The organism is Anaerolinea thermophila, assembly GCF_020723905.1.
GTDB lineage: Bacteria > Chloroflexota > Anaerolineae > Anaerolineales > Anaerolineaceae > Anaerolinea > Anaerolinea thermophila_A.
In genome coordinates this window covers 345,057-460,399 of record NZ_DYHZ01000002.1, presented here as the reverse complement: position 1 = coordinate 460,399, position 115,343 = coordinate 345,057, and the positions used below count along the sequence as shown (strand labels likewise).

The 115,343-nt window shown below is 56.5% G+C and carries 103 protein-coding genes and 1 tRNA gene (2 of these 104 cut by a window edge); 34 read left to right on the top strand and 70 right to left on the bottom strand.

Annotated features, from left to right (window positions below; all coding sequences use genetic code 11):
* The 18 genes from LHF31_RS04705 to LHF31_RS04620 all read right to left on the bottom strand — a co-directional run.
* On the bottom strand, window positions 1-144 hold the 5' portion of the coding sequence (locus tag LHF31_RS04705; RefSeq protein ID WP_298002930.1) for a biotin/lipoyl-containing protein. The gene continues 303 nt to the left of window position 1, outside the view; the window shows 144 of its 447 coding nt (coding positions 1-144); its start codon is at window positions 142-144; the stop codon falls past the left edge of the window.
* 9 nt (window positions 145-153) lie between these two features.
* Window positions 154-501 carry an OadG family transporter subunit gene (locus LHF31_RS04700; protein ID WP_298002931.1) on the bottom strand — a complete coding sequence of 116 codons (348 nt, stop codon included), beginning with the start codon at window positions 499-501 and terminating at the stop codon, window positions 154-156.
* A gap of 21 nt (window positions 502-522) precedes the next feature.
* Window positions 523-2,076, bottom strand: coding sequence for an acyl-CoA carboxylase subunit beta (locus LHF31_RS04695; protein WP_363324745.1), 1,554 nt, complete (start codon window positions 2,074-2,076; stop codon window positions 523-525).
* A 216-nt stretch (window positions 2,077-2,292) separates the two neighbouring features.
* Window positions 2,293-4,641: a xanthine dehydrogenase family protein molybdopterin-binding subunit gene (locus LHF31_RS04690; RefSeq protein WP_303773696.1), complete on the bottom strand. Its 2,349-nt coding sequence runs from the start codon at window positions 4,639-4,641 to the stop codon at window positions 2,293-2,295.
* A gap of 18 nt (window positions 4,642-4,659) precedes the next feature.
* Window positions 4,660-5,088 (bottom strand): (2Fe-2S)-binding protein, encoded by a 429-nt coding sequence (locus LHF31_RS04685; protein WP_363324778.1) that lies wholly within the window; start codon window positions 5,086-5,088, stop codon window positions 4,660-4,662.
* A gap of 73 nt (window positions 5,089-5,161) precedes the next feature.
* Window positions 5,162-6,061 (bottom strand): xanthine dehydrogenase family protein subunit M, encoded by a 900-nt coding sequence (locus LHF31_RS04680; protein ID WP_298007664.1) that lies wholly within the window; start codon window positions 6,059-6,061, stop codon window positions 5,162-5,164.
* A gap of 316 nt (window positions 6,062-6,377) precedes the next feature.
* Window positions 6,378-6,728 (bottom strand): hypothetical protein, encoded by a 351-nt coding sequence (locus LHF31_RS04675; protein ID WP_298007662.1) that lies wholly within the window; start codon window positions 6,726-6,728, stop codon window positions 6,378-6,380.
* A gap of 13 nt (window positions 6,729-6,741) precedes the next feature.
* Window positions 6,742-7,230 (bottom strand): hypothetical protein, encoded by a 489-nt coding sequence (locus LHF31_RS04670; protein WP_298007660.1) that lies wholly within the window; start codon window positions 7,228-7,230, stop codon window positions 6,742-6,744.
* Window positions 7,231-8,094 (bottom strand): NmrA family NAD(P)-binding protein, encoded by an 864-nt coding sequence (locus tag LHF31_RS04665; protein WP_298007670.1) that lies wholly within the window; start codon window positions 8,092-8,094, stop codon window positions 7,231-7,233.
* 114 nt (window positions 8,095-8,208) lie between these two features.
* Window positions 8,209-9,624, bottom strand: a complete 1,416-nt coding sequence (locus LHF31_RS04660) for a uracil-xanthine permease family protein (RefSeq protein ID WP_298007658.1) — start codon at window positions 9,622-9,624, stop codon at window positions 8,209-8,211.
* Between the two features lie 231 nt (window positions 9,625-9,855).
* Window positions 9,856-10,479, bottom strand: a complete 624-nt coding sequence (locus LHF31_RS04655) for a carbon monoxide dehydrogenase subunit G (RefSeq protein WP_298007656.1) — start codon at window positions 10,477-10,479, stop codon at window positions 9,856-9,858.
* A 66-nt stretch (window positions 10,480-10,545) separates the two neighbouring features.
* Window positions 10,546-12,894 (bottom strand): xanthine dehydrogenase family protein molybdopterin-binding subunit, encoded by a 2,349-nt coding sequence (locus LHF31_RS04650; protein ID WP_303773691.1) that lies wholly within the window; start codon window positions 12,892-12,894, stop codon window positions 10,546-10,548.
* Between the two features lie 17 nt (window positions 12,895-12,911).
* Complete coding sequence (locus LHF31_RS04645; RefSeq protein ID WP_298007430.1) at window positions 12,912-13,391, bottom strand: (2Fe-2S)-binding protein; 480 nt, start codon at window positions 13,389-13,391, stop codon at window positions 12,912-12,914.
* A gap of 10 nt (window positions 13,392-13,401) precedes the next feature.
* Window positions 13,402-14,277, bottom strand: a complete 876-nt coding sequence (locus LHF31_RS04640) for a xanthine dehydrogenase family protein subunit M (RefSeq protein ID WP_298007427.1) — start codon at window positions 14,275-14,277, stop codon at window positions 13,402-13,404.
* An 85-nt stretch (window positions 14,278-14,362) separates the two neighbouring features.
* Window positions 14,363-16,036 (bottom strand): cyclase family protein, encoded by a 1,674-nt coding sequence (locus LHF31_RS04635; protein WP_303773688.1) that lies wholly within the window; start codon window positions 16,034-16,036, stop codon window positions 14,363-14,365.
* 78 nt (window positions 16,037-16,114) lie between these two features.
* Window positions 16,115-17,359 (bottom strand): DUF1116 domain-containing protein, encoded by a 1,245-nt coding sequence (locus tag LHF31_RS04630; protein WP_303773686.1) that lies wholly within the window; start codon window positions 17,357-17,359, stop codon window positions 16,115-16,117.
* Window positions 17,360-17,395: 36 nt separating this feature from the next.
* A complete protein-coding gene (fdrA, locus tag LHF31_RS04625) occupies window positions 17,396-19,123 on the bottom strand; it encodes an acyl-CoA synthetase FdrA (RefSeq protein WP_303773684.1) in 1,728 nt (575 codons plus the stop codon).
* Between the two features lie 387 nt (window positions 19,124-19,510).
* The gene (locus tag LHF31_RS04620; protein ID WP_303773682.1) at window positions 19,511-20,236 is read right to left on the bottom strand and encodes a hypothetical protein; all 726 of its coding nucleotides are present in this window, start codon (window positions 20,234-20,236) and stop codon (window positions 19,511-19,513) included.
* Between the two features lie 189 nt (window positions 20,237-20,425).
* Between LHF31_RS04620 and LHF31_RS04615 the strand changes: the two genes are divergently transcribed.
* The 3 genes from LHF31_RS04615 to LHF31_RS04605 all read left to right on the top strand — a co-directional run bounded on the left by LHF31_RS04615 (window position 20,426) and on the right by LHF31_RS04605 (window position 25,274).
* On the top strand, window positions 20,426-20,710 hold the full coding sequence (locus LHF31_RS04615; RefSeq protein ID WP_303773679.1) for a MoaD/ThiS family protein: 285 nt from the start codon (window positions 20,426-20,428) through the stop codon (window positions 20,708-20,710).
* Window positions 20,711-20,720: 10 nt separating this feature from the next.
* The gene (locus tag LHF31_RS04610; protein ID WP_298007415.1) at window positions 20,721-22,661 is read left to right on the top strand and encodes a glycosyltransferase family 39 protein; all 1,941 of its coding nucleotides are present in this window, start codon (window positions 20,721-20,723) and stop codon (window positions 22,659-22,661) included.
* A gap of 120 nt (window positions 22,662-22,781) precedes the next feature.
* Complete coding sequence (locus LHF31_RS04605; RefSeq protein ID WP_298007413.1) at window positions 22,782-25,274, top strand: glycoside hydrolase family 2 protein; 2,493 nt, start codon at window positions 22,782-22,784, stop codon at window positions 25,272-25,274.
* Between the two features lie 56 nt (window positions 25,275-25,330).
* Here the strand turns inward: LHF31_RS04605 and LHF31_RS04600 are convergent, their stop codons facing one another.
* The 20 genes from LHF31_RS04600 to LHF31_RS04505 all read right to left on the bottom strand — a co-directional run bounded on the left by LHF31_RS04600 (window position 25,331) and on the right by LHF31_RS04505 (window position 45,318).
* A complete protein-coding gene (locus LHF31_RS04600; protein ID WP_303773676.1) occupies window positions 25,331-26,020 on the bottom strand; it encodes a hypothetical protein in 690 nt (229 codons plus the stop codon).
* Complete coding sequence (locus LHF31_RS04595; RefSeq protein WP_303773675.1) at window positions 25,954-26,838, bottom strand: hypothetical protein; 885 nt, start codon at window positions 26,836-26,838, stop codon at window positions 25,954-25,956. Before LHF31_RS04595 ends, LHF31_RS04600 begins: the two co-directional genes overlap by 67 nt.
* Window positions 26,835-28,907 carry a WD40 repeat domain-containing protein gene (locus LHF31_RS04590; RefSeq protein ID WP_303773674.1) on the bottom strand — a complete coding sequence of 691 codons (2,073 nt, stop codon included), beginning with the start codon at window positions 28,905-28,907 and terminating at the stop codon, window positions 26,835-26,837. The genes LHF31_RS04595 and LHF31_RS04590 overlap by 4 nt, the downstream gene beginning before the upstream one ends.
* Window positions 28,886-29,659: a 5'/3'-nucleotidase SurE gene (gene surE, locus LHF31_RS04585; protein ID WP_298005082.1), complete on the bottom strand. Its 774-nt coding sequence runs from the start codon at window positions 29,657-29,659 to the stop codon at window positions 28,886-28,888. The genes LHF31_RS04590 and surE overlap by 22 nt, the downstream gene beginning before the upstream one ends.
* Before the next feature lie 13 nt (window positions 29,660-29,672).
* On the bottom strand, window positions 29,673-30,731 hold the full coding sequence (gene add / locus LHF31_RS04580) for an adenosine deaminase (RefSeq protein WP_298005079.1): 1,059 nt from the start codon (window positions 30,729-30,731) through the stop codon (window positions 29,673-29,675).
* A 61-nt stretch (window positions 30,732-30,792) separates the two neighbouring features.
* Complete coding sequence (locus tag LHF31_RS04575) at window positions 30,793-31,089, bottom strand: hypothetical protein (protein WP_298005076.1); 297 nt, start codon at window positions 31,087-31,089, stop codon at window positions 30,793-30,795.
* Window positions 31,086-32,351, bottom strand: coding sequence for an extracellular solute-binding protein (locus tag LHF31_RS04570; protein WP_298005073.1), 1,266 nt, complete (start codon window positions 32,349-32,351; stop codon window positions 31,086-31,088). Before LHF31_RS04570 ends, LHF31_RS04575 begins: the two co-directional genes overlap by 4 nt.
* 77 nt (window positions 32,352-32,428) lie before the next feature.
* The gene (locus LHF31_RS04565; protein ID WP_298005070.1) at window positions 32,429-33,427 is read right to left on the bottom strand and encodes a M42 family metallopeptidase; all 999 of its coding nucleotides are present in this window, start codon (window positions 33,425-33,427) and stop codon (window positions 32,429-32,431) included.
* Window positions 33,428-33,477: 50 nt separating this feature from the next.
* Window positions 33,478-34,548 (bottom strand): M42 family metallopeptidase, encoded by a 1,071-nt coding sequence (locus LHF31_RS04560; protein WP_298005068.1) that lies wholly within the window; start codon window positions 34,546-34,548, stop codon window positions 33,478-33,480.
* Between the two features lie 2 nt (window positions 34,549-34,550).
* Window positions 34,551-35,615 (bottom strand): M42 family metallopeptidase, encoded by a 1,065-nt coding sequence (locus tag LHF31_RS04555; RefSeq protein ID WP_298005066.1) that lies wholly within the window; start codon window positions 35,613-35,615, stop codon window positions 34,551-34,553.
* Between the two features lie 12 nt (window positions 35,616-35,627).
* A complete protein-coding gene (locus LHF31_RS04550; RefSeq protein WP_298005063.1) occupies window positions 35,628-36,038 on the bottom strand; it encodes a hypothetical protein in 411 nt (136 codons plus the stop codon).
* Between the two features lie 111 nt (window positions 36,039-36,149).
* Entirely contained in the window at window positions 36,150-37,133 is a 984-nt protein-coding gene (locus LHF31_RS04545; protein ID WP_298005060.1) for an ABC transporter permease, read from the bottom strand.
* A gap of 13 nt (window positions 37,134-37,146) precedes the next feature.
* Entirely contained in the window at window positions 37,147-38,646 is a 1,500-nt protein-coding gene (locus LHF31_RS04540) for a sugar ABC transporter ATP-binding protein (protein ID WP_298005056.1), read from the bottom strand.
* A gap of 65 nt (window positions 38,647-38,711) precedes the next feature.
* The gene (rbsB, locus tag LHF31_RS04535; protein WP_303773671.1) at window positions 38,712-39,644 is read right to left on the bottom strand and encodes a ribose ABC transporter substrate-binding protein RbsB; all 933 of its coding nucleotides are present in this window, start codon (window positions 39,642-39,644) and stop codon (window positions 38,712-38,714) included.
* A 114-nt stretch (window positions 39,645-39,758) separates the two neighbouring features.
* A complete protein-coding gene (locus tag LHF31_RS04530) occupies window positions 39,759-40,727 on the bottom strand; it encodes an ABC transporter permease (protein WP_298005050.1) in 969 nt (322 codons plus the stop codon).
* Window positions 40,728-40,745: 18 nt separating this feature from the next.
* Window positions 40,746-41,141, bottom strand: a complete 396-nt coding sequence (rbsD, locus tag LHF31_RS04525; RefSeq protein ID WP_303773668.1) for a D-ribose pyranase — start codon at window positions 41,139-41,141, stop codon at window positions 40,746-40,748.
* A complete protein-coding gene (rbsK, locus tag LHF31_RS04520) occupies window positions 41,138-42,055 on the bottom strand; it encodes a ribokinase (RefSeq protein ID WP_298005044.1) in 918 nt (305 codons plus the stop codon). Before rbsK ends, rbsD begins: the two co-directional genes overlap by 4 nt.
* The gene (locus tag LHF31_RS04515) at window positions 42,052-43,053 is read right to left on the bottom strand and encodes a LacI family DNA-binding transcriptional regulator (protein WP_298005041.1); all 1,002 of its coding nucleotides are present in this window, start codon (window positions 43,051-43,053) and stop codon (window positions 42,052-42,054) included. Before LHF31_RS04515 ends, rbsK begins: the two co-directional genes overlap by 4 nt.
* Before the next feature lie 181 nt (window positions 43,054-43,234).
* The gene (locus LHF31_RS04510) at window positions 43,235-44,056 is read right to left on the bottom strand and encodes a VWA domain-containing protein (protein WP_298005039.1); all 822 of its coding nucleotides are present in this window, start codon (window positions 44,054-44,056) and stop codon (window positions 43,235-43,237) included.
* Window positions 44,057-44,220: 164 nt separating this feature from the next.
* Window positions 44,221-45,318, bottom strand: coding sequence for an ATP-binding protein (locus LHF31_RS04505; RefSeq protein ID WP_298005038.1), 1,098 nt, complete (start codon window positions 45,316-45,318; stop codon window positions 44,221-44,223).
* 157 nt (window positions 45,319-45,475) lie between these two features.
* Here LHF31_RS04505 and LHF31_RS04500 point away from each other — a divergent pair, with 157 nt between their 5' ends.
* Window positions 45,476-46,804 carry a glycoside hydrolase family 1 protein gene (locus tag LHF31_RS04500; protein WP_298005036.1) on the top strand — a complete coding sequence of 443 codons (1,329 nt, stop codon included), beginning with the start codon at window positions 45,476-45,478 and terminating at the stop codon, window positions 46,802-46,804.
* Between the two features lie 67 nt (window positions 46,805-46,871).
* Here LHF31_RS04500 and LHF31_RS04495 read toward each other — a convergent pair whose 3' ends face one another.
* Complete coding sequence (locus tag LHF31_RS04495; protein WP_298005033.1) at window positions 46,872-48,470, bottom strand: elongator complex protein 3; 1,599 nt, start codon at window positions 48,468-48,470, stop codon at window positions 46,872-46,874.
* A 76-nt stretch (window positions 48,471-48,546) separates the two neighbouring features.
* On the opposite strand from LHF31_RS04495, the gene LHF31_RS04490 reads away from it, so the two are divergent.
* The gene (locus LHF31_RS04490) at window positions 48,547-49,284 is read left to right on the top strand and encodes a trans-aconitate 2-methyltransferase (protein WP_298005031.1); all 738 of its coding nucleotides are present in this window, start codon (window positions 48,547-48,549) and stop codon (window positions 49,282-49,284) included.
* 3 nt (window positions 49,285-49,287) lie between these two features.
* Here the strand turns inward: LHF31_RS04490 and LHF31_RS04485 are convergent, their stop codons facing one another.
* Window positions 49,288-51,825 (bottom strand): choice-of-anchor Q domain-containing protein, encoded by a 2,538-nt coding sequence (locus LHF31_RS04485; protein ID WP_298005029.1) that lies wholly within the window; start codon window positions 51,823-51,825, stop codon window positions 49,288-49,290.
* Window positions 51,826-51,901: 76 nt separating this feature from the next.
* A complete protein-coding gene (locus LHF31_RS04480) occupies window positions 51,902-52,318 on the bottom strand; it encodes a LuxR C-terminal-related transcriptional regulator (RefSeq protein ID WP_298005027.1) in 417 nt (138 codons plus the stop codon).
* A gap of 121 nt (window positions 52,319-52,439) precedes the next feature.
* On the opposite strand from LHF31_RS04480, the gene LHF31_RS04475 reads away from it, so the two are divergent.
* The 9 genes from LHF31_RS04475 to LHF31_RS04435 all read left to right on the top strand — a co-directional run bounded on the left by LHF31_RS04475 (window position 52,440) and on the right by LHF31_RS04435 (window position 61,149).
* Window positions 52,440-53,261, top strand: a complete 822-nt coding sequence (locus LHF31_RS04475; protein WP_298005025.1) for a hypothetical protein — start codon at window positions 52,440-52,442, stop codon at window positions 53,259-53,261.
* 168 nt (window positions 53,262-53,429) lie between these two features.
* The gene (gene coxB, locus LHF31_RS04470) at window positions 53,430-54,830 is read left to right on the top strand and encodes a cytochrome c oxidase subunit II (RefSeq protein WP_298005024.1); all 1,401 of its coding nucleotides are present in this window, start codon (window positions 53,430-53,432) and stop codon (window positions 54,828-54,830) included.
* An 18-nt stretch (window positions 54,831-54,848) separates the two neighbouring features.
* On the top strand, window positions 54,849-56,705 hold the full coding sequence (locus LHF31_RS04465; protein WP_298005022.1) for a cbb3-type cytochrome c oxidase subunit I: 1,857 nt from the start codon (window positions 54,849-54,851) through the stop codon (window positions 56,703-56,705).
* Window positions 56,706-56,723: 18 nt separating this feature from the next.
* Window positions 56,724-56,939, top strand: a complete 216-nt coding sequence (locus LHF31_RS04460) for a cytochrome C oxidase subunit IV family protein (RefSeq protein WP_298005020.1) — start codon at window positions 56,724-56,726, stop codon at window positions 56,937-56,939.
* Window positions 56,940-57,518, top strand: a complete 579-nt coding sequence (locus LHF31_RS04455; protein ID WP_298005018.1) for a cytochrome c oxidase subunit 3 — start codon at window positions 56,940-56,942, stop codon at window positions 57,516-57,518.
* Window positions 57,515-58,096, top strand: a complete 582-nt coding sequence (locus LHF31_RS04450; protein ID WP_303773658.1) for an SCO family protein — start codon at window positions 57,515-57,517, stop codon at window positions 58,094-58,096. Before LHF31_RS04455 ends, LHF31_RS04450 begins: the two co-directional genes overlap by 4 nt.
* Window positions 58,093-58,602: a hypothetical protein gene (locus LHF31_RS04445; protein ID WP_303773716.1), complete on the top strand. Its 510-nt coding sequence runs from the start codon at window positions 58,093-58,095 to the stop codon at window positions 58,600-58,602. The genes LHF31_RS04450 and LHF31_RS04445 overlap by 4 nt, the downstream gene beginning before the upstream one ends.
* Window positions 58,599-59,384, top strand: coding sequence for an SURF1 family protein (locus tag LHF31_RS04440; RefSeq protein ID WP_298005010.1), 786 nt, complete (start codon window positions 58,599-58,601; stop codon window positions 59,382-59,384). Before LHF31_RS04445 ends, LHF31_RS04440 begins: the two co-directional genes overlap by 4 nt.
* The gene (locus tag LHF31_RS04435; protein WP_298005007.1) at window positions 59,353-61,149 is read left to right on the top strand and encodes a heme o synthase; all 1,797 of its coding nucleotides are present in this window, start codon (window positions 59,353-59,355) and stop codon (window positions 61,147-61,149) included. Before LHF31_RS04440 ends, LHF31_RS04435 begins: the two co-directional genes overlap by 32 nt.
* A gap of 51 nt (window positions 61,150-61,200) precedes the next feature.
* Here the strand turns inward: LHF31_RS04435 and uvrC are convergent, their stop codons facing one another.
* Window positions 61,201-63,063 (bottom strand): excinuclease ABC subunit UvrC, encoded by a 1,863-nt coding sequence (gene uvrC / locus LHF31_RS04430; RefSeq protein WP_298005004.1) that lies wholly within the window; start codon window positions 63,061-63,063, stop codon window positions 61,201-61,203.
* 12 nt (window positions 63,064-63,075) lie between these two features.
* A complete protein-coding gene (locus tag LHF31_RS04425) occupies window positions 63,076-64,710 on the bottom strand; it encodes a gamma-glutamyltransferase family protein (RefSeq protein WP_298005000.1) in 1,635 nt (544 codons plus the stop codon).
* Window positions 64,711-64,857: 147 nt separating this feature from the next.
* Between LHF31_RS04425 and glgX the strand changes: the two genes are divergently transcribed.
* Entirely contained in the window at window positions 64,858-66,924 is a 2,067-nt protein-coding gene (gene glgX / locus LHF31_RS04420; protein WP_298004998.1) for a glycogen debranching protein GlgX, read from the top strand.
* Window position 66,925: 1 nt separating this feature from the next.
* Here glgX and LHF31_RS04415 read toward each other — a convergent pair whose 3' ends face one another.
* Window positions 66,926-68,629, bottom strand: coding sequence for a hypothetical protein (locus LHF31_RS04415; protein WP_298004994.1), 1,704 nt, complete (start codon window positions 68,627-68,629; stop codon window positions 66,926-66,928).
* A gap of 125 nt (window positions 68,630-68,754) precedes the next feature.
* Between LHF31_RS04415 and LHF31_RS04410 the strand changes: the two genes are divergently transcribed.
* A complete protein-coding gene (locus LHF31_RS04410) occupies window positions 68,755-68,928 on the top strand; it encodes a hypothetical protein (RefSeq protein ID WP_298004992.1) in 174 nt (57 codons plus the stop codon).
* 71 nt (window positions 68,929-68,999) lie between these two features.
* On the opposite strand, the gene LHF31_RS04405 is transcribed toward LHF31_RS04410, so the two are convergent.
* Window positions 69,000-69,356, bottom strand: a complete 357-nt coding sequence (locus LHF31_RS04405) for a hypothetical protein (RefSeq protein ID WP_298004988.1) — start codon at window positions 69,354-69,356, stop codon at window positions 69,000-69,002.
* A gap of 15 nt (window positions 69,357-69,371) precedes the next feature.
* Window positions 69,372-70,844: a M20 family peptidase gene (locus LHF31_RS04400; protein WP_298004986.1), complete on the bottom strand. Its 1,473-nt coding sequence runs from the start codon at window positions 70,842-70,844 to the stop codon at window positions 69,372-69,374.
* 124 nt (window positions 70,845-70,968) lie between these two features.
* Here LHF31_RS04400 and LHF31_RS04395 point away from each other — a divergent pair, with 124 nt between their 5' ends.
* The 3 genes from LHF31_RS04395 to LHF31_RS04385 all read left to right on the top strand — a co-directional run bounded on the left by LHF31_RS04395 (window position 70,969) and on the right by LHF31_RS04385 (window position 73,670).
* The gene (locus LHF31_RS04395) at window positions 70,969-71,631 is read left to right on the top strand and encodes an alpha/beta hydrolase (RefSeq protein WP_298004982.1); all 663 of its coding nucleotides are present in this window, start codon (window positions 70,969-70,971) and stop codon (window positions 71,629-71,631) included.
* Window positions 71,631-72,800, top strand: coding sequence for a hypothetical protein (locus LHF31_RS04390; protein ID WP_298004980.1), 1,170 nt, complete (start codon window positions 71,631-71,633; stop codon window positions 72,798-72,800). The genes LHF31_RS04395 and LHF31_RS04390 overlap by 1 nt, the downstream gene beginning before the upstream one ends.
* A 63-nt stretch (window positions 72,801-72,863) precedes the next feature.
* Complete coding sequence (locus tag LHF31_RS04385; RefSeq protein ID WP_298004977.1) at window positions 72,864-73,670, top strand: TIGR00266 family protein; 807 nt, start codon at window positions 72,864-72,866, stop codon at window positions 73,668-73,670.
* A 58-nt stretch (window positions 73,671-73,728) separates the two neighbouring features.
* Here the strand turns inward: LHF31_RS04385 and LHF31_RS04380 are convergent, their stop codons facing one another.
* From LHF31_RS04380 to xylA, 8 genes are all read right to left on the bottom strand, one after another.
* Window positions 73,729-75,462 (bottom strand): hypothetical protein, encoded by a 1,734-nt coding sequence (locus LHF31_RS04380; protein ID WP_298004974.1) that lies wholly within the window; start codon window positions 75,460-75,462, stop codon window positions 73,729-73,731.
* Between the two features lie 41 nt (window positions 75,463-75,503).
* On the bottom strand, window positions 75,504-78,488 hold the full coding sequence (locus tag LHF31_RS04375; protein WP_298004971.1) for a hypothetical protein: 2,985 nt from the start codon (window positions 78,486-78,488) through the stop codon (window positions 75,504-75,506).
* Window positions 78,485-79,246 carry a ribonuclease Z gene (locus tag LHF31_RS04370; protein WP_298004968.1) on the bottom strand — a complete coding sequence of 254 codons (762 nt, stop codon included), beginning with the start codon at window positions 79,244-79,246 and terminating at the stop codon, window positions 78,485-78,487. The genes LHF31_RS04375 and LHF31_RS04370 overlap by 4 nt, the downstream gene beginning before the upstream one ends.
* A 25-nt stretch (window positions 79,247-79,271) precedes the next feature.
* Window positions 79,272-80,105, bottom strand: a complete 834-nt coding sequence (locus tag LHF31_RS04365; RefSeq protein ID WP_298004965.1) for a polyphosphate kinase 2 family protein — start codon at window positions 80,103-80,105, stop codon at window positions 79,272-79,274.
* Between the two features lie 15 nt (window positions 80,106-80,120).
* Window positions 80,121-83,033 carry an insulinase family protein gene (locus LHF31_RS04360; RefSeq protein WP_298004962.1) on the bottom strand — a complete coding sequence of 971 codons (2,913 nt, stop codon included), beginning with the start codon at window positions 83,031-83,033 and terminating at the stop codon, window positions 80,121-80,123.
* Between the two features lie 141 nt (window positions 83,034-83,174).
* Window positions 83,175-83,714, bottom strand: a complete 540-nt coding sequence (locus tag LHF31_RS04355) for a YceI family protein (RefSeq protein ID WP_298004960.1) — start codon at window positions 83,712-83,714, stop codon at window positions 83,175-83,177.
* 13 nt (window positions 83,715-83,727) lie between these two features.
* The gene (locus LHF31_RS04350) at window positions 83,728-84,219 is read right to left on the bottom strand and encodes a MarR family winged helix-turn-helix transcriptional regulator (protein ID WP_298004957.1); all 492 of its coding nucleotides are present in this window, start codon (window positions 84,217-84,219) and stop codon (window positions 83,728-83,730) included.
* 148 nt (window positions 84,220-84,367) lie between these two features.
* On the bottom strand, window positions 84,368-85,534 hold the full coding sequence (gene xylA / locus LHF31_RS04345; RefSeq protein WP_298004954.1) for a xylose isomerase: 1,167 nt from the start codon (window positions 85,532-85,534) through the stop codon (window positions 84,368-84,370).
* Window positions 85,535-86,160: 626 nt separating this feature from the next.
* Between xylA and LHF31_RS04340 the strand changes: the two genes are divergently transcribed.
* From LHF31_RS04340 to LHF31_RS04325, 4 genes are all read left to right on the top strand, one after another.
* Window positions 86,161-86,748 carry a hypothetical protein gene (locus tag LHF31_RS04340; RefSeq protein WP_298007197.1) on the top strand — a complete coding sequence of 196 codons (588 nt, stop codon included), beginning with the start codon at window positions 86,161-86,163 and terminating at the stop codon, window positions 86,746-86,748.
* 159 nt (window positions 86,749-86,907) lie between these two features.
* Entirely contained in the window at window positions 86,908-89,094 is a 2,187-nt protein-coding gene (gene glgP, locus LHF31_RS04335; protein WP_298007200.1) for an alpha-glucan family phosphorylase, read from the top strand.
* A gap of 18 nt (window positions 89,095-89,112) precedes the next feature.
* Window positions 89,113-89,640: a DUF2179 domain-containing protein gene (locus LHF31_RS04330; protein ID WP_298007203.1), complete on the top strand. Its 528-nt coding sequence runs from the start codon at window positions 89,113-89,115 to the stop codon at window positions 89,638-89,640.
* Between the two features lies 1 nt (window position 89,641).
* Window positions 89,642-90,562 (top strand): ribonuclease Z, encoded by a 921-nt coding sequence (locus LHF31_RS04325; RefSeq protein ID WP_298007207.1) that lies wholly within the window; start codon window positions 89,642-89,644, stop codon window positions 90,560-90,562.
* 1 nt (window position 90,563) lies between these two features.
* Here LHF31_RS04325 and LHF31_RS04320 read toward each other — a convergent pair whose 3' ends face one another.
* From LHF31_RS04320 to LHF31_RS04275, 10 genes are all read right to left on the bottom strand, one after another.
* Window positions 90,564-90,974, bottom strand: coding sequence for a helix-turn-helix transcriptional regulator (locus tag LHF31_RS04320; protein WP_298007210.1), 411 nt, complete (start codon window positions 90,972-90,974; stop codon window positions 90,564-90,566).
* Between the two features lie 160 nt (window positions 90,975-91,134).
* Window positions 91,135-91,206: transfer RNA gene (locus tag LHF31_RS04315), tRNA-Gly, on the bottom strand.
* Between the two features lie 192 nt (window positions 91,207-91,398).
* Window positions 91,399-92,196: a CPBP family intramembrane glutamic endopeptidase gene (locus tag LHF31_RS04310; protein WP_298007213.1), complete on the bottom strand. Its 798-nt coding sequence runs from the start codon at window positions 92,194-92,196 to the stop codon at window positions 91,399-91,401.
* A gap of 20 nt (window positions 92,197-92,216) precedes the next feature.
* A complete protein-coding gene (locus LHF31_RS04305) occupies window positions 92,217-93,188 on the bottom strand; it encodes an NAD-dependent epimerase/dehydratase family protein (protein WP_298007216.1) in 972 nt (323 codons plus the stop codon).
* On the bottom strand, window positions 93,185-94,420 hold the full coding sequence (locus LHF31_RS04300) for an acetyl-CoA C-acetyltransferase (protein WP_303773643.1): 1,236 nt from the start codon (window positions 94,418-94,420) through the stop codon (window positions 93,185-93,187). Before LHF31_RS04300 ends, LHF31_RS04305 begins: the two co-directional genes overlap by 4 nt.
* A gap of 38 nt (window positions 94,421-94,458) precedes the next feature.
* Window positions 94,459-95,358 carry a homoserine kinase gene (gene thrB, locus LHF31_RS04295; protein ID WP_298007223.1) on the bottom strand — a complete coding sequence of 300 codons (900 nt, stop codon included), beginning with the start codon at window positions 95,356-95,358 and terminating at the stop codon, window positions 94,459-94,461.
* Complete coding sequence (gene thrC / locus LHF31_RS04290) at window positions 95,355-96,386, bottom strand: threonine synthase (RefSeq protein ID WP_363324771.1); 1,032 nt, start codon at window positions 96,384-96,386, stop codon at window positions 95,355-95,357. The genes thrB and thrC (LHF31_RS04290) overlap by 4 nt, the downstream gene beginning before the upstream one ends.
* Before the next feature lie 197 nt (window positions 96,387-96,583).
* Entirely contained in the window at window positions 96,584-96,994 is a 411-nt protein-coding gene (locus LHF31_RS04285) for an OsmC family protein (RefSeq protein ID WP_298007229.1), read from the bottom strand.
* A gap of 13 nt (window positions 96,995-97,007) precedes the next feature.
* The gene (locus LHF31_RS04280; RefSeq protein WP_298007232.1) at window positions 97,008-97,289 is read right to left on the bottom strand and encodes a metal-sensitive transcriptional regulator; all 282 of its coding nucleotides are present in this window, start codon (window positions 97,287-97,289) and stop codon (window positions 97,008-97,010) included.
* A gap of 59 nt (window positions 97,290-97,348) precedes the next feature.
* Window positions 97,349-97,567, bottom strand: coding sequence for a zinc ribbon domain-containing protein (locus LHF31_RS04275; RefSeq protein WP_298007235.1), 219 nt, complete (start codon window positions 97,565-97,567; stop codon window positions 97,349-97,351).
* Between the two features lie 165 nt (window positions 97,568-97,732).
* On the opposite strand from LHF31_RS04275, the gene LHF31_RS04270 reads away from it, so the two are divergent.
* Complete coding sequence (locus tag LHF31_RS04270; RefSeq protein WP_298007239.1) at window positions 97,733-98,188, top strand: methylglyoxal synthase; 456 nt, start codon at window positions 97,733-97,735, stop codon at window positions 98,186-98,188.
* Window positions 98,189-98,200: 12 nt separating this feature from the next.
* Window positions 98,201-98,452, top strand: coding sequence for a hypothetical protein (locus tag LHF31_RS04265; RefSeq protein ID WP_298007242.1), 252 nt, complete (start codon window positions 98,201-98,203; stop codon window positions 98,450-98,452).
* 5 nt (window positions 98,453-98,457) lie between these two features.
* Here the strand turns inward: LHF31_RS04265 and LHF31_RS04260 are convergent, their stop codons facing one another.
* Genes LHF31_RS04260 through prpB form a run of 3 tightly spaced genes read right to left on the bottom strand, consistent with a single transcriptional unit; the run spans window position 98,458 to window position 101,956 of the window.
* Complete coding sequence (locus LHF31_RS04260) at window positions 98,458-99,900, bottom strand: bifunctional 2-methylcitrate dehydratase/aconitate hydratase (RefSeq protein ID WP_298007245.1); 1,443 nt, start codon at window positions 99,898-99,900, stop codon at window positions 98,458-98,460.
* Window positions 99,901-99,912: 12 nt separating this feature from the next.
* On the bottom strand, window positions 99,913-101,070 hold the full coding sequence (gene prpC / locus LHF31_RS04255; RefSeq protein ID WP_298007248.1) for a 2-methylcitrate synthase: 1,158 nt from the start codon (window positions 101,068-101,070) through the stop codon (window positions 99,913-99,915).
* Window positions 101,063-101,956, bottom strand: a complete 894-nt coding sequence (gene prpB / locus LHF31_RS04250; RefSeq protein ID WP_298007250.1) for a methylisocitrate lyase — start codon at window positions 101,954-101,956, stop codon at window positions 101,063-101,065. Before prpB ends, prpC begins: the two co-directional genes overlap by 8 nt.
* A gap of 369 nt (window positions 101,957-102,325) precedes the next feature.
* Between prpB and LHF31_RS04245 the strand changes: the two genes are divergently transcribed.
* Both LHF31_RS04245 and LHF31_RS04240 read left to right on the top strand, forming a co-directional pair.
* The gene (locus LHF31_RS04245) at window positions 102,326-102,961 is read left to right on the top strand and encodes a LysM peptidoglycan-binding domain-containing protein (RefSeq protein ID WP_298007253.1); all 636 of its coding nucleotides are present in this window, start codon (window positions 102,326-102,328) and stop codon (window positions 102,959-102,961) included.
* Between the two features lie 82 nt (window positions 102,962-103,043).
* The gene (locus LHF31_RS04240; protein WP_298007256.1) at window positions 103,044-103,586 is read left to right on the top strand and encodes an NUDIX hydrolase; all 543 of its coding nucleotides are present in this window, start codon (window positions 103,044-103,046) and stop codon (window positions 103,584-103,586) included.
* Here the strand turns inward: LHF31_RS04240 and LHF31_RS04235 are convergent.
* From LHF31_RS04235 to LHF31_RS04225, 3 genes are all read right to left on the bottom strand, one after another.
* Entirely contained in the window at window positions 103,563-106,790 is a 3,228-nt protein-coding gene (locus tag LHF31_RS04235; RefSeq protein WP_303773638.1) for a tetratricopeptide repeat protein, read from the bottom strand. The two genes, LHF31_RS04240 and LHF31_RS04235, sit on opposite strands and share 24 nt — an antisense overlap.
* Window positions 106,791-106,938: 148 nt before the next feature.
* Window positions 106,939-107,406, bottom strand: a complete 468-nt coding sequence (locus LHF31_RS04230) for a hypothetical protein (protein WP_303773636.1) — start codon at window positions 107,404-107,406, stop codon at window positions 106,939-106,941.
* 14 nt (window positions 107,407-107,420) lie between these two features.
* Window positions 107,421-107,954 (bottom strand): hypothetical protein, encoded by a 534-nt coding sequence (locus tag LHF31_RS04225; protein ID WP_303773635.1) that lies wholly within the window; start codon window positions 107,952-107,954, stop codon window positions 107,421-107,423.
* Between the two features lie 467 nt (window positions 107,955-108,421).
* Between LHF31_RS04225 and LHF31_RS04220 the strand changes: the two genes are divergently transcribed.
* The 7 genes from LHF31_RS04220 to LHF31_RS04190 form a co-directional block, all read left to right on the top strand.
* Window positions 108,422-109,633 (top strand): BMP family ABC transporter substrate-binding protein, encoded by a 1,212-nt coding sequence (locus LHF31_RS04220; protein WP_298007038.1) that lies wholly within the window; start codon window positions 108,422-108,424, stop codon window positions 109,631-109,633.
* 108 nt (window positions 109,634-109,741) lie between these two features.
* Complete coding sequence (locus tag LHF31_RS04215; RefSeq protein WP_298007040.1) at window positions 109,742-111,307, top strand: ABC transporter ATP-binding protein; 1,566 nt, start codon at window positions 109,742-109,744, stop codon at window positions 111,305-111,307.
* Window positions 111,300-112,430, top strand: coding sequence for an ABC transporter permease (locus tag LHF31_RS04210; protein WP_298007044.1), 1,131 nt, complete (start codon window positions 111,300-111,302; stop codon window positions 112,428-112,430). The genes LHF31_RS04215 and LHF31_RS04210 overlap by 8 nt, the downstream gene beginning before the upstream one ends.
* A gap of 1 nt (window position 112,431) precedes the next feature.
* Window positions 112,432-113,400, top strand: coding sequence for an ABC transporter permease (locus tag LHF31_RS04205; RefSeq protein WP_298007047.1), 969 nt, complete (start codon window positions 112,432-112,434; stop codon window positions 113,398-113,400).
* 26 nt (window positions 113,401-113,426) lie between these two features.
* Window positions 113,427-113,828, top strand: coding sequence for a PPOX class F420-dependent oxidoreductase (locus tag LHF31_RS04200; RefSeq protein WP_298007050.1), 402 nt, complete (start codon window positions 113,427-113,429; stop codon window positions 113,826-113,828).
* Window positions 113,829-113,849: 21 nt separating this feature from the next.
* Window positions 113,850-115,109 (top strand): threonine synthase, encoded by a 1,260-nt coding sequence (gene thrC, locus LHF31_RS04195; RefSeq protein ID WP_303773633.1) that lies wholly within the window; start codon window positions 113,850-113,852, stop codon window positions 115,107-115,109.
* 114 nt (window positions 115,110-115,223) lie between these two features.
* Window positions 115,224-115,343, top strand: the start of a protein-coding gene (locus LHF31_RS04190) for a glycosyltransferase family 2 protein (RefSeq protein ID WP_303773632.1). It continues 831 nt past the right edge of the window; 120 of the gene's 951 nt are visible here — the first part of the coding sequence; its start codon is at window positions 115,224-115,226; its stop codon lies off the right edge, out of view.

The following is a 115,343-nucleotide window of genomic DNA, read 5'->3' as shown; positions in this document are numbered from 1 at the left end:
GGGGCGAACTTCCTGCACCTGTTCACCTTCCAACGTGACCTGATAGGACTGTCCATTCACCACCACGGTGAAGGGGGAAATGCTCATATCACCCACTTCGACTTCATAAGGTTTTTCGTTGACGATGACCTTGATTTTCTTCATGCCTTTCTCCTAGCGTTTTCGCGTTTTTCCTTCAATGGCTTCCAGACGGCGGGAGAACCACCAGCGACTGCGTCCTTCCTGGAAGGAATTTCCCAGTTGCGGGTTGGCGCGCAGGCGGAAATAAGCCACTGCCGCAGCAATTGCCGCAATGATTTCTCCCTCTTGTGAAACGCCCGTTTCTTCAGCGGGCTGGCTGGTTTCAATCTGCGCTACCTCGGCCTGCTCCTCCTCTTCCTCACGGTAAGGGAAAAGCCGCTGAAGCACAATCATAATGAGAATGAATACCCCCAGCGCGGTAAAGGTGATCAGAATTCCCAGCACGCTGACGGTCAGACCTTGCATAAAATCACCGTTCAAAGAACACCTCCGTCAAACGGTTTACAGCGGGATGGAACCATGTTTCTTGCTGGGCTGGCTCACCTGTTTATCGCGCAGGAGTTCCAGAGCGGCGATGAGACGCGGACGGGTTTCCGAAGGCATGATGACATCATCCACGTAACCCGAGGCGGCGGCGCGGTACGGGTTGGCAAATTTCTCGCGGAATTCCGCCACCAGACGGGCACGCTCTGCCGCCGGATCGGGGTGATTGCTGATTTCCTTGCGGTAGAGGATGTTCACTGCACCTTCCGCACCCATCACTGCAATTTCAGCCATGGGCCAGGCAAACACCAGATCCGCATGGATGTGCTTACTACCCATCACGATATAGGCGCCGCCATAGCCCTTGCGGGTCACCACGGTCAGTTTCGGAACAGTAGCCTCAGAGTAGGCATAGACGATCTTGGCACCGTGACGGATAATGCCGCCATGTTCCTGCGCCACACCGGGCATGAAGCCGGGCGAGTCGGAGAAGGTAATCAATGGAATGTTGAAGGCATCGCAGAAACGCACAAAGCGGGCAATTTTATCGGCGGCGTTGATGTCAATCGCCCCAGCCATCATGGCGGGCTGTTGCGCCACCACACCCACCGATTGCCCATGCAGACGGGCAAAGCCGACAATGGCATTGGGGGCAAAGTTGGCGTGCACCTCGAAGAACGAACCCAGGTCGAAGACCTTCTCGATAATTTGCTTCATATCGTAAGGCTCATTGGGGTTCGCCGGAACGATGGCGTTCAAGCCCTCATCCATACGATTGGGATCATCATACGGCTCGATTGCCGGAGCCGGTTCGGCGTTATTCAGCGGCAGGTACGAGAGCAGGCGCCGCACCGTGGCAAAGGATTCTTCCTCGTTCTCAGTGGCAAAGTGCGCCACACCACTGATCGTTGAATGCGCCATGGCACCGCCCAGCGTCTCGGCATCCACCACTTCTGCCGTGACCGTCTTGATAACTTCCGGACCGGTGATGAACATGTTGCTGATGCCTTTGGTCATGATAATGAAGTCCATCAGCGCTGGCGAGTACACCGCACCACCCGCGCAGGGTCCCAGCATTACGCTGATTTGCGGGATAACGCCGCTGGCGAGGGTGTTGCGGTAAAAGACCTCACCGTAAGCCGAAAGGCTGTGAACGCCTTCCTGAATACGCGCACCGCCGCTGTCGTTCAAACCGATCACCGGAACGCCGGCCTCCATTGCCATGTCCAGAATCTTGCAGACTTTCTGACCGGCGACCTCGCCAAAGGACCCGCCCAGTACGGTGAAATCCTGCGAGAAAACGCACACCCGTCTGCCGTCAATCTTGCCAAAGCCGGCAATCACGCCATCGCCTAAAAAGCGTGATTTGTCCATACCAAAGTCGCTGTGACGGTGCACCATGAAAGCGTCAATTTCCTGGAATGTGCCCTCATCCAGCAATTTTTCGATGCGCTCGCGCGCCGTCAATTTGCCCTTGGCATGCTGGGCTTCAATGCGGTCTTTTCCACCTGCTTCAAGAAGTTTTTCGCGGTATTCCTGCAGTTTTTTGTACAGGTGCTGGCGTTCATCCATCTGTTCCGCTTCCCCACTCGTCGGTTGAGCATTCACGTTGGAATCTGTCATTGCTCCTCTCCATCGTTTATAAAATTGAAAGAATGACCGTACTCAGTGTAAGCAAGAATGTCAGACAATTCAAGGGACTTTCATGCTAAAAAGCCTGTCAATTGTCACATCCTCAAAGGCAGGCTGGGGCTGAAAACAGTCCCCAACCTGCCTGATCGCCAATGATTACTTCGCCAGTCCGGCTTCCACTAGTGCCAGATAGACCTTCTCGGCGCTGAAGGGCGGGTTGGTGATGCGGATACCGAGCGCGTCATGCAACGCCGAAGCCACCGCGGCAATGGACGGCACCAGCGGATGCTCGCCGATCCCGCGCGCGCCAAAGGGACCATCGTCCTGGGCGTGTTCAATGATGAAGGTATCCATGATGGGGGGCACATCAATGGCGGTGGCAATGCGGTAATCCACAAAGGAGGGATTGCGCATCACACCCTTTTCCAGTTTGCACTCCTCAAAGAGTGCCGAACTGAGCCCCTGCACCATGCCGCCTTCCATCTGCTGTTTGACCAGTTCGGGGTTGATGGCTTTCCCCACGTCGAACGCCGAAACGGCTTTGAGGATGGTGATTTGCCCGGTCTCAAGGTCCACTTCCAGATCAACCCCTTGCGCACCGGTGGTGTAATGCACCACTGCACGGTCACCCTGACCGGTTTCGGGGTCAAGCCCGGTGACGTAGGTGGGCATGAACGAGCCGGTGCCGACGATGGGACCGCCAATCCAGCCCTGATCGTTGGGTTTGGGAATGCCGTACACCACCACGTCCTTCAGAGGCATGGTGTCTTCGGTGCGATAGGAAATGACATACCCGTTCTTGATATCCAGTTCTTTGGGATCCTGCTGCCAGGCTTCCGCCACCACGTTGAGCACCTTCTGGCGGGCATCCAGCGCCGCATTGCGCACCGCATTGCCCATTGACCAGGTCAGGCGGCTGGCAACCGTCTGCCACTCGTAGGGGCTGTAGCGGGTATCAATGGGACCGGTAACACGCACATTCTCATAGGGCACACCGAGGGTCTCAGCGGCAATCTGCGCCATGACGGTAAAGGTGCCCTGCCCGATCTCCTGACCACCCACGCTGACGTCCACCGTGCCATCGGCGTTCAGTTTGACAATGGCAGAAGAACCTGCGTTCGGCGGCATTGCCGGGGCTTTCCAGGCGAGGGCAATGCCCTTGCCGCGCACTTTATTGGGACCGGAGGGCTTCTCTTTCACACCCCAGTTGAGGTCTCTGGCGACAGCATCAATACAATCTTCGATGCCCACATCATGAATCACCATACCGGTGGCAAGCACATCGCCGCCGCGGATGCAGTTCTTCTTGAAGAACTCCACGCGGTCCATGCCGATCTTCTCAGCGAGCATATCCATTGCCTGATCAATGCCGGTATGCAGTTCCGCCATGCCAAAGCCGCGATATGCGCCACCGACTGGATGGTTGGTGTACACACACATGCTGTCGGTCTTGACATTGGGGATATCATACGGACCGGTGCTGGAGTAACCGCCTGCGCGGGTGACGTTAACGCCATATTCGGTGTACGCGCCGCCGTCCCAGTACATGGTGTTTTCCAGCGCCAGCAGGTTGCCATCCTTATCGCACCCGACCTTGATCTTGATAACCAGACCCTGGCGGACAAAGTTGGTGTAGAACTCTTCCTCGCGGGTCAGGCGCAGTTTGATGGGATAACCGGGCAGTTTGAGCGCTACGGCGACGGGAATGGCTTCCATGGTCACACCCGCCTTACATCCAAAGCCACCGCCCACGAACGGGGCAATCACCCGCAATTTGCTTTCGGGGATATGGAGGGCTTTGGCAATCAACGCACGCTGAGCAAACGGCGATTGCGTGCTTGCCCACAGAGTCACCTGCCCGTTTTCTTCGGCTTTTGCCACCGCCACATGCGGTTCAATGGGGACATGTTGAACATGCGGGATGCGGAAGGTATGTTCCACAATTGCGGCGCACTGGGGCCAGGCGGCTTCGGTATCGCCCTTGCGGATCTTGAAATGGTTGGCAATGTTTGTGCCGGGTTTGGGGAAGATGAAGTTGGGATACTCGTAAGTGCCCAGTTCGGGGTGCAGAAGGGGGGCTTCCGGCGAAGCGCCGTAAACCGGATCAAACACACCGGGCAGTTCTTCGTATTCCACCTCAATCAGTTCGAGCGCCTTCTCGGCAATTTCTTCGGTCACAGCGGCAACGGCGGCAACCGGCTCACCGATAAAGCGCACGCGGTCCCGGGCGAAGATGTGGCGGTCTTTCAGGTACAGACCGATTCGATCGGGGAAATCAGCACCGGTAACGACCACCTTGACGCCGGGCAATTTTTCTGCCTTGCTGGTATCAATGCGCTTGATGATGCCGTGCGGAATGGGTGAGCGCTTCACCCGGCAGTGCAGCAATCCGGGACCAAATTGAATGTCATCGGCATACACCGCGGCGCCGGTAACTTTTTCGCGCACATCCAGGCGCGGCACACTGGCGCCAATGACGGTTTGTTGTTTTTCAGCGACTGCCATGGTTGTTTCTCCTTTCCGCTATTCCGTTCCAGCGACTTTTTTCACCGCTTCGACGATGCGGTTGTAGCCTGTGCATCGGCACAGGTTGCCCGAGATGGCTTCCCGGATTTCAAATTCAGTGGGCTTGGGTTTGCGGTTTAATAACGCCCGGGACGAAATAAGAATACCGGGGGTGCAGAAACCGCACTGGACTCCGCCCGTCTCGATAATGGCTTCCTGCAAGGGGTCCAGTTGTCCGTTCTTGGCGAGCCCTTCCACCGTGACCACATCGGCGCCATCGCACTCCACAGCCAGCACCATGCAGGAATTGACCGGTTCACCGTTCAACATCACGGTACAGGCACCACACTCACCCGAAGCGCAACCATTCTTCGTGCCGGTCAAGCCCAGTTTTTCACGCAACATTTGTAACAGGGTCATGTTGGACGGCACATCCACCAGTTCCATGACTCCGTTGACGGTTAAGGTAATACGGTGATAACCCATAGGAAATCCTCCTGTTGTGAATGGCTGCCCGGGATCAGGCTGCCTGAGTGAGTTTTTGCCAGACTTCGGTGAGCGCGCGGCGCGTCATATTGCGCACCATCAGTTTGCGATACTGAGCGCTACCGCGCACATCATCAATCGGTGAGCAGGAATCCATGGCAATCTGCGCCGCTTCGGCGATGGTGGCTTCGTCAATGGTTTTCTCCGCCAGCACTTTCTCTGCTGCCGGAACACGCAGAGGTACCGGGGCAACCGAAGCCAGCGCAATCAGGAAACGATATCCCGATGCAAGAGTGGCATCGGGATAGGCAAGCACAGAAACACCTACAATCGCCAGATCACCCAGTTTGTTGCGGGCTACCTTGATGTAGCGTCCCACATGACCTCTGGGGGGTAAAGGCAGGGTGAGCGAAAGGGCAATGTCACCGGGTTTCAGGTTGGTCTTGCCAGGACCTTTAAAGAAGGTGTCCAGCGGTTCCTCGCGTACGCCATCCGCGCCAAACACCTTGAGCACGCCGCCGTACAGCATGCACGCACCGATGGTATCGCCCGCCGGTGAAGCATTGCAGATATTGCCCACAATGGTGGCACGATTGCGCAACTGGTAACTGGCAACAGTTCGGATAGCTTCCGCCAGCAGAGGATAATGCTCGCGAACTTCCGGCATGGCTTCCACCCGGTTCATCGCAACGCCAGCGCCAATGGTCAATCCTTTTTCCGGGTCAAAGGAAACCTGCGCCGTGCCGTCCAGCCCCTTGACATCAACCAGATACTTATCCTTCCAGGCGCCATCGCGCAGGCGCACGAAGGTATCCGTTCCGCCCAGGAAGGGGCGGGCTTCGCCGGCATGAGCCGCTAAAAATTTGCTGGCTTCTTCCAGCGATGCCGGTTTGATATATTCAATTTCAGGAAGTCCAGGATGAGGATTTTGCATACGATTTTCCTTCTCTATAAAACGGATCGTGTCTTTCTCAAGACTCCTGCCAGCGCAGGGAAAAAACATCTTTCCACATCACCTGATCTTGCACTCCTCCCACGGTTTCTCCCGTTTCCGCTGCTTCACCTCCTCAAAAAAACAAATACTCCTCGTGCGGGCGGTTTTCCCGCACCGATGAGGTTAACTCTGTGGTTCCCATTGAGTGCTGTTTTCGCGATTTTTTGCAATTGGACACCATCATGGTAGCACAATCCAAATTGTTTGACAAGTTTGACCTTTATCACATTTACTTGTCTTACAAATGTAATATTCATCACTTGAAACTGAAGGCAAACAACAGAATCCCCGCTGCCGTCACCGCCCACCAGTAGGGCTGAAGCGTTACCGGGAACAGCGTGGAATAGCGCATGGCAATCCCGACCAGCGTGATGAGCAAGCCGCCGCCAACCAGCCACCAGGAAATGACCTGATAGGTGATTTTGACTCCCGGCTCGGGTTGTGCTACCGGCGTATGGGGACGATTCTTCTGCTTTTTGGCTTCGCGTTTCTGTTCCAGCAGTGCCTGACGCTCCAGACGACGCTTGCGCCCGCGGATCAATGCCATGCGCCCATACACAACCAGAATTGCCAGACCCACTACCACAGTACCCCAGTCAATCTTCATGGTGCTTCCCTCCTCACCCCTTCTTGACCATTTTGAGCAAAACCTGTTTGAACGCCTCCCAATCAGGGGCAGGTCCCGCCCCCATCGGCACCACCCGCGCCGATGGGGTCAGTTCAATCAATTCTGTGCCGTTGGGAAATGCCTCGCCCTCCCGCCGAATCAGGCATACCACCGAGGTATTGGGCAGACGCACCCAGGCAAAACGCCGCTCCGGGCGGCTGATCAATCCAATGTAAAAGGCTTCCTTTTCTGCCGCTGGCACCGGCAGGCGGATGATGGCCATTTTGGTTTGCTTGTCCACGGGAGTGATTTCACACGCCACATCTTTGAAATCGCTCAGGCGCTCTTCGGGCAGGCGTTCCCCCACATGATCCCACCAGAACTCCAGGAACTTTACGCCATCCTTCTCCAGGTACTTCATAAATTGATTGGTCTGGCTGTGAAACATCACCGGGATGGCTTCATAGGTGAAGTTATAGTGTTGACTGCGGTTTGAATCCATTTACTCTCCTGAGGGTAAAAATTCACGAGATAAAAAGGTTTCCAGCGAAACCGGCGCACGACCCAGCAGGCATTCCAGCACACGGGCATTGCCAATCAGACCATGCGCGTCATAATAGGCAAACATCTTTGCAAGCGTCTCCACAGCATAGGCAGACATTCCGGAACGTTCCGCCTGATGAATCCAGTCTTCCAACGGAATCGATTGCGCCTGAATGAGGCGGTTCAACAGGCGCGAAAGAACTGCGGCAACCTGCTCATGTGAAACCGGTTGAGGACCCGCCAGTTCATAGATGGCACCCTCATGTCCTGTTTCGCTCAGCACCTTTGCCGCAACCCCGGCAACGTCCAGCAAATCTACCATGCTCAGGCGCGCCTGAATGGAATAGGGGATGCTCAAAACGCCCTGCTCCAGCACACTTTGACGAAATGCCAGCAGATTCTGGAAATAGGCACAGGGTTGGAGAATGGTAAACGGAACCCCGCTGGCAAAAATGCGCTCTTCCACCCGCATCTTTGCCCAGTGATGGGGCATGGCTTCGACCTGAGGATGCAGTACCGAGTGATACACCAGACGCACGCCATTCAGACGGCAAAGTACCTTCAGTAGAATGTCCGCTATGGCTCCCTCATCGGGGCTCATGTTGGGACAGATGTGGTAGACCGCCTCCGTTCCCTGCAGAGCCTCCCGCCACACCCGCTCCTCAAGCATATCCCCTGTGATAACCTCTGCGGCGCCCTGCGTCAGCACCCGCTGACGTTGTTCCTCACGATACACCCATGCCCGTACAGATTTCCCCCGTCTGGACAACGCCTGGATGATCGCCAGACCCGTTTTTCCTGCCGCACCGCTGACCAGAATCATGCTCACTCCCTGAATCCTGCTCTGGAAGGTTCAGGGCTCCCGATGAAGAATCCATTCCGCACCGGGAGCCCCGAGAGGTGCAGGCTCCGCCTGCACAGGTGTCAGATTACAAGACTAATGCTCGACAGAGGCGCGCTCCATGGGCGGTTTCCACGCCATGGTGATGAGGTTGAGGATGATACCCACCACAGCACCCGTCGCAATGGCGGGCCAGCCATAGGGGAACACGCTCTGAAGCAAGGGGATCGGCAGGAAGCCACCGGAGAAACCGATGTTGCCGCCGATACCGATGATCAGGATGGCTGCGCCGATTGCCAGCGATTTGGGATCGTACAGGTTAACTTTCTCCGCCATCATCAGCGCAATACCTTGCATGCCGATGACGCCGAACAGGTAGATCGCCAGACCACCGCTCACTGCAGTGGGGATCGAAGCCACGGCTTCTGCCAGCGGTCCGATGAAGCCCAGCAGGATGGCAATCACACCCGCCGCCAGCAGGGACGGGCCGGAGTAGTTGCGGCTGATCACCATCAGCGAGTTGTTCTCGCCGTAGTTCGTTCCCGCGGTGGAGCCGAACAGACCGTTGACCAGATCGTTCAAACCGTCCAGCATCAGGTTCAAACCGATGTAGCGAGCCAGCCCGTATTTCTCGCGTCCCTGTTCCTCAGCCAGATGATCCACATACAGGCTGATCTGATACAGGTGAGCGGTGGATTCCGGGATGGTCGCAATCGCCATGATACCAACACCGATGATGACCGTGGCAGTCAGAGGGTCATTGAAGACCGGGAAGGTGATCGTTGGGGCGCGGATGAGGGCTTCCTTGCCAAAGTTGGAGAAGTCCACCAGTCCCAGTGGGATGGCCACAATGTAGCCGAAGATCGCCGCCAGAAGGATGGGGAGCATGCCAATGAAGCCTTTGCCCTGCAGATACACGGAGAAGATAAACGCCGCCAGCAGGGTAACGGTCGCCGCCGCCCACCACTTCAGTTGCATGACCGGATCGGTAACGCCACAGCAAGCACCGCTTGACATGTTCAACGCTGCCGCGCCCAACCCGATACCGATAGTGCATGCCACCGGACCCGTGACGATGGGGGGCAAAACTTTATCAATGGCTTCCTTCCCACCGGAGAGGCGGATGATCAAGCCAACGATGATGTTGATCGTTCCTGTGGCGATGAAGCCCGCCGTCACCACCGAAATCACTTCGGGCGGAGCAACGGGTCCTTCCACACCCTTTGCCTGCATAATGGCGGTTACCGCCGCAATGTAAGAGAAGGACGAACCGTAGTACAGGGGGATGTATTTCCCCATGGCAAACTTGGAACCGAGCAACGCCACGACCGTGCCCAGACCGGTGATGGTCAACACAGTGCTGACGGGGAACTTCATCAGGATGGCGCACAACACCGTCGCGGGGAACATGGTGAGCACGTGCTGGAAGCCCAGCAGAACCATCTGCCCGAACGGCGGAACGTCATTGGGAAGGTACCCCATCACTGCAGGTTTTTTAGCAGTTGTAGCCATGTGACTTCCTTCCTCCGAAGAAAAAATATGGAACAGGTGATTTTGGATGAAAAAACGGTTGAAAACTTTGTGGGTTTGCCAGCCCACAGGGATGAGAAAAACGCTTCACGTACCCTCGATAACCACCTCCTTTTCTCCTCTTCTCCGGGCGCTGTCTCCTCCATGCCCGTTTTTCGTTGAGGAATTTCGATAAAGGTGATTCGCCCCCTTCGAATCACCCTATCCACAACTTTAGTGCGAAAGCAGGTATGCCACAATGACAAGCACCACAATCAGCGGGATGACATAAAAGAGCATACGCACTTCCGCTACCTTTGATAACCCTGATGCCATGTCTTTGGTTACGGCGGCGGCAAATTCTGCCTCCGTGGGGGCTTTGAATTCTACCGGGGCGCTTCCCGCTTTTGCCGCCAGGCGGGCTTCCAGGGCTTTGTCCAACGTCTCGAAGGCAGTCTTGATGATGCTTTTCGCTACGCTGTCAATCATGCGCTGTCCCACACTCGCCAGGGTTCCGCCGATCTGAACGTCTCCGGAGTACTTCAACAGGGTTGTGCCATCTCCCTGATCGATGAGTTCCACATCTCCCATGCCCTTGGCAAATCCAGGTGCGCCGCGACCTTCCACGATGAGGGTAAATTTTTCGGGGTAAACCTCATTGGCAACTTCCACCTTCCCGGAGAAAGATCCGGAGACCGGACCAATGCGGATGTTCATGGCACCTTCGAAATGCTGGTCGTCAATCTTGGTTAACGATTGCGCACCGGGCACGGCGGTTGCCAGCACTTCAGGATCGCGAAACATGGCATACACTTCTTCGCGCGGTCCCTTGAAAACGTGTTCACCTTCGAGTTGCATGGATAAATATCCTCCTCAATATTGTATATGAGATTTTTAAAATCACGGGGCTTCACTCCCGATCATTTACTTTTTGGGCGCTTGCTGCACCAGTTCCCACAGCCGGCTGGGATTCAGCGGCGTCTCGTCAATTTGCAGGCGGTACTCGTAGAGCGCATCTTCCAGGGCTTGCATGAAGCATGCCGGAGTGGGAATTGCGCCTGCTTCGCCCACCCCTTTCATCCCCAGAGGATTGAGCGGCGAAGGCGTCTCCAGATGCTCCACAATCATCTCTTTGGGCATGTCGGTGGCTTGCGGAATGAGGTAGTCCATCAGCGAAGCGGTCAGCAACTGCCCGTTTTCGTCGTATTTAATCTTCTCATAGAAGGCGTTGCCAATGCCCATGTGCACGCCGCCCATCACCTGCCCTTCGAGCAGTAAGGGGTTGACCACCGTACCGCAGTCATGCACAATGGCAAACTTCTCGATGTTGACCGCCATCGTTTCGGGATCCACATCCACAATCATTGCCACCGCACCTGCACCGGTTGCGCCGTAAGGAGGTCCAAAGTATGCTGTGGCTTCCAGACCGGGTTCCACCCCGGGCTCAATTGTGCCGCGGGTAGGGTTGGCTTTGAGAGCAATTTCGCCCAGCGGCATACTGCGGGACGGATCACCTTTGACACATACCTTGCCGTCGCACAGTTCTACTTCGTCTTCAGAAACGCCCAGGAACCTGGCGCCAAATTGCAGGGCTTTCTGGCGCACCTTGACGGCAGCATTGTATACCGCCGTCCCGGCAACGCCCATACCCCGGCTGGCAAATGTGCCCGCACCCCAGTGGAAGTGTCCGGTATCGCCGGTAATCACATTGACATCTTTGACGTCCACACCCAACTGCTCGGCGGCAATTTGCGCAAAGACGGTGAAGTGTCCCTGACCCTGGGTGCTGATGCCGGTAGCCACGGTCACCTTGCCATTCGCGCCAACCGTGACGCGCGCACCTTCATACGGTCCGACTGCTGTCCCTTCTGTGAAGCAGACAATGCCGATGCCCTTATGCTTGCCCTGAGCACGCAGTTGCGGCTGGATTTCCTTGCGGAACTTTTCGTACTCAATCACTTCCATCACCCGGCGCAGGGTTTCGGGGTAATCGCCGCTATCCAGCACACCTTCCACAAAGTCCTGCCCAATGATGCCCGTGGGATACGGGAAGCGTTCCTTGCGCAAAAGGTTGCGGCGGCGAATTTCTGCCGGATCCATGCCCAGTTCCTGGGCGGCGTAGTCCAGCAACCGTTCCATCACAAACACGCCTTCGGGGCGTCCCGCACCGCGGACTGGCGTCACCACATACTCGTTGGTAAAGACCATGCGGATTTCGGTGTAGAAATTGGGCACTTCATAGCAGGACACGGTGTGAGTCTGTGTGTTCAATGGCACCGTCATGCCGTAGGGGTCATAAGCGCCAGTGTTGTGATAGAACACATCCTTCACGCCCAGAATGATGCCGTCTCTGGTAAGGGCAATTTCGGCGTAGTGGATCTGATCGCGCTCCGAAGTGGTGGCGAGGAAGTTCTCACGGCGGTCTTCAATCCATTTGATGGGGCGCTTCAACCACATGGCAATGATGGGCAGCAACACATCATCCGGCTGTGAGGTCATAATCTTGGGACCAAATCCGCCACCAATGAAGGGGGTGATCACCCGCACCTGTTCCTCGAACAACCCCAGGCGTGTGGCAATGCTGTTGCGCAAAGGAATGGGCGCCTGTGTGGTTGCCCAGATGGTCATTTCGCGGGCGCGGTCGTCCCAGTTGACCACAAGACCGCGGTTTTCCATTGCCGCACCGGCGCCGCGATCCACATAAATCTTTTTCTTAATGACCACATCGGCTTTGGCAGCGGCTTCTTCATAATTCCCGCGCTCCTGCTTGACCAGCGCCGCCAGATTGCTTTCAAGGTCTTCATGCACCAGCGGTGCGCCGGGTTCAAGGGCTTTCTCCAGATCCGTTACCGCCGGTAATGGTTCCAGTTCCGCCACAATGTAATCCATGGCGTCTTCGGCGATATAGCGGTTTTCCGCAATGATCACTGCCAGCGGCTCGCCAGAGTAACGCACTTTATCCTTGGCAATGGGCATCAAGGGGCGGGCGTGGAAAATGGAGCCTTTAATGGCGGTTGGCGGTGGAACCTGCAGGGGACCCGGTCGCACAAACTCGCCAAAATCTTCTGCCGTGTACACGGCAATCACACCGGGCAGTTTGCGCGCCTCTGACACGTCAATTTTCTTGATCCGCGCATGAGCGTAATCACTGCGGTAGAAAGCGGCATGGAGCATGCCCGGCAGTTCAATATCATCAATGAACTTTGCCTGACCCGTCAACAGGTAGGGGTCCTCGTTGCGGGGAATGCTTTGACCAAAAACTCGTCCAGCCACGGTAACCTCTCCTTTCCCTACGAACGGGTAGCCATCTTCTCAGCCGCCAGTTTGACGGCTTCGATGATGTGTTCATAACCGGTGCAACGGCACAGGTTTCCATCAATCGCCTCGCGGATTTCCTCATCGGTGGGGTTGGGATGCGTTTCGAGGAAGGGTTTGAGGGTCATCAGGAAACCCGGCGTGCAGTATCCACACTGCAGGGCGTGCTTCTCATGGAAGGCTTCCTGCAGGGGGTGCATCTTTTCGGGAGTGCCCAGCGCTTCCACTGTAGTCACCTCATGTCCATTTGCCTGAACGGCAAACATGAGGCAGGAACGCACCGGCTCGCCATCAAACAGGATGGTACAGGCGCCGCAAAGACCATGCTCGCAACCCACATGCGTGCCGGTCAAACCCAGATCATGCCGGAGGAAATCACTGAGCAGACGGCGGGGCTCCACTTCCCGAACGTACTCAACGCCATTTACTTTGACTTTAATCGTATGCGTGGTCACGTTTCCCTCCTTATTTTGCGGCTCGTTCAAACGCAGTAGAGAGCGACCGCCTCACCAGCACACGAACCAGGTGGCGACGGTACTCGGCTGTAGCGTGAATGTCGGTGCCGGGATCAATTTCCTTGCTGGCGGCAATCTCTGCCACTTCGGCAATGGCTTCGGGGGTAGGCTTTTGCCCAACCAGGATGCGTGTGGCGGCTTCAGAAAGGATGGGCACATCCCCTACACTGATCATCACCATACGGGCGCTGGTGCATTTTCCCGCTGTATCCAGCGTAACCACCGAGGCAACTGCTGCAAGAGAGTAACCACCTTTCTGGCGGGAAACCTGCTGGTAACTGCTGCCAGTGTGCGGGGGTAAACCGGGCAACACCACTTCCGCCAGCATCTCTTCCGGCTCGAGGACGGTCATGAACGGACCGAGGAAGAACTCTTCGGCTTTGACCCAGCGCTCCCCACCCTTTTTAAGCACCTTGAGATTGGCGTTCAAAACGATGGAAATCGCGGGCAACTGTCCTGCCGGGTCGGCATGGGCAATTGAGCCGCCAAAGGTCCCGCGGTTGCGAATTTGCGGGTGGGCGATATTGGGCATCACCTCCAGCAACAAAGGAAAGCGCTGAGCCACTTCGGGGCTGTGCTCCACCTTGCTGTCGCGGGTCATGGTGCCAATCGCCAGCCCGCCATCGGCAGTGGGTTTAATGTACGCCAGTTCGGGGATGCCATTCAAATCCACCAGTGCCCCGGGGCGCGCCATGCGAAAGTTCATCGCAGGGATGAGGCTTTGCCCTCCTGCCAGTACTTTTCCGTTATAGCCGAGATTCGCCAGATGTTCCAGCGCTTCTTCGGTACTGGTTGGAGCAAAATACTCAAAGGGTATCGGTTTCATAAATTAAGAACCTCCATTCCCATTGCGGTTAACTGCAAGTCTCCAGAGAGATGAAACCACCCTGGAGACTTGCATTCAAAAAACGTTATTCGCCTTCCTTGAAGGCAACGAAGCGACCCCACATGGACTCGGCTTCCATTGCCTTTTGCAGGTAGCAGCCGATGTAATAACGTCCGCTGGAGGCGCGGGCAATATCGCCGCCGAGATTCTCGGCGTGGACGATGCGCTTGGGGAACAGGTTGAGATGCATATCCTGATAGTATTTATCCAGCGGGTACATCTCATCCCAGGTCTTGCCGAAGTCGCGCTTGAGTTTCTCATTGGCTTCCTGGAAGGTCTTGGGATGCCAGATGCGCATGATGGTGTTCATCGGGTGATCCGCCGAAACCGCATCCACACCAATCCACTTCAGTTCCAGTTTTGCCGCCCATTCGGAGAAATCGGGCGAAGGACCCGGATGCTTGACCATGTAGCGGAATTCATCCGACTCGGGGCTGATCCAGCCATAGCGGTGCCAGCCGGTCTTGATGACCAGAATATCGCCCTTGCGGATGTCCACCACCGATTCAATCATCTGCGGGGTGTACACGCTGGCATCGCTCACCAGATGGGAAATATCGGCAATCACGCCGGGACCCACCCATTCAGACAGCGGCACCTGCCCAATGGTGCGACCAGAGGGGTAGAAGTGTTTCTCGCCGTCCATGTGGGTTGCCAGATGGATGGAAGCATTGCAGATGGAACTGTTGCGTCCCATGCCGAAATACTGCCCACCCACGCGGCGGTGATAGGTAACGCTCAACGGCACGTAGTTGAGCCACTGCGGGGTCTGCACGCTGAAGGGCACAGTCATGTCGAGCATTTCGGCTTTGCTCATCGCCTCGTAGAACTCGGCTTCGCTCATCCACTCCGGCGCCTGATAGGCGGCAACCCGTGCCCATGCCGATTCCACTTCCATGAAGGGGATGGGCATGATGGTAATCCACGCGCGCTGGTTCTTGAGTTTATCGATTTCGCCCACCACCGCCTCCAGGAACACCAGATGGTTCTTCGGCATGGTGATGTGGGTTAACTGATAGTACTCATCCGGCGGGAACATCTCTTCCCACTTCTTGCCGTGCTCGCGCATCAGTTTTTCTTCGGCGCGGCGGAAGTGATTCTCGTGCATGTAGCGGATGGTGGTGTTCATGGGGTGCTCGGCAGAACCGCAGTCCACACCGATGACCTTCAGTTTCATGTCCAGCGCCCATTTGTAGAAGTCCATCGAGGGACCGGGATGACGCACGTAGAACCCGAATTCTTTGGACTCCACACCGCCCTGCGCCTCAGGGTTGACCACATCCGGCTGATCCCATGAATAGCGGTGATAGCCCGTATTGATGATCAGAATATCGCCGGGGCGAACATCGGCTTTCTTCATGATCATCTCGGGGGTGTAGATGCTGTAATCGGATACCATGTCCGAGATGTCCACAATCACGCCGGGACCGCACAAATCGCTCAACGGGATATCGGAAATGCGCCGCCCGCCGGAATGGAAGGCAGTTTCACCCACCAGATGGGTGCCCACACTGTTGCTCCAGTTGAGAATCTGACCATTGGCGCCCTGACCGCCGCCGTAGGCACCGGTGACGCGCTTGAAGAAGTGCACTTCCAGCGCTTTGTCGCCCGGGAAAGGCGGAGTGAAGATGCTGCAGTCCTGCGTCAGGTCGTACATTTTGGCTTCCGCCATCATTTTGATAAATCGCTCACGGTCCATACGATCCTCCTCTTGATCCGAAAAAAAACCTTGTATCCTCTGTCACGCTCGCTCTCGTGTCACAAGGGCGCATTCGTGCTAGAAACCGTATTGCTCCGCAAATGCCACCAGGGCATCTTCGAAGATGTTCTGGGGCGGAGTCACCACGCCTGCACCCACCTGTCCAACGCCGGGGTCTTTGTGGGCAACGCCGGTGTTGACTCGCGGCAGGATGTTCTTCTCAATGACCTTGCGGATATCAATACCGGTGGGCGTACCACGGAAGTTCAGGTAAGGAATGGTGAAGTATTTGTGCTCGGCGTAGGTAATTTCGTACATATCCAGGGTGGTGTTGACGGCATCCTGGGGAGTACCGCTGATGAAGGTGACGATTGCCGGAGCCGCCGCCATTGCAAAGCCGCCAATGCCCGCCGTTTCGGTGATGGTGCTGTCGCCAATATCGGGGTTGGCGTCCTTCTCGGTAAAGCCGGGGAAGTACAGTGCCTTCACCTTGCCCGCCGGTCCGGTGAACCAGCGATCACCCAGACCACTGACGCGGATACCGAAATCGGTGCCGTTGCGTGCCATCACGGTGACGATGGTAGACCCTTCAATGCCATGTGCGGCATCGGTCATGGTCTTACAACCCGCCATAACCTGATTGAGAATGCTCAAGGCGTTTTCGCCAAGGAAGCGGATAACTTCCGAAGCAGTATTGCTGTCTTTGGCAACCTTGACAATCCACGGCGCCAGTTGAGTAGTGTAAAGAATGGAAGCCGCATCCAAGCGATTGTGTCCATCATCACCCATGTGCAGGGCTTTACCCAGCAGGGTGCGCAGATCCAGCCCACCCATGGCTTCCAGGGCAGCATTGGAGACCGGACCAAGCACTTCGTTCATCCAGGTCAGGCGTGCCAGCACATCTTCGCTGTAGGCGCCCATGCGCAGAACCTTGCCGCGTCCTTCGTTCAAACCGGAGTAGGCTTTGTTACCATGGGTCTTGTTCTCCACGATGTACACCATCATCGAGGGGGAAATCACGCCCGCCATGGGACCAACCGCAGAATGCTCATGGCAGGGTTCAAATTTAATCTTGCCACTGCTCAGCAGGGCTTCAGCTTCGTCCCAGTTTTTGGCACGCCCCTCCCAGATCAAAGCGCCGACCATGGCACCTTTCATCGGGCCAGCCATGCGATCCCAGGTCACCGGAGGACCGGCGTGAAGCAGTAAATCCCTGTGCATGCCGGGGATGACATCAATTGCCGGAGCGACGCCCACCACTACCGGTCGGGCTTCCATCATTTGTTCTACAGCCTGTTGATTGGCTTTTTCAATATCGACCATGAGAGCCTCCCAAAACCTCGTGTATTTCGGATGAACCTACTGGCGCTGTTTCATGCGCTCCAGGATGGACATTAAACGCTCATTCCCACCGGCGGGTGGACGCCAGTCCACATGGATGACCGGGGCACCCTGCGCCGCCAGGTTCTCGGCAAAGGACTCCAGACCCACATTGATTGCCGCCAGCGGGCGCTGAAGAGTCGTCAGGTCAACCGGCTTCATGGTGAATTCGCCGCCGGCTTCCTGGCTGAGAGCGCGCACCAGACGGCCCGCATAGCGCATGGCTTCTTCATTGCTGGTGGAAACCCATGCACCACCCTCTTTCATCTGCTGGACCTGGGCTTCAAGTTTCTGCGGGTCTTCGTCAGTACCGCACACCACCGCAATCACTTCCAGGTAGCGCCCGGCTTCCTTTGCCAGGGCTTTGGCTTTTGCCACAGCCGGACCGAGTTCGCTGGCAGGATCGGGGTGCGAGCCATATCCAATCACCACATCCAGCAGGATAACCGCCACCGAAGGATCGGCGGCTTCCTCCATCAACCGGCGAATGCGCAGTTCGTTGTCCATCATCGGATGCAGGCGTCCCTGGGTGAACTCATCTTCACCAAGATCCACAATGCAGTGTTCCTGGCTGACATAACTGTTGGGCAGTTTGAGTTCTTTGTTAATGGGGGCATTGGCATAGACCTTGGGCAGGTAACTGGCAAGGATGTGCTGGGCTTCGTATGCCAGTGTGCCGCCGGAGAACAGCCCGCGCAGGTATTTTTGTCCCGCGGCAAAGCGCTCCAGGCCTAAATCTGCATCGGTTTCAAGGGCGGGCAGGTTGCGGGAGAGTTCTACCGCCAGTTCTGCGGCATGATCCAGTCCGCGGGCGAAGTAGAGATTGTCCATCTGCGGCAGGCTCAACGGGCGAGCAATAAAGTTGACCACCACCGGTTTACCGGCTCTGCGCGCCAGTTTAAGCACTTCTTCTGCCACTTTTGGTGAAGGGGGTTTCGATACCAGCACGATGACTTTCGTCTCAGGATCACGGCTGAGCAGTTCAATGCCCTGCCGGAAGGTTACCGCACCCACCTTTTCGGAGAGATCGCGCCCTCCGGTGCCAATACCGTGGGTAATGCCGCCACCCAACTGATGAATGCGACTGGTGACATGCTGTAAGCCAGTGCCTGCCGCTGCCACCACGCCGATATTGCCGCGGCGCACTTTATTGGCAAAGCCCAGACCGAACCCGCCAATCAGGGCAGTTCCGCAGTCGGGTCCCATCACCAGCAAACCTTTCTCGGCGGCTTCTTGCTTGAGGGCAATCTCTTCTTCCACCGAGACGTTATCGCTGAAGAGGAAAACATGCTTGCCCAGGCGCATGGCTTCACGCGCCACACCCGCGGCATAACGTCCCGCCACCGAAACCAGCACCCACGAGGCTTCGGGAAGCATATCGTTGGCGCCCTCGATACTGCGCGGGCGATAGGCTTGCTCGGCGCCGCCTTTCTTGCGCGTGAGCAGTTCATCCACTTTTCCCAGCGCTTCAGTGGCGGCTTTCTCATCCACACCGCGAACAACGATCACCAGATCGTTGGGCTGGGCTTTTTCCACTTCGGGAGTGGTCAGATCAATATGTGCCAGCAGTTCCTTGTTGGACTCCGTCCCCATCACCACACCGGCATCCTCAATGCCAGGCAGGGATGCAAGAGAACGCTGAAGTTGCATCAGAACAGCGGAATCATAATAGACGCCGCTTCGAATTTCGACTTTTATTGCCGCCATCACTCCTCCTCAAAAATATTTTTTTATTTGCAACCGACAGGTTGCAGAAAAGCAAAATGTCCCTTTCGATACTCGATCGAAAGACGACATTCAAAGAAGGTTCACCATGAGACCAGTAATGTCAACATGGATAAGCACAATGCTTGAAACAATACCATCACAGAAAAATGTCAAAAAAGCAAACAAAAGAGATGCCCTGTCAGATTCAGTATAGCAAGTTCAAAATGTCTCGTCAACTTGCGTTTTGCGTAAATTTGTATGACATTTGACTATTGACGAGGGAGATGTGAATGATCTGCCAGGAGGAAACGTTGAGCGGATGCCCCCACAGCCAGCCTGCGAAAACATCCGCTCAACATGGCTTCACATCCTCCCGAACCCTGAGATTTACAGGTTCACTTCAGCGGGTGCGTGGAAGTGCTCGTTCGCCTTGCGCACCTCGTCGGTTACCTCAAAGGACAGGTCGGAGCCGATTGTTTGAACAGCGTAGTCCTTTACACCGGCGTTCCACATGTCCTGGGTCAGGTAGTACACACGCGCGCCGCCCAGTTCGTGCTGGTACTCAGGCCAGGGTTTGGTCGGTTGCGCCATTTCAACGCCCGCCATGCGCCAGCCGTTGTAGGACTCAAAGGTGGACCACCACTCTTTGCACTTGAGGATTTCCAGCGCATAGTAGGTTTTGGCGTAATACATTGCCCAACCCACACGCCCGCGGCGGGTGAAGGTCATAGTGTGCAGGCTGATGGCAATGTCCGGGTTCATTACGCGGCCATTGGCAAAGCCAACCCACTCGCCATCAATCAAGCCCACCAGGGTGAAGGGATCCTTAATGCGTTTGCGTACCCAGCCCAAAATTTCGCCGTAGACGCGCACGCCCACAATGTCATAAAAGTCTTTGTTGACTTTCATGACCTTCTCCATGTAAGCCAGCATCTCGGGCACTTCTTCTTCCTTCGCATGGCGGATATAGAGAATCCGTCCATCGCGCAGGGTGATCTGCGCCTCGGGCCAGGGGGGCAGTTTCATCGGGGGAGCCTGCAGCAAAGGCTCAATTTCACTGACGTCAAACGAAACAGTGTTGGTAGAAACTTCTACCGGCGGTTGGAGTCTCATATCTTCCTCTCTGATAAGATTAGGGGATGGAACAAATTCAGTATAGCAAAGCAAGGGTGCAGAGTCAATAAGTTATCAGACAATTTGATTTTTATCGCCAAAAAATCTGACATATGACAGAAATTGGACAGGCTTCCTCTTCTCAACTGCCATAAAATTCTCTTATACTTACAGATGGGAGATACAGCCATGACAATCACCGTGGAGTTGACGGGCGCCGCCCGCGCCCATGCCGGGGTGAAAACCCTCACCCTGCACCTGCCCGAAGGCGCTACCTACCGCGATATTGTGCGGGAACTGGCAAAACGCTTTCCCCAGCTGGTGGGCTGGCTGATCGCTCCTGATGGCGAGTCCTTCCTGAGTTCCAATATGCTGGTGATTGACGGCGATCTGGCAACACCAGTGATGGTGCTGGATGAAACGCCTTCAGATGGTGCGCACCTGATTTTGATGTCGGTCATCACCGGAGGGTAATCCCCACTGCATGGCAAGTATCCTGTCCATACTCCTGCTGACCGGCACGGCATTCCTGTTGGGAGCGATTCTGCGCATTCGCGAGCGATTCTTGTGGGCGCAGGGAGTGGCATTGACAGCCTTTGCCACCCTGGTGCTGGTCTTCCAAATTGCCAATCTCCTCCATGCCCTTAATCGTCTGGAGATCATTCTGCTCATCCAGAGCGTTTTCTTTGCGCTATCGGCTGGCTGGTGGTGGCGGAACGGCAAACCGCCACTTTTCCCCCGCCCGCCGATGACGCTTGAAAAACCCACCTGGAACGATTTGCCCTATGCGGTGATCGGTCTTGTCGTCGCCATATCGGCGGGGTTTGCTGCCGTGCTGGCGTACACAGTCCCCCCCAACAACAATGACGCCCTCTCCATCCATCTTGCCCGCGTGGGCATGTGGCGGCAACTGGGCACGTACTTCCCCTGGGAAACCGCCGTGGTGTGGCAGTTAACCTTCCCGGTCAACGCGCAACTGGTATACCTGTGGACCATCTTGCTCAGCGGAACGGATCATTTTGTGGCTTTTGTCCCGTGGACGGCAGGACTGGCAGGTGCGCTGGGGGTGGCGGCGCTTTCCCGTGAACTGGGGTTTCGGCGCATCGCCGCGCTGACAGCAGGGCTGGTATGGCTCTCCCTGCCAGTGGTGAATTTACATCTTTCCTCGGTGCGGCACGATCTGGTCAGCACCTGGCTGTTCACCACCACAGTCCTGTTCTTCTACCGCTGGGGAAAAGAACCGCACCGGTATTCCTGGATGGTTCTCTCGGCGCTTGCCGCTGGACTGGTTGCAGGCACCAATTTTTCCATCATCTTTTACCTGCCGGCTCTGGCTGTGCTTTTCGTGGTGGGGTGGCTCTTCTTACGAACCCATTCCATCCGCATGCTGATCCACTGGGCAATTGTCGCACTCGTGGCTTTCCTGATCTTCAGTTCCCCCATCTACTGGAGCAACTGGCTGAAGTTTGGTTCGCCTCTGGGGGCGCGTGCTGAAGCCATGACCAGCCAGACTGTGCTGAGTCAGGTATCTCTACCCCGGTACCTTGCCCTGAATACCACCCGCTGGCTTTACCAGATGGCAGACACCGCCGGATTGCCCCAGCCCCTGTGGGGCTACGGCATCAAAGCCAAAGCGTGGGTTGCCCATGCCCTGGCAGGCGCCTGGAATGATCGTATTGAAGGCACAACTGCCACATACAGCGGACACGTCTTTTCGTGGCGCAGAGTGTACCTGCTCCAGGAAGACGAAGCCTGGTTTGGTCCGATTGGCGCTTTGCTGATGCTTCCGGGAAGTCTGTGGGCTTTCTGGCAGGGAATCAAAAAACGTCACCTGCTTTTACTGGCTCCTCTGATCCTGCTTCTCAGCGGGCTTATCTTTGGGACGCTCTTCCGACCGGGCTGGACGCCCTACGATGGACGGTATTTCATGCCAGTTTCAGCCTTTGCGCTGGCGCTGCTGCCTTTCGGACTGGAACAGGGCAAAGGACGTATCCTCTGGCGCGTGCTGGTGACAGGGGTGGTGCTTTCCAGCGTGTGGATGTGTGCCACCCAAAACCCCACTCGAGAAGTGATGGGGGAACGCACCATCTGGAACACCACCCGTACTTTCCAGTTGACCCGACAGGCATACCTGACTCTGCCCATGCTGGATCTGGCAGATCAATCCATCCCGCTGGATGCGGTGGTGGGGATTGCTACCGAGAAAGGCTTTTACTTTGAGTATGGGCTGTTTGGAGAGCATTTCACCCGCACACTTGTTCCCGTATACCCGCCAGAGAAAACTGGAGAGGAAAACTGGTTACGGGAGCGCGGCATCGAATACCTGCTCATTGAGGTCAGTGAAACATATCCCAGATCAATCGCCCCATCCTACAAATATCTGGACAGCCGCAGAGACTGGGTAGTGTACCGCTACCAGCCGTAAAAGTCTCCCGGATCCATCTTTTTGAACCGGAAGATGGATTTTTATCGATTCACGATTCAATCCGGGAAAATTCAAGGTACAATTCAAATATCCCTGCAAGAAAGGAATCAATTCACCGGTATGTTGGCACAATCTTTGACCTCATCGAAAGGTACAGTGTGGACGTTTCGTCAGGCTGGAGCGGAAGAGTGGCTACCGGCAACTGTGCCGGGCGGCGTGCATACCGACCTGCTGGCGCTCGGACGCATTCCCGACCCGTTTGTGGCGGATAACGAACTCAAAGTACAGTGGGTTGCCGAAAGCGAATGGGAGTACCGTGGCATATTCACCGTTTCTCCGGAACTGGTACATGCCCCGCATTTGTTCCTGGTTGCTGACGGTATTGACACGCTGGCAGATGTGAGCCTTAACGGCAAAGTGTTGGGCAAAACCGAGAATGCCTTCCGTCAGTACCGCTGGGACGTGGCGGGACTGGTCAAAGCGGGAGAAAACGAAATCCGCGTGCTCTTCCACTCAGCAGTCAAGTACTGCCGCCAGCGCAATCAGGAAAAGCCGCTGACGCCCAAAAGCGGCATGTCTCTGGAAGGCTCGGTGTTTGTGCGCAAAGCCCCCTGCCAGTTCGGCTGGGACTGGGGTCCAAAACTTCCTCCAATCGGGGTGTGGCGCGATCTTCGTCTGGAAGGGTATACACTGGCACGCCTGGATGACGTGCATTTCCGCCAGCGTCATGAAGGCAAAAAAGCCTTTATCTCGGCAGAAGTCAAACCCGAAGTGTGGGAGGATGTCCCATTAACAGCACACCTGCGCGTCACCGCCCCGAACGGCAGGAAGACCTATGAGACCAGCGCGCCTGTTGAGGAGGGGAAAGCCCTGTTGCAGGTTGCCATCTCCAACCCGCAATTGTGGTGGCCCAACGGATACGGCGATCAACCCCTGTACCGTGTGGAAGTGTGGCTGGAATCCTCGCAGGGCGTGGAAGACCAGAAAACCGTGCAGATGGGTTTGCGCACCATTGAACTGCGCCGCGAACCTGATGAATGGGGCGAATCCTTTACCTTCATCGTCAACGGCGTGCCCGTCTTCATGAAAGGGTCAGACTGGATTCCCGCCGATTCCTTCCCCACCCGCCTGACCGAAGCGCACTACGAACATCTGATTCGCTCCGCCGCCGAAACCCATCAAAACATGCTCCGCGTGTGGGGCGGCGGCATTTACGAAGACGAACGGTTTTATGACCTGTGCGACCGCTATGGCATTCTGCTGTGGCATGATTTCATGTTTGCCTGCTACATCTACCCGCACGATGAGCCGGAATTTATCGAGAATTTACGCCACGAGGTAGAGGACAACGTCCGCCGCCTGCGTCATCGCACCTGCATCGCCCTGTGGTGCGGGAACAATGAAATGGAACAGGGCTGGGCAGACTGGGGCTGGACCAACCCCACGGATCCTCTGCGGGTGATTGAACGCGAAGCCTACGAACGTTTCTTCTACCACACCCTGCCCGCCTGGGTGGAAAAACTCGACCCCGACCGCCCGTACTGGCCCAGTTCGGCTTCTTCCAATGAGCCCTTCGTCAACCCCAACAGCCAGGACCGCGGAGATATGCACTACTGGGATGTATGGCACGGGCGCAAGCCTTTCACCGCTTACCGATCGGTGTACCCGCGCTTCATGAGCGAGTTTGGTTTCCAGTCGCTTCCGCCACTGGAGACCATCCGCACCTATGCAGCGCCTGAAGACTGGAACATGACCTCGTACATCATGGAACATCATCAGCGCAGCGCCAGCGGCAACGGCTTGATCATTACCCAGATGACCGAAACCTTCCGCATGCCCAAAGACTTCCCCTCACTGGTGTACCTGAGCATGGTCCTGCAAGCCGAGGGCATTCGCTACGGTGTGGAACACTGGCGACGCAACCGCGACCGCGTCAGCGGGACGCTGTACTGGCAGTTGAACGACTGCTGGCCCGTAGCGTCGTGGTCGAGCATTGATTATTTTGGGCGCTGGAAAGCCCTGCATTATGCGGCAAAACGTTTCTATGCGCCGGTTCTGCTCTCCATCGAGGATCAGGGTACCAAGATGAAAGTGCACCTCACCAGCGACCTGACCGCCCCCTGGGAAGGCAAAGTACGCTGGGCGCTGGTTTCGGTGGACGGGCAAATGGTACTTTCCGGTGAAGTGCCGGTCCACCTTGCACCGTTATCCTCTCAGGCAGTCTTCTCACAGGATTTCGGTGGAGTGGTGTACGGTGAAGAGGACCGCAGTCGCGAACTGGTCTTCATGGCAGAACTGTATCACGCAAACGAGTTAATCTCTCGCTCGCTGGCGACCTTTGTTCCCAACAAACACCTTCAATTAAGCGATCCGCAAATGGAGTACTCTCTGCACCGCGAGGGCAATCAGGCGGTCATCGTGGTTCAAGCCCGTAAACTGGCGCGCTTCGTCGAACTGAAACTCGAAGGGGCAGATGTCATCTTCAGCGACAATTACTTCGACGTGCCCGCCGGGTTCAGCGTGACTGTCACCTGCCCCATTCCCAGGGGCTGGACGCTGAAGAAAATGAGCAAAGCCCTGCGGGTGACCTCACTGTATGAGTCCTTTGCCTGATTCGGATACCTGAGCCTGTTACCGTCGGGGAGGTGAACGCCTCTCCGACGGTTTGTTTAACGCCGCCGAATCAGATATACACCACCATCCTCACCATGATACAGGGGCTCCATTTGATAGAACCGGGCAATCTCCTCAGGCGCATAATAATGGGTGTGCACCCCTGCTTCATACCAGATCAGCACTCCTGACTCCCCCTGAGGAAACTCCGGCAGATACTGTTCCAGCGGATACTCAATCGCATAATGAGGATGACGGCTCCATGGTGAACCTGAACAAATCCTGCGGGTATACAGAAAAACCGCGGTGGGATAGTTGCTGTACAGAGGCAGTTCCTCGGGAATGCTCTCCGCCCGCAGGTATGCCGTCACCCCCGACTGACGAAATTCAGGTGTGTTGAGATAATTGTAAAGGGGTGCGCCCTGGTTACGGGTTTGCTGAATCATCTGACCCCATTCCTGCACGGAAGGGATACCCCAGATGAAACCGATGAAGAGCGGCACCAGCCAGGAAAGACGCTGCCAGCGTTTCAGTGCCTGTGAGGTGCCTTCCAGCCCGCTGAGAATCACCATCAAAAATGAGGGGTAGAGCGGCGCCATCAGACGGGCATCCAGACGGGTGATATCCGCCTGAGTAGAAGAGAAAAGTAGAAACACAAAATACCCCCCTCCCCAGAGGCTCAGCAGAGCCGCCACCATCCCGGAGCCCCCATCAACCTGCCCGTGCGCCAGCGCAGTCCAAACCATCCTGCTCCCACCGCCAACAGGAAAACCGTCAGCCATCCCCATACCGGGGGAAAAGCATCGGGGAAGAGCCACAGGTGCATTTCCGCAAGAGCGGCATCCACATTTTCTGCCAGTGTACGTCGGGCTGGCGGCGGAGCGCCGAAAGGGTGTCCAAACAGACGCAGGTTGCGCACCATCCACACCGCCATGGGGAGGAAAGCCGCCGTCAGGAATAACCCGGTGTGTTCCAGACGTTTGCGCAGGGAAAGACGAGCATGCATCCACACCCATCCCACCCCAAAAGGAAGGAGCAATACACCGATATACCGATCCAGCCAGGTCAAACCCGCAAGAATGCCGGCAGGGATCACCCCGCGCATCCCTTTCTCCGTAGAAACGATCCGGAAAAACGCAAAGACCAGGACGATGAATAACAAATCGGACAACAGATGAATGGACAGGGGAAAAATGGAATGCGAGATACCCAACACCCCGGCGCCCAGCAAGCCCAGCCAGCGGCGGACAGGGAACAGATCCATAAACAGGCAACCAGCCAGATATACGCCGACACCCAGCAAAAGGGCATTCACCCATCCGCCCGTGAGCAGTGGGTCGACAGGGAGCAACGCCAGACCAGCCAGCACGATTGGATAAAGGGGAGGCCAGAGACGGAAGGGAGTTCCGTCAAAGGTGAGGAAACCCCGACCCTGAGCCAGATGAATCCCGGCGGCAAGGTATTCCACCGAATCCCGCGCCACCCCCGGACCGTAAGGGGCCATTGCAAACAGGGCACTGAGGGTGACCAGCAGCGAGATTGCGGCTAACCAGCGTTTTATCATGGAACGCCCCACAGGCGCACTGTGCCATCCTGACCCAGCGAGAGGAGCAGGCGGTTTTGAGGTGCGAATGCCAGACGGGTGATTGCGCCGTGATGTCCGTAGAGCGTGCGCAGGACTTCGCCATCCCCCGCCCACCGCAATTCGATGCGCCCATCCTGCCAGCCCACCGCCAGAAAAGCCCCATCCGGAGAAACTGCCAGCGCGCCGGGCGATTGCCGGGGATCGTAATCGGCTTTCCAGAGGTCAGATCCATCGCTCACCAGCACCCCACGCAGAACCTGATTTCCCGCCACAAACAACACACCACCATCCGGCGAGAAAGCCATATCCTCCAGCCCTGCGCCGCCAATGGCGCGCACCAGCGTGCCGTTTAACTGGCGAAGATTTACCCCGCTGGAAGTCAGCACCGCCAGTTGCTGACTGGTAGGCGAGAAGAGAATCCGCGTTGCCAGATACGGCTCTTCAATTTTGCGCGCCAGCAAATCCCGCTCAAGATCGTAAAGGTACAGCCATCCGTTTTCCCCGCTCCAGGCAAGCCAGCGTGAATCGGGAGAAAACGCCACTGCCCAGAGACGCGGTCCAGTCTCCCCCAGACGGGAGAGGAAACGCCCATCTGAAACGCGGTAAAGATGCGCCATTCCCTCATCGCTGGAAGTCACAATCGTCTGCCCGCCGGGGAAGACATCCACATCGCGAACGGGACCGCTCAACCCCTCCGTGATCGTGCGCAGCAGTTTCCCATCCTGAATCTGGCGCAATTCCACCCTGGCAAAGCCCGCCAGCGCTACCCAGGAGCCGTCAGGGGCAATCACAAAATCATTCAACGGAGCAAAATGCTCGCCACTGGATGCCAGACGCTCGCCAGAGGCAATCTCCCAGACATCCACGCCAGAAGAAACCAGACGGGCGCCATCGGGTGAGAAAAGCAACTGCGCCGGTTCGGTTTCACCCTGCAGGGTCATGCGCGGTAAACCCACCCCCTGCCAGAGACGCACCACGCGGTTGGCAAACCCCGCCGCCAGAAAATCTCCTGCAGGGCTATACGCGAGACTGATCAGGGCCTGATCTTTTCCCTCACCGCCCGAAAGACGGTAGGTAAACTGCCGCACCCCATGCGGGACGGTAAAGACTTCAATCCGGTTCGTGTTTTGAAAATCGTAACGCTGATCCGGATATGCCACCGCCAGCAAGGAGCCGTCCGGTGAAAAAGTCATCTTTCCCGGCGGCGATTGCGAAGCCGGGAGCAACGTCAGCGGGTCGCCGGTGCGGGCATTGACTACCTGCACCAGACCGCCACCGTGGAGCGCGGCATGGTTCAGGTCGGGCGAGAGCGCCACCTCTCGCACCGCTGAACCCGGCGAGGGCAGGCGCAGAGTTGCCGTAAGCGCACCTTTGGAAAGGTCCCAGCGTTCCAGCCATGCAGCGCTTTTCCCGATGGGGTCAGGGTAAAGCAGGGCAAGGGTTTGTTCATCCCTGGAAAGGATCATCTCCATTGCCCGAGAGGCTCCCTCAGACGGAAAAGTCCGTTCTGGCTGCATAGTGGTAAGATCCCATTCTTCAATCCCCTGGCTGGCAATGTACAGCCGCTGTGAATCGGCAGAAAATGCTACCTGAAGAGGCTCCCAGACGTTCAACAGGGTAAAGAACGTCAAGGGATTGGCGCGGTACAGAACCACTCCCAGGCGGGTTGCCACCGCCAGCCAGGTTCCATCGGGCGAGAGAGCGATATCGCGGCTGGAACCATACCCCCAGCGTGCCAGTTCTACCACCTGCTCAAGGTTGATTTCGAGAATCCCCTGCGGGTCGGAAGCAAACGGCGTGCCTGCACGCACCGGTGTGGGGGTAGGGGTTGGTGTAGCAGTAGGGGTGGGAGTGAAGGTAGCCGTTGGGGAAGGGGTCACGGTTGCCGTGTGGGTGGGTGAAGGACTGGGAGTGGGACTGGGCGGTGCAGGTGTCGGCGGGGCGGCGCATGCAGTCAGGACGACAAGCAGGCAAAGCACACCCCCGCCGATTTTCCACAGCGGTACACCTCTGGAACGAAAACGGATTAATCTTCCTCCCAGTTCCATTGACGGAGCGGTTCAATCAGACTGTACAGAGTCAGGTCCAGGTGCAGAGGGGTGACAGAAGCATATCCCTCCGCCAGTGCCCCAATATCCGTGCCCTCTTCAGGAATTCCGTCCGGCGGCTCCCCGCCAATCCAGTAGTATGGTTTCTGGCGAGGGTCGAGACGGGTCACCAGAGCGTCGCGGTAAATGCGCTCTCCCAGCCGGGTGATGCGGATCCCCTTGATTTGTTCGAGCGGCAGGGGCGGCACATTGACATTCAACACCACCCGGGGCGGCAAACCAAAGCGCAGCACCCGCTCCACCACCCGGCGAGCAATGTGCGCAGCGGCGGTGAAATCCGGTCTGCTGCCATTGGCAGGCAGTTTCATGGAGACCGCCACAGCCGGCAACCCGGCAAGCGCTCCCTCCATCGCAGCCGTCACCGTTCCGGAATAGGTCATGTCCTGTCCGAGGTTTTCCCCGGCGTTAATGCCAGTGACCACCAGATCCACCGGTTCCTGCACCACCCCCAGCAAGGCAAGCGCGACGCAATCGGCAGGTGAGCCATCCGAAGTCAACGCAGGGGTGCCATCGGCAAGGTGGGTTTCGCGCACCCGCAGGGGACGATCCATGGTTTTATCATGCCCCGAAGCCGACCAGTTGCGGTCGGGGGCAAACACCGTCACCCTGCCCAGCGGCATGAGCGCCTGAGCGAGGGCTAAAATGCCCGGCGCATGAACGCCATCATCATTGGAAATCAAAAAATGGGGCATAAAGGCTTTCCCTTTAAAGCCATTGTAACGCACGATTCAGTTCAGGTTCCAGCATCTCTACCAGAGACTGACGTTCTTCAGGAGGCAGAAAACTCGCCCGTGCGGCATTTAATACCGTTTCTTTAAACATGGAGACGGGCATTCCCAGTTCTTCCAGTGCCACCCGGTACTCATCGGTGAGGGTAATGCGCGAGATGCCCGGATCATCGGTATTAATCGTGACCTTTAAGCCTTCCTGGAGCATGCGCGGCAGGGGATGTTGATGAACAGCACCAATCACACCCGTCTGATGATTGCTGGTGATGCACACCTCAAAGGCAACCCCTCGCTCCCGCGCTACCTGAAGGGCTCTGGAACTTTGCAGAACCTTGACTCCGTGACCGATCCGTTCTGCGCCGAGAAATTCAATCGCTTCCAGCACGTTTTCAGCGCCGCCCCATTCTCCGGCATGGACTGTGAGATGCAAACCATTCTTTTGCGCCTCATGGAAAACCTCTTCAAAGGGCAGCGCCGAAAATTCCACCTCGTTCCCTGCCAGATCAAAGCCTACAATACCGCGATCCCGGCGCTGAATGGCAAACTCAACAATTTGCGCCGCCAGATCCACCGGTTCATGGCGGTTGACCGAAACAATCAGACGAGTCTTGATATGGTATTCCCGGCTGGCTTCCTCGGCGCTTTGAATGACCCAGTCCATCACCTCATCGTAAGAAAACCCCTGCAAGCGGCTCAACGCTACCGGTGTGAAGCGCAGTTCCAGGTAGCGCACATTTTCCGCAGCAGCATCCGCAATGGCTTCACGGGTAATCCGGCGAATCACCTCCGGTGAGCGGTAAAACATGCGCAGTGTCTGGAATTTGGAGAGGAAATTGGTAAAGGTGAGCGGCTCATCCCGCTGCATTTGCACCAGAGAATGGAAATGCGTTTGAGGGATGGTCAGACCGTGCTGACGGGCAATATCCAGAAGTGTCTCCAGACGCAGAGACCCTTCCAGATGACGGTGCAGTTCCACCTTTGGAATTGCCCGATACAGTGAGAGTTCACCCGTTGGAATGCGCGGATACCAGCCCATCCTTCCCTCCACCCTCCTTGAAGAGATTATATCTCAAGAGAGGGTCACAATGAAAACCTTTTCAGCGTTTTTTATTGGACAGCAAGCCATACAACACACTCCCCACCACAATCAACACAATCACCGCGGTCGCCAGAATAATACCGGTGGTTTGAGCGTAGTTATCCAGATACTCCGGTGGAAGTGGAGTCACCGTGGGAGAAACCAGGGCACTTTCTGGCGTGGGGGTTGCGTCCAAGGAGGAAGTCTGAAGCACATTCGCCCCCAGAGAAAGGAACAGAAAAAACAACAACACTCCCAGCAGAGCAAACACACGGAAATCGCGATAAGAAATGGTCGAAGAGGAATTATCGTTCATTTTACCCCCGGAGTGGCAACCTTTTTCACCGCGTTTTGGGCGGCAGGTGCCGGAAGGGTCTTTAACTGCAGGACTTCCAGGGTGCTCTCCCGCAAAACCGGTCCCAGCACGGCAATCACATCATTTGAAGGAATAGGTCGAGCAGTTTCCGCCATGCGCTGAAATACAGGGACGAAGGATTGATTTTTCCACAGAGGGAACGAACTGGGGCGAACCGGCAGCGCGCCGACGGCTTCGCTCCAGGCACCGGAAAAGTCGCTCTGCGTCAACCACTCGCACAAACGCGCTGCCAGCGCACGGCGCTGCGGATCGGGTTCAGCCACAGCCAGAATCCATCCTGTCGCCAGACTGGCAGGAGCATCGCCCATCGAAGGCAAAGGGGAAAAAAGCGAGTCGGGGGGGAAATCTGAAAGATAGGTGCTCGCCCAGGCAACCACCATCATGGTGCGTTTATCCTGATATGCCTGCCATGCCTGAGAATACGTTTCGACCTGAGTCGTCCAGATCGGAATAACTGCCCGTTCCACGGCATTGCGATACCATGTAAACACCGTGGTCAATGGCTCTTCTTCCAGAAGGGGACGCCGCTGAGTATCCTGATTGTCTCCACCTGCCGAGAGATACAGGGCCAGGGTGGTCAGACTCTTGCTTTCCTGCACCGGAAAGGTGAGGGTATAGCGTTGATCCAGGATTTCCTGCCACGAATCAGGGGCACGCGGCAAATTTCCGGTACGATACACCAGCCCCAAACTATCGCCCGCCATGGGCAAACCATACACCGAACCCTGTACCAGAGCCAGTTCACGGGCATACTCAAACCAGTCCGAGGCATCAATGGCTGTGCTCAGCCCATCCAGCGGATAAATGACACCCTTGAGAGCGGCATTTTCCAGATCTTCCCGGGATAACACCACCACCGAAGGTAATGCGGCAGGAGCGGCAGCGCTGGCAAGGATGAGCGATTCCAGCAGGCTAGCCGGTCCACTCACGGCTTTCAGGCGCACTTTGATCTCTACCTGATTCTCCTGTGCAAACGCCGTCAACCTTTCCTTAAGGAGATTTCCTGCTCGACTGCCATTTTCGGGATCAAACTGCGGCGGCAACCAGATGACCAGCGGTTTGCTGACTGCTGGCGTAGCAGAACTCTCAGCCGAGGGCGTCGGACTGATGACGGGTATCGCCGTAGATGTGGGTGGAAGCGGAGTGGAAGTCGGCGATGTCCCCCACGATGGCAAACAGCCGCTTAAGACCAGAAACGCCATCAGGAGTAAAACAACCACCCACCTGAAGGGCTTCAGGCAATGCGTTAAAAATGCTCGTCTGCAGGGAAAAACAGGGCTCATTTCAGTGTAACCGGAGCGCTCAGCAAAGCCACCAGCAAGCGCACCGACAGTTGAACATCCTGATAATCCACCATTTCAGAAGGGCTGTGAATGTAGCGGGTTGGGATGGATAGACATCCCGCAGGCACGCCGGCGCGGGTCAACTGCATGGCGCGGGCATCGGTAGTGCCGCCTTCCAGCACTTCCAGTTGATACGGGATACCGGCTTTTTCCGCCGTCTCCACCATCCAGCGCACCACCCGCGGATCGGAAAGCATGCCGCTGTCGCGCACCTTGATGGCAGGACCTTTACCGAGCGCCACTTCCATCTTGACGCCTTTGGGAGTGTCACCGGTGCGGGTCACGTCTACCGCCAGCGCCAGTTCGGGATCTACCCCGTAAGCCGCTGTGGTGGCACCGCGCAGCCCCACCTCTTCCTGTGTGCTGAAGATGAAATACAATTCATGCGGGGTGGCAGTCAATTCCTTCAGGGCTTGAATCATCACCGCCACGCTGATGCGGTCATCCATGGCTTTGGAGACCAGACGACCGCCCAGGTCCAGGAATGGCCGGTCAAAAGCGGCGATGTCGCCCACCTTTACCGGGCAGGTCTCGCGGCTGGATGCCCCCACATCAATATACAGTTGATCCAGGGTGGGCAGGGCAGTAGCGCTTTCCAGACTTTCCATGTAAATGACCCCTCGCACGCCGTTAAGGAACTGCACCCGTCCGCCAATACAGGTGCGCGGGGAAACGCCGCCGATGGTCGTAAAGCGCACGAAGCCGTTTTCATCCACGTGAGTGGCAATCACGCCAATTTCATCCATGTGGGCGGAGAGAGCAATGCGCATCCCGCCTTCCGTGCGGGTGCCTTTGCGGGCAATCAGGTTGCCCAGCGCATCCACTTTCATTTCATCCACCCAGCCTTCGATTTCCGCGCGCACCACCTCGCGCACCTTTTCTTCGTAGCCGGAAGGTCCAACGGTTTCCACCAGTTTTTGGATTAATGCTTTCATGGCTTTTCTTTCTCCGTTCTATGATTGCAGGGTCGAAACAGTGACGAAACTCAACGCTGAAGGATGCCCGGCTCCAGACGTGAGAGCGCATGATACACCAGAGCCAGCGTGTTTTGCCAGTCATCCAGACGCGCCAGCATCACGGCAGTGTGCGCGTACCGTCCCGGCACCGAGACCGAGAGGGAAGGAACGCCCTCGCGGACGCGGTGAATTGCACCGGCATTGGTGCCGCCCCCGCCGGGCTGGCGGAACTGGAAGGGAATCCCCATCTGTTCGCCGGTCTGGGCAAAATGCCGAACCAGCCGCGGATCGGAGAGCGTGGCAGAATCGGCAACGTAGAGGGCAGGACCCCCTCCGAGGCGGGTGTTGTAGAAGATGTTTTCACTGCCATCCCAGACGGGCAGATCGTTCGCCGGGGTCGAATCGAGGGCAACGGCAAGTTGAGGGTTAAAAGCATACGCCGCCGGACGGGCACCGCGCAAGCCAATCTCTTCCTGCACGGTAAACGCCGCCAGCAGTTCAATGTTTTCTGGAGGATTCTTGAACAGTTCAATCAATGTGGCTACACCCAGACGGTCATCCAGCGCCTTGCCAAACAGCGCCACTCCCGATTGCCAGAAACGGGTGGCAAAGGTGGCACGGTCGCCCACCCTGACCTTCTTTCCGCCTTTCAAGCCCACATCAATGCGCAAGGACTCAAGAGGAATTTTGCGCTCAGTTTCGCCTTCTTCAGCAAGATGGATGGGTTTGGCTCCAATGATGCCGGGGACATTCTCTGAACCGACCAGCACCTTCTTTCCGGGCAGGGTGCGCTCGTCAATTCCACCCACAGCAACAAAGCGGAACAGCCCGTCCTTGTCATCTTCGACGATCATAAAACCGACTTCATCCATGTGCGCATCCACCATCACCCGCAGGGCGCCAGGGGTACGGGCTTTGCGCACCGCCAGCACATTGCCCAGCGCATCCACGCGCAGATCATCGGCAAAGGGTTTGATTTCCTCAAGGACAATCCTGCGCACCTGGGCTTCATCGCCGGAGACAGCGCAGGCGTTGGAAAGTTTTTCCAGTAAAGCGATCTGATTCTCGCCAATTTGAGGGGCAGAAGTTGCAGGGCTCATCGTTATGCCTCCTCCCATGTAATCTTCTGGACATCTTCAGGGGTCAATCGCAGAATATACTCCGCCAGCAATCTGCCCACCCGCCGGATATCGTTGAGCGAGACCACCTCAACCGGCGTATGCATGTACCGCAGGGGGATGCTCACCACCATGGTGGGAATACCCTCTGCCACAATTTGCATGGCGTAGGCATCGGTGCCGGAAGCGCGCGGGTACACCTCAATCTCAAAGGGAATATCCAGATGCTCTGCCAGCGCCTTCAGGTCATCAAAAACACGCGGATGCGACTGCGGACCCCAGCCCAGCACCACACCGCCGTCCAGGGTCTTGCCGCGGTAGTCATTGACGCCCGGTCCTTTGGCAAAGGTGACATCAATGGCAATCGCCAGGGTGGGACGAATTTCGAACGGCGAGGTCAACCCGCCGCCCAGGGTCTCTTCTTCCTGTGCCGTGGCAACCGCATACACATCCCAGTCGTGGGTTGCCCGCCGGAGCGTTTGCAGACAGACCGTCAGCGCGGCAACCGAAGCGCGATTGTCGAGGGTATGTCCGCAAATCAATTCATCGGGCAGTTCGAGAGGTTCGGTATCGAAAGCAACAGGATCGCCAATTTTCACCAGACGGCGCACTTCCTCCGCAGGCAAGCCCGTATCAATGAGCAAATGCTTCATCTCCACCGGTTTACCTTTTTGCGAAGGGGGAAGCAGCCGGTCAGAAGGCTGGACGATTACGCCGCGCAGCGGCTCTTTGCCGAACACCCGCACCGGCTGAGCGGGCAGGATGCGCGGATCCAGTCCACCCACTTCGGTAAAGGCGATCAACCCTTCCGGGGTAATGCGGGTGACCATCATCCCAATGGCATCCATGTGTGCGGCGAGCAAAATGCGCGGGCGCGGTTCGGGGGAGATGCCGCGTTTGAGGGCATGTAAACTGCCCAACCGGCTCACGCTGAGTTCATCCACCAGCGGTTGCCATTCACGAGAGATGACCTCTCGCACCGGCTCTTCATAGCCAGAAAGTCCCGGCAGGGAAATTAATGTCTTGAGAAAGTCTTTAATTTCGGTCATAGGCGTCTTCGATCAGGGGGTTGATGTAGGAGGCACCGGAGTCTCGGTATCGGTCGGTGTAGGAGGCACCGGTGTATGGGTTGCCGTAGGCGGTTGAGGGGTTTGGGTGGGCGTAGAAGTCACAGTCGGCGTAAAGGTGAAGAAAGTGGGGGTAAAGGAAGGGGTCAGAGTTGGAGTACCGGTGGCTGTCGCGGTCAGGGTAATGAGGGTTGGAGAAGCCTCTGGAGGAGTACCGGTTGCCGCAGGAGTTTCGGTTACGGTAGGGGTGGCGGTTGGCGTAACCGTTGGGCGATTGATCCAGGCATTGACCTGCAAGATGCTGAGCCCAACACAGTAGCAGGCAAAAGCCGCCACAATAATGACAATCAAGACGGTGCGAATTTCAGAACGTCGCCGGTCGAGGTGATTTTCGTATTCTCCCATAGGTTATCCCGCTTCCCTTCATCATAACATCAGCGGGAAGATGTGACAAGTTTTTTGGGAAAGAAAAAAACTGGAATTTTTACCTATACGCAGTGTATGGATTCTGCCAGTTTAGTCTGCAGGGTTTCCCTTTGGTTTGGCCTGCCGCTGTTTAATGAAGTAATCCAGCATCACTGCCAGAATGAAGACCATCCCTTTAACGACCTGCTGATTGTACGAGGGCATCTCCAGCAGATTCAAGCCGTTCGACAAAACACCAATGATAAAGGCTCCGGCGAGAGTGCCGGGAATACCGCCCACCCCACCGGCAAGACTGGTACCGCCCAGCACTGCGGCGGCAATGGCATCCAGTTCCAGCCCCACGCCGATATTGGGCTGTGCCGACCAGAGACGCGCAGTGAGAATCAACCCGCTCAGCGCAGCGCACAACCCGCTGATCAGGTACACGCTGAACTTGACCAGCCCCACATTAACGCCTGCCAGGCGGGTGGTTTCCTCGCCTCCGCCAACAGCGTAAATGTGCAACCCCAGCGGGGTGTGCTTGAGCAGGAAATACGCCAGAAACGCCACCACAATCAGCACCCATACCGGTACAGGGATGCCCAGTGCTCCCTGCCCACCCCAGAAGGTAAAAGTTTTATCCAGCCCGGCAATGGGACGCCCCTGGGTGTACACCAGCGTGAGCCCGCGGGCAATTGCCATGCTCGCCAGCGTGGCTACAAAGGGAGGAATGCGTCCCCAGACGATCATCGCCCCGTTCAGAAACCCCATGCCCAGACCGGTTAGCAAGCCAATCAGCAAGCCGGGGTATGTTCCCAGCCCACCGCGCGTTGCCAGCCCTGCCGCCAGTGCGCCGCTCAAAGCGGCAACCGAACCAACAGAGAGGTCAATCCCACCGGTAATAATGGTCAGAGTCATACCAATGGCAACCAGCGCAACCAGAGACGTTTGCAGGGCAATGGTCAGCAGATTGCCTACGGTCAAAAACTCCGGGGAGAGCAAAGCGAACCACACCAGAATGACCAGCAAAATCAGGTAGGTGCTGGTGCGGCGCAAAAAGCTAATGAAGGAAGATGAATGGTTTCCGTTCAGCATGAGTTCCTCCCCATCATAATTGACCGGTAGCGGCTTGCATGATGCGATCCTGGGTGGCTTCTTCGCGGGACAATTCCGCCACGATGCGCCCCTCGCGCATCACCAGGATGCGATCGCTCACCCCCAGGATTTCCGGCAACTCGGAAGAGATCATCAGAATCGCCATACCCTGAGCAGCCAGTTCGCTCATCAGTGCATGGATTTCGGCTTTCGCACCCACATCCACGCCACGGGTGGGTTCATCGAGAATTAAGACCCTGGGATTCAAGCCGAGCCAGCGGGCAATGATCACTTTTTGCTGATTCCCGCCTGAGAGGTTGCGCACTTTTTGATTCAAATGCGGGGTGCGCACGCGCAGACGTTCCACCAGTTCACGAACAATCCGGTTGACTGCCTGAAAACGGATAAAGCCCCAGCGGGAAAGGCGCTGAATCAGACCGGCACCGGCATTGTAACGCACACTTTGACCGGCAAACAACCCCTGGGCTTTACGGTCTTCCGGCACCAGACCAATCCCCAGGCGAATGGCATCCTGAGGAGAGCGCAGGTGTACCTGTCTGCCCTCAAACCAGATCTCCCCTCCTTCAAGACGGTCGGCGCCAAACAGCAGACGGGCAACATTGGTGCGTCCGGAACCTACCAGTCCCGCCAGTCCGACAATCTCGCCGCGATGCAGTTCCAGACTGACCCCGCGCACCTCTCGTCCGGCTTTCAAATTCACGGCTTTGAGAACAGGCTCTCCCCGTTTTGCAGGAACTTTTGGGAAAAACTCCGCCAGTTCGCGCCCCACCATCAGACGAACCACCTCAGCGGGGGTAAATTCGCTGGCATTCCCCACCGCCACCAGATGCCCATCTCGCATTACAGCAATTCGGTCTGCCAGTTCAAACACCTCTTCAAGACGATGGGAGATGTAAATCAGCGCTACACCTTCTTCGCGCAGGGAACGTACCAGTCGGAAGAGGGTATCCGTTTCCCGCGAAGTGAGCGAACTGGTAGGCTCGTCCAGGGCAATCAGGCGGGCATTGTAGGAAAGGGCTTTGGCAATTTCCACCAGTTGCCGCTGGGCAATGCTCAAATCGGCAATGGTTGCCTGCGCTGAAACCTCAATTCCCAGCCGATCCAGTTCGCGCTGTGCCTGAGCGTACAGCCGTTTCCAATCCACGCCAATTCCCCAGCGCCGTGGTTCGCGCCCGAGAAAAATGTTCTGCCCCACTGTGAGTTCGGGGATCAGCGCCAGTTCCTGGTGAATCATGGTGATGCCCAGTTCCAGCGCCCGACGGGGCGATGGAATAGACACCAGTTGCCCATCCAGATAAATCTTGCCCGAATCCAACGGCACCACCCCGTTGACAATGTTCATCAGGGTGGATTTTCCAGCGCCGTTTTCTCCCACCAGCGCCAGAATCTGATGCCCGTACACATTCAGGCTGACATCACTCACGGCTTGTACACCGGGGAAGGATTTATAGATATGCTCAAGTTTCAGGCGTGGAATGGCGATTTCGGTCATACTCCCTCATGCGAGAGGGATGGGGGCGGCAATGTTATTGCCACCCCCATCCGGGTGTCAGAAGACTATTTCACTGTGTCTTTGGTGACCAGATTGAGCGGTACGGGGATGGAAGCATCCACCTTCTCGCCCTTCAGGTATTTGACAGCGGTTTCCACTGCCATCTGCCCCATCAAAGCGGGCTGCTGCGCCACCGTGGCGGCAAGTTTGCCATCCTTCACTGCCTGCACAGCGTCATCAATGGCATCAAAGCCCACAAAGACGATGCCAGTGCGTCCCGCCGCCTCAGCCGCCTGAATGGCGCCGAGGATCATCTCATCGTTGTGTGCAAACACGCCAGCGATCTCCGGTTGAGCCTGCAGGATGTTCTCGAAGACCTTCAAGCCCTTGTCGCGGTTGAAATCGGCGGTCTGCTGAGCAACGATTTTGGCATCCTTGCAGGACGCGGACATGTACTCGTTAAAGCCCTGTCCGCGGTCGCGGGCAGCAGAAGTGCCGGCAATGCCCTGAAGTTCCACCACATTCCCTTTGCCGCCAATGGCTTTGCAGAGGAATTCCGCCGCCATCTTACCGCCCGCCACGTTATCCGAAGCAATGTGGCTGACTACCGTGCCGCCATTGGATCCACGATCCACGGTGAAGACGGGGATGCCGGCTTCATTGGCTTTCTGGATGGCAGGGACAACAGCGTCCGAGTCGGTGGGGTTGATGAGCAGAGCCGAAACCTTCTTGTTGATGAGGTCTTCAATGCCCGCGGTCATCTTGGCGGAGTCATCCTGAGCATCCACCACGATGAGTTTAACGCCCGCAGCATCGGCGGCTTTCTGCGCGCCATCCCGCAGGGTGACGAAGAAGGGGTTATTCAGGGTCGAAATGACCAGCCCGAGGGTGATTTCTCCACCCTGCTGGGGCGCCTGTGTGGCAGTCTGCGCTGCCGGGGTGCACGCCGCCAGAACAAGCACGAATGCCAGAAGCAAATAGATAATGGACCGTTTCATGTTTCTCCTCCTAAAGTGTGAGAACGTTGAAAAGTAGATTTTGAACCGAGATACAAACATTTGGAACAGATTGAACCCTTCTCTTTTCCTCCATCAACCTCCTTTCCAGCCCATTCATTTCGAGGGCGGGCTGAAGACCTTGTACAACAACAGCGCCAGCGCGATGACAACACCCTTGACGACCTGTTCCCACAGCGGGGAAACATTCAAAAGATTGAGACCGTTGTTCAGAGTCTCGATGAGCAAAGCGCCCAGCAGGGTACCCGCCAGCCCGCCTTCGCCACCAGAAAAACTGGTTCCGCCCACCACCACCGCAGCAATGGCGTTGAACTCATACCCCTGCCCGATGATGGGCTGCGCCGAGTCCAGACGGGCAACCAGCACCAGCCCAGCCAGAGCGGCGCAAAAACCGGAAATGGCATATACCAGCACGGTCATGCGATCGGTCGGCACCCCCGCCAGACGGGCAGCGGTGGGGTTATCGCCCAGCAGATAAATTTGCGCGCCGTATTTGGTGCGGGTGAGGAAAATCCATCCGAGCGCAAAAACTGCCAGCGAGAGAATCACCGGCATGGGAATGCCCGCCACCACCCCTGTACCAATCCAGCGGAACTCCGCCGGCAAACCAGTGATGGGCTGTCCCTGCGTGTACAGCAGAGTCAAACCGCGTGCCACCGTAAGCATGCCCAGCGTGGCAATAAACGGGGGAATTTTGGCACGGGTAATCATCAACCCGTTGACCACTCCCAGCAGGGTGCCAGTTCCCAGAGCCACTCCTACCGCCCAAGCCACCGGCTGACCCTGTTTCATCAGAGAAGCCCCAACCGTGACCGAAAGCGCCAGCACCGAGCCAACCGAAAGGTCTATTCCACCGGTAAGGATGACAATGGTCATACCCACACTGACAATGCCGTTGATGGTCGCCTGGCGCAGCACATTCATCAGGTTGGATGGGGTGAGAAAGCGCTCCGAAAGCGCGGAAAGGACAATCATCAGCAACAGGAAGGAAAATACCAGCCCGAAACGCTGAAAGAAAGCGCGGCGGTCAAAGGTGGCAAGGTGGGAAGATCTCGTCTGGCTCATGCAGGGGCACTCCAGGGGCTAGAAAACCACGCCCGAAACCAGGATGACATTGGCGTAGGGGGTAAATTCTCCCGTGCGCACCACCGCCCGGGCATCCCGCGTGAGGCGCTTCAGTTCCTCATGGCTCACCTCGATGAAAGGCGTATTGGGAAGCAGACGTTTCAACTCTGCCAGGACCTGCGGGCTGACCTCTCCGGTTTCCTTTGCAACAATGACCTTTTCCACCTGCATCTCTGTCAGCACGGCGCGTACCGTTTCGATGAACGGGGGAATGTTGCGGGTGAGCGCAAGGTCAATGCGGTACGTTTCAGCGGGAATGGGCAAACCAGCATCGCCAATCACCAGCATATCGCCATGTCCAAGCGTGGCGATGACCTCAGAAAGGGCAGTGTTGAGCAGGGCAGTTTTCTTCATCGGCTGTTCCTCTCCTTCAAAAATTGTTCCAGTTCCTGACGGGTGGGCATAGATGGCTGCGCACCGGGACGGGTCACAGCAATGGCACCGGCGGCGTTGCCCCACCGGGCGGCTTCCACCGGTGACTTCCCTTCTGCCAGCGCCAGCGCAAAGGCTCCCGCAAAGGCATCGCCAGCGGCAACGGTATCCATAACTTCCACACGATAAGCAGGCAGGAAGAGGCGATCCTCGCCCAGCGCCAGCAGAGCGCCTTCATCACCCAGGGTCACCACCACATTCGGCACTCCCAGCGCCTGGATGGTGCGGATGGCTTGCTCGCGGTCGGCAATGCCCCCTGCCAGCAGGGTGAGTTCATGTTGATTGGGAATGAGGTAATCCACCTGGCGGAGCAAATCCGGCGGGAGCGGACGTGCCGGAGCAGGATTCAGCACCACCTTCATACCGGCTTGATGTGCCTGCTGAACGGCAGTTTGCACAGCATCCAGCGGACACTCCAGTTGCACCAGCAGGACATCTGCCCCTTCAAATGCCGGCACAGACTGAAGAACATCTTCAGCAGAGACGTTGCCGTTAGCGCCCGACGCCACCACAATAGTATTTTGCCCGGCGGCATCCAGGGTGATGAGCGCCACACCAGTAGGGGCTTGCGGATCCCGGCGGATAAAGGTGGTATCCACGCCATCGCGCTGAACGGTTGCCAGCAGGGCATCGCCAAAGGCATCCTGCCCCACCCGTCCAATCATGCGCACCTGAGCGCCCAAACGCGCCGCAGCCACAGCCTGATTGGCACCTTTCCCACCGGGAAAGGTCTGAAAACTGCTCCCGATGAGGGTCTCACCAGGAAGAGGGTGGCGCGGAGCACGCACCACCAGATCCATGTTCAAACTTCCCACGATGACAATGATTCCACTCATGCAATCCTCCGCACAGATTGCCGCTCCACCAGTTCAACCGGCAGGGTCTCACAGCGGGCGGGCAGATCGGACTGGTTAATTCGCTCCAGCGCCATCCGCAGGGCGGCTTCAGCAATGGCTATCTTGTCCTGCCGGATGGTCGTCAGGGGAGGAACGGCATAGGTCGCCAGTTCAATATCGTCATAACCGACGATGGAACAATCCTCCGGCACACGCAAACCGGCTTCTGCCAGCGCGCGCAGGGCACCAATTGCCATCATGTCGTTGCAGGCAAAGATGGCGGTTGGCAAAGGACGCTGTTCCAGCAGAACTTTCCCGGCTTCGTACCCTGAACGGGGATGAAAATCTCCTCGTACGATCAGGTCTTCATCCACCGCCACACCCGCTTCCTGCAAAGCCTGGCGGTAGCCAATCACCCGTTGAGCACTGGGAGTCAGATGGGATGGACCGGTAATACAACCAATCCGACGATGACCTCGAGAAAGCAGATAGCGAGTTGCCAGCAAACCTCCCTGCAGATTATCGGTAAGGACAGTATCCACCTCCAGAGCAGACAACTGACGATCCACCACCACCACCGGCAAGCCACCACGCACCAGATTCTCCAGCGATTGACTGCGGTCACCGGTGGCGACAAAAATCAGCCCATCCACCTGTTTGGTAACAAGGACATCAATATAGACCTGTTCTTTTTCCAGATCGTTTTCGCTGTTACCAAAAATGACGTTGTAACCGGCGCGGAAAGCAGCAAACTCCAGTGCACGGGCAATTTCGGCAAAGAAGGGATTGGCGCTGTCCGGGAGAATCAAGCCCAGGGTGCGGGTTTCGCCCCGCCGCAGGGAACGCGCCAGGATGTTGGGACGGTAATTCAGTTCCTCCATGGCACGCAACACCCGCTCCCGCGTTTCCGGTGAGACGAAGCGGGTATTGTTGATCACATGGGAAACGGTCGTAGAAGAAACTCCAGCGCGTTCGGCAACCTGATGGATGGTGGGCATAGGGCGGAGACCTGACAGGAAAAGGATTGCGCAATCCTTTGCGCAAACGATTGCATAAACAGTGTAGCAAAATCACACTGCAAAGTCAAGAGGTTTTTGGAAACAATTCAGCCAAAAGGGAATTTTGCCTTCACCCGCACTGGCAATCTCGCTTTGACAGGAAACAGGGAGGGGAAGCGGGTCAGCGTTTGTCTTCCAGCCCTTTGAGGAGGCTGGATTGCATTTCCTGCCGCACGGTATAGTACAGACTCTCGGCGCGCAGGTCGGTGAGGTTGTAGCAGGGGGCTTTGAGGTGATCTGCAAGTTCCTGCGCCAGCCCCTGATCAAAGGCGGCATGTTCCATGTTGATGACCACCGAATGGACGTGTTCTTCGGCAATGCGCTCGGCCAGATAGTGGGCTTCTTCCAGGGGCGGCAAATGTCCCATAGAGACGTTACCGGCTCCATCGGTCAGGACGATCAACAGGGGCAGGACATCGGGATGAAGCATCTTCTCGCGTTTGAGGATGCTGTATGCCAGATCCAATCCCGCCGAGAGGGGAGTTTTGCCCCCAACGGGAATCTCCCGCAGGGCTTGCTCTGCCAGTTGCACGGAGTTGGTCGGAGGGAGAATCAAGGTGGCGCGGTCGCGCTGGAAGGTGATCAAGCCTACACGGTCACGGCGCTGGTAAGCATCATTCAGCAGGGACAAAATAGCGCCTTTGGTGGCTTGCATACGCTCGGCAACCGCCATTGACCAGGAAGCATCCACCAGAAAGAGGACGAGGTTGGCGGCACGTCGCACCCGCACCTTGCGCATGTAATCGGAGGGGCGCACGGCAAACGCCACACGGTTGCGCTTTTTGAGTTCCTCACGCTGACGCTGGAAAGGCGCCGCTGTGCGCAGCGTGGCGTCGAACGCCAGATCGTCCCGGCGTCTGCCTGCCGGGCGGGCAAGGATATAGCGTCCGCGTTTACGGTCCGTATAGGTGCGCGAACGCCGACCTGCCTGGCGGCGCATCATTTTATCTAAAGGGGTATCGAGGCGGCGCGCCTCAAAAGTCTCGCCGGTACTGACCTGCTTACCGCCGTTCCACCACTGGGTATTCCCCTGATCAAAGATGTTCTGACGGGATGGTTCCTGCTGAGTCGCATCGGGCTGTTCAACCTGCCCGGTCTCCCCATCGGTTACGTTTTTTTTTGCCCGGATTCTTCTTCCATGCCGCCGGGGTGTTCCCGCGGCTCGCCGGAGGTAGCGCCGCCCTGTAACTGCTCAATGCGCTCCGCCAGTTCCTCCATCGTCGCCGAGGCTTGCTGGAAGGGAGAACGCTTCAGGCGATGCGGGAGCGCCAGTTCCGCCGCCAGGGCAATATCCCGCGCGGTAATGGACGTGCGCCCTTCAAAGGCGGCGTGTGCGCGGGCAGTTTTGAGAATGACGAGATCGGGACGGTGACCATCCACCTGCAAAGAGGCAGTGAGAGAAGCAATCGAAAGCAGGTCACGGCTGGTATAGGTAACCTGATCGAGCAGTTTGCGAGCCTGTTCGATCTGCTGAGAAAGTTCCTGCTCTTTGGGCTGCCAGTAAGCGACAAAAGCCAGGGGGTCTTTTTCGAATGCGAGATTGCGCTCCATGATAAGTACGCGCTCGCGGGCATCGCGAATGCCGTAGATTTCCACCGAAAGAGCAAAGCGATCCAGCAACTGAGGGCGCAGGTCGCCTTCTTCAGGGTTCATCGTCCCCACGAGAATGAAGCGCGCCGGATGGCTGAAAGAAATACCTTCGCGCTCCACAATGTTCATGCCCATAGCCGCGGCATCCAGCAGAACATCCACCACATGATCATCCAGCAGGTTGACTTCGTCAATGTAAAGCAAGCCGCGATTGGCGGCGGCAAGGACACCCGGCTCAAAATGTCGTTCACCGCGCTGAATGGCGGCTTCAATGTCCAGCGTGCCAACCACGCGATCTTCAGTAGCAGAAACCGGCAGGTTAATGAAAGGAATTTGCCGCAGCGTCATCGGCAGGGATTCGCCGCGTTCGGCGCGCTCGCGGCATTCAGTACACCAGGTTGCCGGAGCATCCGGATCGCACCCAAAACGGCAGTCACTGACCACTTTGACTTTGGGCAGCAGTGCCGCAAGGGCACGCGCCGCGGTAGATTTTGCCGTGCCGCGCTCGCCGCGAATCAACACCCCGCCAATACGCGGATCTACCGCATTCAATACCAGAGCACGCTTCATGCGCTCCTGACCAACGATGGCAGTAAACGGATAAATAGGCGGCATGACGATTCTGCAACTCCTTTCTCAGCGGCTTTAGTTTACCACAAAACCCCCCTGAATGCATTGGTGGGCATGGAAGGTTGTTTTAGCGGAAACGGTTTGACACTCGTTTTTGCTCATGTCATAATAAGGATAAGAACCCCTCTAAAGGAGATCCACAATGCCGAAAGCCGATTTTGTCTTCCCCAATGGATTCCTCTGGGGCACAGCCACATCCTCCCATCAGGTGGAGGGGAACAACACGAACAACGACTGGTGGGCATGGGAGCAACAACCCGGACGCATCATCCACGGGCACCGCTCCGGACTGGCATGCGACTGGTGGGGCGGGCGCTGGCGCGAGGACTTCGACCGCGCTGCCGAGACAGGACAAAATGCCCACCGTTTCTCCATCGAGTGGAGCCGTGTCCAGCCCACCCCCGACCGCTGGGATGAGGACGCCATTGATCACTACCGCGACATGCTGAGAGGTTTGCGCGACCGCAACCTGCTGCCGCTGGTTACCTTCCATCACTTCAGTTTGCCGCTCTGGCTGGCAGAACGGGGTGGGTGGGAAAACGAGGAAACCCCGGCGCTGTTTGCACGCTATGTGCGCAAATGCATGGAAGCCTTTCACGAGTACACCAGTTTCTGGATTACCATCAACGAACCCAACGTGTACGCCTACGAAGGTTATGTAGCAGGGCTGTTCCCTCCCGGAAAGAAAGACCTCTCAGCGGCAATGAGAGTGATGGCAAATCTGGTGCGCGGTCACGCGCTGGCATACCGTGAAATTCACGCCATCCAGCGCGAAGCCCGTGTGGGACTGGCACTGGCAATCCGCCCGTTGTTGCCCGCCGGACCGCTTAAAGTGCTGGATGCGCTTCCGGCAAAAATTGCCGGGCAATTTTTCAATGAAGCCTTCCCCGACGCACTTCAGGATGGCAAATTAAGGCTCATCACCCGCACCCTCTCTATCCCCGAAGCCAAGGGAACACAGGATTTCGTCGGCGTCAATTACTACACCGTGGACCTGGTGCGTTTTGACCTGCTGCGCCCGCAGGAGATGTTTGCCCACCGCTTCTACCCGCCCGATGCGCCACTGAGCGATACCGGCTTCATTGCCCATTTTCCGGAAGGTATGTACCTGACATTGAAATGGGCAAAACGCTTCAACCTGCCCATCATTGTCACCGAAAACGGTGTGGAGGATGCCGATGACCATCTGCGCCCGCGTTACCTGGCAGAGCACATTCATCAGGTATGGCGGGCGGCAAACTTCAACTGGCAGATCAAGGGCTATTTCCACTGGACGCTGGTGGACAATTTCGAATGGGAGCGCGGCTGGACTCAGCGCTTTGGTCTATGGGGGCTGGATGTGGAAACCCAGCGCCGTATCCGCCGTCCCAGCGTGGATCTGTATGCCAGCATCTGCCAGAAAAACGCCCTCACCTATGACGCCGTGGCTGAATACGCGCCGGATGCACTTCCGAAGATTTTTCCTGAATAACCCCTGAATGAAAAAACCAAGCCCTCCAGTACCCATCGGAGGGCTTGGTTTTTTTTCAAATCGTTGCTCACAGTTCTCGAATCAGATACAGGTCGCCGCGCTCAAAGTTGCGCGACTCGTAATACAGGCGCGTGCCGATGGCGGCAATCACCGCCAGGCGGCGGAAGCCGCGCGCGCGGGCAATCTCCGCGGCGCGGTTGAGCAGTTGTGTTCCCAAACCGATATGCTGTGCCGCACCGGGCAGTTCAAAACCCACCGGCAGGGATTGCCCGTACACGTGCACTTCGCGAATCAACGCGGCACCTTTCAGGTCGGGCAGTTCTCCGGTGACATCGGGCGCTTCAGGCAGGGGCAGGGAGAGGCGCAAATACCCGGCAATGCGGTCGTTTGGTGTGACAAACTGCAAAAAGTGTTCTTCGGCATGCGCAGCGGTGTAGGTCAGGTCGCGCAGGGTAAGGGTGACGGGATCCACGCGCTCATTGCGCACTTCGCGACAGCGGATGCAGTGACAGCGCTGCCCGCGGCGGGCGACCTCCGCCAGCACATCCTGGCGCAAACTGGTGCGGCGGTTGCCCGCCACCACATTGGTCGAGGGGATATCCCGGATGATGCGATTAATGCGGCAGTACTCCGGTACCGTGGGCTTCAAATCGGCAATCAGGTCAATCAATTCTTCCGTGGTGTAAGGCTGATACTCGCCGCGCTCCCAGTAAGCGTACAGATCGGCATTTTGAAGCAGTTGACAGGGGTAAATCTTGATCTCATCCGGTGCGTAGCCGTGCGTCCACAGGCGGGCAAAGTCCTCGCGGTCACTCTGCAGGGTGGCACCCAGCAGGTTGGGCATCCAGTGCAGAACGATCTTAAACCCCGCCGCCCGCAAAAGGGCAGTGGCTTGCAGGGCTTCAGCAGCGGTATGCCCGCGCTGATTGAGCGCCAGAATACGATCATCCAGTGACTGTACGCCCATTTGCACTTTAGTCACTCCTAACCGTCGGAGCCACGCCAGTTCCTGCGGGGTGATCTCATCCGGGCGGGTTTCAATTACCAGTCCCACGTTGCGGTGCGGCGCCGTCTCATTGAGGCGGTGGGCTTCATCCAATGTAGCAGACTCCCTTTCATTCAGAGCATCAAAACAACGGCGAATGAACCATTCCTGATAATCGCGCCGGTAAGCGGTAAATGTACCGCCCAGAATCAACAGTTCAATTTTATCGGTGGGATGCCCGGTGGCTTCCAGCGATTCCAGACGGCTGGCAACCTGCCGGTAGGGATCGAAGTCATTCTGTAAACCGCGCATGGCGCCGGGTTCATCGGGCAGGTAACTTTTAGGCATGCGCACATCCGTGGGACAGAAGATGCACCTGCCCGGGCAGGGATAGGGCTTGGTCAGCACCGTCACGGTGGTGACGCCGGAAAGGGTGCGCACCGGCTTCATGCGAATGGCGGCAAGGAAATGAGCATCTGCCTGCCATTCCCCTTGCTCCACCAGACGTTGATACGTCTGCACCAGAATGGATTTGGGCAGGTACCCGCCCTCGGGCAGGGGATGACGGCGCAGAGCGCGCACGACATCCATGCCGCGGCGCACATCCTCCAGCACACGGCGGGCAATTTCCTGCCGTTCGGGGGTAGGTTCGTGCGTTTCCTGCCAGATTTCAAAATCCATGGTGCGAATCTTACCAGAAAATGGAGGAATTTTGGGGGCTTTGTTTTATAATGCCTTTCAGATTATGGAGAATCATGTGATTGAGAAGTTGCGGGAGATCAACCGCACCTTTTACCTGCAGTTCGGCGAGTCCTTTGCCCGCACACGGCGGCGGGTGCAGAACGGGGTCAAGAGGGTGCTGGAATGCCTGCCCGACGAGGGCATCTGGCTGGATCTCGGGTGCGGTTCGGGCGCGCTGGCGGTTGAATGGCTTCAACGCGGGCGCACCAGCCATTACATCGGCATGGATTTCAGCACTGTTCTGCTGGAAGAAGCCCGCCGCGCAGTGAGTCCATTCCACGCCGGAGAACAGGTAACTTTCCTGCACGGCGATCTGACCGCCCCGGACTGGCATCTGGCGGTGAAAGACGTGCCACTCCGCGGTATCCTTGCCTTTGCCGTTTTGCATCACATCCCCTCATTCGACCTGAGGCTTGCCCTGCTGGGGCGGGTTCACACCCTCTTGCCGCCCGGCGGATGGTTCGTGCATTCGGAATGGCAGTTTCAACACAGCCCCAAACTGATGAGCCGCCGCCTGCCATGGGCAACCGTTGGACTTCAGGATGAAGACCTCGAGGCAGGCGACACCCTGCTGGACTGGCGCGAAACCCTCCCTGCCGGTTCGGAACAGGGAGGGTTACGCTACGTACATTTATTTACACCCGAGGAACTTCAACAACTGGCGGAACAGGCCGGTTTCAGCATCGAAGAGACCTTTTCCTCAGATGGTCTGGGAAACCGCCTGAGCCTCTACCAGATCTGGAAACGGTTATAGCCCTCATGGTTTGCGAATCATGGGCAGTGCAATGCGATAATTGCTCTCAAACTCCACCGCCCCGGCATCGCACGCCCACCCGCGCGGACGGATGGAACCGCGCTGGTCCTGATAAGGATAGGCACAGGCGCTGAGGGGGACAAAATCCACCACGGGACTGGTCTCGGTGAGCGGAAGCCTTACGTATGGTTTCCCTGTGGAGAGCGTGCCCAGTTGCGGGTCGGTGTTGATGCGATCCAGCGGTGCGGCAAACTCACTGCAGTTGCCAATGCTCTGGACCACATTGTATCCCAGCGAACGCAGGTTGCCGCTGCTGTCATCCTGGCAGTCGTTGAGAACCTGGCTTGACAACTTGTTGTATCCCAGAGCAGAACTCTGCACAAAAATGCGCGTCTGCAAACCTGAGGCATTGTACACGCCGCCGCCTTTCCCTGTCCCGCCTACCTGATTCCCGGTAATGGTTGCATTCTTGAGCGAGACATTGCTCTTATTTTCGGCATAGACAGCCCCGCCATTCCCGCCCGATCCAGCAATACCGCCGCCCACTTTTGTGCCTCCCGCACCGGTCTTGTTGCCGTCCAGCGTGGAGTGGATGGCCACGATTCTGCCCTCACCGGCATTGAAAATGGCGCCGCCATGACCACCTCTTCCCGGGTTGACCGATGATCCACCCGCACGGGTTTCGTTGCGGACAAAACTGGCAAAGCGTACTTCCTGGACGGTGCCGGTATTGGCAATGGCACCACCCGAACCGCCGTTCCCGCCCCCGCAATTTCCAGAGAGATCGGAGGCGCCCAATCCAGTCTTGTTGGCTTCAAAGATGACATTCACCAAAATGCCGATATTGCCGCTGTTATAAATGGCGCCGCCTGAACCACCGTTGCCCCCCACGCTTTCACCACCACATTTGGCGCCGTAACCGGTATAGTTTCCCAGAAAAGTGACATTCTGCATGACCCAGAGGGCAGGTGCGCCGGGAATCTGAAGGGTACCCACGTTCGCCAGCGCGCCGCCATTCCCGCCACTGCCTCCATCCCCGTAGATACCGCCCGTTCCGCCATTACCGGTGGCATTGGCTTCAAACACAGGATATTCCGGGTTCAATTCAATCAGCGGGCTGATGATCCTGCCTTCATTGTAAATGGCACCGCCGTTGCCGCCGTTGCCGCCATTGCCCACGCCAGCCACGCCGCCGTTTCCGGTTTTATTTTCTTTAAAGCGAACATACAGCGGGGCGGCGTCCTCATTGCCAATCTCAGCCGTGCCCGCGTTGAACACAGCGCCGCCATTGCCGCCATGTCCACCGTTGAAGTTCACGCTCTGCCCACCGTTGCCGGTCTGGTTGTAAGAAAAGGTCACATTATCCATCTTGTCAATGATGCCTGCATTGGCAATGGCACCTCCCGAGCCGCCATTGCCCCCATTGCTCTCAATGGATGCCGCACCATTGCCGGTCGCGTTTTGCGAGAAGAGCACATTTTCCAGACGGAGAACAGATTGAGCATTGTTGAAAATGGCTCCCCCTAAACCGGCGCTCCCTCCAGGAGGCGCACCGTTGCCGGTGGAATTTCCCACAAAATTTACATTGTTCAGGACGGCAGTGCCATCATTGTACAATCCGCCCCCTGCCCCCGAGGCATAGCCATCTCCACCAGTGCCGGTCGCGTTATTGCTGACCTCTCCACCTTGAATGGTCAGCGTTGCCCCACGGGCGTTATAAATTCCACCGCCATCCCCGCCCTGATTGCCCGTGCCGTTCCCTCTACCGGTTGTGTTGCCGGATACGATCGTATTCTGCAACATGAGGGTACCGGTGTTATAAAGACCGCCGCCAAAACCACCCGGAACCTGTGAGATTGCATCGGAAGTCCTGTTGTTGATGACTGCAACATTCCTGAGGGTTAAGTTCCCCCGATTGCGAATGCCCCCGCCACCATCGGTGTGCTCACCCGCTTTGCCGTTTTGCAAGGTCAGATCAGAAATGGAAACGGTGGCTAAGGGATGGATATCCAGCACGCGATCCCGTGGATTAGACTCATCGAGGTAGGCATCGAGCACAATCGAAGCCGGATCTGCCGGGTTACCCATAAGGCTCAGGGTCAGCGGGTAAGGCTCACCGGTATTGGGAATACGCGCGCCGATATCGAAATCGCCGAGAGCATTCAGTTCTTCCCCTGACCCCGCCAGATCAGGATTAACGGCAATGACACAGGGGGTATCGCTTGTACAGGCAAGTGCCTCATCAAAGACGATTTCAAATTGATAGGTGTTGTCGGGGTCACTGGAAGCAAGTTCGTAGGCGTTGGCATTCACCAGCATGATGGCAGAACGGAGTGTGCAATCCCCCGGTACCTCTGTGCAGGCATTCAACCACCCCGGTTCGCCGTTTGCGTCATCCGGGGGCAGAGTATCATCCAGCCTGTCCACCACGTAACGGATAGTCACTACCGCTGCCCTGGCTGGTGTGGAGAAGGACAATAACCATCCCAGCAGGATGAACAGGCTCAGCAACACGCGAAAAACTTTTTGCCCGCCATTCATGGCATTCTGTACCTCCGTGGAATTTGATCCATTGTGATTATACGGAATGCCAGTTGTCTGTGACCTTACAGTTTTTTTACCTGCGTAAACTGGAAAGGACAATCATCGCGCGGCGCACCAGTTCAGCGCGGGTTCCGGCATCAAAGCGGCGTTTCAAATCGGCAACGTACAGATACACCGTGCGGGTGGAAATGCGTAAACGGTGCGCAATCTGGCGGGTGGTCAGCCCATCTGCCAGCCCCTTAAGCACTTCCATTTGACGACGACTGAGATTTGGGAGATAGGGTTGCACCACCGCGCGCGGCTCCGCGCGGGTGATCAGCACCATATCCTCAATTTGCATGGCTCTCAGGTCAGCACAGGGCAACTCATGGAAAGGCGCCGGCGGAATCCATTCTCCCCGCTGGAGCGCCTCAAGGATGGCTTCGGCAGGCTGTCCTTCTTCCAGCCAGAGCAGGGTATGGGGATCAGGGAGAAAAAGAATGCGCGTCATGCTGATTGAATCCCGGTTTAATTATAGAAATTTTGTTCTATTATGACAGAGTTTAGGGAGAAGTCAAGACCCAACCCCAAAAACCGCTTGAAAAAAAAACAATATTGATTACCATGAAAACATGAACCAAATTCGAAGAATTTTCTGGACGGTGCTGTTTCTGGCGGGATGGAGCGCCTGCAGTGCTCCACCTTCACCAGCCACCCCAATTCCATCCGAGCCCCTCTATCTTACGCCAACACACACATCCACTCCAGAGCATACCCCCATGGCGCCAGAGGATATGGTTTCCTGCGATATTCTCACCCGGCCCGCGTCGGGATTGAACGACGTGCTGGACTGTACAGAACAAAGCGGTATGATCTGGATTACCTTCCGTGTGCCATACAGGGAAGCCATCGGCGATTTCTACCGCTGGTGTGAAGCGCAGGGATGGCATACCGTTGAGGGGGCGATTGAGGGAAGTGTGTTCCAGAAGGATAACACCCTGCTGGTGGTCTATGACCCTGAACCCGGCATAGAAGATCCACAACGAAAAACCGAACTGCCGCCCGGGACACGCGGACGAATGGCGCTGGGAATCTTCATCGCCCTTTCTGATCAGACCATACCAGGTCTCTTTCCTGGACCACCGGACTGCAACAACCTGAAGGTGCTGTTCTTCCAGCCAGAGACCGTTTTGAACTGCCGCCAGCAAGCCAGCACTACATTTCTTTATACCACCTACGAAGCCCGCGCTGTCCTGTTGATGATGTATACCATACTCAAACAGGCAAACTGGCAAGTCTCCACCTGGGACTGGGCGCTGCATCGCACCGTATGGAAACAGGGTGAAACCACTCTGTTTCTGGAAGCCCTGTTCCCCAATGCCGCTGCGCTGATGGGCGACCGCTTTCCACCGATGGCGCGCTCCCGGCTGGAGTGGCGGGTGACTTCTCCGTAATGCTTTGAAGGAAATTTTCACACACTCAAGAAGGGTGATTCAGACAATCACCCTTCTTTTTATGGCAGGTTAACCCGTATTCAGGTAGCAGGATGGATGAAATTCTGAGCCTTTTTATCTAGAATAAAGATGGTTTTACTCGGATTTCAACCTGGGGAGGATGCCCGAATGCGTCAAACGCCCCTTTTTCGTAAAGTGTTAATCGCCTCGGCGAACCCGCTGTTTGGAAAAGGTCTTCAGCAAATTTACCGCCAGCGCTTTGAAGCGGTGGAGTTTTTACTCACCTCCAGCATGGAAGAGACCCTGGCACAGTTAGACCGCTGGCAACCGGACCTGGTCATTGTGGATTACGACGATAAAACCATTCACCGCGAAGAATTCCTCAGTCATTTCATCACAGGGCAACATCCCATGCAGGTCATGCTGGTTTCGCTCCGTGAAAGTGGCGCGGTGGTGGTGTACGACCGCAAGACACTTACCCCTGCTCAGGCAGATGCATGGCTGAGCGATTTTCAATCCAATCCCCCATCCAAAAGGAGTCATCCCATGAAGGGAAATACCCGACATCTCTTCATCGCCGGAGGGCTGGTGATTGTGGCAACAGCGCTGATGTACTTTGCCCTGTTGGGAATCAACCTGCTTCCCGATCAGGCATCCACACAGGCGCAAGCCATTGATCGCCTCTTCAACGCACACTTTTTCATGATTGCCCTGTTGTTTTCCTTAATCACCGTTTTTATCGGCTACAGTTTGTTTGCCTTTCGCAGTAAACCCGGCACGGAAGATCAACCCGGCGCCAACATGAAGGGTAACAATACCCTGGAAATCATCTGGACGCTCATTCCGCTGGCAACCGTACTGATCTTCTCGTTCTTCGGCGCACGCAATCTGGCAGAGACCCGCGTTGCCGACCCGCAAGCCATGGAAGTAAAGGTTATTGCCCGGCAATGGGACTGGGTTTTTGAATACCCTGCTTACGGAATCAAATCCAACGAACTGGTTCTGCCCGTCAACCGTCAGGTATTGCTCAAACTGACTTCGCTGGACGTGATTCACTCATTCTGGGTGCCAGAGTTCCGCGTCAAACAGGATGCTCTGCCGGGGGAAAATCTGGTCAAAGAACTGCGCATCACTCCAATTAAAGAAGGTAATTACACAGTGATGTGCGCAGAACTGTGCGGTGGTGCACACGCCAACATGAACCGCCCGGTTGTGGTGGTCAGCAAGCAGGAATTTGACGCCTGGGTGTCCAGCAAAGTCAATGCCGTGACCGCCGACCCGGTGGAGCGGGGCAAACGCTGGGCAGAACTGAGCGGCTGTCTGTCCTGTCATTCGGTGGATGGCACCAAACTGGTGGGACCAACGTGGAAAGGCGCTTACGGGCACACTGTGGAACTGACAGATGGAACCACGCTCATCTCCGATGACGCCTATCTTTACACGTCTATTGTCAACCCGGCATCCCAACTGGTCAAAGGCTATCCCAACTCCATGCCTGGCAACTATGCGGACCAGTTGAGCGATGAACAGATTCGCGACATCATCGCATACATCAAGTCTCTCAAATAACCGAGAGGAGGAGGCTTTATGAGAAAGATATTCCAATACGGACTGGTGCGGGGAATTTTTGGACAGATTCTCGGTATGGCGCTGGGGTACGGTCTGGTCACCGTTCTGCAGTTGCTTTCAGGCGCCCGTCTGCGCGCCGAACCTGCCTGGGTGGTGGGTGGGGCATTTGGCGCCATCGGTTTTCTGATTGCTTTGGGCGCGTTCACCGACTGGTTCCGCATGGCAAAGGGCGAAAACGTCCCTGAGCCGGAAGAAATCGAAGAGCCGCAGGGAGGAAAACGCTACTGGGGGCTTTCCTACGATCACAAGGTGATCGGCGTGCAGTATGGTTTCCTCTCCCTGTTCTTACTGGTGCTGGGCGGACTGTTTGGGCTGATCTTCCGTACCGAACTGCTGGCGCCGCAACTGCAATTCCTTTCGTTTAACCTGTTCAATACCCTGATCGGGTTGCACGGCATGGTGCTGATTGCCTCCATCCTGATGGGGATTGCCGCCATCTCCAACTACATCATCCCCCTGCTGATTGGCGCACGCGATATGGCGTTTCCACGTTTGAACGCCTTTTCCTTCTGGGTAGCCGTGCCCGGCGCGTTAATTCTGGTGTGGAGCCTGGCGCTGGGTGGCTTTGAAACCGGCTGGACGGGCTATCCGCCGCTCTCTATCCGCGGGCCAATGGGTGTGCAGATGTTCTTTCTGGGGGTGTGGTTAGTGGGATGGTCCTCTATCCTGGGCGCGCTCAATCTGATTGCCACCATCCTGCGTATGCGCACCCCGGGCATGTCCATGTTCCGCATGCCCATTCTGGCATGGAGCGTGCTGGCAACATCCATTATTGCCCTCACCGCCACGCAGTTAATTGGCTTATCCTTTCAACTGGTGCTGTTTGAACGCCTCCTGGGGATGGGTTTCTTTGAACCCTCCAACGGCGGCAATCCCATTCTCTTCCAGCATCTGTTCTGGTTCTACTCGCACCCCGCTGTTTACATCTTTGTCCTGCCCGGACTGGGGGTAATCAGCGAACTGCTACCGGTATTCGTGCGCAAACCCCTGTTTGGCTATAAATGGGTGGCAATGTCTTCGCTGGGAATTGCTCTGGTGGGATTCCTGGTTTGGGCGCACCACATGTTCGCCGCAGGGATGGAGGAATACCTGCGTGTGCCCTTTATGTACAGCACTCTGCTGGTGGCGGTGCCTACCGGCGTAAAGTTCTTCTCATGGACGGCAACCATCTGGCAGGGGAACATCCGCCTGCGCGTGCCCATGCTGTTTATACTGGGCAGCATCATCATCTTCCTGCTGGGCGGCATCACCGGGCCCATGCTGGGTACCGTATCTACCGACTTACACCTCACCGATACATATTATGTGGTGGGTCATTTCCACGCCACCATGTTTGGCGGCTACATCTTCCCCTTCTTTGCGGCGCTGTATTACTGGTTTCCCAAAATTACCGGGCGGCAGATGAGCGAGAAACTGGGACAATGGCAGTTCTGGTTGCTCTTTATCGGCTTCATGGTCATGTCGCTGGGACAAATGCGCATTGGAATGCTGGGCATGCGCCGCCGCATTGCCGATTACGACCCTGCCATGGGCTTCCAGATCCCCAACATCATCATCACCCTGGCAGGGTTCATGGTGGCAATCTCCGTGCTTATTCTCTTCATCAACCTGTATCGCAGTGCCCGCTTTGGCAAGGTCGCTGTGGGCAACGTCTGGCAGTCTCGCTCACCGGAATGGCAAATCCCCTCTCCGACACCTCAGCACAACTACCCCGTTCCTCTGCGGGTGGTGGGCGAGCCGTATGACTACGCCGGTGGAAGTGAGCAGTACGTAGAACTGGATGGCGCGGCGCCTGCAGCGCACGCGGCTGACTGATAAAAGGGAGAATACGAGATGGAAACTTCGCATGATCAGGAAAAGAAAATGGAACTTCGCCGCGGGGTGCTGGTCTTTGTGGTACTGGCAGTGTTGACTGTCATCGAGTACTTTCTGGGCACTCACGGTGCTCCCGGCATCTTCCTGTGGTTGATTGCCCTGCTAAAAGCAGGTCTGGTGATCTGGTTTTATATGCACATTCAACGCGCATTCCGCGAAGAAGGAGGACATTAAATGGCAACGCAAACCTCCGCGGTGGAACACATGCACTCTTACGCGTACAAGCTGCGCACGTCCCGCATCGGACTGTGGCTGTTCATCCTCTCCGATTCGTTTGTGTTTGCAGGGTTACTGGTAACGCGCTTCTACCTGCTGGGTGGACACCGCCCTGAACTGGAACAAATGGTGGGGGTGATCGTCACCTCGGTTTTACTCATTTCCAGTTTCTTCATGAACCGCGCCGAAGTGGAAATTTCACGCGGGAACCGGAAAGGCTTCATCACCAGCACCGCCATCACCATGGCGCTGGGTATTGCCTTCTTGATTGGTGTGGTGGGCGTGGAGTGGCAAATCGCTCCTTTCGGTCCCGCCGATGGCGCACAGGGGGCGGTGTTCTACATGATGACGGGCATGCACGCCTTTCATGTGCTGACCGGTGTGGTCTTCCTCGGCATCATCCTGCGCAACGGTCTGCGCGGACACTACAGCCCTGAACGTCACTGGGCAGTGGAAGCGGCGGCAAACTACTGGCACTTTGTGGATGTGGTGTGGATTTTCTATTATCCAGCGCTGTACCTGATCGGAACGCTATGAGAAAGTATGCTTTCTGGCTGGGGCTTGGGGTTTTCATCGCCCTGCTGGCTGTGGCAGGGCTGGCGCTGGCGCAACCGTATCGCCTGCGTGGCTCCATTATAGACCCACCCCAGCCAGCCCCGCCAATTGACCTGAACGGCTTCGACCTCTCCGCTCAACGCGGCAAGGTGGTGCTGATTTTCTTTGGGTACACCACCTGCCCGGACGTCTGCCCGGCAACACTGGGGGAGATGAAGCAGGTCCTCCAGCGACTGGGAGCACAGGCAGAGCGGGTTCAGGTCGTATTCGTCACCGTGGATCCCCAGCGGGATACCGCCGAAAAGATGCGCACGTACACAGCAGCGTTTGATCCGCGTATTACAGGAGTGACCGGCACAGAAGAAGATCTGCAACCCATCTGGCAGGCGTACGGTGTGTACCGGGAGATCCGGCAGGGCGGCACAGCGGCGGGCTATCTGGTGGATCATTCGGCGCGGGTTTATCTCATCGACACCGAAGGGATGCTCCGGGCAACCTATTCATTTGGAACGCCCGTAGAAGATATTCTTTCCGATGTTCGTTTTTTGCTCAAACCATGAAGATGTGGAAAGCCGTTACCCTTCGCCTGATTTTCTCGCTCATCCTAGGTATGCTGGGGGCATGGGGGGTGAATGAGATTTCCTACCAGTTGCTCAAAGACCCGAATGCCCGCGATCAGGCACGGCGCATTGAACTGGTCATCCCCAGCGGGACGGCTGAGAAAATTGCCGCGGGTGAGCCGGTGCTGTCTCTGCCAGAAAAGATGACTTTTGTGGAAGGCGATTTACTGGTGGTAAAAAACCTCGATTCGGTCAGCCATCAATTAGGTCCAGTGTGGGTACCGCCGCAATCCAGCGGGGTGCTGGAAGTGGGCAAAGCCAATACCTATCAGTATGCCTGCACCTTCCAGACTTCGCGGTTGTTTGGCATTGAGGTCAAACCCAACCTGACGACGGAAACGCGTATTCAGGGATTGGTCCTGATGGGATTGCCCTCGGCGGCAATGCTGTGGCTGTACAGTTTTCTGATTTTTCCTGTCCGTTCGCGGGAGGAATCCTCCTCATGAAAACTGCTGCGCTGACCCAGGAAAGACGAACGACACATCCCTTCTTCAGTCTGCGCTGGCTGGGCACCACTGTGCTGGTACTGCTTGCCGCCGCAGTGATGGTGCGCCTGGGTTTGTGGCAACTTGACCGGCTGGAACAACGCCGTGCCCGTAACGCCCTCATCCTTCAAAACGCCAGCGCTCCAGTGTTGAACCTCAACAACGCTCTGTTACAGGGTGAAACCCGCTGGGAGGAAAAAGCATTCCGTCTGGTGGAAGTCAGCGGTGTTTACCTATACGAAGAAGAGGTTCTCTTGCTCAATCAGGTCTGGGAAGGACAGCCGGGGTATCACCTGATTACCCCCCTGCACATCACCGGAACAGACACGGTAATCCTCGTTGATCGCGGCTGGATACCGCTGAATCAGGGAGATGAGAATCAGCGCGCCGCCTATCGCCTCCCGGGCGAGGCGCGCCTTCAGGGACGGCTGATGCCCTCCCAAATGGAACCCCGCTGGGGCGGCGGGGGCGACCCTGTGCTTCCCGAAGGCGGCAGACTGACGGCGTGGAAATGGCTCAACGTGGAGCGTATATCCCGACAGATATCCGGCAGACTTTTACCGGTGTATATGCTGGCGCTTCCCGATGACTCAACATCCGCTTTACCCTATCGTGCAGACACCTCCATCGAGGTGAGCGAAGGTTCACACCTGAGTTATGCCCTGCAATGGTTTTCTTTCGCACTTATTTTGCTGGCAGGATACCCTTTTTATGTACGCAAACACCTTTCGGAATCCGCTTAAATCTTTCCGCTGGCTCATCGGGCTGGCGCTGGTGCTCACCCTCGCCATGATGACCGCAGGCACGCTGCTCCGCCTGAACAGCGGGGCGCAAGCCTGCCCGGATTATCCCACCTGTTACGGGTCCTTTGCTTTACCCGCAGACCCGGCACAAGCCACCTCCATGCTTCACCGGTGGCTGGCGGGGACGTCTTTCCTGGCACTGCTGGGAGCGCTGATTGTGGCGGGAGTGCATCTGCGCGCTCAACGCGGCATTCTGATCGCCACCCTTACCGCTACCGCTTTGTTTGCGATTCAAATTCCCCTGGGAGCCATTCTGGTCCTCGGTATGGCGGCACAGATGTCTTCTGCCCTGCACTTCCTGCTCTCCATGCTGGCGCTGGGCGCATTGACTGCAGCATTTGCACTCACTCATCAAATCTCGCCTGCCCCCACCCATGCCCTGCGCTTTACCTCACCCTTTGCCCGCCTGACCCTGTGGAGCAATGCGGCAGGACTGGCATTGTTAACCAGCGGAGCGCTGGTCAGTGCGCTGGATGCCGGAAAAGCCTGCGCAGAATTTCCGGTATGTCTGCCCACGGAACCGCTCGGCTGGCTGGCGCTGGTACACCGCGCCCTGATGCTGATCACAGGGACACTGGTGAGCGTGCAGTTTGTTCTGGCGTGGCGTTCGCAACGCAGTCAAACGCTGACCCTGCCTGCCGTGACAGCAGGATTCATCCTCTTCTTCGGGCAGGGATTGATGGGAGCGCTGATGGTTTTGCGCAATTTTCCGGTTGAACTGGTGGGTGTCCATGCACTTGCCACCGCCGGATGGATAATCGCGAATACGCTGAGCCTGCTGGCAGTGGGACTGGCAGGACGCACGGCAGAGGACGAATCACTTGAAACCCGGGAAACGCTCCCTCTGCGAGAGCGTCTGGGCGACTTCTACCGCCTGAACAAACCCATCATTGTCCTGCTCCTGCTGGTGACAACCTACGCAGGAATGGTGGTAGGTGGAAAGCGCCTGCCTTCGCTGGAATTGACCTTCTGGACAATGCTGGGTGGCGCCCTGGCGGCAGGCGGAGCAAGCGCGCTGAATCAATACATTGACCGCGAGGTAGACAAAGCCATGCAGCGTACCGCCAAACGCCCTATCCCCTCCGGACGGATGAAACCTGCCGAGGGACTGGCTTACGGCATTGCCGCCTGTCTTGCCGCCTTCTTCCTGCTGGCAGGGTTTGTGAATTTGCTGGCGGCACTGCTCTCACTGGCGGGCATGGTGTACTATGTGATTCTGTACAGTCTGTGGCTCAAACATGCCACTGTGCAGAACATCGTCATTGGTGGCGGCGCCGGGGCAATTCCGCCGCTGGTAGGCTGGGCGGCGGCAACCGGCAGTCTGAACATCCCCTCGCTGTTTCTCTTTGCCATCATTTTCTTCTGGACCCCGCCGCATTTCTGGGCGCTGGCGCTGGTGCGCCGCAACGATTACGCCCGCGGGGGTGTCCCCATGTTGCCGGTGGTGAGAGGGGAAATGGAAACACGCAAACAGGTGTTCATCTACACCCTGGAACTGGTCGGGCTGACACTGCTCATCCCCCTGTTCAATCTGGGGGGCAGTATTTACCTGATTTCTGCGCTGGTGCTGGGTTTGTGGCTCATTGGCGTGGCATGGCGGGTGCTGAAACAGGGGGGAAATAAAATCGCCTGGACGATGTACCGCACCTCCAGCATGTATCTGGCTTTCCTCTTCCTGGCAATGGTCATTGACGTGCTGGTGTGAAGCACCTGTTTAAATAAAAGCCAAACGCTCCCTTGAGACCAGGGAGCGTTTTTATTCCAGATGTTCTTTGATTTTTTGCGCCAGTTCCGGGGTAATGCCCGGGGCGGCGGTTAATTCTTCCAGACTTGCCTGCCGGATGGCTTCCAGCGAACCGAAATGCTGTAACAACCAGCGGCGGCGCGCGGGACCAATGCCGGGAATGGCATCCAGCACGCTCGCCATGCCCTGTCGGGTGCGCTGTTTGCGGTGCGCCGTAATGGCAAAGCGATGGGCTTCATCACGGATCCGCTGAAGCAGGTACAACCCCTGCGAGTGCCGCGGCAACAGGATAGACTCACTGCGCCCCGGCAGAAAGAGTTCTTCGTTTTGTTTGGCAAGTCCCACCACCGGCACTTTTCCGGACAAACCAAAGGATTCCAGCACCTTGACAGCGCGGCTCAGTTGCCCCTTTCCGCCGTCCACAATCAGCAGATCAGGCAGAATGGTGAAAGCAGGGTCCAGTTTGGCACCGGGTTCAAACTGTCCTTCCTGCGCCGCCTGCCAGCGTTTGAAGCGCCGGCTGAGGGCTTCTTCCATACTGGCAAAATCATCCGGACCCTGGACCGAACGAATGTTGAAATGACGATAGTTTTTCTTGCTTGGCACGCCCTGCTCAAACACCACCATGCTGGCAACAGTGGCTGTGCCCTGCGTGTTGGAAATATCGAAACACTCGATTTTGTTCGGCGGAGCGGGCAGGTTGAGGGCTTGCTGAATCTCCGCCAGGGCTTGCTGCTGCTTGTTGGTATCGGCTTCCCACTGCGCCCGCAAAGCGGAAAGAGTCTCAATGGCGTTTTCAGTTGCCATCTCCACCAGTTCGCGTTCCTCGCCATGATGCGGCACCACCAGTTGCACCTTATCCCCTCCGCGACGGGTTTTCAGCCACTGCTCGATGATCTGGGCTTCTTCGACCTCATGGGGCAAGAGCACCTGATCGGGCAGGGTTGCCGCTTCGGAGTAGAACTGCTTGATGAACTGCGCGACAATTTCGGCTTCCTTTTCCTCCTGCGTCCCCTCCAGGATGAAGTACTCCCGCCCGATTAATTTCCCCGAGCGGATGAAGAAAATTTGCACACAGGCTTCTCCGTTGGTGCGGGCAATGGCGATGACATCGGAGTCCATCTGTTTGCTGGAGATGACACGCTGTTTTTCGACAATTTTCTCAATGGCAAAAATCTGGTCGCGGATGGCGGCGGCGCGCTCGAACTGCAGGGCTTCGGCTGCTTCTTCCATCTCTTTTTGCAGGCGGGTAACGATGGGTTCAGTGCGCCCCTGCAGGAAGTCGCACAGGTCTTCGATCATCCTGCGGTATTCGGCTTGACCGATAGCGCCGATACAGGGCGCGGTGCACAGTTTGATATCGTAATACAGGCAGGCACGGGCATCCTTGCCGGTGATTTCACGATCACAGGTCAGATAAGGGAAGATGCGACGGAGGACGTCAAGAGTCTGGTGTACCGCCCACACGCTGGTGTAGGGTCCAAAATAACGTGAGCCGTCCTGAACCATCTGGCGCGTGACGGTAACTTTGGGGAAAGGTGCCGCCCAGTGCACTTTGATGTAGGGGTACCGCTTGTCATCCTTGAGACGGATGTTGTAGCGCGGGCGGTATTTCTTAATCAGATTCATCTCGAGGATGAGCGCCTCGAGTTCGCTTTCCACTACAATCCAGTCAATATGCGCAATGTGGCGCACTAACTGGCGGGTTTTGAAATCCTTGGGACTTTCGTTGAAATAGGAACGCACCCGGTTGCGCAGGTTGACTGCCTTGCCCACGTAAATGACTTCCCCGGCTTCGTTCTTGTAGATATAACAGCCGGGACGGGTGGGAAGGTTATCTAAAATTTGCTGAAGGTGCTCAGAGATGGCTTTCATCGCACGTCCGAATCATCCCAGAGTCATGGCGCAACCATCGGCGCGGGGATCGGAGCCTGCCCACAGCACCCCCTGTTCGGGGTCTCGATAAATGACCTGCCCGCGTCCAAACAGGGTGCGCCCGCTTCCGCTGACCGGGCGGATGTTATGCCCGCGATCTGCCAGTGCCGCCATGCTCTTCACCGGAATCCCCTCTTCCAGCGCCACCACACTGCCGCTTTCATCCGGCTCGATGCAGAAACGTGGACGATCAAGAGCCGCCTGCGGGTCCAGATGGTCATCCACCAGTGCCACCGCCACCTGTAGATGCCCCTGCGGCTGCATGAAACCGCCCATTACCCCGTAGCAGGCAAACAGGCTGTCATCCTCTTCGCGGGTTGCCATTGCCGGGATAATGGTGTGATAGGGACGCTTGAAAGGTGCCACCTGATTGGGATGCCCCGGAATCAGACTGAAGTTGTGCCCGCGGTTTTGCAAACTGAAACCCCATCCGCGCGGAACAATGCCTGTCCCAAATCCCATGTAGTTACTGTTAATGAACGAGCAGGCATTCCCCTGCGCATCCACCACTGCCAGATAGACGGTATCGCTGGAAGCAAACGGCACCCCATGACGCACTGTCGGATTGGCGCGCGCCGGGTCAATGAGTTTACGGCGTTCCTCTGCATAGGCTTTGGAGAGCAACTCCTCCAGAGGAATACGGGAAAATGCCGGATCTGCCACATAATGCCGGGCATCGGCAAACGCCAGGCGCATGGCTTCGATGAGCAAATGCAGGCGTTCAGGTGAGAGCGGATCCAGGCGGTGTAAATCGTAGGTTTCCAGCAGGTTCAACGCCATCAAAGCGGCAATGCCCTGACCGTTGGGCGGGCACTCCCAGAAGCGAACGCCGTGATAGGTTACACTGATGGGTTCTTCCCAGGTGCTTTGATGTGCCGCCAGATCCTCAAGGGTCAGGCACCCCCCTGCCTCGCGCACCACCTCAACAATGGCATGGGCAATTGCACCCCGATAGAAGGCATCCTTGCCTTCAATGGCGATCATGGTCAGCGCCTGCGCCAGGCCGGGGTTGCGGAAAATCTCTCCCGCGCACGGACCCCGTCCAGTGAGGGTTAATTCCAGCCCGTTCACCGCCGAAGCCAGTTGCTGGGTAGCGGCACGCTGCCAGAGATATGCCGTCTGAGGCGCAACGGGGAAGCCTTCCTGTGCCAGTTCCACAGCAGGGCCCAGCACTTTAATCATCGGTAAGCGCCCAAAGCGCTCTACCGTATCACACCATGCGGCGCATGCCCCCGGAACGGTGATGGTGTATGGATGAAACCGCGGTAGCGTCTGCCCAAAACCCTCGGCCTGGAGACGCTCCAGCGTCAACGCGGCTGGAGCACGCCCCGAGCCGTTTAGCGCATACACCTTGCGAGTGCTGGCTTCGTAGTAAAGGCAGAATGCATCTCCGCCCAGGCCAGTACTGCCCGGTTCCGTCACATTAAGCGCTGCAGCAGTAGCCACAGCGGCATCGGCGGCATTTCCACCCATCGAAAGTACCTTTAACCCGGCGGCAACGGCAAGCGGCTGAGAGGCAGCGACTATGCCATACCGGCTGATGACCGGCGAACGGCGTGAGGTAAATTCAAATAAATTGCTCTCCATAGCAATTTGATTCTATCATCAATCCAGACCGGTTACAGATGTGAAGTCCATCCTTGCAGTTGCACAACAATTGGATTGAAAACGCTTGCAGCCCACAAAATCTCCGATTAAGATAAAATAAAGAGGACTTTGTTTTCAGGAACGTGGATGCTGGCAACTCTTCCAGGTCGTAGTTTTCCACTCGGTGCAACCATTTCCCCCAAGGGTGTCAATTTCAGCCTTTACTCCCGCGGGAGTACGCGGGTTGACCTGTTGCTGTTCGATTCTGCCGACGATGCCAGACCGGCAGAGGTCATTCCCCTGGATCCGCGTAAGAATCGCACCTTCCATTACTGGCATGTCTTTGTTCCCGGGCTTAAGGCAGGGCAAATCTACGCCTACCGGGTTCACGGCCCCTTTGCTCCAGAGAAGGGATTGCGCTTCGATCCTGCCAAAGTCCTTCTTGATCCTTATGGAAAAGCGGTCGTGTTCCCACGCCAGTACGATCGCAGGGCAGCATGCCAGCCGGGAGATAACACCCCCTATGCGCTGAAAAACGTGGTGGTGGATACCTCCACCTATGACTGGAACGGCGATTATCCCCTGCACCGCCCCTTTGCCCGCACGGTGATTTACGAAATGCACGTGGCGGGCTTTACCCGTCACCCCAGTTCCGGAGTTCCCGAAGGAAAGCGCGGCACGTTTGCCGGGTTGATCGAGAAAATACCCTACCTGGTTGATCTGGGCATCACCGCGGTAGAACTTTTGCCAGTGTATGCCTTTGACCCGCTGGATGCACCGCCCGGATTGAGCAACTACTGGGGGTACAGTCCCATTTCGTTCTTTGCCCTGCATCCCTTCTACAGTTCCCGGCAGGACCCGCAAGAGGTGCTCAACGAGTTTCGTGACATGGTCAAACTGTTGCACCGCGCCGGCATTGAAGTCATTCTGGATGTGGTGTACAACCACACCACCGAAAACGGTTCGGATGGACCCACCCTGTCCTTCCGGGGCATTGCCAACGACGTGTACTACATGCTGGATTCTAAAGACCGCTCTCGTTACGTCAATTACACCGGCACGGGCAATACCCTCAACACCAACCACCCTGTCGTCCGGCGCATGATTCTCGACAGCCTGCGTTACTGGGTCTCTGAAATGCACGTGGACGGGTTCCGTTTTGACCTCGCCTCTATCCTCTCCCGCGATGAATACGGCAACCCTGTTCCCAATCCGCCCGTCCTGCTGGATATCGAGAACGACCCCTACCTGGCGGGGACCAAACTCATTGCCGAGGCGTGGGATGCAGCCGGGCTGTATCAGGTGGGGAACTTCGTGGGAGACCGCTGGCGGGAATGGAACGGCAAATTCCGCGATGACATCCGTCATTGGGTACGCGGAGATGCGGGCAGTATCTACGCATTCCCCAACCGCATGCTCGCCAGCCCCGATTTATACGGTCACGAGGAAAAAGAACCCGACCAGAGTATCAACTTCGTCACCTGTCACGACGGCTTCACCCTCAACGACCTGGTGTCCTACGAACACAAGCACAACGAAGCCAACGGCGAGAACAACCGCGACGGGCACAATGAGAATATCGCCTGCAATCACGGGGTGGAAGGTCCTTCCAACGACCCCGAAATCGAGCGCCTGCGCGAACAGCAAATCAAGAACTTTTTTGCTTACGCTCTGCTGGCATTGGGCGCACCGATGATTCAAATGGGCGACGAAGTCCGCCGCACACAGCGCGGCAACAACAATGCTTACTGTCAGGATAACGAAATTTCCTGGTTTGACTGGCGGCTGGTTGAAAAACACGCCGAACTTTTACGGTTCGTTCGGGAATTGATTCGCTTCCGCCTGCACTTTGCCTCGGACCCTGAGGACGATTTCAAATCGCTCTCGCAGATTCTTCAGGAAGCCCGCATCACCCTGCACGGCACACACCTTAACCAGCCCGACTGGAGTCCGCATTCGCACTCTCTGGCAATGACGGTCAGCAATGGCGGCGGGCGCCTCATTCACATGATTTTCAATGCCTACCACGATCCGCTGACCTTTGAATTACCCGCACTTGCCAGTGGCGGGCACTGGCGTCGTGTGCTGGACACCAGTCAGCCCTCCCCTGACGATTTAATCCCACCCTTCCGCGCACCCCGTTTACATTCCACCCACTACCGCGCCGAAGGGCGCTCGGTGGTGGTACTGGTGGCGGGACTGGACGAAGAATAACTCACCGCAAACGTTGAATTTCTTGCTGGAAAATGCGCCTCGCAATGGCAATGGTGGTGGCGTAGGTCGAATCCATGCCATAGTAGGACAGTGTGCCCGCACCCAGATTTTGCCCTTTGCTCAAGGGCGTATCCGAAGCGTAATGGAGAATGCCCAGATCGAAGGGCAGATCGCTCAGGTTGACCAGTTCATCCACCGGATGGCGCTTGGGGCGGGACATTTCATACACCGCCGAAAGGTACGGACCGGCTTCCATTTCAATATCGGCATATCCTTCACGATAAAACACGTCCATAATGCGAGAATTTTGCAGGAACGTCCCCAGCACGCACACGGCTTTCTGATTGTCCAGCACTGCTCCGTAAACAAGGTAAGGAAGCACATCCGCGGCGGTAAAGCAGTTGCGGAACAGATAGGTATTATGGGAATGCTCATCCTGTACCACAGAAGGAATCATCACATCACCGCGACGGGCGTTCAGCGTGGCGGCTTTGCCCATGATGTACACCCCCAAAATCTGTACGGCTTGCTCGGCAATCTTGGAGAGTAAATGATACGCCCCCAGCCCCAGCGGATAATCAATGTTCAGTATCAGCGCATTGCTGTGACGCAAGAAGTCCAGATCCAGTCCAGCCTGTAAACGGGGATCAAAACGGGCAGGATCAAGACGGGAAAGGTCAATCACCTGCGCTTCCAGATCAAATGAACGCTCAGAGGGAATCCGCAAAATCCCCAGGGCACGTTCCTCATCCAGTTGTTCCTGCAAGGCATGCGCCCCTGCAGGACTTTGCTGGTATTTCTTTAAGGCATAGTACAGAAAATTTTCGCGGCTGGAACGTACCTGCCCCTTCTGGATATCGCGCCACTCATTTTTCAATTCCGGACTGGACTCCTCGATAAACCGGGCAATGGCATCTTCATGCCGCAGGGCATACCCGGAAAGCAGATTGACAAGGCTGTGGGTATTGCTGGAGATGAAGTACAACGGACGTTCGCCCAGTTGCGGGCATACTGTTTCCAGGTGTTCCCACCACAGGTGTGTGGCACGCTGATAGGCGCTTAACGAACCCGAGAGCAACCTCACCCCCAGATTCATCTTTTGCGCACGAATGCGCTCCAGCATGGCTGTAAACTGTCCCCCCCACAGGGTGCGCAGACGCCCCAGATCTTCCACGCTGAGCCGCAGCACATCCGCCAGACGCAGGAAACGCTGTGGATCTACCGCCGCATCTGCCAGTGATTCGCCTTCCGGCACAGCAGAAAGCAGCAAGCGCATCTTGTTCCACTCAATCTGGTAGGCAGTCAGAGCAGGCAAAATATCCTCGATATCAGATCGCGAAGCGATGTAACATGCCAGGGTGCTCTGTCCATCGAAGAAACAGCGCCGCCGCCGCGCCCGGGCGGTGACTTCCTGCCAGGTTTCGATGTTACCATAACCATGGCGCATGAAAACTTCCTGGCTTTGCCCAAGGATGACCGAACGCACAGCGGGCATGCAATCGGGCAGGCGCAACATGGCATAGATGAATGCCGAGAGGTCGGGTTGAGGATCACGCGCATGCGGATGGAGCAGGGAATTCATGCCCGCATGGGCTTCTTCCAGCGTGCGGATGGATACCTCTGCGGTAGAACGCAGCAGAGAATACAATGTGGCACGGTACAGTTTAATTTCTTCGCTGGTAGCACTGGGGACAGTTCTTTCCATGGTGAGGATTATAACGCAGAGTGAGGAACGCCGGAAAAACAAATCGCAAGACTAAATATGCTATATTTTATCCAAATAATGATATAATAAATTGGTAACCTAATAAAAGTACAGGAGGCAAAAAGATGTCTGAATGCGCTTGTGGCGGTACCTGCGGGTGCGGCAGTCATACTGAAGAGACGACCGTATATCTCTCGCGCGAAGAATACATTGCCCGGTTAGAGCAATATTTACTGGATTTGAAAGCGGAAATTGCTGCAGTGGAGGCTGAACTGGTAGAACTGCGCCAGACAGCATAATTTTCCCCACCGTTTAATGGTTTACCGGTAGAGCCCCCTGAAATGCACAAACATCTCAGGGGGCATGTTCGTCAGGGCGTCATCCCGGGAAGCAAAGCAGGCAGGACTTCGTTAATGAAGCGGGCAATTACCGGAGCGATGAAGATCAAATACCCCACGAACAGGAATGCTGTAACAATTAATTGAATCACAAAGAAGTGCCCGTACACGGTCAGGGCGCGAATCCAGAAACTGCGGCTGACCAGACCCGTGCGGGGCCATTCCTGCCGTAAGAGGTTGACCACGCTGCGGTTGGTGCTGGAAACTTCCTCCATGGCGCTGCGCAAGGCGGAATTTTCATCTTCCAGCACGCGAATCTTGGCTTCCAGATCGTTCAGGTACTCCACCAGTTCGTTGATATTTTTGAGCTGGTTGACGGTAATAGGCATGCTTCACCTCCGTTTTTACCCGTTTTCTCCCCAGATTTTGATGAGTTGTATATAGAATTGCACCATTCGTGCCAGCGTCTCAATGGAAATGTGCTCATTGACACTGTGGATGGTCTTAAGTTCTTCCGCAGTGATCATCATCGGGCTGAGACGGTAAATTTGCTCGCATATGGGTTGATAATGACGGGCATCGGTGGCGCCGGCAACCAGATATGGCGCACTGATGGCTTCAGGATAAACCTGCCCGAGTGCCTGAAGAATACCCTGAAACGCCGCCGAATCGGTGGGAGAAACCCGGGAGGCTTCCCATGCCCTACCCTGTGGCAGATTAATCTGCACAGCATCATCGGCAATCACCCGCCGGGCAAATGCCACCACATCCGCAACACGATCGCCGGGCATCAGCCGGAAGTTAACCTCCGCCGTGGTGCGGGCAGGCAGGACATTATCTTTCACTCCTCCCCGGACCATTGTCACTGCCGTGGTGGTACGGATCAGCGCATTGGTGCGGGGATTGGCTCCAAGCGCACGGCTGATCAGCGGACGGAACAGCCACAGGTTGGCAAACGCCAGCCGCAGTCCAAAAGGCAAAAAAGGCGCCAGAAATTCAAACATGCGTCGTACCAGGTATAAACGTGCAGGGAAGGGCGCATTTTCCAGACGGGTGATGGCGCACGCCAGCACGCCAATGCCTGTATGTCTGGGGGGCATGGAGGAATGTCCGCCGGACGATTCCACCGTCAATTGAAGAGTGGCATACCCCTTTTCGGCAGTGCCGATGAGCGCCACAGGAAAACGCACCCCGGGAACAACCCCGCCGCTCAGAATGGCGCCGCCCTCATCCAGCACTGCCGCGAGGCGGGTATTGTACGCCTGAATACGACCGGCAATTTGCGCCGCGCCCTGAAACCCGCCGATTTCCTCATCATGTCCAAAAGCCAGCAAAATAGTGCGCACGGGTTGATAGCCCTGTTTCAAGAGGGTTTCCACTGCCTCCAGAACGGCAACCACGCTGTTTTTGGTATCCAGCGCGCCGCGTCCCCACACCGCCCCCTCTTCAATATGTCCATCAAAAGGCGGGAATTTCCAGGCATCCCGGGTTTCCGGATCAACCGGCACCACGTCCAGGTGGCCGGCAAACAGCACCGGATCGAGCGTTTCATCTTTGCCCTTCCAGATATAGAGTAAACTCAAGCGATTAACCACTTCCACCCGCAGAGTCGCATGTACGCGCGGATACAGCCGCTCCAGTTCACGGTGCAGGTTGAGGAAAGCCTGGGCATCCACAGGTTTTTCCTCCGCCTCTGAGATGGTGCGATGGCGCAGGACTGCGGCAAGATGCTCTGCCACAATCTCCCCATCCACAGCCGGCAATTCCGTTTCCGGGATGGGCGGTGGGACTTTACCAAACAGTACCGTGCGAATTAACAAAAAAGCGAGGAAAAACAACGCCAGAACCAGCGCAAGGATCCCCAGACTTTCCAGCATCTCGCACTTCCTCCTCAACAGATGACGAATTAACCTCAGTATAGCAGAATTGTTAACCGGCAAGGCAAAAAAGAGCACCAATGTTATCCATTTACTGACTATAATCATTCAGAGAGGTGATGAAATGGAAGAAATTCTTTCTTTACCCATACACGGAATGGATGGCTCCCCGTTGACCAACACCTTTTTCCGTCAAAAAGAGGGCACAGATGAACTGGCGATCTTCTTCCCGGGGCGCGGCTACACCTGCGCCATGCCCGTCCTGTACTACCCCACACGGCTGATGATTGCCCGCGGTGCGGATGCTTTGACCATTGAATATAACGCCTCGCGAGCCCCCGGTTTTGATCAACTGGATATGGAGGAGCGCCTGCGCCTGCTGGGGAATGACGCCCGCAACGCCTTTGAGGTGGCAATGGCTCAGCGCGACTATCAACGGGTGGTGCTGTTCGGGAAATCGCTGGGGTCTCTGGTGCTGGCATGGTTGCTGGTGCATGAAGCCGAGTTGCTCCACGCCACCTACGTGTGGCTTACTCCGCTGGTGCGGGTGCCTTTCCTGCGCGAAGCCGTGCGCCGTACCAAGCCCAGATCGCTCTTCATCGCCGGAGATGCTGACCCGCTGTTCGATGCAAGCGCCATGCAAGACCTGATGAAACACGGCGACTTTCATCTGCTGGTGCTGTCAAACGCCAACCACAGTCTGGAAGTGGAGGGAGACCTTGACGCCACTCTGAAAGGAATGGCGCTCATTTTGCATACGCTTGACGAATTTTTACAGAAAGGCTGATGGCTATCCCTCTTATGCGTCCCAAATCCCTGCCATGGATGGTGTTCCTGCTCGTGCGTGTGCCGCTCTTGCTGGCGCTTCCCTTTGACGGACTGCGCGGATATGGGGATTTTTATCACTTCTACCGTCTGGCGCAACTGCCGGGACTTCCTTTTGTGAATTACTGGGTGGAATTTCCGCCCCTCTTCCCCTTCCTGCTGGAAGGGCTGGTGCATCTCGCTCCCCGAGAAAACGCCTTCACATATCTCCTGGTAATTCTTTTGACCGGTGTGGATGTAGCCAGCATTGTGCTGTTCCAGCGCCTCACCGAGCATCTGTCCCTCCCCGATGGCGACACCCGCGCTGTACTCTACGCTGCGCTGATCGCCGGGCTGGCTTACACCTGGTGGTATTTTGATAGCCTGTGCGTGTTCTTCACCCTTTTGGGACTGCACGCTTTGCTCTCCTCACGTTCAGACGCTCAAACCGGCGTAATTATCGGGCTGGGTATGCTGACAAAATGGTTCCCGGCGCTTGTTCTTCCCACAATATGGCGCAGCGCGCCGCCGCGGCGGGCAATCACCATCACCCTGACGGCGCTTGGGCTGGTGGCAGCGGTGTATGGCAGTTTATGGCTTGTCTCACCGGAGTTCACCCGGGCTTCCCTGCAATCTCAATCTGCCAAAGGATCGTGGGAGACCGTGTGGGCATTGCTGGACGGCAACTGGGGCACAGGAAATTTTGGAGACCTTGCGCTTCGTTTTGATCCACAAGCCGCTGTCCAACCCATGGGCAACCCTGAGCGCATTCCTGCGTGGATTCGTTTGCTGGGCATCGGTGGATTGGGGTTTATCCTGTATTTGCGACATCCAGTGGCTTCTCCAAAAAACAGCCTGACTCTGGTGGGGCTGACATGGGCGCTTTTTTTCCTCTGGTCGCCGGGGTGGAGTCCTCAATGGGTGCTTTACCTTATCCCGCTGATTTTGCTCAGTCTGCCCCTGCGGCAGGGTTTACTGATGAGCGGCACGCTGACGCTGGTCAACCTGCTGGAATGGCCCCTTTTGCTTTCCCGGGGATGGTTCCAGTGGCTGGCACTTCCCGTTGGACTGCGCACCTTTTTGCTCATCCTGCTGGTTGTGGTATGGGTGAAGCATTCCCGTGCAACTTCTTTGCCCTCAAATCCGTATTGATTCTGGAAGGATTTTCTGTTACTCTGATTACAGATTTCTCAATAGAAAAGGAGAGGCTTCAATATGAGCGAATACACCAACACCGCCGGTCAGCGGTTGGATTTACCTGAACCTGTAGTGACCCTCTCGGGGCGCACCATGGGCGGGGCAGATTATCAGATCATTGGCACTGTGATGCAGGCGCTCACCCTGCGGATGAAACCGGGCATGGGCTTTTACACCGAGGTCGGCTCGCTTTCGTGGATGAGTCAGGGCGTGCGCATGGACACAAACCTTGGCAAAGGCGGGTTGATGGGCGCACTGGGGCGCGTGTTTACCGGAGAATCGCTGTTTGTGGTCAACTACACAGCGGAAATCGAAGGCGCCATGGCGACCTTCTCCTGCGACTTCCCCGGGAAAATTATTCCGGTCAATCTGGCGCAGGGGCAGGCAATGATTGCTCAGAAAGATACCCTGCTGGTGGCAGAACAGAGCGTCAACATGAGCATTGCCTTCCAGAAACGCCTGGGAGCGGGCTTCTTCGGCGGCGAGGGCTTCATCCTGCAAAAATTTGAGGGTCCCGGAACCTTCTTTGCCAGTTTCGACGGCGAGATCGTCGAATACACCCTGCAGCCCGGCCAGAAAATGCTGGTGGACACCGGGCACCTGGCAATGTTTGAGCCGACTGTGACCTACGATGTACAACTGGTCAAAGGGGTAAAGAACCTGCTCTTCGGCGGCGAGGGACTGTTCCTTGTCAGTCTCACCGGGCCGGGGCGCATCTGGCTCCAGACCATGCCGATGTCGAAACTGGCGGGAGCCATCCGCAAGTTCTTGCCGGCGGCAGAGGGGAAAAGTCAGGGCGGAGTGAACATCAATCTGGGCGGTTAAATCAGCATCAGGCGCCGCTTATCCGGCGCCTGATGGTTTTCTAAAAGAAACCGCTGGACTACCTTGCCAGATCGGCAATTAAAATCCAGCCAATGATCGTGCGTGTTTCGCCGACATATTCCACCAGCAGACATTCCCGCGAGAGGGTGTCGAAGCGCCGTTCTGCAGGAAGCAGACGTACCACTGCGCCTTCTGGGATCTGGGCAATGCCGGTAAACTCCTCGTAACAGCCATTGCGGGCCCATACCCGCCTCGCCAGCGAGGCGGTGAGGGGCGTGGGGGTAATGGTGGGCGTCTCGGTGGGACGCGGTGTCGGAGTGACTGTGGCGGTCGGCGTTGCTGTACGGGTGGGAGTGGCAGTTGCTGTGGGAGTAGGTGTCGCCGTGGGAGTCAGGGAAAGAATGTAACTGCGCACCTGTCCCACTCCCAACCCGATGAGAAAGACCACCAGCGCCAGTGCCAGCGCCGCACCGGCAATTTTCAATCCCAGCAGGGTGCGGGTGTAGACCGAAAGGGCTTTGTTCAGTTCAATGATGTTGGGATCGTTGGGAAAACGCGCCCGCAGGTCGGCGCTCATGCGCGCCGCCGCTGAGGGCCAGTTCGGGTTGGTCTCCAGCACAGCGCGGGTCTGTTCCAGCGTGTCCTCATAGCGGGAGATTTCCTGAAACGTTTTCTCCACCTCGCGTTGAAGATCAACAAATTCCTCGCTCTGATAGCCCAGACCGGTTAATTGCTCCAGCAATTGCCGCGCCTGCCGGATGCGACTGCGGGCTGTTTCCAGCGTCTGCGCCCGCACTGCCTGTACGCGCAACTGACGCACCTGATCCATCAAACTGGACGCCAGCCGCGGGACCGCGGCTTCCAGTTGCGCGCGCAACTTTTGCAGGGTTGGGTTCTCGCCGTACTTCAACACCAGCGTTTCGATGTTGCTCTTCGCCTGAGTGACCGCGCGCGGATCCAGCACGGTGGCATTGAGCGCTTCAACGCTGGCTTGAATCTGCTCGCGTTCGCGCAGAAGCGTCTGCAAACGCTCATGATAGCGGGGCAAACCGGTGGCTTGAGCGGCGGTCTCCACCCGGTCTATCCCCTCCTCCAGTTGTCCCTGGGCAAACAACTGCAAGCCCTCATTGAAGACATTTTCAGCGTCAATGTTCTGCTGGAGTTTCTGCTCAAACTCCGTTCCTTCCTGCCAGCGCTGAATGCCATATTGCTGAAGGATATTCTGAGCCCGCTGGAGAAGGGCAAGCGCATCCTGATACCGTCCCAGTCGCGCCGCCGATTGGGCTTTGCCAAACGCCGAAGCGGCTTCGGCAGGGAGTGCCACCGCCGGAATGTATCCGGTACGCAGGTAGCCTTCAGCCTCATTGCGGTGCTGACGGGCGCGTTCCCAGTCAGGCTCAATGGCAAGCACCTGATCATACAGGCGAATGGCATCGGCATAACGTCCTCCGTAAAAAAGGCGCTCTGCTTCCTCCATGGTTTCCTGAGCATAGGGATTATGCTGGCGTTCCTCACTGCGCGGGCGGGTAGATCTGGATGCAGAAGGGGCTTCCGGGACTGTCGCATCCCGCAGAGGCGTTTCCGGGACGGGTTTCACCTCGCCGCCGCGCAAACGTGCCCGCAGTTCCTGAAACAATCTCTGCGCGCGGGTGCGCTCGGCTTCCGGCAGTAAGGCAAAACCACTTTCATGCATGGCATCGTCAAGTTCAATGGAGAGCCGGCGCAGTTCGTTCACGGGGGTGCTGGCATCAGCCAGTTGTTGTTCAATTCGGTCAAGCAAAGAAGTATCCATAGTCATTCCCATTGAAATAGGGTACGGGAATTATACCGGTTTTAGCGCAGGTCAAGGTATGCCCGTTTGAGATCGGCTTTCAAATCGCTGACGCTGGCGTAACTTCCCGCCAGCAACTGCTCCAGAATGGCAAGCACCTGAGTGGAAAGGCGCTGGTCATCAAAGGTCCACTGGGCGCGGTACTGCTGTGCGGCTTGCTCAATCTCTTCCGGGCGGGTAGGTCCCAGAGGCAGAGCGCCGGGAGCAGGGCGTCCGGTGAGGATGTGATGTAACCCGCGCGCGCCCAACTGAACCAGATCCATGCTGATTTCCACCGACGTTAAGCCCCCGGGATGATAACGAGCAACATTCCAGTCAATGATAAATACGCCGTTCCGGGCAGTTTCCCAGTAATAATGCAGAATTTTGTGATCGCGGTACACAATGTTATGCTGGTGAGCCGCTTCGAGAATCTCGCAAATTTGAATGCTCATCATCAGTAACTGCGGGACGGGCAGTAAACGTCCCTGGGTGATGCTGGCATCACACATCAGCAAAAGGTTGTCCTCGCGACGGCGTTTCTGCACCAGCAGGTAAGGCAACCAGCCTTCCCGCACCCGCTGATCCAGTTGCTCCAGAAAGGTTTCCGCTCGATCCACTCCCATACGCACAGCATCGCCGCGCAGGGCTTGAATGGCGCCCAGATTGTGATCCGGCGGAGGGTCAAAGCCCTCGCCCATCCAGAGGAAACCGCATTCCAGCATGGGGTTGACGCCAGATACTCCCTGCAAAATGGAAAGGACGCGCACCTCTTCACGGAAAAGCGGCAAGGCGTATTCGGCTTTATCCATGCGCATGAGTTTCAAGGCGGCTTCCTGCTGTTCCCCGTTTCCCGCAAGGTAAGTAGCCCGGTACACTCGCGCCGATGAGCCGCGCGCTTCCGGCGTCCACGCATCCATCGGCTCCAGGAAATGAATGGCTTGTTCAGGACCAAAACGGGTTTCCTGAATACCCTGAAGGGTCAAAGGCACAGGCAGGGACAGATGAGGATACAAACGTCTCTGGACTTCCTCAGCGCGTTCAAATTCGGTGAGCCAGGGCAAATCGGTCACCAGTTCAGGCTGGGAAAGGAGTAAATCGCCGGGCCAGGTGCCACGGCGCACGGCTTTCAGCCCTTCCAGAATACCATCCAGCCATCCGGCACTGCCCACCTGATTGCGCATTTCCCGCCCTTCGTATTCCCAGCGGGTGACGCATTCGCTGAGGTGTTCCTGTTCCTGCGGTCCACTGTGCAATTGCTGAAGCCACTGGGGTGCTTTTTGAAGCGCGCTATCTGCACGCAACAGTCGGCGACGATCCGGGTCTAGCAAGAGCAGGCGACGTAACTCCTGCTGAGCATGGACAAACTCCCGCCTTCCCCAGTTTTCCAGCACCTCCTGCACCTGCTGTCGCAGAGGGGCGAGGGCGCGACGCAGGTCCTCGCCTGCGCCGGGCAGAAATCGCTCGATCTCGGGAATGAGGGCTTCGGCATCTCCGTAGAGAAGCGTGGTGTGAGGCGGCAGTGGGTCCACCTGCACCCAGTTGAAGGTCACCGAGCGCAGTTGATCTACAAGGGCACGCAGGGCAAGTGTTTCTTCGTCTTCCGCATTGTTGTCTTCCATGCGTTGAAGGGTGGACTGCAGAGTGAACAACACCCGCTTCAGCACTGGCAGAGGACGCACATTCACGTCGCCCTCCGGCAGTGCCAGCGCGCGTACCTGCTCCACCACTTCCTGCCAGTTTTCCGGCTCGGAAGCGTTTTCCAGGAACACCAGCATGTACCAGAGGACATTTTCCCACTGTCCCATGGCGGCATGTTGAACGGCTTGCAGGATGGCTTCTTTATGCGACGGCTGTGCCTGCCGGGCAAAATCCGCCAGCCGGGCAATCACCTGCCACATGGCACTTTGACTGCCGGGCAATCCTTCCGCCCAGCGGCACACCGAGCGGATGGTCTCCATATCCCCCACGGCAGCAAGGTTGGCGCTGATGCTTCCCGCCATGCGGAGAGCATTTTCATAATCAGGAATTTCGCCCACTGCAATCAAACGGGCATGCACATCTTCCAGGGCTTCGCGCAATAATCCCTCTCCGAGAGTGGGGGAAAGCAGGCGCATTTCTTCTTCTCGCAACTGGCGCGCCTGCCGTTCAGCATCCAGGCGCAGGCGCTCAATGCGCTGACGCAAAATCTCCACCCGGGAAGGCATTTCCCGCAAATCCGGGAGCCCCGTCGTCCATTCCAGCCGTTCCAGCAGGGCAGGATGCACCTGCCAGAGAAAGCGTCCCATCTCTTCCCAGAACTGACGCAGGTCCTCCATGGGGGAGTACCGTGCTTTCCGTCCACCTTCGTTTTTTTCAATCACCCTGCCGTTGCCCCAGTCGATCAGGGTCACACAGGTTTGATACGGATTCCAGAAAAGGTGATCGGGTTTGACATCGTTCCAGAGGATGCCCTGGATGATTTGATTGTTCCATTCCCATTCAGTCGCATGGATCAGGGCAAAGACATCCAATACTGCGGCAAGCGCGGCAAGAATGACCCGTTCCGGTACCGCTCCCTGTTTTGCCAGATGGCGCAGGAAATTTTGTTCAATGGGAGAGTACCCTGCCATTTCGGCAGGTGAAAAGCCCATTTGGGCTACACGGGTGAGGGTGGAAAGATCAAATCCGTCAGCGCGCTCGATAACGATGAAAAGATTTTCGGAGAATTCCGTGCCGGGCTTACTCACATCCAGCAGGCGCGGTGTGCGCACCCGCCCCTGCAATGGCTTAAGAATGTATTCCAGCGCCTGTAAAATGCGCCCCTCGGTGCGTATCTGCTCAGCCTGACGGCGAATCTCCCCCAGAAAAACACTCCGCCGCGGGCGTTTGAGAATGGCTGGCTCATGGCTGACCAGCCCCTCCACCAGATAAACCTCGCCAGCGTCCCCCTCGCCGAGTTTCTGGATGAGGCTCCACGCGGCAGATTGCCCCGCGACAACCCCGTTCTCAATCCCCAGTGCGCTCATGCCAGAGTAAAATGCAGTTCATCCCGCCCGGCGGTGACGCTGGAGAACACCTTGCGGGCTTCAGTTTCGGCGTGAATGCGGTCTTCGAGGGTGGGGTACTGAGTAGGATCAAAGTGAATCAGCACCAGTTGACGGGCTTCGGCTTCGCGGGCAATGCGCGCCGCTTCAGTGGGGGAAAGGTGGGGCCATTCATCGTTGTGCGGCGTGCCGGGCGCCTGCGAGCATTCGGTCAACAGGATATCAGCATGCTGTGCCAGTTTGACGGCGTTCTCGCAGTAACCGGTATCGGTGCAATACGCCAGAACTTTGCCGTCCACCTGCAAACGATAGCCAAAGCACGGCTGAGAGTGAATCAGAGGTAAAGCCAGCACTTCAAAAGGCAGATGTTCTATTTTCCCGGGCTGACTCTCCACAATGTGAACGGGGTAGCGCAGACCGGAAAGCGGCACCGAATACACCGGAGAAAGCAGGGATTCCAGCGCCCATTTTGTGCCGGGTTGTCCAATGATGGTCAGCCCATGCTGAAACTGGAATTTGGCGAGAGTATGCAACCCGATTAAGTGATCCAGATGGAAATGACTGAGGAGCAGGTATGCCGGGCGATCCCCGCGGATAAAGCGGTCAAGTTTGGCAAAGCCATAACCGGCGTCCAGAATGACATCGCAATCGGGGGTTTGTACCAGCACACAGGGGGTATTGCCCGTGTACGTGTCAAACCAGCCATTTGTGCCAAGAAGCGTAACCTGAACAGGACTCATATGCGCCTCGATTATACCGAACTTTTTAAGGGCTTACCCGTTCATCTTCTTCCAGCAGTTGACGCCGGTAGGTCTCCGCATCTTCCAGCGGTGGAGGAACCTGGATGTTCAGATTCTCCAGCGTTTCAACCAGCACCCGGCTGATGACCCAGTCACGATACCACTTTTTATCCGCAGGGACAATGTACCAGGGGGCATACCCGGTGCTGGTACGGGAGAGCACATCCTCATAGGCTTTTTCGTATTCATCCCACAGGGCGCGCTCTTTCAGATCGCCGGGGTTGAACTTCCAGTGTTTTGCCGGATCTGCCAGCCGTTCCAGCAAACGCTGTTTTTGCTCTTCTTTGCTGATGAAGAGAAAAAACTTGAGGATGGTTGTACCCGTTTCCCACAAGAGACGCTCGAATTCGTTAATCTGATCGTAGCGCTTCTTCCAGACCTCTGGCGGGACGAGTTGATGAACCCGCACCACCAGCACATCCTCATAATGACTGCGGTTGAAGATGACCATCTCTCCCCTGCCCGGTACCACTTTGTGCACCCGCCACAGGTAATCGCGATCCAGTTCCTCCGGCGTGGGCACTTTGAAACTGGCAACCTTGACGCCCTGCGGGTTAACTCCATCGAACACCGAGCGAATCACACCATCCTTTCCGCTGGTATCCATCCCCTGAAGGATTACCAGCACCTTGTGGCGGCGCTCGGCAAACAGGCGTTCCTGAAGCACCTCCAGTTTGCGGTTGAGTTCGGCAACATCAGCCCGAGCAGATTCCTTCCCACCCTCGAAATCCCTCGGCGGGTCGGGAGACCAGTCCTTTAAACTCACTTTTTGCCCCGGTTTGATTTGATAGCGTTCCATGTGTTCCCCCATTGATCATAAAATTCGTTGCAGGCTGAAGCCGTGCTGTTGCGCCGCTTCCTGCAGTGCTGGTTCAGCGCCCAGCACTGCAATCCGCCCCTGATGCGCCAGTGCCTCGAGCGCATCCGCCAGATGATGGAAATCCTCCACCCGGGTATTCAGCAACTGGTCGCGCAGTCGCTGACGGCGCTCGTCGGTGATTCCCAGCAGTGCCCGCTGAAAAGCCGTGTAGCCCTTGGCGTCAGGCAGTTGATAGGCATCCAGTTCACCGATTGCGCCGATGATGGCTTTGACCCGTTCGCTCTCTTCAATTTGCAGATTTCGCAGGAACTGCGCCGTCTGATCGTACACATCCAGCGTTCTTAACAGATTCGGGTCGCGGTAAGAAAGCATCAGGAAAGCGCCAGAATGCGGGTCGAAGGAACAAAAGCCGCCATACGCGCCGCCCTGCACCCGCACCTTCTCCCAGAAATACGTGGCGTTGAGATACTGGGTAATGGCATAGATTGAACCGTGCAGAGAGTACCCTGCCTCAAAAAGATTGCCGCCCTTGCCCACATAATTAACCTGCGCAGGGATGATCAACCCTTCCTGTGGAGGCGGCACTTCCATCTTCCACTGCGAAGGAAGCACAGCCCGCTGAGGCAGGGATGCCAGAAAGTCGCTCAGCGCAGGTTGAAGCGTCTGCCACCCTTCACGATGCACGGTGACATTGGCGCGCAAGCCCTGCCGCTGTAGCAGGCGATCGCGAATACCCTCCAGGCGCGCATGGACTTCCGTCCAGTTCTGCTCCACCTCTCGGGCTAACTGACGCAGGAAGAACAGGTAAGAAATCCCGCCGGTCTGTTCACTGAGCCAGCCGGCTTCATCCAGTCCTGCCCGCAGTCGGGTTGCCGCCATGCGGTGACCGCTGTAAATCAGACGGGTTTCCAGCGAGGCTTTTTCTTCCAGCACCATCTGCCGGAAGCGTTCGGCATCATCCAGGCGGACACCGGTGAGAATCTCGTGCAACAGCGTCAGCAAATCCCGGGTTTGTGCCAGCATGGCTTTGGCACGGAGCACCAACCAGGCTTCGGCATTCTGGCGCTCCGGTGCGGCAGAAAGGAATAACTGTGCCCAGATACCCCCGGTTTTTTGTCCGATGCGCTGAATCAACTGCACGTAAGACTGCTGAGATGTGCCCATTTCGGTAAGGGCACGTCCAAATAAGGGGAGCAACCCCAGCCATTCCTGCGGAATGACGCGCAGATTGAACGCCAGATCGAGGTACACAATCCCATTGGTGAACAGGTCATGGTACAGGGTTGGGATATCGGCAAGGGTGTGTTCCTCGCTGGGAATGCGGCGAATCTCGCGCTCCAAATCGCTCAATTTCAGGGTGGGAATGGTCGCCAGCGCCTCGGGAGAATCGGGGGTTTCCTGACGGCGCTTCAGTTCAAGGGTTTCTTCCACCACCTGTCGAAGTTGCTCTTCAGTCATGCCTGCCCGGGCTTTCTCCAGACGCGCCCGCTCCGCAGAAGCGCGTCGTTCTGCCAGGGTCGGGTCAGGATCTAAAATCACGGTGACGCGGTGGGGATTTTCCAGAAGCAGGCGGCGGATGCGCTCTTCCAGCAGGCGTTCGCCCCGGGTGAGACGCTGACGCAGGTCGCTCAGAGGGGCTTCAAAGCGCAGGGCTTCGATGGGGTCTTTGTCGTACAGCCACAGTGCCAGCGCCTGGAGCATGACAAACAATCCGCGCGGATACGAGCCGGTATTCTGCTCGCGGAGGCGAAATTCCAGCGTGTTCAGCGATGCCCACAGCGTCTCGGCATCCACGCCCTGCTCTGCTAACTGCTGAAGCGTCTCCAGAATCAGACCTTCAACGCGCTCCAGATTCTCAGAAGGCACGCCCTTCAAACCCACCGAAAAGACGGGCTGGCGTAAATCCAGCGTCAGGTTGGCGGCAGTCAGATCCTCGCCCAGTCCCGACTCAATCAGCGCTTTCCGCAGAGGCGATGCCGGTGTGCCAATCAATACATGTTCCAGCAGGGAAAGGGTAAGGGCTTCCTGTGCATCTGGCACTTCGGGAAGCATCCACGAAAGGGCAATGAAATGGCGCGGGGCTTCATCCTCAGCGCTGACCTCGTAGGGCAGGCGCACGCGGCGTGGCTCGTTTGTCCGCTCCTGCAGTGGAATCACCGAAGGCACCTGCTTGAACTCGAAATTCTGCAGGTAAGCGTCCAACATCCGCAGACGGTTCTCGGGATCGTCGTTGCCATAGAAGAAGATACGGGCATTGGACGGGTGGTAAAAAGTGCGATGATAGTAAAGGAACTGTTCATAAGTCAGGTCGGGAATCTTCTCGGGATCGCCGCCGCTATCCCGCCCATAAGGGGTATCGGGAAATAACTGGCGAATCACATGGTCGTAGATGAGGCTGTCTGGTGAGGAATAACTGCCTTTCATCTCATTGAAGACTACACCCTTATAAATCATCTCGCCTTCCGGATTTTCCAGAGCGTAATGCCAGCCTTCCTGCTTGAGGGTATAGGGCGAAAGCAGGGGGTTGAACACGGCATCGAGATAGACATCTACCAGATTGTAAAAATCCTGCAGGTTCTGGCTGGCAACCGGATAGCAGGTCTTATCGGGATAGGTCATGGCATTGAGGAAAGTATTCAGTGAACCTTTCATTAACTCGACGAAAGGTTCTTTGACGGGGTACTTGCGTGAGCCACACAACACCGAGTGTTCCATAATGTGGGGCAAACCCGTATCATCCATGGGCAGGGTACGGAAGGTAATACCAAAAACCTTGTTTTCATCGTCATTTTCCAGAGAAAGCAATTCCGCGCCCGTGCGAACGTGACGATAAAGACGGGCGCGGCTGTTCATCTCGGGAATGCGCTCATCCCGAAGCAGTTCAAAACCATGGATCAATGCAGTCATCTCCAGATTTCCTCCATTCATTGCATAGCCATTATTGCTCATTATACAATCAACCTCAGGAAGGGGAGGAAGAACGTAAAAGCCCCCCGCTATTGTTTATTGCAGGGGGCGAAATTTTGAGAAGGTTAAGGGGAAAATCCTTTATGCCGGTTGTTCGGCAGATACCTTAATCAATTCGGCTTCAATGGCAATTTCCACCTCATCTCCCACCAGCCAGCCACCCGCTTCAAGGGCAACGTTCCACTCCAGCCCCCAATCTTTGCGGTTAATTCTGGTTGAGGCAGAGAAACCGGCGCTGGTCATGCCCCAGGGATTGGTCAGCATGCCGTTGAAGGTCACATCCAGCACCACCGGTCTGGTCATGCCGCGGATGGTTAAATCACCGTAAAGGCGGGCAGTGTTCTCACCGGTACGCTCCACCCGCGTGCTCTTGAAAGTCAGTTGCGGATGATGTTCAACATCCAGAAAATCCGCCGAGCGCAGGTGAGCATCGCGCTGAGGCTCACGGGTATTGATGCTGGCGGCGTCAATGATGACATCCACAGTAGTGTTTTCCAGGTTGTTCTCATCCAGATTGACCGTGCCGCTAAACTTCTCGAACCAGCCTCGCACTTTGCTGATCATCAGATGACGAACGGTGAATTGAATTTGGGTATGAGCGGTATCAATTTGCCAGGACATAAGACAGTACCTCCTAAGGTTTAGAATGAAGATGGATAAGATTTGGAGAATCTTTCTGCTGCAGGGCTAACCCCAGTTTTTTGCATAATTCCCCCAGCGTGCGTTGCTCCTCGGGTGAAAGAGGCGAGAAGGCTTCGGCAATCAGCGCCGCCTGACGGGGAAAAACCCGTTCAATTAAATCTCGTCCCGAGTCGGTCAGCACGATGGTCACCATGCGGCGGTCTTCGTGGCTGCGTTGACGCTCGATCAAACCGCGTTTTTCAAGGTTGTCCAGTACCAGGGTAATATTGCCGCTGGATTTTAACAACTTGTGACTGATTTCGCCCTGGCAGAGCGGACCGAGATGATAGAGCGTTTCCAGCACACCAAACTGAGAAGGGGTAAGCCCTTCCAGAATGCCGTCACGGAACAGGTACGCTTCCAGCGCGCTGGAAGCGCGGGTAAATTTGATAAAAGTATCCAGGGCTAGAACAATCTGAGGGTCACCCCGAAAATGGGTTGGCATCAAAATTCTCCAGTTCAAATATTTTGATATCAAAATAATATCACAGGAAATCAGATATGTCAAGTCATCTTTTCCATTTCAAAAAAAATCCCGCGCCTGACAGAAGCGCGGGAAGAAGAGCATTTCTCCAGTGGAGGGAGAAGAAGGACTATCTCACACCCAGCAGCAGGTCAATGGTGAGTTGATCGAGACGTTCGTACTTCAGTCCACGTTTGCCCAGCGCCACCCGATCGAAGGACATCGCTTTAAGACGGCTGGCTTTTTCGCGTGAGTATGCCCCAAAGACGCTTTCCAGTGATGGCTCGGTGGCATTGATTTCTGCCAGCAGGGCTTGAATTTCGGGGTCAGCGTTGAAGCGGGCGGCTTTTTCCTTCAGGATGAGATAGGTGCGCATGCACCCGCGGGCAAAGTCCTTCACCCCTTCGTAATCCTCAGTGCGGTAAGCATGAGCATCAAAATGGCGAGGACCCGTGTAACCGACATCCTCGAGGAATTTCACCAGGAAGAAAGCCGCTTTGAGGTCGCGAGAGCCAAAGCGGAAGTCCTGATCGTACCGTCCGGGATATTGATCGTTCAGGTCAATGTGAAAGAGTTTTCCGGCTTCCCATGCCTGCGCCACGCCATGGAGGAAATTCAATCCCGCCATGTGCTCGTGTGCCACTTCGGGGTTGACCCCCACCATTTCCGGATGATCGAGGGTCTCGATGAATGCCAGCATGTGACCGGTGGTCGGGTTGTAGATATCGCCGCGCGGCTCGTTGGGCTTGGCTTCCAGCGCAAACTTGAGGTCGTACCCCTGATCGAGGACGTACTCGCACAGGAAGTTGAGGGCTTCGCGGGTGCGTTTGATGGCATCTACGGGATTCTTGGTGGCATCGGTTTCAGTGCCTTCGCGCCCGCCCCAGAAGACGTACACCTTCGCACCCAGTTCCACACCCAGATCAATGGCGTGCATGGTCTTTTGCAACGCGTAAGCGCGCACTTTCGGGTCATTACTGGTAAAAGCGCCATCTTTGAAAACTGGATCGCTGAAGAGATTGGTGGTTGCCATGGGGACAACCAGCCCGGTCTCTTTCAACGCATTTTTGAAATCGCGCACAATTCGATCACGTTCGGCGGGAGTGGCATCAATGGGCACCAGATCATTATCGTGGAAGTTCACCCCGTAAGCGCCCACTTCTGCCAGCAGATGCACCAGTTCCACCGGAGTGAGCGCATCACGGGTAGGCGCGCCAAAGGGGTCGCGTCCGGTTGAGCCAACCGTCCACAAACCAAAGGTAAAACGATGTTCGGGTCGGGGAGTAAAGTCTGACATGGGTTTATCTCCTTTTTAAGTAACGATTTCTCTCGAGGAATCACAGCCTGTCGTTGAAAGGGCAGAAACGTCCTGTTTTCATTGTAGAAAGAATTTCACAAATGACAACAGGCTCTTCCCCCAATCCGAATAAGGGATTGCCCTCTTTCAGGCTTGCATCCACAGAATTCTTGCCTGCCCGATTTGATTGCAAATTGCAACGCATATCGCGTATATGCGAATAGAAAATTTGTATATAATCATTCTATATGTAGCGTGCGGAGACTTTACGAGGAGGCAGGGCTGCGGGCATCACCCACAATCGCATGAATCTAGTTCCCTACCCTAATTCATATTCCAACGCCTATTCCACAGGGGGAAGAAGACGCGCCTTGCCCTCCCGCTCATCTTTTCACTCTGCTCCCTCGTCTGACAATGGTCACTCTCACCGACCCGGTGGGGGTGGTGAATCCCCCCGACCTTCCTCCCCTCCCCCTCCTCCGGATTTCATTTTCCGGAATGCAGAATGGCGCCGCGCCATATCAAGGCGATTTCAGGACGATGATACGTTCATCTGGCGCGTTCTGGGAATCTCCATTGGACTCTTCATGTTCTTCTTTCCCGCAGGGGTGGGGGCAGCGCTTCATATGATAGATGTATTCGGTAGAGGAATAGACCCTAATCTGGCTTCCGGATCTTCCTTTTTCTGGAATTTTTTCAACGATTTTGTCATCCGGGAAATTGTCATCACCATCATCCTCTGTGCAGGTTTGTTATTCGTCATGCTCTCCACGCATGAGGAACCGCTTCTGTATCCCATCTTTTTCCTGATCGGCTTTTTCTTTGTTGGAGCCTCCATGCTCTTTTCTCTGGTGGCTTCCTCGCGGTGTATTTCCGATCTATCGTGTGATCCGAATGCTTACTGGATGAGCGTCCTTCTGGTTATGTTGCTGGGATTGGCGGGCAGCGCACTGCCCGTCATTTACCGTCTGGGTTCCAGCATCCTTTATTCGGCGATGTTCCTGATCGCTTTTGCTTACTGTTCAGCCCTGTGGCTGGTCAAACTGGCAGGTACGCCGCCCTACATCATTGCTTCATCGGAAATCTTCCAATCCACCCTTCTGTTATTGCTGAACTTTGTCCTGGTTTTCCTGCCTGCGGGATTGAACTGGCGTCTGTTGATGGAATCCTCCGCCGCCACCCGAACCGGCAATACCCGGCAGGAACCGGGATAAAAGCGGGCGATTCGAGGACATGAAGCACAACCAGAGTCATCTGAAGGCTTCATGTGGATATGGTATAATCCCTTTCGCTATCAATAAAGTCTGCTTTGACCCCATACCCTGCGAAAGCAGGTCAGTTTATTTTGGAATTTAGAAAATGAGGTTCTGAAAATGTCTTCTTTCGTTCGTGAAACGCCCAATCATTTCAGCCTGCCGCGCCGCATTGCACGCCTTGGAGATCTGGCGTACAACCTGTGGTGGGCATGGAATCCGGAAGCCCTGCGATTGTTTGCCCGCATTGATCGCACCCTGTGGGAACAGGTCTATCACAATCCGGTGGCATTCCTGCGCCGGGTAGAACGGCGCCACCTCAACGCGGCGACCAACGACCGATACTTCCTTGAAAGTTACGATGCAGTGATTCGCGCCTTTGACCAGTACATGGCTGAAGAAAACACCTGGTTCCGGCGCACCTATCCGCAGTTGACCAGCCAGCAAATTGCCTATTTTTCCTTTGAGTTTGGCTTGCACGAATCGCTGCCGGTGTATGCCGGCGGTCTGGGCGTGCTGGCAGGCGACCACCTGAAAGAAGCCAGTGATCTGGGCTTGCCCCTTGCAGGGGTGGGTTTTTACTACACGCAAGGCTATTTCTCTCAGAAAATCACCGAAGATGGATGGCAGGAAACCCGCAATCTGCGCCTGAACTACGAGGAACTGCCGGTTGTCCCGCTGGTGCACCCCGAAGGCGGACCGCTGATGGTTTCGGTAACCCTGGCAGGGCGCAAAGTCTTTGCCCGCATTTTGCAGATTCAGGTAGGACGGGTTCCCCTCTTCCTGCTGGATACCGACGTGGAAAGCAACACCCTCGCCGACCGCTCGCTGACCGCACGCCTGTACACCAGCGATCAGGAAGTGCGCATTTCTCAGGAAATTCTGCTGGGAATCGGCGGTCTGCGCGCCCTGCGTCTGCTGGGCTACGATCCGACCGTCTGGCACATGAACGAAGGACACTCCGCCTTCCTGACCATTCAGCGCCTGCGGGAGTATGTAGCGCAGGGATTCTCGCTGGAAGAAGCCAGAGAACGCATCCGCAAGACCAACATTTTTACCACCCACACCCCCGTGCCCGCCGGGAACGACGAATTCCCCCTGTGGATGATGGACAAGTACTTCTCGCATGTGTACAACGAGTTGAAGATGGACCGTGATCTGTTCATTGACCTCGGGCGGAACATGCAGGAATGGGGAGAAACTTTCAGCATGCCGGTGCTGGCACTGCGCCTTTCCGAAAAATGCAACGCCGTTTCGGAACTGCATGGACGCGTTTCGCGGCGCATGTGGCATAAACTGTGGGCTGACCGAAAGGAAGACGATGTGCCCATCTTCCACATCACCAACGGGGTGCATGTGGGCACGTGGATGGCGCGCCGCTGGCGTTTGCTTTTTGAACGCTACCTGGGGATGGACTGGATGGACAATCTGGATGATCCCGAAATGTGGATGATGATTGACAACATCCCCGACGCAGAAATCTGGGCAGTGCGCCGCCATCTCAAGAACAAACTGGTCCATTACGCCATCGAACGGGCTCGCCGTCACTGGGTGACCGGTGAAGCCCACCCCGTACAGGTGGTAGCGGGTGGCGTCCTGCTGGAGCCGTATTCACTCACCATTGGCTTTGCGCGGCGGTTTGCCACGTACAAGCGCGCCAACCTCATCATGCGCGACGTGGATCGCCTGATTCGCATCATCACCAACGCCGAAATGCCGGTGCAGATCATCTTTGCCGGCAAAGCGCACCCTGCCGATGAGCCGGGGAAACTGCTCATCCAGCAGGTTTACCGCGCGGTGAAGGACTCGCGCGCTGGCGGGCGTCTGGTCTTCCTTGAAGACTATGACATGAATCTGGCGCGGTTGCTGGTTCAGGGCGTTGATGTTTGGATGAACACCCCGCGCCGTCCGAATGAAGCCTCGGGTACTTCGGGCATGAAAGCCGCCATGAACGGCGTGCTGAACTTCTCGGTGCTGGATGGCTGGTGGCGCGAAGGATACAACGGTAAAAACGGCTGGGCGATCGGGGAAGAAAAGGATTACGCCGACCCCAACGAGCAGGACGAGCACGACGCGCAAAGCCTGTATGCCACGCTGGAGAATGAGATTATCCCGTTGTACTACGGGAGCCGTGCCGGCGACGACATCCCCCACGCCTGGATTGAACGTATCAAAGAGTCCATGCGCACTCTCATTCCACAATTCTCTACCCGACGCATGCTCAAAGAGTACCTGCAGCAGGCTTATCTACCCGCCATGGAAGCGGCGCTCCAGATGGAAGCGCTCCCCGGCGAGAAAAAGCCCTGATTTTGAACAGGTGGCATTATGCAATCCTTTCTGACCCCTGAAATCTTTCTGACCGCGCTGATAATTTTTGTGATGCGTGTGGTGGACATGTCCATGGACACCATCCGCATTCTCTTTGTCGTGCGCGGGAAGAAACTCTTTTCCTGGATCCTGGGCTTTTTGCAATCGCTCGTTTTCATCATTGCGGTGTCGCGGGTGCTGAGCGGCGATGTGCATCCCTTGAGCGTGCTGGCATATGCTACCGGGTTTGCCACCGGTAACATTGTGGGCATGATCATCGAAGATAAAATGGCAATCGGGCATGTGCGCATCACCATCATCAGCACAGCGGCAGGCTCGCAAATTGCTCAGGCGCTGCGTGATGCTGGCTTCGCGGTGACGGAGATTCCCGCCTTCGGCAAAAACGGCGCGGTCACCATGCTCAACTGCAGTGTCCTGCGACGAGATTTCGACCACGCCGAGGACATCATCCGCAAGGCAGACCCCGAAGCCTTCATCACCGCCGAGGAAGTGCGCGCCATTCATCGAGGATTCTGGCGGTCATAAAATGTTTGAAATCACCTTTCTGGGCACTTCGGCTTCAGCCCCCTCCGTCAAGCGGGGGCTTTCTGCGCAACTGGTAAAACACAACGAATACCGCTTTCTGATTGACTGCGGGGAAGGCACACAGCGCCAGATTTTACAAGCCGGATTAGGCTTCAAACGTCTCAACCACATCCTGATTACCCACGGGCATCTGGATCATATCCTCGGGCTGGCGGGACTGCTTTCCACCTTCATGCGCTGGGAAACCATCGACCATCTGGAGATTTACGGTCCACGCTCGGCGCTGGAGCGCATTGACGATTTGCTGACACGGGTGGTCCTGCGCGGAGCGCGCCCTCCCATGCCGCTGACCCTCATCCCCATCACCCCCGGGGTGTTCTTTGAGGGCGATGATTTCCGCGTTTCGGCGTTCCCCGTGCATCACCGCGGCAGCGAGAGTCTGGGGTATCTGTTCGAGGAACATTCGCGGCGTCCCTTCCTGCCCGAAAAAGCCGATGCGCTGGGCGTACCTGCCGGACCTCTGCGCCGGGATCTGGTGGAAGGGCGTTCGGTGCGCCTGCCGGACGGCAGGACCATCACCCCGGATATGGTGCTGGGCGAAGAGCGCCCCGGCACACGGCTGGTGCACGTGGGCGATTGCGGAGAGACCGAAAGTCTTTCAGGAATCGTCCACGGAGCCGACGCACTGGTCATCGAAGCCACCTATCTGGAAGAGGAACGCGAGATGGCGCATCAGTTCTCACACCTCACCGCGCGCATGGCGGCAGAACTGGCACAGCGCGCCGGGGTGAAAGCGCTTTACCTCACCCATCTCTCACGCCGCTACCGCGAGAAAGACATCCTCACCGAAGCCCAGAGCGTCTTTCCAGACGCAGTGGTGGTAAGGGATTTCGATACCTTTACTGTCAAACGCAACGAGTGAATTAACTGCCAAAACGAATGCCGTAGCGCTGGAAAATTTCTACCAGCGCTTTTTTGGCTTCGACCGATTCGGGGTCAAGACCACGGCTTTGAATGTACTGGCGGGTATCCCACGCTGCACTGGCAAGACGTTCGCGCAATCCCACCGGCAGAGCGGGAAAGGCATCCACCAGTTTTTGCAGGAAGGGGTCGGGACGGGGCTTGTCCATGACCGCATAAACTTCATTCCCCAGTTTTTCAGCCAGCAGGGCAAGGTCATCAGCGCCGGGCAGGCTGTCACCAGTCATCCACAGGGCGAGGGCACTCTGGGATACGCCTAAAAAGCGTGCAAAGGCATAGTATGACTGGGATTTACCCTGCTCTTTTTCCCACTGACGGAATTTCTGTTCCAACCACTGGTGAAATTCAGGCATACGTCCCTCCCTGCAGGAAATGTTTGATTTGATTATATTCAAGCCTGAAGGGAAGGCAAATGAAAAATACCCGTCAATGGGGGAAGGCGGGATTTGAACACCATCACCTTCTGGAATGCTGCGAAATTACAACTTCAAAGAGGGAGAATTAAAAAAAGAGAGCGGGAGACGGGATTCGAACCCGCGAATATCAGCTTGGAAGGCTGATGCCTTACCGCTTGGCCACTCCCGCAAGCGTTATTATTTTACCCATGCTCAGGCTGGCGGTCAAGGTTGACGCGGATAAAATCCAGGGCTTTCTCCACCCTCACCCTAAATCCTCCCTCCGGTAAAGGCTTTTTACCCCCGCCCATCTACAATCAAACTCTGGATACAGGACATCACATGGAGATGAAAAGAAATTTCTCTACCGAAATTCATCAGTTCAGCCGCCCTGTGTTCTGGATGGAGACGTTCTCAACACCCACACCGCCGCCAGCGTGACCGCCCCCACAACAAAGCCATAGGACGCAAAGAACACCCCCCACTCCAGAAAGGCAAATGCCAGCGTGTTCGAAAGGGCATGGAAGACCGTCACGTAGAAGAGACTGCCGCGGGTCTGCCGGTACAGCCAGATATACATCACCGTGAGCGAGAGGCTGAAGAGCCATTCTACGCCCCACGGTAAGCCAGACATGGGATGATCCGGGTTCAAGAGGAGCGGCAAATGCCACACGCTCCACAACACCGACATGATGAGGGCTGTGTGCCAGTCGGAGAAGCGTTCCTGAAAGCGCGGCAGGGCAAACCCGCGCCAGCCAATTTCTTCCCATACGTTGGAAAGGAGCATGGCGACGAACACCGGAGCCAGCGCTCCCCAGGAAAAGCCCTGCAGTTCGGGGCGATGCGGGGTAAACAGAGCCATCAAACCCAGCGCCACCGCACCGGTGATAATCCAGAATGCTAAAACAACCCCCAGCCAGCGCCAGCCCGCCCGCACATCAAACAGGCGGGCGAACAATCCACCCACCGCCTGCCTGCCCTGCGTCAACCACACCACCAGCACCGCCGCCAGCGTAGGACCGCCTCCGCCCAGAAAGGTTAACAGCGGATGTTCCACCCTCCAGACGCCACGAGCGGTGAGCAGTTGAGGAATCCACCCCAGCCACGAGAACAGAAACGCCAGCAGGTAAAACATCATCAACGGATGCCGTTGAAACCACCCTCTCAAACCCTGTTTCATTGCACACCTCCCGATCCCATTCAGCGGGGAGAGCGCATCCATTCCCAGGCATCCTCAAACGCCTCACGGGCAGTGCGTCCCAGAGTGATGCCCAGTTCCTTGCGGGCTCTGGTGGTGTCGAAATAAAAGTAGTACCCCGCCAGATGAAGCGTTTCAACCGGAATTGGCAGATTCAGAAAACGCTGTAACCCCCTCAGCGGAAACGCCGCAGTGCGTACCAGCCCGGCAGGAAGCATCCATGCAGGGGGTGGAGCCCCCACCACCGCGGCAGCAAGGCTGAGCATGGCATGAAGGCTCAGGTTCTCCCCGCCAAGGATGTAGCGCTCACCGGTGCGTCCGCGCTCCAGCGCCGCCAGATGTCCCTCAATGACATCTTCGAGATGCACCACGTTCAAGCCGCCTTCCACCGAAAACGGTATGCGGCGATCGGCAACCTGTTTCAGCAGGGAGCGCGATTGACGATAGACATCACCTGATCCAAACACCAGCGCCGGGTTGACAATGACCACGTCCAGTCCCTGTGCCACCGCGCGCTGCACTTCCAGTTCCGCCAGATACTTGGCATATCCGTAAGGATAGCGCTTCGGATGGTAATTCCAGGTATGGTTTTCGTTGATGGGAAACGGAGAGCGGTACTCTGGAACCCCCAGCGCGGCAACCGAACTGGTATGCACCACCCGGCGTACTCCTGCCTCGCGGGCATATCGCAACACTGTGCGAGTACCTTCCACTGTGACTGCATACAGTTTGCCGGGATCGCTGCTGCCCATCCACGCCGCGGCATGGAAAACCACCTCAATGCCTTGCATGGCGCGGGCTACGCTTTCTGGCTGGGTGAGATCCCCCACTACATGCTCCACATCCAGCCCATCCAGCAGGGTCAGCACACTGGAAGCGCGGTGAAACGCACGCACGCGGTGCCCTGCATGGACCAGTGCACGGCACAGGTTACCGCCGATGAATCCGCTTGCGCCGGTTACCAGCACATTCATGCCAGCCACTCCACAATGGTGGCTTCGCCCTGCCCCACACCCACGCACAGCGTCGCCAGTCCATAGAAGGGTCTCGGCATGTACGGTGCGCGGCGGCGCATCTCGTGAATCAGCGTGGTGAGAATGCGCGCTCCCGAACAACCCAGCGGATGCCCCAGCGCGATTGCACCACCGTTCACATTGACCATCTCATGAGACAGCCCCAGTTCGCGCATCACCGCCAGAGTCTGTACCGCAAAGGCTTCGTTGATTTCCACCAGTCCGATCTGGTCCAGGTTCAACCCGGCGCGCGCCAGCGCCTTGCGGGTAGCAGGAACCGGTCCCATGCCCATGATGCGCGGCGGAACCCCTGCTGCGGCGGAACTGATAATGCGTGCCAGCGGCTTCAGTCCCAGTTGCGCGGCACGTGAGGCGCTCATCAACAGCAGGGCGGCGGCACCGTCATTCATCCCGGAAGCATTGCCCGCCGTCACCGTGCCGTTGGGACGGAAGGCAGGCTTGAGTTTTGCCAGCGATTCCAGGCTGGTATCCCGGCGGGGACGTTCATCGGTGTCCACCAGCAGTACATCGCCCTTCTTCTGCGGGACGGGAACCGGGACAATTTCCTCGGCAAACTTCCCCAAGTCTATGGCGGCAATGGCGCGCTGATGACTGGCAAGCGCGAAGCGGTCCTGTTCTTCCCGGGTGATGCCGGTCATCTCGGCTATGTTTTCCGCCGTCTCGCCCATGGACTCGGTTCCGTACCGTTCCTGCATGCGCGGGTTGGGATAACGCCAGCCCAGCGCAGTGTCATACGCGGTCAGGTTGCCAAAGGGGAAACCTGTCTCGGCTTTGGGGAGCGAGTACGGCGCCCGGGACATACTCTCCACCCCGCCGGCGATGAAGACATCCCCTTCTCCCAGACGGATTGCCCGCGCCGCCATATTGACTGCACTCAACCCCGAGGCACACAACCGGTTGACGGTAACACCTGCCACCTCGACCGGGAAACCCGCCAGCAAAAGCGCCATGCGGGCAACGTTACGGTTGTCCTCGCCTGCCTGATTGGCGCACCCCAGAATGACCTCTTCAACCAGCGCAGGGTCCATCTGCGTACGTTTCAACAAGGCTTGCAGGACGTGCGCCGCCAGATCATCAGGGCGCACCCGCGCCAGACTGCCCCCCAACGCACCGATGGGGGTACGAACAGCATCTATGATTACTGCCTCTTCTACCATACTTCGATTGTACATCAGGAAACCCTGCATGCTGAGGGGGATAGAGCCGGGAATCAGGCTTGAATTTGCGCTCCCAGCAGGGTTGTGCGCAGCAGAAACGCCCGCGATGGCACGCCCTGCTTTCGAAATGCCGCCTGCATGGCATCAGCCACACTTTGCGGGGCTTGATTGGGGAAGGCGATCAAACTGGGACCCGCCCCCGAAAGCGCCACTGCCGCCGCTCCCGCTTCACGTGCCGCCCGCATGGCATCCTGCGCCCCGGGGATGAGCGGCAGGCGGTAGGGCTGATGCAGCCGATCTTCCATGACTCTGCCCAGCAAATCCAGATCACCCGTACGCAGGGCTTCGGTGACCAGAACCGAACGCCCAATGTTGAAGACTGCATCCCGGTGCTCGAGCAAGGCAGGAAGAATCAACCGTGCCGAACGCGTGGACAGATTGATCTGAGGAAGCACCACTACCACCTGCAGGGGGGCAATCTCAAAGCGTTCCACCAGCCAGCCACTGGAGGTGTTCACCGAGACGGTCAGCCCACCATACAGCGCTGCGCTGGCATTGTCGGCATGCCCTTCCATGGAGACAGCCAGTTCTACCAGTTGCTCCAGTGGAATCTCCACACCGCTCCATGTCCGCGCCGCCAGCAGGCCCGCCACCACCGCCGAAGCGCTGGAACCCAACCCGGAGCCTACCGGGATGGCGTTATGCACGCAAAGGCGCAGTCCGCGCGGCGCAGGCGCCCCAACCTGCCGGAGCAGGCGGTAAAACGCGGTGAGGATCAGGTTATCCGGCTTCCGGGAGAGCACTTCTGCCCCTTCACCGTGAATCTCCATGCACACGCCCTCACCCTCAAAGCGAAACTCCGCTTCGTTCCAGAGATCCAGCGCAAGGCTCAGACAGTCAAAGCCGGGACCGAGATTGGCAGTGGTTGCCGGGACGCGCACCCTGACGTTCATCGCGGCGCTCCCAGAATGGCTTCTTCCAGCGCATCCATGCGGGCGGGAAGGCGTAACGGCGCTGGCATCCTGTGGGCAATGATTTCCGGGTCCTTCAACCCGTGTCCGGTGCAAACCGCCACCACGCGCCTGCCGCGCAAATCCTGAACGCGGATGACGCCTTCGCGTAACTGTCGGGCTAACCCCGCCAGCCCTGCCGCCGAGGCAGGCTCCACCCACACCCCCTCGCCAGCCAGATGTCTCTGCATGGCAAGAATTTCATCATCACTGACGGCAATGATGCGCCCGCCGGACTGTTCGGCGGCTTCCAGGGCCTGTTCACCGCGGGCAGGCTTGCCGATGCGAATCGCGGTTGCTACCGTTTCGGGATGCTCTACGGGATGTCCCAACACCAGCGGTGCGGCGCCCTCTGCCTGCACACCCAGAATGCGCGGTAATCCGCTGGAACGGCGGGCATGATCCTGACGAAACCCCATCCAGTACGAGGTAATGTTGCCTGCATTGCCAACCGGCAGGCACAGCCAGTCGGGCGCATGCCCCAGCGCATCCACAATTTCAAAAGCGGCTGTTTTCTGCCCTTCCAGGCGGTAAGGGTTGAGGGAATTGACCAGCGCAATGGGATGGCGCTCGGAAATTTCCACCACCAGGCTCAAGGCATCATCAAAAGAACCCTGAATCTGAATGACCTGCGCGCCGTATGCCACCGCTCCCGCCAGTTTTCCTGCGGCAACCTTACCCTCGGGAATGATGACAATGGCGCGCATGCCCGCGCGGGCGGCGTACGCCGCCGCCGACGCCGCTGTGTTGCCCGTCGAGGCGCAAATGACCGTATGCACCCCACGCCCAAAGGCTTCGCTGATGGCGGCGGTCATACCACGGTCTTTGAACGAGCCGGTCGGGTTCATGCCCTCGAATTTCACAAACAATTCAAAACCACCGCCCAGTTCCTGAGCCAGTTGCGGCATGGGAATCAGCGGCGTGTTGCCCTCCAGAAGGGTCACAGCGCGAGTGTGGGCAGGCAGATCCATCCATGCGCCATAACGCGCCAGCACACCAGAGTAAGAAGATGCAGATGCGTTCAAGAAACCTCGAATCCAAAAACAGGAATAAAGAAAAACCCCTGAATAACGAATGGACAACAACGCTGAGAAAAGGGTTTAAATTTCAAGATATTTTAACGCAAACGCCGCCCGAAAGGGTTCGGACGGCGCAGTTTTTTCTTTCTTTATTCCTCGAGATGCAGTTCGTATGAGGTGGTTATTTCGGCTTTCCCGCGGATGGTCGCGGCTACCGAGCAGTACTTTTCCTCAGATAAGGCGATGGCCTGTTCAACGGCTTTCTCCGTAAGATCCTTTCCGCGGAAAACATACTTCAGGTGGATTTTGCGGAAAGTCCACGGCGGATCGGCTTCCTGTTCCCCGGTAGCAAAAATTTCCAGCCCGGTGAGGGTGAGTTTCTTTTTGGCGAGAATCTCCACCACGTCCACCGCAGTGCAGGACGCCAGCGCCACCAGCAGTAATTCCGAGGGTTTCATGCCCGTGTTCTCGGCAGGTGTGGAAATCACCACCGAGTGATTGGTGGAATCCACCCCGATAAACTCCTTCTCTCCCGTCCATTTGATGCGTGCTGATGCCATTTTTTCCTCCTGATTATTGAGCCTTGCTGATTAAATCAATCAATTCGCGCAGGTTTTGTTCTGCCAGGCGCGGATTCTCGCGGGCTTCCTCATCCAGCAGGCAGGTCACCGCGTATTCCTCCAGGAGCAAACGGCTGAAACTGCGCAAAGCCGCCTGGACTGCCGAAACCTGCTGAAGGATCTCCTTACAGTCCCGTTGCTGTTCCAGCATACCTTCAACGCCGCGAATCTGCCCCTCGATGCGACGCAGGCGCTGAATCAACGACTCTTGCAATTGAGGATCTCGTAATTTCATTGTACACCCTCAAGGTAAAAAAGAAAGCCAGCACACGGCTGGCAACAGGCTTACCCCGCTCAACTGAAGCGGCTTCCGCTCGAGGAACACCCTGAAGAAGAAGACGACAAACTCCAGGTGGGCGACGATCCACCGCGCGAGGCAAAGGTGGAAAGTTGCTTGCGGGTGCGTAAACTGCCGCATCTTGGACAGCGCGGGTTGACGTCACACTCGCTCAAGCGCACCATCTTTTCGAAATCTTCCTGACACTCATCGCAATGATATTCATACAGCGGCATAGGCAATGCGTCTGCTCCTCTCGTTTCAATATACCCTACTGGAGTATAGCATATCAGTCCCTGCCGTCAAGAGAAACCTTAACAATTTCTTCACCTGTTTCTACACGCGGTTTTCCGGGTTATGAATATAATGGAGACAGAAGCAGTCTAGAAAGGCAGGCACACATGCACGAACGCACACTGGTTTCTCAAGCCAAAAAACACATTGCCCTGATCGCCCACGACGGGATGAAACAGGAACTCCTGGAGTGGGTGGATTTCAACAAAGGCACGCTCTCACGCCATTTTCTGTATGCCACCTCTTCGACAGGAAAGTTAATCATGGAACACACCGGCTTACCCGTCAGTATCCTGTCGAGCGGACCGCTCGGGGGAGACCTGCAAATCGGGGCAGGGATTGTGGAAGGCAAAATTGATTTCCTGATCTTCTTCTGGGATCCACTGGAACCGCAACCGCACGACCCGGATGTCAAAGCCCTGTTGCGGGTAGCGGTTCTGTACAACATTCCTACCGCTTGTAATCGCGCCACCGCCGATTACCTCATCGCTTCCCCACTGATGGAAAGCGAGTACACCCGCACACTGCCCGATTTCTCCCGCAAGATTCACCGCGAACTGTAGGGGCGTTCCACGATGATTCTCGCGCGGATGTTTCTTGTCGGATGGATCATTCTAATCGGCGCCATCGTGCTGAATGTTCTGGCAGGTATGTTGAACCTGTCCACATGGTACACCTTCCTGCAGAACATGTCAGTGAATAGCGCCGGACAAGCCCTGCGCGCCCTGCGCTGGCTGGATGGGTTATTCCTGTTCGTCCTCTATCCGCTGGGGCTGGGCGGACTGGCATGGGCAGGATTGCGCTTCCTCAGCACCGTTATAAGATAACTTCCTTACAAAGCAAACCAATCCATAAATTCATGCACCGGTACGGCTTCCAGTCTGCCCGGGTTGGCAAACAGCGCCTGAATTGCCGCCCCCTGCCGCGGGGAAAGGTGACGCTGTAAACTGGCGTGAAACTTGGCTTCCAGCAGGGGCAGGGCTTCAGCGCGTCTGCGGCGATGACCGAGCGGATACTCTACCACTACCTGCGGGGTAGCGGTGCCATCGCGGAAGAAGACCTGCACGGCATTGGCAATCGAGCGTTTTTCCGGGTCCAGATAGTCCCTGCTGTACTGCGGGTTTTCCACGCACACCATTTTTTCCCGCAGGGCATCAATGCGCGGGTCAGCAGCGCGTTCATCCTCATAGTCTTCCGCAGTCAGGTGTCCAAAGATCAATCCGATGGCAGTCATATACTGGATACAGTGATCGCGATCGGCAGGGTTGCGGAGGGGACCTTTCTTGTCAATAATACGCAGAGCAGATTCGTGCGTGGTGATCACCACTTTTTCAATCTCGTCCAGGCGGTCTTTTACCAGCGGGTGCAGTTGAAAAGCCGCTTCCACCGCCGTCTGAGCGTGAAACTCCGCCGGGAACGAGACCTTGAAAAGGACGTTTTCCATGACATACGAACCCAGTGGTCTGCCCAGTCGAATTGGTTGCCCTTTGAAGAAGACATCCTGAAAACCCCATACAGGCGCGGTGAGCGCCCCGGGGTAACCCATTTCGCCCTTCAAAGCCATCAGCGCCAGCCTCACCCCGCGCGATGTGGCATCACCCGCCGCCCACGATTTGCGCGAGCCAGTGTTGCTGCCATGGCGGTACACCCGCAGAGTGCCGCCATCCACCCAGGCATTGGACACTGCATTGAGTACATCCTCATGCGTTCCCCCCAGCAAGCCCGTCACCACTGCCGCGCTTGCCACCCGCACCAGCAGGACATGATCCAGCCCCACACGATTGAAAGCATTTTCCAGCGCCAGCACACCCTGAATCTCATGGGCTTTGATCATGGCAGTAAGCACATCACGTACCACCAGAGGACGTTTGCCCGCCGCCACCGCCTGACGGGAAAGCCAATCGGCGCTCATCAAAATTCCACCCAGATTGTCCGAGGGATGCCCCCACTCTGCCGCCAGCCAGGTATCGTTGAAATCCAGCCAGCGAATCATTGCCCCCAGGTTAAACGCCGCCGTCACCGGATCGAGTTGATAAGGCGTCCCGGGAACTTTCGCCCCATTGAGAACACTCATCCCCGGCACAGGGGGACCCAGCAGTTTGGTGCAGGCGGGATACGAAAGCGCCTCCAGCGCACAGCCAAGCGAATCCATCAGGCACAGGCGCGCAGTGTGGTAAGCCTCAGAACTCTCAATTTGCGCGCGGGTGACGTAATCGGCAATCTCCACTATCAGCGGGTCGAAAGCCCCGCGTACTTCTCCATGACTGCCAGACATATCCACCCCGTTTCAGCCCCGCTTCATGATCGGCACATAAGTCAAAGGTTCCGGTCCCACGTAATTGGCAGAGGGGCGAATGATCTTTCCATCCTCACGCTGTTCGATAATGTGAGCCGCCCAGCCAGCAGTACGAGCCATGACGAACAGGGGAGTAAACATGAAGGTCGGAATGCCCATCATGTGATAGGTCACAGCGGCGTACCAGTCCAGGTTGGGGAAGAGGTTTTTCTCTTCCCACATGACTGCCTCAATGCGCTCGGCGACATCGCACATGCTTTCATCGCCAAAGTCCTTGCACAGGGTGCAGGACAGGTCCTTGAGGATTTTCGCGCGCGGGTCGGCAATGGTGTAAACCGGATGCCCAAAGCCCAGGATAATGCCCTTGTCTTTGAGGATGCGGCGTACATCCTTTTCGGCTTCATCGGGAGTGCGGTAGCGCTCGATGACTTCCATTGCCCCTTCATTGGCACCGCCATGCTTAAAGCCCTTCAGGGCGCCAATCCCCCCGGTGATGGCGGAATAAATATCCGATCCAGTGCCTGCAATGACGCGGGTGGTAAAGGTGGAGGCATTAAATTCATGCTCGGCGTAGAGAATCAGAGTAATATCCAGCGCGCGCTGATGCAGATCACTGGGACGGCGCCCGTGCAACAGATGCAGGAAATGCCCGGCAATGGAGTCATCATCGGTCTCTACCTCGATGCGCCGACCGTGATGAGCATACTGATACCAGTACAGCAGAATGGACGGCATGATTGCCAGCAGGTGATCAGCAATATGACGCGCGCCTTCGGCATTGTGATCATCCCGTTCGGGCAGGGTTGCTCCCAGCATGGAAATACCCGTGCGCAAAACGTCCATGGGATGCGCCGCCGCAGGAATCAATTCCAGCACGGCTTTGACGGGCGCAGGCAACCCCCGCAGGCGTTTCAGTTTCAGGCGGTAACGTTCCAGTTCCGAAGCCAGCGGCAGTTTGCCATGCACCAGCAGGAAAGCCACCTCTTCGAAGGTGGAATGCTCGGCTAAATCATTGATGTCATAGCCGCGATAACGCAGGTCATTGCCCTCAAAACCCACCCGGCAAATGGCGGTATTACCCGCCGGAACACCCGAAAGCGCCACCGACTTCTTGCGGGGCGCTTCTTGAACAGCACTCATCTCAGCCATCTCCCTTCTCCTTTCCAAACAACTCATCCAGTTTTTGTTCGTAAGCGTAGTAATTCAGCACCTCATACAGTTCAGCGCGGGTCTGCATCAGCGGGACCACCCTCCCCTGAGTGCCTTCCGTGCGAATGGTGCGATAAACCTCCAGCGCCGCTGCCGCCATCGCGCGAAACGCCGAAAGCGGGTACAGCGCCAGACGAACCCCCGCCGACCGCAGATCATCCAGTGTGTAAAGGGGGGTCTTGCCAAACTCGGTCAGGTTTGCCAGCACCGGTACGCCGCAGGTCTGCACAAAGGCAGCGTACTGCGCTAAATCGGTGACGGCTTCGGCAAAAATCATATCGGCGCCTGCCTGCACATAACGGGAAGCGCGCGCCAGAGCGGCATCCAGCCCTTCACTGGCAAGCGCATCGGTGCGCGCCATGATGACAAAATCTTCATCGGTGCGGGCATCCACAGCGGCTTTGATGCGGTCCACCATCTCATCGGGCGAGACCAGTTGTTTACCCGGGCGATGACCGCACCGTTTTGCCTGCACCTGATCCTCAATATGCATACCTGCCGCTCCGGCTTTGATCAACGAGCGCACCGTGCGGGCGATGTTAAAAGCACTGCCAAAACCGGTATCGGCATCTACAAGTAGAGGTAGAGAAGTGGCATCGGTAATTCGACGGGTATCAATGAGTACATCTTCCAGCGTGGTAATACCTAAATCGGGTACCCCCAGCGATGCCGCCGCCACCCCGCCACCTGACAGATAAAGCGCACGAAAGCCTGCGCGTTCTGCCAGCAGGGCGGCGTAGGCGTTAATCACCCCCACCACCTGCAAGGGCTGTTCCATCTCCAGCGCCTGCCGAAGGCGTCTGCCCGCCGAAGACTGTTCTGCCATTCACTCCCCTCCGAAATGAGATTTTTCAGGTAAAATGAGTCCTCTTACAATATAATCATACAATAAAACCGGAAAAACTCATAAAAAATTTCATCTTTTTTCCGTTCAGGTCATTCTTTCGGGTGAGAACGTTCATCCAGTACAGGGCTAATCCCCCCGGAAAAAACTGGCACATTTCCTGCAACGCAACTGGACAGGCAGCGCTAAAAATTGCAATCGCATTGCGCTTGACGCATAAAATGCCTTATGCTACTATGATGAAGAAAATTAAGATTTAAAATATAGAAAAGTAAACCGGAATTTGTCAGGATTTTTCAATGCAGTCCATTCTGGAGAAATGCATCCGGTTACAGAAGGAGAACAGAGGTCATGAATAAGTCGCTTCGCTTTTTCTGGATGATGGTCCTGCTTGTTGTGCTGGTGTTGAGCACAGCCTGCACCTTGCGCGCTTCCACACCCGCCCCCACACAGGAACAGGGCGTGCTCTTCCCAACCCCCACCTCGCTTGCCAACGCCGTGCAAACCCAAACCGCCCAGGCACAGCCGCAGGTGGCTACAGCAACTCCGCAAATGGAGCAAGTCCCCACACCTGTTCCTCAACAAGCCGAGCAGCCGCAACCCACCGCACAGGCGCCACAACCCAAGCCCATCCCCACGCTGGAGCGCCCTTCCACGTACACCCTGCAGAAAGGCGAATGGCCCATCTGCATTGCCCGCCGGTATGACCTGGACCTCAACGCCTTTTTCTCGCTCAACGGGTTGAGCATGAATTCCCGTCCCGCAGTGGGTACGGTATTGAAGATCCCCTCCAGCGGGAACTGGAACGAAGCGGCTTATGGTCCCCGCGTACTGCGCAAGCACACCGATTATAAAGTTGCCGCGGGCGATACCGTCTACACCATTGCCTGCTACTTTGGCGACGTTTCTCCGGAAGCCATCCTTGCCGCTAACGGCTTGAACAGCCCGGACGACATCAAAGTGGGCATGACCCTGAAGATTCCATAAACCTTAATCCCTTTATCCACGTCTGTTCTGGAAGGCGGGGAAGGACCCCGCCTCCTTTTCATTCTCTCCAGGGAGGTTCTGCATGGCTTTTGAATTACTTCAACGCACTGTATTGCACGCCGGGCGTGTGTTTACCGTGGCTCAACACACCCTGCAACTGCCCAACGGCAAATCCCAAACCTATGATCTGGTGGAACATGAAGGCGCGGTGACCATTCTTCCGCTGGATCAAGCGGGAAACATCTGGTTCGTGCGCCAGTACCGTCTGGGCGCCGGGCATCCTCTGCTGGAATTGCCTGCGGGCGTCCTGCACGCGGGAGAAGATCCGCTGGAAGGTGCAGCACGGGAAGTGCGGGAAGAAATCGGTATGGCGGCAGGAAATCTGAAACGCCTGGGAGGATTTTACATGGCGCCGGGATATTCGACCGAGTACATGCACGTCTTTCTGGCAGACGACTTAACCCCCGCACCGCTACCCCAGGACGAAGATGAATTCATCGAACGGGTGTCCATTCCGGTTAAGGAGGCGCTGGCAATGGCACAGCGCGGAGAGATTGAAGACGGGAAAACGCTGGTAGCTCTCTTCCTGGCACTGCCGGAGTTAACGAATCAGCATCTGGAATAATTGACGGGTTTGCTCACTGGGTGGTGCATTGAATTCGCGCTTCAATGCCGTCTGGCAGAGTTCAAACTGGCGCATCACCGCAGTGCGATTGCCCATTGCGGCATGGATGACCATTGCCAGACGATGCGCTTCTTCCATGCAGGCATCTTCTTCCAGTAACTTCTGCAACACCTGCAGGGCTTCTTCGTAGTGCTTCTGGCGGAACTCCAGTCCAGCCAGTTGGTGCAAACCCTGCAGGTATTTGTTGCGTAATTTCTGACGGCGGAGATGTACCCAACTGCCTTCCACATCTGGCAAATAGGAGCCCCGGTACAACCGCATGGCTTGCTGGTAGTGGGCAATGGCTTTTTCCACATCCTGGCTGGATTCTGCCAGTTCAATTTCCTTCAGAAAGACCTCGGCATCTTCTTCATAATCCAGGGAACGGTTGAACTGGTAAATGTCCCCTTCCCATAGAATGGCTTCTTTGCCTACTGCTCGCCGCAGGCGGTAAATGGCATTCTTGAAGCGGTAGTTTAAATCCTCGGGTTCGGAGTCGGGCCAGAGGATTTCGCCAATCTGCTCTTTGGAAAGTCCCTCGGGCGTGGCAACCAGCAGTAAGAACAATTCTCGCGAGGTTTTGGTCACCCAGGCAGAATTGGGGATGAGCCGACCGTTCAGGCGAATCTGCACCTTCCCCAGAGTTTGAATGGACAATCTGGGCGGTCCCAGCGGCACGGTTTGCAGGTGGCGGCGTAAAGCCTGCTTGAGCAGGGGAATGCGTCGCTCAAAGACGCTGATGGCTTCTCTCAGTGCGAAAACGGAAGCCTTGCAATCGCTTTCCTGCATCTCTTCCAGTACATGACGAATCCGTAATGCGCAGAGTGTGGCAGTATGATTTAAATCCGCATCTCGCAGGGCATCCTGAAGCACTGCCAGTTCGCGGCAGGCGGTGTGAACCTCTTTCAGACGATAGGCAATACCGGCAATCAGAGAGGTGGCATGCAGGGCATCCGTGCGCCGGCTGGACTCTTCGAGCACGCGCCGCGATTGCAGGAGGTCTGCCAGTATCGCCTCGGAAGGATGGTTGGACAAAGCCAGATGCGCCCGGACCATGATGAAAAGTTGCTGTTGGTACGGCGAAGCGCCTTCACCCATGAATTGCCGGGCAGTTTCCAGTTCCTGACGTGCCTGTGTCCAGTTCTCTTCCTGAATTGAAAGACTGACCTCAAGGAGATTGAGATAAAAGAGCAGGAACTGGTCGCCCATTTGAGCGGCTACTGCGCGCGCCCGTTGACAGGCCTGACGCGCCTCGGCGACGGCATTCAAATCCCGGTACAGTTCGGCAATCCCAGCCAGTGCATAGGCTTCCAGCCGGTTGTACCCGGCAAGGTGAGCATATTGAACCACCTTCTCAAACGCCAGCGCCGCCCCCTCGTAATCTCCGCGATACTGCTTGAGCACTCCCAGATTGTTGAGCACATTGGCAAGCCAGATGAGATTGTGGCTCTTCTGATAGTACTGGAGGGCTTCATTGTAAAAGCGCTCGGCTTCGCTAAAACGTCCCATGGCGCGCGCCACCATCCCCCGGTGCATGGCATTCTTCGCCACACTCTCGGCATCTCGGTTTTGCCGAAACAAATCGGCGGCTTGTTCCAGCGCGGGGAGCGCATCCGATAGATGTCCCAGGTAAAAGTACGCTACCCCCAGTTCATTGAGGGCATCGCCGCGCAGGGAATGTTCCCCCTCAATGTCTTCCATGATGGCAAGCGCCTGACGGATATCATCAATGGCGGCGAGAGTATTGCCCTGCAAGCGCAGGGCAGTTGCCCGACGCACCAGCGCCCGCGCCAGCCCCGACCTTTCTCCAATCTCCTGGTACGCCTGAACCGCGCGATCCAGCAGTTGAACGCCGCGGGGCGTATTCCCGCGGGTAACGTACACCGTCCCCAGCGAAGAGAGGATAGCAGGACGGCTGCGGTAGGATTCAGGCAGGGATTCCAGCCACTCCCCCAGCGTCTGGATGTTCCCGCGGGCAATGAGATCGGTGGCAGCGCGCTCGACCAGTTGAGCAATCCATTCCTCATTCCCCAGCCGGCGGTACACGGCATATGCCCGCTCCCACTCACCGCGCCGCGCCCACACTTCAGCCAGGGTAATCAGGATTTGCCTTGTGCGTTCGGGATACAGACGCGCCATACGCGCCTGTAAAAAATCACGGAAGCGGTGATGATAACGCAGGAAGACGCGCTCGGTGCCTACCGGCTGGATAAACAGATTGGCACGCAGGGCTTGCTCCATCCATGTTTGCCATGGCACCTCATCAGGTGGCTCGCCTAACACTTCCTGGCACAGTTCAGCATCAAATTCTTCCAGCAGTGAGGTATGCAGGAGAAATTCCTGCATCTGAGGCGATTGACGCTCCAGCACCTGCTGAGCCAGGTACTCGTACAACCCCACCCCGGCAACCTTTGCGCCGCGCAGGCGGTCTTCCAGCCTGCCTCCCGGCGCCTGATGAGTGAGCAAGATGCCGGTAATCCAGCCCTCGGTTTCCCGCGCCAGTTGATCGGCTTCCTGATCAGAGAGAGGGATTTTAAAGTTTCTGAGCCACAGTTGTTGAATTTCTGCCGGCTGGAACGCCAGTTCTTCAAAAGAAAGCCCGCCCACCAGAGAACGCGCCACGAGCAGTGGCATGTCGGGTAAATTCAGCAGGGTACGCGAGGAAATGATGAAATGACAGTTTTCATCTACCTGTTGAATGAGGTCGTTCAAAAACTGGACAACCGGTCGACTCTCTTCCACAAGATGATAATCATCCAGAATGATCACCAAATGTTCAGGGGTGTGTTCATAAAGATCGTTGGCAATGATGGAAACCAGAGCATCATCGCGAAGGTTGCCAGCGCTCCATCCCTGTAACGCCGCCAGACTGGAGGTGCCAAAGGCAGGGAAATTTTGTCGAATGGAGGCAATCAGATGAGCAACCAGTCGCGGCAGGGTCTGATCGAGCAAATCCAGCCCCAGCCAGCAGACCGGCATGCGCGATTGAGAGGCAAAATCCACCAGCAGGGAGGTCTTCCCATAGCCTGCCGGCGCCGCCACAATGATGAGCCGCAAATCGCTCCACTGCTTCAGCAGTTCCAGCAGGCGCGGACGTGAAAGAATCTCCTCGCGGCGGCGGGGAACAAAAATTTTAGTCGCCGTGATGGGAAAATGCTGTTCCATTTCTGGGAAATCCCTGCGGACAGAATACCGATTTATTATAAATCACAATCCTGCAATTACCGTTTTTTAAGGGAACCCTTTTGAGTCCCAAACAGGCTGATCGAGCGGAGCCACCCAATCAGCCTGTTGAAATCGAAGAAAAGAATTTTCAGCGAAGCAGAAGCGGCAGAAACGATTTGCCTTCGAAATACGGGCAATAGACTGTGGTTGATCCAGACACGGTAGTTTGATCTGCCAGTGAGGCTATGACCACAATAGGGTAAGCATTTCCATAGTCAGGATTGCCGCTGGCGTTTTTCCCCCCACAGGAAACCACAAACCCATCCCCGAACATGTTCCCAACCACATACCCACTGTTTTCAAAGAAACCGATCATGTTTGCCCGCAGTTTCCCGTTGACAAACACCCGCAGGCGCGAAAAAGAACTGCCACTCCCCACAGCAGAGATGCTGCGCATGCGAATGAAACAGGTGCCGCTGTTCAAGGAAACCTGAACACACACCGGGTTTTGAATTTGAAGGGAAATGGAAGAAGTCTGCGCAGAACCCGGGCTGGGAGAAAGGAACAGCAGGACTGTCAGCGCAATCACCAGAAGAAACAACCTGAATCTGTGCATAACGCCCCCTTTGTTCATGGAGCATATGCCGGGCATGCCACGCTAAAGAAATTGGCGCCCATTTGAGTGCCTGTGGTGCTGATAGCACTTATGACCACAGAATAGGATTTTCCATAGTCATTGCCCAACCCGCTTTCATTGGGAGAACCACAGAGCACCTTAAAACCCTGAGGCACCATGGCATAATCGTAGGTATTGCTGTTTTCAAAAAACATTCCGCTGTAGTAGCGAATCTTGCCATCAATGGAAAATTGAAGGTTCTTCAGGTAGGGGGAATTTCCATCTTGATTTGCCTGCGTGTAACGAAAGTTGATCACGCATTCGTTGCGGGTCACATCAGGCTGGTAGCAATAGGGGTTGCTGGTGGTGATAAAGCCGATCAGCCCTTGCGGTTGAACAGAGTCCAGCGTGCGGGTATTCCCATCCTGCATTTCGGATTGCGGGGCGGGAGGCGCTTCATTTCTCTGCGCATTTGCGGCATTCCACGAGATGACCAGAGCCATCCCTAACAGGGCAATTAAAAAAACAGTCTTAACCGAAGATTTCATGATTTCCTCTTTTTCTTTTTCAACCTGATACAAAAGACGGAGAAAAATTTCCAACAGGATTAAAAATTGCGTTCACCTCCTGAAAATATAATTATCAGTAGTAATTATACTCATATTATCTTTTTATGTATATCAGGTTGAGAAAAACGACTTTTCTGAATTTGATATGGAAGCAGTTTCCCGTTCTTCAGTGGGCGGCAGGGAATGTCTGACATCATTTGTTTTTTCCATACCCCAATCTCATGACAATTATCACTAGAATTTTTCCCTCAAATTCGTTGTACAATAAAAACAGATTCCAGTAAAATAGTGCCAACGGCTATTGTATAGACAACTTGCTGTACAAGCATCATCAGTAGCCCTACTCTAAGAAAGAAGGAGGTGAGTGGCGGCAATTTAGTTTTTGTTTTTCCCTTCCCAACCTTTTCAATCCATTTGTACTGTTCGTTCGAAGGAGGAGATCGTTTATGAAAAACCGTGTTCTGTTGCGCGCAGTGGCGCTACTGGTCTTTGTAGCCATGCTGTTGGGTGCCTGTCAGCCCTCGGCGGCTACTCCGGAAAAAGTAGGAAACTTCCAGATTCCTGAAATTCAAAAAGGCAAGTTCAACGTTGCCATGGTGCTGATCGGTCCGCACGATGATGGCGGCTGGTCTCAGGCGCATTATGAGGGCTTGCTCTATGTAGAAAAGAACGTGCCCAATGTGCACGTTGCCTACATTGAAAACGTGCCCGAAGGCGCCGACTCCGAACAGGTCTTCCGCGCCCTCTCCCGCAAGGGCTTCAACCTGATCTTCGGAACGTCCTTTGGCTTCATGGATCCAATGGAAACCGTTGCCAGCGAATTCCCCAACATCACCTACATTCACATTTCGGGGTACAAGTCCAATGAAAAGAACTTTGGCAACCTGTTTGGCGCCATGGAAACCATGAAGTACCTGGCAGGGATGCTGGGAGGCGCGCGTGCCAAGATGGACGGCAACCCCAAACTGGGCTATATGGCAACCTTCCCCATTCCGGAAGAACTGCGCCTGGGCAACGCTATGGCGCTGGGCATGCGCAAGACCTGCCCCGAATGCACCATGGACGTGCGCTGGCTCAACACCTGGCATGACCCGGTGAAAGAGAAGGAAGCCGCCGCTTCGCTCTTCGATGCCGGTGCTCAGGTAGTCTTCACCGGTGCAGATACTCCCGCCGTTGCGGATGTTGCCACCGAGAAGGGCAAATGGGGCGTCACCTATGACTGGGTAGGATCCTGCAAAGCCGAGCGCTGCCTCACTGCGCCGTACTGGAACTGGGGTCCCGTGTACGCCAAGATCACCCAGGGTGTGATTGACAAGACCTACAAACCCGGCTGGGATTACTTCGATGCTGACTCGGGCGGTCTGGGGTTGTATGGCTTCATGGAAGGGCAGACCCTTCCCAAGGGGGTTGCCGAACTGCCACCAGAAGTGGTAAATGAAGTGAAGGAATTGGTCGCCAAAGCGCTCAAGGGCGAGTTCAACCGCTTCGATGTTTTCAAAGGTCCCATCAGGGACAATACTGGCAAACTGATTGTGCCCGAAGGGGAAACGCTCCAGCAGATTGATCTGGACCAGTTCCCCGAGATGGGTTTGGGCTGCAAGTACTGCATGAAATGGTGGGCTGAAGGCATTACCGCTGAATTGCCGCAGACTCAATAATGCCGATGCTGGGTTCTTTGCCATTCTTCATGTAAACCGGTAAAGTTCGCAGGGTGTGCCGGAAGGCACATCCTGCGAACATCTTATTAGCAAAACCGACGAGGGCTCATGGAGGCAGTACAAAACTCTCAGGAAAAACCGATTGCCGTGCAGATGAGCGGCATTGTCAAGCACTTTCCGGGTGTGCTCGCCAATGATCATGTGGACTTCACCCTGTTGAAGGGAGAAATCCACGCCCTGCTGGGGGAGAACGGGGCAGGGAAAAGCACCCTGATGAATATTCTGGCAGGGCTGTATCATCCTGATGCCGGTACGATTGTTGTCAACGGGAAAATATGCCACTTTAACTCACCCCGCGACGCCATTCATGCCGGGATCGGGATGATTCATCAGCACTTCATGCTGGTTCCATCCATGACAGTCACCGAAAATATTCTGCTTGGACTGGAAGAGCCGCGTTTCCGTTTGCGCCTGCCTTACTACGATGAGCAGATCAGCGCACTGGGAGAACGCTTTGGCATGAAGGTGGACCCCAAAGCCCGCATCTGGCAACTCTCGGTTGGGGAGCAACAGCGGGTGGAAATTCTCAAAATGCTTTACCGCGGAGCGGAGATTCTCATCATGGACGAGCCAACCGCCGTACTTGCTCCTGCTGAAGTGGAAGAATTGTTCCACACCCTGCGGCGCATGCGCGAAGAGGGCAAATCCATCATCTTCATCAGCCATAAGTTGAATGAGGTGACCAGCATTGCCGACCGGGTGACGGTTTTGCGCCGCGGCAAAGTGACCGCCGCCGGACTCCCGCTGGCAGGGGTTTCCCGCGCTGAACTGGCGCGCCTGATGGTGGGACGAGAGGTGGTCTTCAACATTCAGAAAAAACCTGTTCAGCCCGGTGAGGTGGTTCTCAAGGTAGAGAACCTGCATGCCCTCAACGACCGCGGCTTGCCTGCCCTGCGCGGGGTGAGTTTTGAGGTGCGCCGCGGGGAAATTGTCGGTCTGGCAGGGGTGGCGGGCAACGGTCAGCGAGAACTGGCAGAAGTCATCACCTGCATGCGCAAAGCCGAAAAGGGTCATGTCTGGGTTGGCGGTGAGGAAATCACCAACTGCAATGTGAGCAAGGGCATTCGCAAAGGGGTGGCGCACATCCCCGAAGACCGCAACCACGTCGGCACCGCCCCGAACCTGAGCGTGACCGATAACGTCATCCTTAAAAAATATAAAGAACCACCCATCGCCAGTGGATGGATGCTGAACCATGTCGCCGCTACGGGGTACGCCGAAGACCTGAAAAAGGGCTTTGAAATCCTCGTTCCCACCGTGGAAACGCCCGTGCGCCTGCTTTCGGGCGGGAACCTGCAACGGGTTATTCTGGCGCGGGAAATTTCGGCACAACCGCAACTGCTCATTGCCGTCCAGCCCACCCGGGGGCTGGATGTGGGCGCAATCGAGGGGGTGCATCGGCTTCTTCTGGCGCAACGGGAAGCAGGTGCTGCGATTCTGCTCATATCGGAGGAACTGGAGGAGTTAATTGATTTGAGCGACCGCATTCTGGGAATCTATGAAGGGCAAATCATGGGAGAGGTCACCGATGGCAACATCGAAGCCATTGGTTTGATGATGACCGGAACCCGTCTGGAGAACGCCCCCGTTTCGCAGGAGGCACATCATGAGTGAATCAACCCTCAATCAACGGAAATCGAACTGGCTACCTTTCACCGTGGAAGTGGAACCGCGCCTGACCCCGCCCCCCGCCTGGTTTTCGTGGGCGCTCACCATTGGACTGATCATCTTTGCGCTTTTGATTGGCGCGCTGGTCATCGCCTTTGCTGGAGGAAACCCATGGGCGGCTTATAGTCACATTGCGCGGGCATCCTTCGGGAGCATTGGGGTGCTTTCCGATACGCTGGTCAAAGCCATTCCGCTGATGATCGTCGGGCTTGCCTGCACAATTGCCTTCCGTATGCGCATCTGGAACATTGGCGCCGAGGGACAGTTCTTTCTGGGGGCGTTTGGCGCCAGTGCAGTCGTGCTTACCCCAATCCTGCCCTCCGATTCACCACAGTGGCTGTTTATCCTCACCATGTTGATCTTTGGCATGGCGGCAGGCGCCATCTGGGGCTTTATTCCTGGCTACCTGAAGGCAAAATTCAACGTCAACGAGGTCATTTCCACACTGATGCTGAACTACATTGCCGTCTCGTGGAACAACTACTGGATTTATGCCGTATGGACCGAGGGCGGTTTCCAGATGTCCAGAATGTTCCCGCGCAACGCCTGGCTCCCCCGGCTGACCGATTTTGCCGACCGCGTCCCCGCTTTTGGCGGTCTGACCGTCCATTTTGGTCTGGTTCTGGCAATCCTTGCCGCGATAGTGGTATGGCTGATTCTGTACCGCAGTCAGTGGGGGTACGAAATCCGCGTGGTGGGCGACAACCCCCCAACCGCCAGATACGCCGGCATCCCCATTGCCCGCAATACCGTGCTGGTCATGATGCTTTCGGGCGCGCTGGCGGGGCTGGCTGGGATGTCGGAAATCAGCGGCGTCGTTCACCGCCTGCAGGGGGCAATTTCCCCCGGGTACGGCTACACTGGCATCATCGTGGCATGGCTGGCAAAACTCAACCCCTTTGCCGTCATCCCGGTTGCCATTTTCTTTGGGGCGCTTATCCTTGCCGGTCGGGAGATTCAGCCGTCAGGGATACCCAAGATGATTCAGGGCATCATCCTGGTATGCCTGATTGCCAGCGATTTCTTAATGCGCAATAAAATTCGCATTCGCCGCAAAGGAGAAGCATAGCATGGACCTCATCATCGTTTTACAGGCAGGGGTTGCCACTGGAACGATCCTTTTATTTGCCACCCTGGGCGAAATCTTTGCCGAACGCTCGGGAGTGATGAACCTGGGCGTGGAAGGGATGATGTTACTCGGCGCCATGAGCGCCTTCAGCATTGCCACCCGCACCGGAAATCCCTGGCTGGGATTGCTGGTTGCCATGCTGGCGGCAGGATTGATCAGCCAGATTCACGCCTTTATCTCCATTACCCTGCAGGCAGATCAGGTGGTCAGCGGACTTTCGCTGGGCTTTCTTGCCACAGGGTTAAGTCTGGTGCTGGGCGAAGGGTTGAGCAAAGCCGGCACAATCACTCTGATTCCTTCCTTTACCGTGCCGGTGCTGAGCCAGATTCCCATCCTGGGACCGATTTTTTTCACCAACCAGAAACTGCTTGTTTATGTGGGCTATGTAATTGTCCCGCTGGCATGGTACTACATTAACTATACCCGCCCGGGTTTGCATTTGCGCGCGGTGGGCGAGTACCCCGCGGCGGCAGATTCGCTGGGGGTGAACGTGTTTGCCCTGCGCTATCTGTATGTCTTCGTGGGCGGAATGTTTGCCGGACTGGCTGGTGCGACCATCAGTCTGGCAATTGCTCCGGGCTGGTTCAGCGAACTGACGACCGCCGGACAGGGCTGGATTGCCATCGGTCTGGTGATCTTCGCTCAATGGGATCCGCTCCGCGCCGCTTTTGGCTCATATGCATTCGGGGCACTGCGCCGTCTGGTGCTGGATATTCAGGCGCCCATGATGCTGTTTGGTTTGCGCAACCCCTTCTATTACAACCCGTACTGGGGATTTTTCCTCGAAATGCTCCCGTATGCCTTCACCATCATCGTACTGGTGATTGGTTCGCGCGAAGCCATCCGCCGTCGTCTGGGTGCGCCTACCGCGCTCGGCATTCCCTATATCCGCGGCGAACGCGGCGTATAAGGTAAAATTAGCCAGAGGTGACTCCCATGGACAATAAAATTCCCCCTGATTTCGCCGATTTAGTCTCCCGTGAGAAAAAAGCCATGGCATATCTGGCGCTGGTGAAGAAAGATGGTTCGCCGCAGGTAACCCCCATCTGGTTTGACTACGATGGCACCCATTTCATCTTTAACACCGCCCGCGGCAGAGTCAAAGACCGCATCTTGCGCCGTCATCCCAAAGTGGCTTTTGTCATCCAGGATCCCGATAACCCCTACCGGTATCTGCAAGTCAGCGGTCAGGTGGTGGATGAAGACGAAAGCAACGCCGTGGAGCAGATTCGTGATCTGTGCGAGAAATACCATGGTCACCGCTATTTCAAAATTGGCGAAGGCGAGGTGCGGGTCACTTACCGGGTGCTTCCCGAACGCGTTCAGGGGATGGGATAATCTTTCATCGAAAGGAATCGAATGACGCGGGCAACCTTTCAAGGATATCGTTGCAGTCTCTGCGGGGCAGATTTTGCCCCGCAGGACTGGCTTTACACCTGCCCTCACGACGGGGGCAATCTGGATATCGTGCTGGATTACTCCGCGATCCGGCAACAGGTCTCTCCCCGGCAAATTGCCGCGCAGGCAGATCCTTCTCTGTGGCGATACCTGCCCCTGTTGCCGGTAAACGACCCCAACGGATGGGGCACGCCTCTTCGCACTGCTGGCTGGACGCCGCTTTATTCCCCACCAGCCCTGCAAGCCGAAACCGGTCTGCCAGCCCTGTGGGTGAAGGATGAAGGCAAAAACCCTACCGCTTCCTTCAAAGATCGCGCCAGCGCTGTAGTGGTGGCACGCGCCCGGCAGATGGGTGCCGAAGTGGTGGTAACGGCCTCAACCGGGAACGCTGGCGCGGCGCTGGCAGGCATGGCGGCAGCGGTAGGACATCGCGCGGTGATTTTTGCACCGCGCACGGCGCCGCCGGCGAAAATTGCCCAGTTGCTGGTTTTTGGCGCGCAGGTCATTCTGGTGGATGGCAATTACGACCATGCCTTTGACCTGACCGTGCAAGCCGCGCAGGAGTTTGGCTGGTACTGCCGCAATACCGGCTATAACCCCTTCACCGTCGAGGGCAAGAAGACTGCCGCGCTGGAAATCTTCGAGCAGGTCATCCTGCCCAACCGGCTGAAGCGCCCCCTGTGCGTGTTCGTCTCCGTGGGCGATGGCAACATCATCTCCGGCATTCACAAGGGCTTTAAGGACTTGCAGGAACTGGGCTGGCTGGACACCATGCCACGCCTGTTCGGCGTGCAAAGCACCGGATCGGCGGCAGTTGCCAACGCCTACTTTGCCGGAACAGAAGAAATCATTCCCGTGCAAGCCAGTACCCTTGCCGACAGCATCTCGGTGGATTTGCCGCGCGATGGCGTGCGCGCGGTGCGTGCCGCCCGTCAAACCGGTGGAGCGTACATTCTCGTCTCCGATGATGCCATTTTGCAAGCCATCGCCGCACTGGGTAAGGCGGGCATCTTTGCAGAGCCGGCAGGCGCGACGGCTTACGCCGGTCTGCTGGAAGCCCTGAAGAACGGGCAAATTTATCCAGACGATCCGGTGGTGGTCATCAACACCGGATCCGGCTTGAAAGATGTGCGCTCTGCCATGCGAGCGGTGCCGGAAGCGCCCATCATCGAACCCTCTCTGGATGCCCTTAAGCGCTTACTGAGCCAAAACCCTGTCTAATGTCACGGACCCCTGCGGGAATGGATAACCCGCAGGGGTTTTGGATGACAAATGACGTGTACGGAATTGTCAGTCAACTGGTAGAGTGCGTTATAATTCTTGCAGGAAGTGACTATGAAACCCGTTTTCTCAATCATAGCCCCCATTTACAATGAACATGATTCCCTTCCTGAACTGCACCGGCGGGTGAGCGCGGTGATGAACGGTCTGGGCGAGCCGTGGGAACTGATTCTG

Bases quoted from the DNA above. Each gene is read 5' to 3' on its own strand.
- LHF31_RS04695 (WP_363324745.1), bottom strand. From the start codon at position 2,076: ATGGATGAACGCCAGCACCTGTACAAAAAACTGCAGGAATACCGCGAA.
- LHF31_RS04690 (WP_303773696.1), bottom strand. From the start codon at position 4,641: ATGGCAGTCGCTGAAAAACAACAAACCGTCATTGGCGCCAGTGTGCCG.
- LHF31_RS04685 (WP_363324778.1), bottom strand. From the start codon at position 5,088: ATGGAACTGGTGGATGTGCCGTCCAACATGACCCTGTTACAAATGTTG.
- LHF31_RS04680 (WP_298007664.1), bottom strand. From the start codon at position 6,061: ATGCAAAATCCTCATCCTGGACTTCCTGAAATTGAATATATCAAACCG.
- LHF31_RS04675 (WP_298007662.1), bottom strand. From the start codon at position 6,728: ATGAAGATTGACTGGGGTACTGTGGTAGTGGGTCTGGCAATTCTGGTT.
- LHF31_RS04670 (WP_298007660.1), bottom strand. From the start codon at position 7,230: ATGGATTCAAACCGCAGTCAACACTATAACTTCACCTATGAAGCCATC.
- LHF31_RS04665 (WP_298007670.1), bottom strand. From the start codon at position 8,094: ATGATTCTGGTCAGCGGTGCGGCAGGAAAAACGGGTCTGGCGATCATC.
- LHF31_RS04660 (WP_298007658.1), bottom strand. From the start codon at position 9,624: ATGGCTACAACTGCTAAAAAACCTGCAGTGATGGGGTACCTTCCCAAT.
- LHF31_RS04655 (WP_298007656.1), bottom strand. From the start codon at position 10,479: ATGCAACTCGAAGGTGAACACGTTTTCAAGGGACCGCGCGAAGAAGTG.
- LHF31_RS04640 (WP_298007427.1), bottom strand. From the start codon at position 14,277: ATGAAACCGATACCCTTTGAGTATTTTGCTCCAACCAGTACCGAAGAA.
- LHF31_RS04635 (WP_303773688.1), bottom strand. From the start codon at position 16,036: ATGGACCGTGAGCGATTTATCAAAATGATGGCGGAAGCCAAAATGTAC.
- LHF31_RS04630 (WP_303773686.1), bottom strand. From the start codon at position 17,359: ATGGTCGATATTGAAAAAGCCAATCAACAGGCTGTAGAACAAATGATG.
- fdrA (WP_303773684.1), bottom strand. From the start codon at position 19,123: ATGGCGGCAATAAAAGTCGAAATTCGAAGCGGCGTCTATTATGATTCC.
- LHF31_RS04620 (WP_303773682.1), bottom strand. From the start codon at position 20,236: ATGAGACTCCAACCGCCGGTAGAAGTTTCTACCAACACTGTTTCGTTT.
- LHF31_RS04615 (WP_303773679.1), top strand. From the start codon at position 20,426: ATGACAATCACCGTGGAGTTGACGGGCGCCGCCCGCGCCCATGCCGGG.
- LHF31_RS04610 (WP_298007415.1), top strand. From the start codon at position 20,721: ATGGCAAGTATCCTGTCCATACTCCTGCTGACCGGCACGGCATTCCTG.
- LHF31_RS04605 (WP_298007413.1), top strand. From the start codon at position 22,782: ATGTTGGCACAATCTTTGACCTCATCGAAAGGTACAGTGTGGACGTTT.
- LHF31_RS04600 (WP_303773676.1), bottom strand. From the start codon at position 26,020: ATGGTTTGGACTGCGCTGGCGCACGGGCAGGTTGATGGGGGCTCCGGG.
- LHF31_RS04595 (WP_303773675.1), bottom strand. From the start codon at position 26,838: ATGATAAAACGCTGGTTAGCCGCAATCTCGCTGCTGGTCACCCTCAGT.
- LHF31_RS04590 (WP_303773674.1), bottom strand. From the start codon at position 28,907: ATGGAACTGGGAGGAAGATTAATCCGTTTTCGTTCCAGAGGTGTACCG.
- surE (WP_298005082.1), bottom strand. From the start codon at position 29,659: ATGCCCCATTTTTTGATTTCCAATGATGATGGCGTTCATGCGCCGGGC.
- add (WP_298005079.1), bottom strand. From the start codon at position 30,731: ATGGGCTGGTATCCGCGCATTCCAACGGGTGAACTCTCACTGTATCGG.
- LHF31_RS04575 (WP_298005076.1), bottom strand. From the start codon at position 31,089: ATGAACGATAATTCCTCTTCGACCATTTCTTATCGCGATTTCCGTGTG.
- LHF31_RS04570 (WP_298005073.1), bottom strand. From the start codon at position 32,351: ATGGCGTTTCTGGTCTTAAGCGGCTGTTTGCCATCGTGGGGGACATCG.
- LHF31_RS04565 (WP_298005070.1), bottom strand. From the start codon at position 33,427: ATGAAAGCATTAATCCAAAAACTGGTGGAAACCGTTGGACCTTCCGGC.
- LHF31_RS04560 (WP_298005068.1), bottom strand. From the start codon at position 34,548: ATGAGCCCTGCAACTTCTGCCCCTCAAATTGGCGAGAATCAGATCGCT.
- LHF31_RS04555 (WP_298005066.1), bottom strand. From the start codon at position 35,615: ATGACCGAAATTAAAGACTTTCTCAAGACATTAATTTCCCTGCCGGGA.
- LHF31_RS04550 (WP_298005063.1), bottom strand. From the start codon at position 36,038: ATGGGAGAATACGAAAATCACCTCGACCGGCGACGTTCTGAAATTCGC.
- LHF31_RS04545 (WP_298005060.1), bottom strand. From the start codon at position 37,133: ATGCTGAACGGAAACCATTCATCTTCCTTCATTAGCTTTTTGCGCCGC.
- LHF31_RS04540 (WP_298005056.1), bottom strand. From the start codon at position 38,646: ATGACCGAAATCGCCATTCCACGCCTGAAACTTGAGCATATCTATAAA.
- rbsB (WP_303773671.1), bottom strand. From the start codon at position 39,644: ATGAAACGGTCCATTATCTATTTGCTTCTGGCATTCGTGCTTGTTCTG.
- LHF31_RS04530 (WP_298005050.1), bottom strand. From the start codon at position 40,727: ATGAGCCAGACGAGATCTTCCCACCTTGCCACCTTTGACCGCCGCGCT.
- rbsD (WP_303773668.1), bottom strand. From the start codon at position 41,141: ATGAAGAAAACTGCCCTGCTCAACACTGCCCTTTCTGAGGTCATCGCC.
- rbsK (WP_298005044.1), bottom strand. From the start codon at position 42,055: ATGAGTGGAATCATTGTCATCGTGGGAAGTTTGAACATGGATCTGGTG.
- LHF31_RS04515 (WP_298005041.1), bottom strand. From the start codon at position 43,053: ATGCCCACCATCCATCAGGTTGCCGAACGCGCTGGAGTTTCTTCTACG.
- LHF31_RS04510 (WP_298005039.1), bottom strand. From the start codon at position 44,056: ATGATGCGCCGCCAGGCAGGTCGGCGTTCGCGCACCTATACGGACCGT.
- LHF31_RS04505 (WP_298005038.1), bottom strand. From the start codon at position 45,318: ATGCCGCCTATTTATCCGTTTACTGCCATCGTTGGTCAGGAGCGCATG.
- LHF31_RS04500 (WP_298005036.1), top strand. From the start codon at position 45,476: ATGCCGAAAGCCGATTTTGTCTTCCCCAATGGATTCCTCTGGGGCACA.
- LHF31_RS04495 (WP_298005033.1), bottom strand. From the start codon at position 48,470: ATGGATTTTGAAATCTGGCAGGAAACGCACGAACCTACCCCCGAACGG.
- LHF31_RS04485 (WP_298005029.1), bottom strand. From the start codon at position 51,825: ATGAATGGCGGGCAAAAAGTTTTTCGCGTGTTGCTGAGCCTGTTCATC.
- LHF31_RS04480 (WP_298005027.1), bottom strand. From the start codon at position 52,318: ATGACGCGCATTCTTTTTCTCCCTGATCCCCATACCCTGCTCTGGCTG.
- LHF31_RS04475 (WP_298005025.1), top strand. From the start codon at position 52,440: ATGAACCAAATTCGAAGAATTTTCTGGACGGTGCTGTTTCTGGCGGGA.
- coxB (WP_298005024.1), top strand. From the start codon at position 53,430: ATGCGTCAAACGCCCCTTTTTCGTAAAGTGTTAATCGCCTCGGCGAAC.
- LHF31_RS04465 (WP_298005022.1), top strand. From the start codon at position 54,849: ATGAGAAAGATATTCCAATACGGACTGGTGCGGGGAATTTTTGGACAG.
- LHF31_RS04460 (WP_298005020.1), top strand. From the start codon at position 56,724: ATGGAAACTTCGCATGATCAGGAAAAGAAAATGGAACTTCGCCGCGGG.
- LHF31_RS04455 (WP_298005018.1), top strand. From the start codon at position 56,940: ATGGCAACGCAAACCTCCGCGGTGGAACACATGCACTCTTACGCGTAC.
- LHF31_RS04450 (WP_303773658.1), top strand. From the start codon at position 57,515: ATGAGAAAGTATGCTTTCTGGCTGGGGCTTGGGGTTTTCATCGCCCTG.
- LHF31_RS04445 (WP_303773716.1), top strand. From the start codon at position 58,093: ATGAAGATGTGGAAAGCCGTTACCCTTCGCCTGATTTTCTCGCTCATC.
- LHF31_RS04440 (WP_298005010.1), top strand. From the start codon at position 58,599: ATGAAAACTGCTGCGCTGACCCAGGAAAGACGAACGACACATCCCTTC.
- LHF31_RS04435 (WP_298005007.1), top strand. From the start codon at position 59,353: ATGTACGCAAACACCTTTCGGAATCCGCTTAAATCTTTCCGCTGGCTC.
- uvrC (WP_298005004.1), bottom strand. From the start codon at position 63,063: ATGAAAGCCATCTCTGAGCACCTTCAGCAAATTTTAGATAACCTTCCC.
- LHF31_RS04425 (WP_298005000.1), bottom strand. From the start codon at position 64,710: ATGGAGAGCAATTTATTTGAATTTACCTCACGCCGTTCGCCGGTCATC.
- glgX (WP_298004998.1), top strand. From the start codon at position 64,858: ATGCTGGCAACTCTTCCAGGTCGTAGTTTTCCACTCGGTGCAACCATT.
- LHF31_RS04415 (WP_298004994.1), bottom strand. From the start codon at position 68,629: ATGGAAAGAACTGTCCCCAGTGCTACCAGCGAAGAAATTAAACTGTAC.
- LHF31_RS04410 (WP_298004992.1), top strand. From the start codon at position 68,755: ATGTCTGAATGCGCTTGTGGCGGTACCTGCGGGTGCGGCAGTCATACT.
- LHF31_RS04405 (WP_298004988.1), bottom strand. From the start codon at position 69,356: ATGCCTATTACCGTCAACCAGCTCAAAAATATCAACGAACTGGTGGAG.
- LHF31_RS04400 (WP_298004986.1), bottom strand. From the start codon at position 70,844: ATGCTGGAAAGTCTGGGGATCCTTGCGCTGGTTCTGGCGTTGTTTTTC.
- LHF31_RS04395 (WP_298004982.1), top strand. From the start codon at position 70,969: ATGGAAGAAATTCTTTCTTTACCCATACACGGAATGGATGGCTCCCCG.
- LHF31_RS04390 (WP_298004980.1), top strand. From the start codon at position 71,631: ATGGCTATCCCTCTTATGCGTCCCAAATCCCTGCCATGGATGGTGTTC.
- LHF31_RS04385 (WP_298004977.1), top strand. From the start codon at position 72,864: ATGAGCGAATACACCAACACCGCCGGTCAGCGGTTGGATTTACCTGAA.
- LHF31_RS04380 (WP_298004974.1), bottom strand. From the start codon at position 75,462: ATGGATACTTCTTTGCTTGACCGAATTGAACAACAACTGGCTGATGCC.
- LHF31_RS04375 (WP_298004971.1), bottom strand. From the start codon at position 78,488: ATGAGCGCACTGGGGATTGAGAACGGGGTTGTCGCGGGGCAATCTGCC.
- LHF31_RS04370 (WP_298004968.1), bottom strand. From the start codon at position 79,246: ATGAGTCCTGTTCAGGTTACGCTTCTTGGCACAAATGGCTGGTTTGAC.
- LHF31_RS04365 (WP_298004965.1), bottom strand. From the start codon at position 80,105: ATGGAACGCTATCAAATCAAACCGGGGCAAAAAGTGAGTTTAAAGGAC.
- LHF31_RS04360 (WP_298004962.1), bottom strand. From the start codon at position 83,033: ATGACTGCATTGATCCATGGTTTTGAACTGCTTCGGGATGAGCGCATT.
- LHF31_RS04355 (WP_298004960.1), bottom strand. From the start codon at position 83,714: ATGTCCTGGCAAATTGATACCGCTCATACCCAAATTCAATTCACCGTT.
- LHF31_RS04350 (WP_298004957.1), bottom strand. From the start codon at position 84,219: ATGCCAACCCATTTTCGGGGTGACCCTCAGATTGTTCTAGCCCTGGAT.
- xylA (WP_298004954.1), bottom strand. From the start codon at position 85,534: ATGTCAGACTTTACTCCCCGACCCGAACATCGTTTTACCTTTGGTTTG.
- LHF31_RS04340 (WP_298007197.1), top strand. From the start codon at position 86,161: ATGATAGATGTATTCGGTAGAGGAATAGACCCTAATCTGGCTTCCGGA.
- glgP (WP_298007200.1), top strand. From the start codon at position 86,908: ATGTCTTCTTTCGTTCGTGAAACGCCCAATCATTTCAGCCTGCCGCGC.
- LHF31_RS04330 (WP_298007203.1), top strand. From the start codon at position 89,113: ATGCAATCCTTTCTGACCCCTGAAATCTTTCTGACCGCGCTGATAATT.
- LHF31_RS04325 (WP_298007207.1), top strand. From the start codon at position 89,642: ATGTTTGAAATCACCTTTCTGGGCACTTCGGCTTCAGCCCCCTCCGTC.
- LHF31_RS04320 (WP_298007210.1), bottom strand. From the start codon at position 90,974: ATGCCTGAATTTCACCAGTGGTTGGAACAGAAATTCCGTCAGTGGGAA.
- LHF31_RS04310 (WP_298007213.1), bottom strand. From the start codon at position 92,196: ATGAAACAGGGTTTGAGAGGGTGGTTTCAACGGCATCCGTTGATGATG.
- LHF31_RS04305 (WP_298007216.1), bottom strand. From the start codon at position 93,188: ATGAATGTGCTGGTAACCGGCGCAAGCGGATTCATCGGCGGTAACCTG.
- LHF31_RS04300 (WP_303773643.1), bottom strand. From the start codon at position 94,420: ATGTACAATCGAAGTATGGTAGAAGAGGCAGTAATCATAGATGCTGTT.
- thrB (WP_298007223.1), bottom strand. From the start codon at position 95,358: ATGAACGTCAGGGTGCGCGTCCCGGCAACCACTGCCAATCTCGGTCCC.
- thrC (WP_363324771.1), bottom strand. From the start codon at position 96,386: ATGGATCTGCCTGCCCACACTCGCGCTGTGACCCTTCTGGAGGGCAAC.
- LHF31_RS04285 (WP_298007229.1), bottom strand. From the start codon at position 96,994: ATGGCATCAGCACGCATCAAATGGACGGGAGAGAAGGAGTTTATCGGG.
- LHF31_RS04280 (WP_298007232.1), bottom strand. From the start codon at position 97,289: ATGAAATTACGAGATCCTCAATTGCAAGAGTCGTTGATTCAGCGCCTG.
- LHF31_RS04275 (WP_298007235.1), bottom strand. From the start codon at position 97,567: ATGCCGCTGTATGAATATCATTGCGATGAGTGTCAGGAAGATTTCGAA.
- LHF31_RS04270 (WP_298007239.1), top strand. From the start codon at position 97,733: ATGCACGAACGCACACTGGTTTCTCAAGCCAAAAAACACATTGCCCTG.
- LHF31_RS04265 (WP_298007242.1), top strand. From the start codon at position 98,201: ATGATTCTCGCGCGGATGTTTCTTGTCGGATGGATCATTCTAATCGGC.
- LHF31_RS04260 (WP_298007245.1), bottom strand. From the start codon at position 99,900: ATGTCTGGCAGTCATGGAGAAGTACGCGGGGCTTTCGACCCGCTGATA.
- prpC (WP_298007248.1), bottom strand. From the start codon at position 101,070: ATGGCTGAGATGAGTGCTGTTCAAGAAGCGCCCCGCAAGAAGTCGGTG.
- prpB (WP_298007250.1), bottom strand. From the start codon at position 101,956: ATGGCAGAACAGTCTTCGGCGGGCAGACGCCTTCGGCAGGCGCTGGAG.
- LHF31_RS04245 (WP_298007253.1), top strand. From the start codon at position 102,326: ATGAATAAGTCGCTTCGCTTTTTCTGGATGATGGTCCTGCTTGTTGTG.
- LHF31_RS04240 (WP_298007256.1), top strand. From the start codon at position 103,044: ATGGCTTTTGAATTACTTCAACGCACTGTATTGCACGCCGGGCGTGTG.
- LHF31_RS04235 (WP_303773638.1), bottom strand. From the start codon at position 106,790: ATGGAACAGCATTTTCCCATCACGGCGACTAAAATTTTTGTTCCCCGC.
- LHF31_RS04230 (WP_303773636.1), bottom strand. From the start codon at position 107,406: ATGCACAGATTCAGGTTGTTTCTTCTGGTGATTGCGCTGACAGTCCTG.
- LHF31_RS04225 (WP_303773635.1), bottom strand. From the start codon at position 107,954: ATGAAATCTTCGGTTAAGACTGTTTTTTTAATTGCCCTGTTAGGGATG.
- LHF31_RS04220 (WP_298007038.1), top strand. From the start codon at position 108,422: ATGAAAAACCGTGTTCTGTTGCGCGCAGTGGCGCTACTGGTCTTTGTA.
- LHF31_RS04215 (WP_298007040.1), top strand. From the start codon at position 109,742: ATGGAGGCAGTACAAAACTCTCAGGAAAAACCGATTGCCGTGCAGATG.
- LHF31_RS04210 (WP_298007044.1), top strand. From the start codon at position 111,300: ATGAGTGAATCAACCCTCAATCAACGGAAATCGAACTGGCTACCTTTC.
- LHF31_RS04205 (WP_298007047.1), top strand. From the start codon at position 112,432: ATGGACCTCATCATCGTTTTACAGGCAGGGGTTGCCACTGGAACGATC.
- LHF31_RS04200 (WP_298007050.1), top strand. From the start codon at position 113,427: ATGGACAATAAAATTCCCCCTGATTTCGCCGATTTAGTCTCCCGTGAG.
- thrC (WP_303773633.1), top strand. From the start codon at position 113,850: ATGACGCGGGCAACCTTTCAAGGATATCGTTGCAGTCTCTGCGGGGCA.